We start from the raw sequence: 115,343 nt of genomic DNA, 5'->3' as shown, positions 1-115,343 counted from the left end.
CAGCGATCGGCGCCGGTCATCTCGTAATTGACGCGATCTTGCAGGAGCGCCGGCTTTGGAGCGCCTCTCAGCGTATAGTCGAACCACTGGAAGCGCAGCGCCACCAGATCGACCAGCGCCGAGCGGTCCATCTTATAGCCCGCAAGCGTATCGTTGGCCGGCCCGGCACCGCGCTGGGCCATCGGATGGTCCCATGGCCCGGCGACGAGATAATGCTGCGCATTTGGGCGGTATTGGTAATGCCGCTTGAAATACCAGGTGCCTGCGGCCGGCCCGCCAAAGAAATACCCCACGGTCTGGAGCACCGGTATGTCGAGCGAGGCGAGTTCCGGCCCGGTGGGGGCGAGGTCGCGCCAATAAGTGTCGTAGGTCGGGTGCGACAGCCAGCGGTCCCAGTAAGGATTGGGCACACCGTCGATCTTGTCGAGATCGCGATAGGCGCGGCCTCCAATGTACCAGGCGCGATTGAGCCGATTCCAACGCGCGGCGTCGGCATAGCTCGCGTCGTCGAGCGTCTTGTTGTTCGTAGTGTAGAGCGGCCAGGGGTAGAGGAAATTCCAGACCACCCCGTTCTCGCTCGGCGTGTCGATCGCCGGCCCCTCGGGGGCGCCGACCATGATCGCCTTTAACGCCGCTGGCTTGCGCTTCGTTGCGGCCCAGGTGGTGAAACCACCGTAGCTGCCCCCATACATGCCGATCTTCCCGTTGTTCCATGGCTGGCGTGCGACCCAATCGATCAGCGTGTCGGCGTCGGCGCCATCGTGCTCGAAAGGCACCGGCTCGTCGGGGCTGCACCCTTTGCCGCGCGTCAGGCCGACGACCCCGGCATAGCCATGCGCAGCGGCAAGCCTCGCCTCGGACGCCAGTTTGCGCGCGTCCGCATAGATTGTGAATTCCACGATGGCCGGCACCGGATCCGTCGTTCTCGGTCGGATGACGAGTGCGCAGATGGTCGCGCCATCGGGCGTGCGGACCTGGAGATCCCGCTGGACGAGATAGAGGCGCTCGTCTTCGTCGCGGATTGCCGGCGGAATTCCCGGGGCTGCTTGAGTGAAGGCGGATGCTGAAATTGCGAGCGAGAGTAAGGCAAAGGTGCGCAGCATAATAAACCTGTTCCCAACAGCCAATTGGGACCTCCGGGACGAAGCGGGCGGCCTGTCCTCCCCCCAAGTGATCGGATTTCGACGCTATAGCAGGCTTGGCGAGAGCGCTACGTCTGCTCGGCAGGCGGCGCGTGCGTCAGCCGATCGATCGGATACGCGCGGCACCTTTTCGCGAATCCCGGCAGCCGACGGGCAGTTTCACCCTCGTTAAGCATGGTGCGGGCGAACGTCGAACGCCTTGAGCTGATCAATCTTAAGCGAGGCGTGGCGCTCGTGCCTGAGCAGGCGCTTGCTAGCGGCGGACCGGCTGCTATTGGCATCTCTATATCCGGAAGATAATAGTGACTCGCCTCGACGCAAAGGGCGGCCGTCAGGGGCGTCGACGCTGCGCCTCGCCATTCTCGCGTCAACGATTCCTGCGTTCCCGATACCCGCTCTTGCGCAATCAGCACCGGTTGAAGGAGCTGCGGCGGGAACGAACGATAATATCGTCATCGTCATCGTCATCGTCATCGTCATCGTCATCGTCATCGTCATCGTCATCGTCATCGTCATCGTCATCGTCATCGTCACGGCCCGGCTGCGGGCGGAGGATGCCCCGACGGTCCCGGCATCACTCGCCGTGGTCGGCGGACACCTTGACCCGCGCTTATACTGTCAACGCCAACCAGCTCCCGCAGCTCGTGCCGACGCTCAATTATTCGTCGCCCAACCCGCGCAACACCGCCTTCACGATCCGCGGTTTCGGCAGCAGCGTGGTCTCGATCAGCCACGCGAACGACAGTTCAACAGTGAGCGCGGCGGAATGCCGAATTGAGATTATACCGCGGCTAGCGGCAGTGTATTGTTGTCCATGCTGCGGGATGATGGACGCGGAGACCAAGATCCCGACGAAGTCAGACCAGGGCTATTGCAGCGGAACGCCGACGATCGCCTTGACGGTCCAAAAATCCGTGTTGGCGCCATAGCCCCGGCCGACGCCAAGGTTGAGGTCCCATTTCGCGACGCGAATGTCAGCGGCAAGATAGGTTGACTGGTCACTCGATCCGAATTTGCCGAGGCGCTGAAATTCGCCCACGCCGTTGTAGTTTTCGAGCCCGAGCGAGAAGGTAGGCGTGATCGCGTAACTCGCTTTGGTGGCGATTTCGAGCGCTGCGGGTGACCGTGCCGGCCCCGAGATTTTGAAATCAGCGTTAGCGTTGGCAGCGAGCGTCCATCGCCCCGCATGCGTTCCGCCGATCAATTTGAATTCGGCATTATAGGGGTTTTGATCCAGCGCGTGGGCAACCCGCCCGATTTCGAAGTTCGCGCCCCAGAACCAGCGCGCATCGCGCTTGCTCCCGATATATTTGAGGCGGAGCTTGACCCCGTCGACCGTGAATTTTTCGCGATGGTCGATCGCCACCAGCGGCAAATAGGCGCCAAGCTCGAAATGATCGGTGAGCCCGAGCGAAAACTCCGGGGTGACGCGATATTGATGGAGGGATTGTCGCTGATCCGGATAGTCCAAGGGTATCGCGCCGCTGACGACATAATTGTTGTGGACATCGAGTCCGACCTCGCCCGGTTTGCCCATCTCGTCCATGTACACCTGAATCTCTTCCGGCGCCGCGCTGGCGGGAGCGGACCACAGCACCAGCGTGATCGCGGCCGCGCAGGTATTGGCGAGATTTCTCAACGGATTTCTGGCTCTGCTGCGGCCACCCCACCACTCGCGCGACGCTGCGCGGAGGATGCGCGTCGGCGAGACCAGAGCAGCGCGCCGAGGCTGGACATGGCGGCGAGCCATAGGCCGAGCGCGGTGGCCAGGACGCGTCCCACGAGGCCGGCGGCCTCACCGGTGTGGATAGCGTAAAGGTCATCGACGAGCGCGCGTGGTAGTGGAGCGGCCGCAGCAGAAAAGATGCCGCGCACCGAACCGTCATTGGCGTTTACGAGGACGGTGCTGGTGCCATAAGCGCGCCGCCACTCGCCCGGCGCCAGGACGCGCACGCGATAGGTTGCGTCATTCGGCGAGGGCAGGGCGGCCATGGTAAAGCGGCTGCCGGGAAGCGCGGCGGTGGCGGTGCCGATCGCGCGGGCAAATCTGATCGGCGTTATGGCGATGGGCGCGATCGGCGGGAGCGACACCTCCTTCGCGCCAAGCAGGGTTGAGACACCCGTCTCAAAACGCCGAAGCACGCCGGCGCTCACCAGGACAAGTGCCGGTACCGCCGCCCACAGGCCGATCGCACGGTGCCAGGAGTAGACTCGGGCAACAAGCGCGCCGCGTGTCGCCGGCGTGAGGGTGCGGCGCCAGCTCCCTTTGCGCGGCCAGCCAATCCACAGTCCGGCGACGAGGTTGGTGAGGAGGAGCGTGCCGCTGATTCCTACGATCCATTCGCCGATGTCGCCGGCGAGGAGCGTCTGGTGGATCGAAACCAGCGTCCCCATGACGCCAAGCGCGCCTTTCCTTCTTGTGCCGAGGATTGTGCCGTCGCCGGCGATCCGAACCGCGCGCTGAACGCCGTTGTCGTCGAGGTTGATGTCATAACGGTCAGCGAGACCGGCGGTGGTCCAGACCGATTTGATCACGACGCCGGAGCCAGGCGGGGCAAGCGCACCGAGGCGGCGCTCGATCCGCCCGAAATCGGTCGCGCGATGCACGGCGGAATAACCGAGGTCCTCGGCTTCCCAGTGGAACGTGATGAGACAACCGGTAATTGCCTGGACCAACCAGAACAGGCCCGCTGCAAGCCCGAGCCAGCGATGGACCTTAAGCAGGGCACGGCGCCAGCCGGCAGCATATTTCTTGCTCGTCATCGTGGCGGTTTTCACTCGAACCGGGACGGCCGGACCGATGGTGCCGGCAGAAAGGTTGCAGGTGCAGCCCGGCCCCATGGGACCGGGCCGCGGGAGCGACGCCGGGCAGGGGGCACCCGGCGTCAATATTCGAAGGTCAGCGATGCCTTGACCGTCCGCGGCGTACCCTGGACGAGGTACCCGCCGAACGATGAGGCCCAATAGGCCTTGTTGGCGATATTCTCGGCGCTGACGCGCATCGTAATCGGATGCCCGTCCATCACCATATTGTAGCGCAGGCCGAGATCGAACCTCGCCCATGCGGGTAGTTCCTGCGTATTGGCGACATCAATCATCTGTTTGCCGGTGAGGACGACGCGACCGGTGAAGGTCATCTTGCGCATGAAGGGCAGGACGATCTCGGTACCGAAATTGACCTGATAGTCAGGGACGCCGACGACCTTCTTGCCGTCGTTGGTACCGCCGAGCGTATGGGTGAGCTTGGCATCGTTGATGCTGACGCCGCCGATGAAGCGCACCCCCTTGGTGGGTTCGCCGTTCAAGGTCAGTTCGATGCCCTGATTGCGCTGCTCGCCATCGACGACGAACTGGACCTGGGTCGGGCTGACCGGTACGCTATACGCGCTCGGCTGCTTCGTCTGATAGAGCGCGATCGTGCCCGTAAGACCGCGGAAAGCGATCTTGCCGCCGACCTCATATTGAACCGAGCGGAAGGGAGGAAATACCTCGCCCGGGTTGATCGTTGCCGCGTTGAGCGGTGCGGTCGGGCCCTGCGCCAATCCTTCGATGCGGTTGGCGTAAAGCGATATATTGTCGGTCGGCTTGAAAATCACGCCGACCACCGGGGTGGTCGCGCTCTTGTCGTATTCGCTGGTGCGCAGCCGCGTTCCGCGGCTGTAGGCATCGATGATCATCTTCTGCTGGCGCAAGCCTGCGGTGATCTGGAAGCGATCGTCGAAGAAGCCGATCGTATCCGAGGCGAACAGGCTCAGGAATTCAGTCCTCGCGACGCGCGGCAGATCGGTGAGGCTCCCGCCCGAACTCGGCAGCGTCGAATTGGTCGGCCGGTCGACGATCGGCGCATTGTAGAGGTTGGTGCAGAAGGAGGTCGAGGCGGCACCGCACGCGGTTCGCACGGCCTTGGGGAAGGCGCCGAAGCTGAAGGAATTGCGGTTCTCGGTGAAGTTCATCGACACGCCGAGATTGAATTCGTTGGAGATCCCGCCGGTCGTGACCTTGCCGCGGATGCCGATCTGCCCTGCCTGATTGTGATCGGTTCGCGGCACGTAGAGCCGGCTCGCGGTACCATCGCCCGTTACGCCATTGGTGATCGTCAGCGTCGAGTAGTCGCCATATTCATGGCCGTCGCGAAAGCCAAAGGCGCTGTAGAGAAGCACGTTGGATGCAAGATCGACCTCGGCGCGGGTCAGCACATAGAGGTCGCGCAGCCGGGTATAGGTCCAGGGCTGCCCGTAATTGTAGGTGGGGTCCGGTGCTCTTGGCACCGCGGCACCAGGTGCGAGCCGCACCGATGGCCGGCTCCAGGACGCTTCCTGATCCTCATAGCCGAAGTCGACGAAGAAGCGGCCTGGACCCTTCCTGAAGTCGAAGCTGCCGCCGATCACGCCCACCTTTCGATGCTCATGGTCGACCGAGGTTTCGCCATCACGATAGACACCGACGAGGCGCAGGCCGAACGCATCGTCACCGCCGAACCGCCCGCCGGCGTCGAAATTCCCGCCGAAGATCGAATTCTGATTGTAGCTCGCGGTCGCGCGGAACAGAGTCTTGTCAGCGCGTTTGGGAACGAGGTTGATGCCCCCGCCGATCCCCGAACCGCTCGGCGCGGCGCCGAACAGGAAGGCATTGGCGCCGTTCAGCACCTGGACCCCCTCATAGAGTTCGGGCGACACCAGCTGGCGCGGCGTCACGCCATAAAGGCCGTTGATCGACACGTCGTCGCCGTTGAGCGCGAAGCCGCGAATGACGAACAGCTCCGACTGGTTGCCCGATCCATAGGTCGTGCGCACGGCCGGGTCGTTTTCGAGCACATCTCCGAGGGTCGTCGATTGCTGGTCGAGCACCAGTTGCGCGGTATAATTGCTGACGTTGAACGGGGTCGAGAGCGCGTCCTTGCTGCCAAGGACGCCGATATCGCCGCTGCTGACGACCTGTTTCAGCGCCTGTTGCGCGGTGACGATGACATCGTCCTTGCTGCTCTGATCATCGCTCTGTGCCTGTGCGAGCGCCGGGTTGCCAAGAACGAGCGCGGCGGCGGTGGTCGACAGGGCCAGCGCCAGCTTGATAGTGTTCGATTTCATCACCTTTTCCCCCACCTCCCGAATGTTCTTGCGCAAGGCCATCTATCGGGCCGTTCCGATGCGCTGATCCCTTCAATCACCGTGGATCATTCACCCTGCGGGGCGGACCTGAAAACATCCAGTTTTGAGAAGAATTGAGGGTCCAAGTCGCGAGCGACTATCCGTAACGCTGGACGCCGCCGACAATGGTCCGCAGCACTTTTGCGTCGGTAAGGGTTTCCGGATCGATCGCGAACAGGTCGCGGTCGAACACGACGAGGTCGGCGAGATAGCCCGGCGCGAGAAGGCCGAGTTTCTTTTCGGTGAAGCCTGCATAGGCTGCACCCGTCGTATAGCCAGCGAGGGTCTGGGCAAGCGTCAGGCGCTGCATCGGGAACCAGCCGCCGGGATTCCTGCCGTCGAGCGTCTCGCGCAGCACGGCGGCCTTGAGACCGGTCAACGGGCCCAGTGGTGCGACCGGCCAGTCGGACCCGCAGCAGATGCGCGCGCCGGCCGCGATCAGCGAATGGAACGCATAGGTCGTCTGGAGCCGTTCGGGGCCGACCCGCTTTATCGCCCAGCGGCCGTCATCGATCGCATGATAGGGCTGGATCGAGGCGATGACCGCCTGCTTCGCGAACCGGGGAATGGCGCTTTGTGTCAGGTGCTGAGCGTGCTCGATTCGGAAACGGCGGTCGCGCGGGCCATTGGCACGGGCGACCTCGGCGATGATGTCGAGGACGATATCGTTGGCGCGATCGCCGATCGCATGGGTTGCAACCTGGAGCCCCGCGCGATCCGCTTCGCCCATCCAGCGCCTCAGATCCTTGGGATCGGTGACGATGATGCCGCGCGTCGAGGGGTCGTCGTCATAGGCCTCGTAGAACAATGCGGTGCGCGAGCCGAGCGAACCGTCGAACACGACCTTGGACCCGCCCCAGCGGAACCAGTCGTCGCCCGTGCCGCGCGTCCTGATCCGCGCCGCGAGTTTCTCCCAGTCCTTGAGCGGGGTCATGCAATAGAAGCGCATGCTGGTCTCGCCGCGTGCGTAGCGTCGCTCGATCGCGTCGAATGTGATCCACTCGAGTTCGGGCGTATGGGTCTGGGTGATCCCTTTGCTCAGCCCGAGCGCAATCCCTTCCCGGATCGCCGCGTCGATCTGGGCGTCGGTTGCGGGGCCGATCGCGCGGAGGACGAGATTCTTGGCCGCGTCCTTGATGATTCCGGTCGGCTCGCCCGAAGCGTCGCGTTCGATCACGCCGCCGGCGACATCCGGCGTGTTGCGATCGATCCCGGCGAGCCGCAGCGCCAGCGAATTGAGCAGCAAGGTGTGGAGATCGTAGCGGATGACCGCGACCGGGGTCTCGGGCGTGACCGCATCGATCCATTCGCGCGTCGGCATCTTGCCGCCCCAGCGATCCTGGTCCCAATTGCCGCCCTGGAGCCATTGGCCGGCTGGAAGCCGCCTTGCCGCTTCGCCGATCCGCGCCACGAATTCCTGGGGCGAGGCGGCATCGCGCAACGATGGCTGCGACAGCATGAGCGATGCCTTGGTAAAATGGGTGTGGCAGTCGACGAGCCCGGGCGTGACGAAGGCACCCTCGAGATCGATCACCCGGGTGCGTTTGCCCGTTCGGGCGCGCACCGCGCCGGCGCCGATCGCGACGATCCGCTCGCCGATCGTGCCGATCGCGTCGGTGCGATCGACCGGACCTCGGCCGGTCCAGGCACGCGCGTTGATATAAGCGATGTCGAGACTGGTATTGTCCGCGCCGCTTGTCAGCGGCCACGCCAAAGCTGTGCCTGCCAGCCCGCCGATGAAGCCGCGACGATCGACCATGACCCTTTATTCCGGCTGGCCTGACGCGGGTCGGCTATGGTCGGCGCGCCATCGATCGAGGCGGCTGAGCCACTGTCCGGCGCTGATCGGGCCATAAGTGCGTGTATCGGTGTGCGATGCCACCAGTTCGCGCAGGGCGATGAAATAGGCAGGCCCGCTCTCCATGCCGAGTTCGCGGCGCTTGGCATTCATCGCAGCCTGTTGCGCCGCGCTCGGCTTTGTCGTGCGGATCGGTTTGTAGACGAGGACGTCCCAGTCCGCGCCATCCTCATGGACGTAGATCTGCACAGGCGGAAAGCCGCCGGCGGCCGACACCTGATCGTCGCGCGCGATGCGGCGAATGAAGGCCTCTTGCTTGCCCGGCGCGAGCTTGAAGATTTCGAATTGTGCCTCGGGCCAGCTTTCATCGACGGCCACGGCCGGCGAGGAGGCGGGTGCCGCCTGGCTACCCGAAGCCGCCGATCCCATGGTCCAGGCAAGCGGCACGGCTGCGAGCAACAATGCATGCGTCAGCGTGAATTTCATATCGGCTCCCCTACAGGGCGCTTATTGCAAGGCGCCGCCGGCAATGAGGTTCATCGCACCGCGTGGTTCGTTGAAACATCCAGTTTCCGCAATTCCTACGGGCCAAGCGCTGTCACCGCGAGGCGCGCTCGAGCGCTGCGACCGCATTTGCCGCTTCCTCGCTGGTAAGGCTGGCAAACCCCACTCTCATGCCGCGCTCGGCGGTATCGGTCGTCATGAACGAGCGCGATGAGGCAAAACGCAAGCCGGCTGCCTGGGCATTGGCCTCGATCCGGTCGAGATCGCCCTTGAAGCGGAGCCAGAAGGCAAGGCCGCCCTCGGGCATGCGATATTGGACGCGGTCGCCGAGCCGCGTGTCGAGTTCAGCCGCGAAGCTCTTGCGGCGCTCGGCGTAGATCTGGTGGACCTTGCGCGTGTGGCGTCGCAGTTCGCCATTTTCGATCAGTTCGGCGGCGGCGTCTTCGGTCAGCGTGTTGCCCATACCGTCGCTCAGCGACACGCGATGGGCAATGGCATCGATCACGCCGGGCGGCGCGGCGAGATAGCCAATCCGCAGCGCCGGAAGCAGCAGCTTGGACAATGAGCCGACATAGATGACCTGCTGCGGGCCGTAGCCGGCCATCGGCAGCAAGGGCTGGCTCTCGAAGTGGAATTCGTGATCGTAATCGTCCTCGATAATGGCAAAGCCGAACTGGCGGGCAAGATCGAGCAGCCTGAGACGCCGTTCGGGTCGCAGCGACACCGTCGTCGGAAACTGGTGGTGCGGCGTCAGGAATACCGCACGCACCGCATTGCGCCGCGCCGCGGCCTCGACCGCCTCGACATCGATGCCGTCGGCATCGAGCCCTACAGGCACGACCTTTGCCCCGCAGGCGGTAAAGGCCGCGACCGCGGGCTCATAGGTGAGGGCCTCAACGACGACCGCGTCGCCGGGACGAACCAGCACCTGGGCTGCGAGGAAGATGCCGTTCTGACTTCCGCGGGTAATGCAGATATTCTCGGTTCCGACCGGCAGGCCGCGATGCGTCTTGAGCATCGTCGCGATATTACGACGCAGCATTGGCGAGCCGCGCGGATCACGATATTGCAACCGGTTCTCGCGCGAGGCGCGCTGGATCGCGCCGCGATATGCACGGGTCAGCTGCTCGGCGGGAAACAATCGGCCGTCGGGTGCGCCCTCATCGAGCTTGAGTCCCGGGCCGCCGGGGATGGCGAGCGGACGGGAAGGGGGTGCAATGAAATCATAGTCAGGCTCGGTCGATTGCTCGTCCGCCGCGGGAATGACGTCGTGACCGGGATCCGGGAGTGAGGCCGATACCATCGTGCCGCGGGTCCCTTCCGAGGACAGCCAGCCTTGCGCGATCAGGTCCTCGTAAGCGAGCACAACGGTCTTGCGATTGACACCAAGCGCGGTGGCCAGCTCGCGGCTGCTCGGCAGGAACGAGCCTGAGGTAAGTCGTCCTCGTTCGATGTCGCGGATCAGCGCCTGGATGATCTGCATATAGAGTGGTGTGCTATGCGAGGGGTCTATCCGTTCGCTCAGCCGTACCTGCCAGGGGCGAAGCATTGGACCGTCTCCATCGCGGATTGTAGGCGACTCGATGGGCCAGATCGTCGCCGTATCTCGTTACCCCGAGGGCCGTCGCGCAGCAAGCATCGGCCACTGCTCGCAAATGAGAGTTGGACCCTTTGGATTTTAACTCTTGGGACTTGTGGGGGAGCCATGTCGGGCAAATGATGCCTTCAATGGTGATGACCGCGGGGGCTTTGGTGTGACGGGAGAAATCGGGGGAAGTCGGCGGGGCGGATCGACATTATGAACCCCGCCTTCGACGAATTGTCACCGTTCGATGTCGCCAGCCTTGTTGAGGCCTATCCGCTGGCCTGGGTGACGGCGCATTTTGCCGGGGTTGATGGCGCGAGCCTTTTGCCGCTTGTCGGTGTCTATGACGAGCATCGAGGGCTGACCTCCCTCATTGGTCATATGTCCCGCGCCAATCCGCTCGCGGAAATGTTCGCGACCGATCCGCGCGCCTTGATTCTGTTCACCGGGCCGCAGGGCTATGTTTCGCCCGAACATGCCGGCCTTCGCGACTGGGCGCCGACATGGAATTACGCCCAGCTCAGAGTCGAGGCGGAAGTCCGCTTCACGCCTGAGCGAACCGATGCCGCGCTCGACATGCTGATCGAGCAGATGGAGCAAGGGCGCGTCGCGCCATGGCAATCGACGGAGCTCGGCGCGCGCTATGCCGGGATGCGCAAGGCGATCATCGGCTTCGAGGCGAACGTGAAGCGGCTGGCCGGACGGTTCAAGCTCGGGCAGGATGAGAACGACACGGCGCTGACTCGGATCTTGGCCAGCCATCCCGATCCGGCGCTGGTCGAATGGATGCAGCGATCCAATGCGGGGAGGGGGAAATCGCGCGCTTCAAGCTAAGCCTTGCCTTGCTGCTCGGCATCTTTGCCGTCTCGTCTGGCGGCGGCGAAGGGAATGCGGCGCCGACCGATGTGCCGCCGTGGCGCGTCGATCCGAACCCCAGCACCTATGTGCCGCCCGCACGGACCGATCTTCTGATCCGTCATGCCACGATCCTCGATGGCGCGGGCCGGAAGATCGTCGATGGCGATATCCTGCTCCGGGACCGCAAGGTGGTCGCGGTCGGCGAGGGGCTCTCCAATCCCGGCGGTGTCAGGGAGGTCGACGCCAGGGGGCGTTGGGTGACACCGGGCATTATCGACGTGCACAGCCACGACGGCACTTACGTCCAGCCGCTGACCAAGATCGACCATGACGCGGGAGATTTCGGCGAAGACAGCGAAATGAACGCTGCCGATGAATGGATCGAGAGCGGGGTCAACGTCCAGGACCCCGCCTTCTCGCGCGCGCTCGAACATGGCGTGACGATGATCCAGATCCTCCCGGGGTCGAGCCCGATTTTCGGCGGGCATAGCGTGATCGTCCGGCCGATCCCGGCCAATAGTGTTGCCGGAATGAAGGTGCCGGGCGCGCCGATGGGCTTCAAGATGTCCTGCGGCGAAAACCCGAAGGAGGAGGGCGCCGAAACCAAGCGTGGGCCGACCAGCCGGTCGGGCGTCGTTGCGTTCACCCGGCAGGCGCTCAGCGACGCGCGCGACTATCTCGAACAATGGAACAATTATCGCCTCGGGCGAGGACCAAAGCCGCGTCGGGATCTCAAGAAGGAGGCGCTCGCCGGCATCCTCGCTGGCGACACCAGGGTCCATATCCATTGCTATCGCGCCGACGACCTTGCGATCTATCTCGCGATGGCGCGCGAGTTCAATTTTCACATCACCGCATTCCATCACGCCGTCGAAGCCTACAAAATTCCCCAGTTACTGCATGCTTCAGGCACCTGTGCGCTGGTCTGGGGCGATTGGTGGGGGTTCAAGATGGAAGCGCTTGACGGTGTCCGCGCCAATGCGCCGCTGCTCGACCGCGCAGGTGTCTGCGTCGGCATGCATTCCGACTCTCCCGAGGCCGGACAGCGGCTCAACCTCGAAGCCGCAAAGGCGATAGCTGCCGGGCGGCGCGCCGGGATCGACATTCCAGCAGAACGCGCGATCCGCTGGACGACGAGCGTACCGGCAGCGATCATCGGCCTGGACAAGAAGGTCGGAACCCTTGCGCCTGGGTTCGGCGCCGATGTGGTCCTCTGGTCGGGTGACCCGTTCAGCGTCTACAGCAAAGCCGATCTGGTGCTGATCGACGGCGGGATCGTTTTCGATCGCGCTAAGCCACACCGCGACCCGGTCTCCGACTTCGAGCTTGGGCGCCCCACCATGGATCATCGGCAATGATCGGGCGCACGCTTCTTGCGGCGTCGCTTGTGGCCTGTGCGCTACCCGCCGCCGCACAAACACTGGCAATCGTCCACGCGCGGACCTGGACGATGACGGCTGACGCGCCTGCCGAGGGTGCGACGATCCTGATCGACGGGCGAACGATTGTATCGGTCGTGCCCGGTGGTGCGGTGCCGCCCGGCGTCCGGACAATCGACGCCACGGGCAAGCTCGTGACACCCGGGCTCGTCAACGCGGCCAGCCAGATCGGGCTGGTCGAGGTGTCTTCGGCGCCCGACACTCGCGACACAAGCGACAAAGGGCCGCTTGGCGCCTCATTCGACGTCAGTCGCGCGCTCAATGGCAATTCCGCGCTGGTGTCGCTGGCGCGGGCCGACGGCATGACCCGCGGGGTCAGCTTTCCCGCGGCATCGTCGAGCATTCCATTTGCCGGGCTCGCCGCGATGGTTCGCTTGCGCGACGGCGCGGACATCCTCGATCGCGCCGCGGTTGCCGAATTTGTTGTGATCGGCGGAACGTCGGAGAATCGCTCGCGCGCAGCTCAGTGGCAACGCCTGCGCGAGGCGCTGGGCGACGCTCGGCAAAAGGTCGCGGCCGGCAAGGGCGTCGAGGGCGACCTTGCGCCGCTCGGGCGCGTCCTCGGCGGTGAATTGCCCCTGGCGATCATGACCAACCGTGAGAGCGATGTGCGGCAGGCGATTGGGTTGGTCAGGGATTTCGGTGTGCGGGCCGTAATCGTCGGCGGAGCCGAGGCATGGCGGGTAGCAAGTGAATTGGCCGCGGCTCACATCATGGTGGTGGTCGATTCGCAGGCCAACCTTCCCGAAACCTTCGATCGGCTTGGACTTAGGCAGGATAATGCCGCAATCCTGGCGCGCGCTGGGGTTCCGATCGCGTTCGGGATGGTCGGCGGCAAGCTTGAATATAATTACAACGCTGGCCTCAACCTCAGGGAGGACGCCGGCTTGGCGGTCGCGGCGGGACTCCCCTACCGCGCCGCGCTCGAGGCGCTGACGGTCAACCCGCTGGGCGCATTCGGCATTGCGGGCGGCAAGCTCGAAGCCGGGGCCGAGGCCGATCTGGTCATCTGGGACGGTGATCCGCTTGAGCTTTCGACCAATGCCCTCGCGGTAATCGTCGAGGGCCGCGAGTCTTCGCTTGAAAATCGCCAGTCGCGATTGGTCGACCGGTATGCGCCGCCTGTGCCGCGCTGATCCGCCGATTCCTTATCGGCCTTATCTGCCATGTGAAATCAACAAACCTCCCATTCGACGCTGTTGAAAGCCTGAAAGGCTTGGCCTATGTAGGGCAAGCTCTTGGCATGAGCATGGCACTCGCCGTTCCGAAGCTGCTGGCAGCAATGCTCTGAAATCCGTAACGACCCTTTCGACAGACATTCGGGTCTGGAAAGGCGGTTGGCGAGTGACGCTTGCTTATCCAGGCCAGGAGAATGGCTATGTTGATTGGTGACGTGCGGCCCACGACGCTCGATGGTGTTAAATCTCTCGCGGCGCAGCTCCGCAGAGAGCAGGGCATCAAACATTCCAATGCGCTCGATATCGCGGCACGCGCCGCAAATTGCACGAATTTCCGGAACGCTCGGAAGGTGCTTCCAGCACGCGGATCGGCTCTCGAGCGGCCCTATGTCCTTCTGACGATCTATTGGTGCGACAAGGATAAGCATTACCAGGTCGGCCGCGAAACGCTGCGAATCGAGTTGGCGCAGCCGATCCTCCAGACCTGCAGCAAATTCCTGCTCAAGGAGGTGAGGGGGTTCGAGCGTCTCCGGATGGTCGCCGCGGACCATTTCGTCTCCGATACCATCGTCCACACGCAGGACTATGCTCGCGACCGCATTTCGACCGCCGAACGGTCACTGCGATTCATGGAGCGGACGGGCCTGCGTCCATCGCGAGATCATCGCAAGGGCTATCCGGGAGGATCGCCGGGCAACAAAATGCCCAATGCGGACCACTCGAGCGACTGGGTGGATGCGGACTCGGGGCAGGTGATCGTTGTCGATGAGCCCTATAGCGGGGTGCCCGACGAGGATAAGCGCGCGGCCTGGGCAATGCGCCACAACTGGCGCGTTGCCCGGACCTCGTGGCCTGGCATGTATTTTCCCTACAGTTGCGATCTCTATGTCGCGACCGATGGGGCTACCGGCTATGATTTCGACGCGCTGGTGGCAAAGATCAATGCGATGCCAGCACCGCTCGTCGTGGAAGACTGGGCTGGCGAGTCTGTGCCGTCCTGGGAGACCTTCGTCAGTCCGATGGCGAAGACGCCGCAGGACACCAGACGTGCTCGCTGCCGCGGAATGATTTATCCGATCGATAGTGCGACGACGGTCCCCTACAGCTACAATATGGGCTCGTCGCGACGCCGTCCGAAAGGCGAGCTGGGCGTCGAGGGACACATCGAGGTTGGTCGGATGATCAAGGCGGTGCTCTCGTCGCGAGAACGGCCTTTCTCAGTCTACCGCCGGATGAATAGCGTGCGCTCGACGCTTGAGGACTGGATGAACAAGGAAATCGGCCGAGGGCAGTTGGAAGGGCCGGAATTCTTCGACGTCTATTATCACGAGCTCGAAGACGAAGATCCGCTCTTGAGCCGGGCAGCATCTCGCGTTGGTCTGATCGCGATCCTTGGGATCCTGAAACAGAAGCTGCAGGCGGCGTATCCGGATTGCGCGCCACTCCGAAGCCTGCTGAACAGCATCGATATGTCCGTGAAGATGATCGACCGAATGAAACCAGCAAGGGCCTGAGCTGCGACGGCCGCGCATCTTTTGATGCGCGGCCGTCGTCGAAGATAGCTTCCTGGCAACCTTTTCTTGCGAGGTATCGAACGCATGGCGCACGCTAAGTTAAGCGAAGGCTTCCGCAAATTGAGCCTCGGTGGGATGTCAGAGGCGTCCAGCTCGGCTTGGCTCCGGCATCAGCAGGGCGGTCAGAAATGCGATGCCGGCGGCGAAGGCAACGTACCAGAAGAAGAGCGCTTCATGACCTAACTGTTTGGCGAGGAGGGCGATATATTCGGCGGTCCCGCCGAACACCGCCGCAGCGACGCTATGCGCGAGACCGACCCCGAGTGCGCGGACGTGCGATGGAAACAGTTCAGCTTTGAAAAGACCGCTCACTGAGGTGTAGAAGCTCAGGACCAGCAGGGACGCGACGATGAGAAGAAAGGCGTTCATCGGTGACGTGCCGGCATGGGAGAGGGCCGCCAGGAGCGGCACCGCCACGACTGTCATGCCGCCCGAATAGATGAGAAGGCAGGTCCGCCGTCCGATCGAGTCGGACAATCGCCCGATCAGCGGCTGCAGGCACATGAATACAATAACCGCGCCAGTCATCACCTCGCTCGCGCTGCGAGCGGTCATCCCCGAGGTGTTGACCAGGAATTTCTGCATATAGGTGGTGAAGGTGTAGAGACAGATCGCGCCGCTTGCGCTGAGCGAGACCACGAACAGTAGCGAGCGCGGATAGGCAAGGAGCGCGCGTAGCGAACCGGCGCTCGCGATCTCGCTGTTGTGCGCATTGGTCTCGTACATGTGCTTGCTCAACAAGAGCACGGTGAACGCGAGCCCAGCGCCGATCACGAACGGAACGCGCCAGGCCCAGTCGTGGATCGCTGCCTCGCCTGCCACTCGCTGGAGCACGAACAGGACGAGCAATGCGCAAAGCTGGCCGCCGATCAGCGTGATGAACTGGAACGAGCCTATGAAGCCGCGCTTCCCGTGCGTCGAAATCTCGCTGAGATAGGTGGCGGCGGCGCCATATTGCCCGCCGGTCGAGAAGCCCTGGACGATGCGCGCCACGAGGAGAAGCAGTGGGGCGAGTGCGCCAGCGCTCGAATAGGTCGGCAGCAGCGCGATCATCAATGAGCCGGCACCCATCAGGATGACGGACAGGACCATGCCGGCGCGGCGCCCATAGCGATCGGAATAACGACCAAAAAACCAGCCGCCGATCGGGCGGATGAGAAATCCGGCGGCGTAGATGCCAGCGACGTTGAGTAACTGCGCGGTGCGGTCGCCGCTGGGGAAGAAGGCGGCCGCGAAATAGAGCGAGGTGAAGGCGTAGACGTAGAAGTCGTACCATTCGATGAGGTTACCGGCCGACCCTGAGATTACGGCAGCAATGCGCTGGTGAGAGGTAAGGTCGGTGCCGGCCTGCTCGGCGATCGCGCGTTCCGCGTTGGCAAGATCCATCAGATCGCGTCTCCCTGGAAGGTGGCTGCCACGGTGTCGGTTGCTGCGACAGCGACACCCGAGGCCAGCAGCGCCTCAATTTCATCTCCTGGTATGCCGCAGTCGGCGAGCACCGCGCGCGTGTCGCAACCGATTGGCCGCGGCGCGATATCGGGGAGTGGTTCGATCGCGCCAAACCCGACCGGCTGTGGCAGGACGCGGCGGATTTCATCCGAATAGCCGGGGCCTGGCGCGAAGAAATCCACGTCGGCGAGATGCGGGTCCGCCAGCAGGTCGTCGAGCAGGGCGATCTTCGAACATGGCACGTCGCACGCTTCGAGCGCGGCGATCCAGTCGGCCGTCGATCGCCCGGGAAGGACTTCGGCGACCAGCGCATAGAGGTCGTCGATTCGGGCCTGGCGGGACTTCGAATCGACGAACCAGGCGCTCTGGCAGATGTCAGCGCGGTCGACCTCTTCAAGGAAGCGACGCCATTGGTCGCCAGTGTAGGGCAGAACCGCAATCCAGCCGTCAGCCGTTCGAAACGGCCGGCGATCGGGTGAGAGAACTCTGGGATAACCGGGTTTGCCGGTCTCAGCGAAGGTCGCTTCGGCGAGATGCTCGTTCAGGACGAATGACGCCAGCGCTTCGAACATCGGTACTTCGATCCGGATCGCGCCATCGCGGCCGTTGGCGCGAGCGACGAGCGCGGCGAGGACCCCATAGACCGCGTGGAGCGCACCGACTTTGTCGGCGAGGATGGTCGGGAGGAATTGCGGGTCGCCGCCGCGCGATGCGCTGAGGCCGGCCAGCCCACTCGCCGCCTGGATGATGTCGTCGAAGGCCGGGCGATCACGATATCGGCCGCGCTGTCCAAAGCCGATCGCGGCACAATAGACGATGCGGGGATTGATTGCCGCAACCTGTTCGAACCCAAGGCCGAGCCGTTCGGCGGCGCTGCTGCGCATATTGTGGAGCAGGACATCTGATGACGCGATGAGGGCCGAAATCACTGGGCGCGCGTCCGGGTGCTTGAGATCGAGGGCGATGGCGCGCTTGTTGCGATTGTTGTTGACGAAGAGGGCGCCATCGCGCTTCCCACGCGGCCAGGAATCGCGGGCGACGTCTCCGGTCGGCGGCTCGATCTTGATCACCTCGGCGCCGAGATCGGCAAGCATTTGCCCGGCGAGCGGCCCGAGGACGACAGCGCTGATCTCGATCACGCGAATGCCTGTGAGTAGCGGGATCAACGGGCGAGCCCCCTGGCACGCAATAACCTCTGCACTTCAATCCTCCCCTTGCGGCCCTGCCGGGTTCACGGCCGATGGCGCGTTGAGGAAAATTAGCCGGTGGCGGCGGGGGCTCAATGACAGCGGAGATATCAATTGATGCAAAAAGCTGATCGCTGCCGACCGATTGGCCTTTGTCCCGATCTGCTATCGCGTTAAGTCCGGCAGATATCGCCATGCATCAGCGCCTCTCCCTCTCGCAGCTGGAAGCCTTTCTGAAGCTTGGTGAAGCAGGCAGCTTTCACCAGGCCGCGCTTGAACTCGGCGTGTCGCAACCTGCCTTCAGTCGGACGATCCAGCAGATTGAGACCCGGCTCGGCGTACGATTGTTCGACCGGGATACAAGACATGTCCGGCTAACGCTTGCCGGTGAGCGCTTGCGCCCGGTCGCCACCCGGTTGCTCCGCGACTATGACGATTCCTTTCGCGATTTCGAGGCCTATGTCGGCGGGCGCTCCGGACGAATCCGCGTTGCGACCCTGCCGTCGGTTGCCGCGACCTTATTGCCAGGGGCGATACGACGCTTCAGCGCGGCCTTTCCCGGGGTGACGATCGATCTCTGGGAGGATGTCGGCACGCCGGTCCATCGCGCGGTGGCGGAAGCGGAGGCGGATTTCGGCATCGCGCCGCCGCCCGCCTCGTCGCTGGGCCTCAATTTCAAGACGATCTATCAGGACCCTGTGGTGCTGGCTTGCCGCATCGACGATCCTCTGGTGGCCGAAACCCGGCACGACTGGCAGGTTTTTCGCGATCACCCCTTCATCGCAATGTCGCCGGATACCGGGCTGCGCAACCTTATTGATCAGGCATTTGAAGCCGCTGGCGTCACGGTCGAGCCGCTGTTCAATTGCAAGCAGCCGGCCACGGCTTGCGCGCTGATTGCGGCGTCACTTGGCATCGGCGCGCTGACCCGCATGACGATCGCACAAGTCAACCATCCTGACCTCACCTGGCGCAGCCTCGGAAGGCCAGAAGCTTCGCGCCCGATCGGCCTGGTGACGAGCGCGGCGCGCACGTCCATGATGCCGGCGCGAGCCTTTATGCGCGAAGTCGAAGCGGAAGCCCGGACGCTGGCGCTTCGCTGATCGAAGGCTTGCCGCTCGCGCCCCCGGACGCGGCGCAACCTGGTTGCTGGTGCGGTCTCTGCCGTCACAGCATCATGCGCTTCATTTGGTTACAAACATCAGCGACGCGATCCTGCGGCCGTGTCCGGGAATTCGGCTTTCCTTGTACCATTGGACGCGAGTGACCTGATCCTTGATCGGGGAAGGGCTCGACCTGCGAATAGGTTTTGGGAGGAGAGGCGCTCGCTATCTTTCGAGCTCACAGCTTGAAAGGCCCGCAACAATGGCATTACTCACCGGCAAGACCGCGCTCATTACCGGCGGAAGTAGCGGCATCGGGTTGATGACGGCGAAACGCTTCGCAGCGGAAGGCGCCCGGGTCGCCATTACCGGGCGTCGGGGCGACCTCGTGAAAAAAGCCACTGCCGAGATCGGGCAAGGCGCGATGGGAATCGTCGGCGACGTTTCCGATACCGCGCACCACGATCACGTCGCGACACAAATCGCGGCGACGTTCGGCGGGCTCGATATCTATATGGCGAACGCAGGCATCATCACGATCCGCCCTTCCTTCGATGTAAACGAGGAAGAATATGATGCGCAGTTCGCGGTAAATGCCCGCGGCACGTTCTTCGGTGTCCAGAAGATGTTGCCGGCGATGCGCGATGGGGGGTCAATCATCCTGACCGGTTCGCTTGCGAGCGAAAAGGTCCTGGACGGTCACGCCGTCTATGCCGGCTCGAAAGCGGCGATGGGCGCCTTCGCGCGGGTCTGGGCAATCGAGCTCAAATCGCGACGGATTCGCGTCAATGTGCTGAGCCCGGGGCCGACGGACACGGATATCGTCAATAAACTGGGCGTGCCTGCGGACAAACTTGAGGAATTCGAGGCAGGCATGGCGGCAGCGATCCCGCTTGGTCGCTTTGGCCGGCCGGAGGAACTGGCGGAGGCCGCCCTGTTTCTTGCTTCCGACGCCAGCAGTTTCATCACCGGCATCAATCTTCGAGTCGACGGCGGCATGGCGCTGCTGTGACCCAATCGATCGATATCACCAAAAATCTAGCCTGGAGGTAGTTCATCGTGGCTGACGCAATCATTGATCCTGCGATCGAAGGCTTCATTGCCGATGTCGTCAATATCGGCAGCGCTTATGACCTTGACGGAATGGAACGCCTTTATACCGCTGATCAGTCATTTCTGATCCTCACCGGCGAGGGCGAGGTGATGCGCTTTACCAGGGCAGAGGTGTTTGCCGAATTCAGGTCGCGTCGCGACGCGGGGGAGGCGCCGCTGTCCACCGAATATCGTATCCTCCATGTCGAGCGCCAGGGTGAGGATGCGGTTGCGTTGCTCTACCGGCGGATGAGCCCGGAAGCGCCGCCGGTGATGTACGAACTTCGCCTGCGCCACCAATCCGGAAAATGGGCGGTGCGCGGAGAGACGGTAACGCCGTGGCCCGGCGCGGCGGGCGGGTCATTCCTGCCACCGCGCAAGATGGCAGCCTGATCAATGACAATCCCGGATTACTGGCGGTTCCGATGAGCTTTCCCTGGGCGCGGCACTATCAGCCAAAGCATCCCATCATGCGCTGGATCGATGGCAAGCTGCCGCTGCCGCGATTCGTCTACAATGCAACTGGCGGTGGCTACCCGGTTCCAAGAAATCTCAACTATTTCTGGAATTTCGGTGTACTCAACGGCGCGGCGCTGCTCATCCAGATCGTCACCGGAATTGTGCTTGCCATGCATTACGCGGCAAACACGGAGTTTGCGTTCGATAGCGTCGTTCACATCGTGCGCGACGTCAACAGCGGATGGTTCATCCGCTATGCGCACATGAACGGCGCTTCGTTGTTCTTCATCTCCGCCTATATTCACATGCTCCGCGGTCTTTATTTTGGATCTTATAAGGCGCCGCGCGAAATGGCATGGCTTATCGGCGTGGTGATCCTGCTGCTGCTGATGGCAACGGCGTTCATGGGATATGTCCTGCCATGGGGGCAGATGAGCTTTTGGGGCGCGCAAGTCATTACGGGGCTGTTCGGCGCGATCCCCATTGTTGGACAGCCGCTACAGACGTGGCTGCTCGGCGGCTATACCCCGGATAACGCGACCTTGAACCGCTTTTTCGCGCTTCATTATTTGCTGCCGTTCGTGATTGCGGGTGTCGCGATCCTGCATGTGTGGGCGATCCACATCCCTGGCTCGAATAACCCGACGGGCGTAGACGTCGAGGGTCCGCAGGACACCGTGCCCTTCCATCCCTATTATACCGCCAAGGATGGGTTCAGCCTCGGCGTCGGAATGACGATTTTTGCGGCATTGATCTTCTTTTGGCCCAATGCTCTCGGTCATCCGGATAATTATACTCCAGCAAATCCGATGCAGACGCCGGCGCATATTGTTCCTGAATGGTATTTCTGGCCATTTTACGCGATTTTGCGCTCATTTACGGCCGATTTCATTCTGCCAGCGAAATTATGGGGTGTGCTGGCGATGTTTTCTTCGATCTTCCTTCTCTTTTTCCTTCCATGGCTCGACATCTCCCCGGTGCGATCGGGGCATTATCGCCCGCTCTTCAAAAAATTCTTCTGGTTTGGCCTGGTGCCGAGCATTCTGGCGCTCGGCTATTGTGGCGGCGCGCCGGTCGAACCGTTCAACCTGATCGTCTCGCAGGTCGCGACCGCTTATTATTTCGCCCATTTCCTAATCATTCTGCCGTTGGTCGCGCATTTTGAGAAGCCGCTGCCGCTGCCCGCCTCGATAACGGCGGCGGTGCTGGAAGCTCATAGGGAGCGGCGGGCTGGAGGCGCGTCGGGGTTTCGAATTGCAGACAGAAACGCGGACTGATATTATCCGCGTTATGGCTCATATCACGGTCGGCGTCGAATACGGCATTCACAGCCTGTTATGGCTGGTGGACTCGGGCAAACCGCTCAGCAGCCGCGACCTTGCGGACCTTCAGGGCATTTCGCACAGCTTTCTCGCCAAGATCTTCCCGAAACTCGAAAAGGCCGGGATCGTCCGGGCGTCGGAAGGCGCGCGGGGCGGATATCTTCTGGCGCGCGCACCGGAGGAGATCAGCTTCCTCGAGATCGTCGACGCGATCGAAGGCCGGAAGCCATTGTTCGATTGCCAGGAGATCCGCGGGCGATGCGCGATTTTTGGTCAGTCGCCGCCGAAATGGGCGACGAGAGGGCTGTGCTCGGTACATGCCGTCATGCTCCGTGCAGAAAAGGCAATGCGCGACACGTTGGCAGGTCAATCGCTTGCCGATCTCGGGCAGGCCGTCGCGGACAAGGCGCCGTCTGATTTTTCGTCCGACGTCCAGGCCTGGATCGGCAACCGGCTTGAGGGACGTCTCGCGAAGTCGCCAACTGCGCCAGCAGGCGAGGAGGTTCCGTCGTGAACGGTTTGATCGCCGATGAAGATCGCCCGCTGGTCGTGATCGTTGACGATGACGAGGCTGTCCGCACGTCGCTTGAGGAATTGATGCTCTCGGTCGGCATCGAGGCCGCGGCCTTCGGCTCGACGCGTGAATTGCTGGAAGCAGATCTGCCCGAACGTCCTGGCTGCCTTGTCCTCGATGTTCGCATGCCCGGATCGAGCGGGCTCGATCTCCAGCAGCATCTCGCTGCGACCGGCAATTCGAAACCGATTGTCTTCCTGACTGGCCATGGCGACATCCCCATGACGGTGCAGGCAATGAAGGCCGGCGCGGTCGATTTCCTCACCAAACCGGTCCGCGATCAGTCGCTGCTCGACGCTGTGACTGCCGGTATTGAACGCGATGTCGCCCAGCGCGCCGATGCGCGGTTGATGAAAGAATATGCGGATCGGCACGCCGCGTTGACGCCGCGCGAGCGCCAGGTCTTCCGACTTGTCGCGCAGGGGCGTCTCAACAAGCAGGTGGCCTTCGAACTCGGAATTACCGAGGTTACGGTCAAGCTGCATCGCAGCAGTGTAATGAAGAAGATGGAGGTGTCGACGATCGGCGAGCTCATTCGTGTCTGGAACACCTTGCCGCCATCGCTGCGCGAGAGAGCCACCTAGACCATGGTATGGTTCCAATCCACTCGTGCCTCGGCGACATGCGGTAAATGCCGATCCGGCTGTGTCAGTAAGGGCTGCTCGCTTGTCCAAACCGCCTGTGATTGCAATCGTGGATGACGACCGGGCTGTACGCGAGGCGCTCCTCGATCTGCTGCAGGTTGAGGGACTGTCCGCCCGGATGTTCGAGAATGGTGCTGCCTATCTTGCCGACGCGCATTGCCTGGATTTTCACTGTGTGATCACCGACGTCCGGATGCCCGAAATGGACGGCCTTGAGCTCCAACGCCGGCTCCGGGCATGCGGTTCGACAATACCGGTGATTTTCATCACTTCGTCGGTCAATGAAGGAACGCGCGAGCGAGCGCTGTCGGACGGCGCGATTGCCTGGTTCACCAAGCCTGTTGCCAACGAAGAACTGCTGTTCGAACTACGAACCGCGCTCAGGGACCCCGGAGCAAGAAAATGAACGCCGGACCGATTTCGGCGGCAAAAGCCGATCGCGGCGGAAGGAAGCTGAACAGACGGCTTGTACCGCCCCAGAACGGCTCAATGCTGTTCGCCGAGACGACGGCGTGGTGGGCACTTGATATCTCGGCCGCCCGCCCGACCATCGACGCGATCGTCGGCGGTGATGCGCCGACTCATTGGGTCGAGGCGCTGCTGGCCGGCGTCACCATTGCCGACATCGACGAAAACAACCTTCATTTTCTCGGGCCAGCCGGCGGGCGTGCGCGGATGATCGGGCAGCCGTTCACCACCTTTTGCCCCCCGGAGAGCTGGCAGACCGGCGCGGAGTTCATTCTGGCCGCGGTGGCCAATTATCCTCCGGGCGCGGCAAAATCGCGGCCGATCACCTCAATCGCCTTTCGTGACGGCTGGGCTGAAGTTTCGACTGACGAAGCGCATCCGGACATCGTCTTCATCGCCGTTGGCGGCACCGTCGCCGATGACCGCTCGTTCTGGGCAGTGCGTGCGAGCGAGGAACGTTATCGCAGCCTGATCCACCATCTTCCCGGAGCGCTGCTGCAGGTCGACTCCCGAGCGATGACAGCCATTTTCGACAACCTGCGCGATGAGGGAGTCGCCGATATCGGCCCCTACCTCGATGCTCATCCGGAGCTTGTCGACCTTTCGCGAAAAATCGTTCAGGTCACCGATGCCAATCGTGACGCGCTGAAGCTGTTCGGGGCCAGTCGCCCGGAAGAGTTGATCGGCGCCGTAGATTTCCTGTTCGCCGCGTCGTTCGATACGGCAAAGCGCGTGATCATTACGCATTTCGAAGGGCGGCGGACCTATCGCGAAACGACGAAGGTCAGCACGTTCGACGGCCGCCTGCGAGACGTTGAAATGGTGGTGACATATCCGACCCCGCCTGAGCGGGTCGATGTCACGCTCATCAGCCTTGACGATATCACCGACCGGCTTCGGACCGAGGCGCAGTTGCGGCAGTTGCAGGCCGACTATACGCGGGCGACGCGAATCTCGATGCTCGGCGAGCTCGCCACCTCGATTGCGCATGAGGTCAATCAGCCGCTCTCCGCCATCGCCACCAATGCAGAAACGAGCCTGCGCTGGCTTTCGCGAGAGGAGCCTAACCTCGTCAAGGTCCATCAGCTCACGACAAGAATCGCGGCTAGCGCCCGGCACGCCAGCGACATCGTCCAGCGTATCCGCAACATGGCGGCCCGACGCCCACCCGAGAGGGTCGAACTCGACCTCAACGAAGTCGTCGAGGAGGCGTTGCAATTCGTTCGCTACGAAATCGAGTCGCGCTCGATCGAACTGTCGGTCCGGCGCGGTCGCCGGCTGCCTCCGGTGCTCGCCGATCGCGTTCAACTTCAGCAGGTTATTGTAAATCTGCTGCTCAACGCCGTGCAGGCGCAGACCGGGCAGGAAGGGCTGATTGACGTAAGCACATTCGCAGCGCTGGACGGCTCGGTCCAATGCACGATCCATGACGGCGGGCCAGGTATCGCAAATGAGAATCTGGGGCGCGTGTTCGGCAGCTTTTTCAGCACCAAGGAGGAGGGGATCGGTATCGGCCTGGCGATCTGCCAGTCGATCATCACCGCACACGGCGGGACCATCGTCGCGGCGAACCATCCCCGGGGTGGTGCAGTCTTCCGCTTTGCGCTGCCGGCGGCGGGAAAGAGGTGAGGCCCGGTGCCGGCTCGCGGCACCGGGCGACCCGTTGTCAGGATTTCAGGAATGCGAGCAAATCGGCGTTGAATCGGTCAGCATGGGTCGCGGTCAGGCCATGCGGGAGCCCGGGGTAGTAAAGCGTCCGGGCGTTCCGGATCAGTTTGGCGGCCTTATGTGCCGAATCATGGATCGGCACGATCTGGTCGTCCTCACCGTGGACGATCAGCGTCGGCACGTCGAACCTTCCGAGATCGTCGGTAAAGTCGGTTTCCGAGAAGGCCGCGATGCAATCATGCGCGTTCTTCAGCCCCGCCTGCATGCTGAGCAACCAGAATTCGTCGAGCAGGCTCTGCGGCACCTGCGCGTTCGGCCGGTTTGCGCTGTAGAAGGGGATCGCGAAATCCTTGTAGAATTGCGAACGATTCGCGATGATGTCGCGGCGCAATCCATCGAACACGCCGATCGGCAGGCCCTCGGGATTAGCCTCGCTCTGAACCATCACCGGCGGCACCGCGCCCAGCAGAAGGACCTTCGCGACGCGACCGGTGCCGTGCCGGCCGATGTAGCGGGCAACTTCGCCGCCACCCGTCGAGTGACCCACCATCGTGATGCCATGAAGGTCGAGCGCCTCGATCAGCTCGGCGAGATCGTCCGCATAGCCGTCCATGTCGTTGCGCGTCGCGGTCTGCGCCGATTTGCCATGGCCACGCCGATCATGGGCGATGGTCCGAAAACCGTTCTGAACCAGGAAGTTCATCTGGACGCCCCAGGCGTCGGAGTTGAGCGGCCAGCCGTGCGAAAATGTCACGACAGGGCCGGTGCCCCAGTCCTTGTAGTAGATTTCGTGTCCGTCCTTTGTGGTGATCGTCGGCATCAGAGCCTCCTTGGATTGCCCGGTGGCTCGCTTTGAGGCACCTTCGGGCAAGGCTTTGCCTATGTTCGGCGGATGGGGTCTTCGATCAGACGGTCGGCCTGCGTGCCCTCTTCCTCAGGAGAAGCACCCCTCAACAAAAGGCTAGGTGTCGGCGCCGGGGTGGCATCATCGGCGCGCGCCGGATTTGCCCCATAATCGATGCCGCGCGCCGGACCTGCCCTAAAGGCGAGGTTCGCTCGACCAAAGTCGAGTCTCACGCATCCATCTGAACAATGGTCGGATGAGCGGCTCTCGGTGATGCTCGGCTCCGTTGCCACCATAGCTGGGAGGAGAAAATATGAAGATCGTCGTCATCGGAGGTACGGGCCTGATCGGCTCGAAGGTTGTTGAGCAGCTGAAGCGACAGAAGCACGAGGCGATCGCCGCAGCGCCCGGCACGGGGGTCAACACCATCACGGGCGAAGGACTCGCAGAAGTGATGACGGGGGCCGATGTCGTGGTGGACGTCTCCAACTCGCCCTCGTTCGAAGAACAGGCCGCGACGGATTTCTTTCGGACCGCCGGCGCGAATATTACCGCCGCCGAAGTCGCTGCGGGCGTTCGTCACCATGTCGCCCTGTCGGTCGTGGGCACGGACCGCCTGCAGGCCAGCGGCTATTTTCGCGCCAAGCTTGCCCAGGAGCAGCTGATCAAGGCATCGCCGGTTCCCTATACGCTGATCCACGCCACCCAGTTCTTCGAGTTTCTGCGCGCGATTGCGCAGTTCTCCGAAGTCGACGGGGCCATCCGTCTGCCGCCGGTTCAATTCCAGCCAATGGCCGCGCAGGATGTCGCGAGTGCCGTCGTCGACGCGGCTGTTTCGGCTCCATTGAACGACACGATCGAGGTGGGCGGCCCGGAGATCTTCACACTCGACGAACCGGTCCGCCGGCTACTCGCGCTTGACCGCGATCCGCGCAAGGTGATCGCTGATCCAGCGGCTCCCTATTTCGGTGTCGCCGTGAGCGAACGCACGCTCGTTCCGGAGGCGAATGCCCGCCGTGGGACGACCAGCCTTGACTGGTGGCTCGCGCGAAACCCGGCCCCGCAGGCGCAATAGCCGCGCGCTACGCGCCGCGACCATCAACAAGTGCGAGGAGATCAAACGATGTTGAGGCAATTTTGCCTGGGGACTGCCATCGTGCTTGGAACAGCCGCGCTGGCCAACGGAGCGTTCATGCTCATATCGCCGCTGAGCTGGTATTTTGCGGTGCCTGGCGTGACCACGACGGGACCGTTCAACCAGCATTTCCTGCGCGACATCGGTCTCATCTTTCTGTTCGTCGGCGGCGCGTTCCTGATCGGAGCTGCGCGGCCTGCGTGGCGCGTCGCGCTCTGGTCGGCGGCGTCGCTGTGGTTATGCGGTCACGCGCTATTCCATTTCTGGGAAGTCGCGGTGGGCATCTGCGGGCCGTCGGTCCTGATCCGCGACTTCGCGGCGGTCACCTTCCCGGCCCTGGTCAGCGGGATGCTCGCATCCTGGGCAGTGCGCGAGAATGCTGTTCGTCCGGTCACGGGATCGGTGGTCACGATGTGACTGCCGCGGCTGCGGGGCGTCCGCCCCGATGCGCCCCGCAGCCAACTTTTTGAAAAAAGGGACCCAGGTCGTGAAACCTCTTCAGATATCCACGCCCGACACAATGGGCCACGCTCGATCGGGTGAGGGCGAGCCGTCGACCGGGGCAAGCGGTCCGGGATCGATCGGTACGGCGGCTGTCGTCCACGATCTCGGGAACCTGATCCAGATCGCATCCTCGGCAATCAATATTGTCGAGCGCTCGAAGGACATGGCGCCCGCGCATGCCGGACCGATGCTGCATCGGGCGCGGGTTTGCCTTGAACATGCGGGTGCGATCGTCAGGCAGAATGTGGGCCACATGAGCGAGCGCGCCGTTGTGATCCGTCAAAGCGACGTTGCGGGATGCCTGGCAGATGTCCTTACCCTGGTCGAGGCAATGGACGAGCCAGGCCTGTCACTTGAACTAGACGTCGCGGCAAATCTGCCCGCGATCAGCTGTGATCCGGTGGGATTTCGTCGAGCCGTCCTGAACCTCGTTCTTAACGCCCGAGACGCGATGGGCGGCAAAGGGATCGTCGGCATCGACGCGCGGCTGGCGCAGGACGGAATTGAGGTTCGAGTCCTCGACGACGGCGTCGGCATGTCGCGCGAAACCCTCGCCCAGGCTTTCGATCCCTTCTTCACGACGAAGACGGACGGGCTGGGCGGCATCGGACTGCCGATGGTTCAGCGCTTCGTCCGCGATGCGGGCGGAACGATCACCATCGAAAGCGAGCCCGACATCGGGACAACCGTCGCTTTGCGGTTGCCGGCTGTCGCCCGCGCCGCGGGCGAGGTCACCAGCGAGCATTCTCAAGACGAGTCAGGCCGATGAAACTCTATTACGCACCCGGTGCCTGCAGCCTCGCAGGTCGCATTTCGTTGCACGAAGCCGGCGTCGTCGCCGAATTCGAGCGGGTCGATATGAAGACGAAGATCACCGAACAGGGGTATGACTATCTCTCGATCAACCCGCGGGGTTATGTCCCGATGCTGGCGCTCGACGACGGCAACGCCATCACCGAAAACATCGCGGTCCTTGAGTTCATTGCCGATCATGAACCAACGCTTGGTCCGGATGGGCCTCTGGGACGCACGCGGCTGATCGAACTTCTGTCGTGGCTTTCGACCGAATTGCATGTTGCCTTCAGGCCGTTGTGGGATTCCGCCTCCCGTGCCGAAAAAGCGAACGCGCTGAACATGGTGGCGAAGTTGCTCGACATCATATCGGAGCAAATGCGCGAACATTATCTGTTCGGGCCGCGCTTCAGCGTGGCCGACGCTTATCTTTTCGTCATGCTGCGCTGGGCGGGCGCGTTCTGCGTCCCGGTTTCGCCCGAGATGCACGCCTATTTCGCGCGTGTCGCCGCGCGGCCCACGGTGCAGCGGGCGCTATGGGAGGAGGGACTTCTCGATGCACGCAGCCTGATCGATATTTCATCGATCGAGGCGCTGAAATGAAAACCGTCGTAGTCGGCGCTACCGGGCGCGTGGGCGCGCATCTGGTCGGGATGTTGCGACGGCGCGGTCACAATGTCGTGGAAGCGTCGCCCAGGTTCGGCATCGACGCCGTGACCGGCACCGGGCTGGCCGAGGCCCTGGACGGCGCCTCGGTTGTGATCGATGTCTCCAACCCGCCCTCGCCGGATGAGGCCGATGCACTGCGATTTTTCGCTAGGGCGGGCAGCAACATCCTGATGCGCGCGCGCGTCGCCGGGGTACGGCACCATGTCGCGCTGTCCGTCATCGGTGTCTATCGCCTCGCGAGCGGCTATTTCCGTGCAAAGCAGCTGCAGGAGCAGCTGATCCGGGCGTCCGGGCTGCCCTTCACCATATTGCGCTCGACACAGTTCTTCGAGTTTGTCCGGGACGTCGTGCAGGAGGGGACAGATCGCGAGATCTCTATTTCTCCAGCATTCGTTCAGCCGATAGCGGCCGAGGACGTTGCCATCGCGCTCGCGGACATCGCGGCTGGCGAGGCAAGAAACGCTCTACTGGAGGTTGCCGGTGCGGAGCGCCTGCGTCTCAGTGACGTTGCCGCCGAGGTTGCCACGGCATTCGAAGATGGCCGGCGGATCGTGCCCGATGTCCACGCGCGATATTTCGGCGCGGAATTGGGGGAACGCTCGCTCCTTCCCGGTCCCAACGCTCGAATTACCTCACAGGGGCTCGACGACTGGCTGCGCGACAGCCTGCAGCCGCCATGGGCGAGGGCCTCGAGCTACCCCGGCCGTTCCGAACCAACAATCACACCGCGACATCCGGAGGCATGAATGCGTATTCCTTTTATTGGCAGTCTTCTTCTCACTGTCGCCCTCGCGTTTCCCGGCCTGGCGGCTGGCCAAAGTGTCCGCCGGGAAAAGCCCACGATCATCCTGGTCCATGGCGCGTTTGCCGAATCGTCGAGCTGGGACGACGTGGTGGTTCGTCTCGCCCGCGACGGTTTCCATGTCGTCGCGGCGGCCAATCCACTTCGCGGTGTTGCCAGTGATGGCGCCGCGATCTCGCGCATCGTCAAGGCGACGGAGGGGCCCGTCGTGCTGGTCGGGCATTCCTACGGTGGTCCGGTCATTACCGAGGCCGCGGCGGGCAATGGGAACGTGACCGCGCTGGTCTATGTCGCGGCCTTTGCGCCCGACGTCGGCGAATCCAGCTCGTCGCTCTCGGGCAAGTTCCCCGGGAGCACGCTGGAATCAAGCTTGACGAGCGTGGCACTGCCCGGAGGCGACAAGGACCTGTACATCCAGCCCGAGAAGTTTCGGGCGCAATTTGCCGCGGATGTTCCCCCCAGCAGGGCCGCGCTGATGGCGACCAGCCAGCGACCCATTGCACTCTCGGCATTGGCTGAACCTTCGCGCGTCGCCAGTTGGAAAGCGCTGCCGACATATTCGATCTACGGAACCGCCGACCGCAACATTCCTGCCGCCGTCATGAAGTTCATGGCAGAGCGCGCCGGCGCGCGCGACACGGTGGCCATTGCCGGCGCGTCGCACGCGGTAATGGTTTCACATCCGGCCGAGGTCGCGGCGATGATCGAAGAAGCCGCCAACGCGAAATAGCATTGTTGCGCCGCCGATCGCGCGGCGATCCTTCCGAGGAGGAAGAATAATGTCCCAGGATAACCCGGTCCCGGCGGTGAGCCGGGAAAAGATCATGCACGCGCTCTACGAAGCGGCAGAGATCGAGCATTGCCTGATGTGCACCTATCTTTATGCCGCATTCAGCCTGCGCGATGGCGAAGGCGAGGGGCTTACCGCGGAAGAAGCCGCGGCGGTCGCGCGATGGCGCCGCATGATCCTTGGTGTGGCGGTCGACGAGATGAGCCATCTGGTCGCGGTGTGGAACATCACCGCGGCGCTCGGCGGGGCGCCTCACTTCGGGCGCGCGAATTTTCCGCTCGACCCCGGCTACCTCCCGGCGGGCCTGGTCGTCAGGCTGGCGCCGTTCAACGAGGCAGTGATCCAGCATTTCGTTTATCTGGAACGGCCGGAAGGATCGCATGAACCCGATGGCGAAGGCTTCGAAGGCCCCGCTGGCCTGACGCGGGCAATTCCCGGCCTGCGGCTTACGCCAACCGGATACGATTATCGAACGGTCGGCGAATTCTACGAAGAGATCAGCGCCAATCTGCGGCAATTCGTCGAGCAAATCGGCGAAGAGGCGGTGTTTTGTGGCGATCCCGCGCTCCAACTGAGCCAGGCTGAAAGCCGTCTGGTTGGCGCAAAGCCGGTGACCCATCTTGAAAGCGCCCTGTCCGCGATCGAGACCATCATCATCGAGGGTGAGGGCGCGCCTGCCGATCGTGACAATTCGCACTTCCAGCGCTTCACCGCCATCCGCGAGGAGTTCAAGGCGCTCAAGAGCAAAAACCCGGGCTTCGTCGCGGCGCATCCCGCCGCAGTGAATCCCGTTCTGCGCCGCCCGCCGCAGCCCGAAGGCCGTGTCTGGATCGAAAACGCGGACGCGATGGCGACGATTGACCTTGCGAACGCCGCTTATGCCTTGATGTTGCGGCTGCTCGCCGAGGTTTATGCGCTGCCCTCGAGCGATGATGACAAGCTCCTGTACGTCGGCACGGCCGTCGGCCTGATGCAGGCGCTCACCGTGCTGGCGGAGCGCGCCGCCCGGCTGCCGGCGGGACCGTCCAATCCGCACTGCAATGCCGGGGTCTCGTTTACAGCCCTGCGAGATACCGCCTCGTTTCCACCGGGGGCGAGCGCGCGGCGCTACTATCTGGAGCGAATGGAGGAATTAGGTGCAGCTGCGGAAAGCATCGATCAGTCCGACCCTCGCTGTCTCCAGGCGGCGAAGGTACTGCACAATCTGACCGCGCGTCTTCGCGATGCGCCCGCGCCAAAAACGTTGACCGCCCCGGTGACGCCACCGTCGGCTCCAGTTGCTCCGCCTGCCATCAAGACCGATCAGGGCATTGAGGTGGTCGAGGGTGAAAATCTCACGATCATGTTCGACGAGCAGCGCTGCATTCACGCCCGCTTTTGCGTGACGCAGGCGCCCGCTACCTTTCTCGCCAATATGAAGGGTTCCTGGATCAACGCCGATACGACCGAGCCGGAACTGCTCAGCGGGACAATTCGGCAGTGCGCGTCAGGCGCGCTCAGCTACCGACGCAAGGATGGCCACAACGAGACGGCGCCGCCCGTCAACCTCTTGTCGCTGCGCGAGAATGGACCCTATGCGGTTCGTGCATTCCTCAAGATCGACGGGAAGGAAGCCGGGTTCCGCGCCACATTGTGCCGGTGCGGCGCGTCGGCCAACAAGCCGTTCTGCGATGGTTCGCATGTCCGGATCGGATTCACGGCCACCGGCGAACCGCCGAGCGAGGATTCCCCGATCCTCGCCGTGCGTGACGGCCCGCTGTCGGTGACGCCACAGACAGACGGTCCATTGCAGGTGGAAGGGAATCTGGAAATCACCAGTGGCACCGGTCGGCGGATCACGAGCGTACGGAGCACCAGGCTCTGTCGCTGCGGGGGAAGCGCGAGCAAGCCCTTCTGCGATGGCACCCATGCCCGGATCGGCTTCCGGTCGGCCAACTGATCGCACGACCATGGTCGCTTGTCGTTGCAATGGGGTCGCGCACCTCGACCCGCCTTGCAATGCGCCGGCGCCTCCGTTAAAAACTCCACGGACGTGTAGTTTTATTGGGCATGTCACATTTGGCGGATCTGGTTCGTCATGGAGGCGTCGGGTCGCGCTCGCGCGTCTCGGCAGGCGAACGCCGGAATTTGGTTTGGCGCGCCTGTTTTCGCGGATCGTAAGTCGAATGCCACTAACGGGGAGGTTTCAATGAGCAATTTCAATAAAGGCATGATGGCACTGCTTGGTGTCGCCATGGGCGTCAATGGCATCGTCATGCTCTACGATCCGCAATTCTGGTATTATGCAGTGCCGACGGTGCCGGCGACCGGCCCCTTCAACCAGCATTTTATCCGCGATATCGGCATCATCTACGTCATGATTGGGGCGGGTTATGTCACCGGCATTTTCTTCCCCGCTCAACGGATCTGGCTGTGGGCAGCTGCTACCGCCTGGCTCAGCCTTCATGGCTTTTTCCATCTTTGGGAAATTGGCGTCGGAATCTGCGGCGCCGATACGATCCTGAAGAACGGCCACGCCGTCTATCTTCCAGCGATTATCGGCTTCCTTGGCATCGTCATTGACGTCCTGGGACGGCGCTCGGTCATCCGCTCCTGACGAAGCGGCTGATGCGGCTCGCGCAACGGACGGCATGTTACGGCTCTATCAAACAAGGATTATCGAGATGCTGCCCAACGTTTGCTCAGGTGGAATAAAGATCTTTGGTGCATTGGCGCTGATCATGTCGTGCTGCGCCAGCACCTATGCGCGAGCGCAACAGTCGCCGGCGGCCAGCGACGCGGCAAGTGCGAAGCCGGGCGTTCCCGATATCGCGCCGATCGGTGTTCCTGTCGCCAAGTTTCTCGACATTCCCGAAGCCGCTCGGGGGCCGAGGATCGACCCTTCCAAGGGCTTTCGGATCGAGAAGCTGGGTGAGGGGCTCTACCTCGTCACCGACAGTTTCTATCAGTCGATGTTCATGGTCTATGAAACCGGGGTTGTGGTCGTCGACGCGCCGCCATCATATGCCGGCAAGATCGGACAGGCGATCGCGAGCGTCACGAACAAGCCGGTCACGCACCTCATCTATAGTCACGCCCATATCGATCACATCGGAGGCGCGGGGACCCTCGGCGGTCATCCAATTGTCATCGCGCAGGACGAGACCGCCCGTCTCTTGCGGCGCGCGGCGGATCCGGACCGCCCGTTACCCACCGTCACCTTCGCGAAGAGCTACACTTTGAAAGTGGGGTCGCAACTCCTCGAATTATCCTATCCGGGCAATGGTCATGAACCCGGCAATATCCAGATCTACGCGCCGGCGCAGAAGACGTTGATGTATGTTGACGTCGTCTTTCCCGGCTGGATTCCCTTTCGACGCTTCGGGGTCGCCCAGGACGTGCCGGGATATTTTCAGCAGGTCCGTGACCTTGATCGCCATCCGTTCGAAAAACTCGTCGGCGGCCATGTCAATCGCATTGGCACTCACGCTGATGTGAAGCTGCAGATCGCATTTGACGACGATATCAAGGCGGCGGTCGGCGCAGCGCTCAAGAGCCAGCCGTTCGGGGCCGTCCCGAACAGCGCCGACGCGGGCAACCAATGGGCCGTCATCGCCGACTATACCGGCCGTGTCGCGCGAACCTGTGTGGCGACCATGACGCCGCGCTGGAAGGACCGGATCGCCGGCTTCGATACGTTCATCTGGGACCAGTGTTACGCCATGGAACAGAGCCTTCGCGTCGATTGATCAATAAAATACCACGATCGTAGAAATTAATTGGACAGCGTCGGGATGAGTTGATAGCCCCGGCGACGCACCGGAGCGGGTCGGATCAACGCCCGCCGGGAAGAGGAGAAAGAGCGATGACGGAGAGGGTTTCCCATTATGTAAGGCCGGACGTGGCCAAGTTCCTCGAATTCCTCAATTCGCAGGAAGGGCCGCCCATGGAAGAGCTCGGCGTCGAGACCGCGCGTGCGATGATCGCGGGGCTGGGCCAGGCCGCCGACGCGCCGCGCGGTGAAATCGCGAAGGTCGAGGAAATAATGATTCCCGGACCGGGCGGCGATCTGAAGCTGCGCATTTACGACAATCGTCCGGATCGGGCGGCAGGACCCGTGATGGTCTTCTATCACGGCGGCGGTTGGGTGATCTGCGACCTCGACACGCATGACGCCTATTGCGCAGAGGCTGCCCGCCAGCTCGACATCCCCGTCATCTCGGTCGACTATCGTCGCGCGCCCGAACATGTCTTCCCGGCGGCTCACGATGATGCAGAAGCCGCGGCGCGTTGGGTTGCCGGCAATTTCCCATGCACCGGGCTCGTGCTGTCGGGCGACAGCGCGGGCGGGAATATGGCGATCGCGACCGCATTGGCCTTGCGCGAGAAGCCCGCGGCGACGCCGGTCATTGCCATCAATCCGATCTACCCGGTCGTGACGAGGGGTGGCGACTGGCAGAGCTTCAGGGATTTTGCCGAAGGCTATCTGCTGTCCGTCGACGGAATGAAGTGGTTCAACAGCCTCTACGCGGCGGATCCGGCTGACCGGCGCGCGGCGCCACTGGACTTCCCGGCAGAAGGTCTGCCTCCGACCCTGCTGATCACCGCTGGTCTTGATGCCCTGCGCGACCAGGGGCGGGCCTATGCCGGCAAACTGATCGAGGCGGGCGTGCCAACGATTTATCGCGAAGCGAGCGGCAATGTGCATGGTTTCATTTGCCTCGCGCAAGGGGTGCCCAGCGCAAAGGCCGATATCGACGGCGGGCTCGCGGCGCTGAAGATGATGATCGCCGAGGCCACGAAATAAACCCGGCGATACCCTTCGGGCCGATGCCGCAATGACAATGGTCTCCTCAGCCGCGGGCGACGCCGTCGCCTCGCGGTTGAGTGACGTTCGCCGCCGCGTCAGCCCCTCAGGGATCGCGGAGGGTTGAAACGATCCGGAGCAGGATACTACAAATTCGTCATGGCATGTCCGCGGACCCCGGTTCGTTTGGAATTGCGTCATTCGCAAAACGGCCGACAGCCGCTTTGGGATCGGCGCTGGCCGGGAACAGGAGCATCATGACGTCGAGCATCGCGGAAACGAACCTCAATTCTCCGCCCCAGCCGAGCCGGAGACGCAAGACGAGCCGGCGCGAGCAGCAGCGTTCGGTCGACACGCGCAAGGCGATCCTGGATGCGGCATTGGCGGAATTCGCCGAACGCGGCTTCGATGGAGCCAGCGTCCGCCGCATCGGCGAGCGCGCCGCGCTCGATTACACCCTCATCACCTATCATTTCCGCAGCAAGGATACGTTGTGGAAGGCCTGCGCCGAATATGCCTTCGAACAGATTGAGGCGCAGTGGGACAAGGCCATTCCACCGGATTCGACGATGAGCCCCTCCGATCGGGTTCGAACCGAGTTTCGCGCCTTCCTGCGGTTCACGGTCGAACATACCGCCTTTCATCATTTCATGCTGCGCGAGAACCAAGGCAGCAGCCCACGGCTCGCGTGGCTCGTCGAGAACATTCTGCGCAAAACGCGGGAGCGCATTCTCCCCCAGATCGAGGCCGCGCAAGCAGATGGCGAGCTGATCAATGCAGATCCGGACATGGTCTATTACATGCTGATCGGAATGACCTCCGTTCTGTCGTCGCTAAGCGGTGAACTGTCTCAAACCATTGGATTTTCCTTGTCGGACGAGGCGGCGGTCGAACGCTACTGGAACCTGATTGAGCGCGCCGTGTTTCAATAAATACTACGATCGTGTAATTTTACTAGACATCCGCCGCCGGGCTGTGTTAGCCCGCGCTCCACAACGGCGACCCGCCGAAAATGGAGAGGACATTGGTGGATTTTCCGGTCATCGTTGCCGGCGGGGGACCTGTGGGCCTCGCGACCGCCTACGAGTTGCAGTCTCGCGGGATTCAGGTGCTCCTCGTGGAGCGGAATGCATCGACGACGCGCCATCCCAAGATGGACGTGACCAACGGCCGGAGCATGGAGCTCTTCCGTCGCTTCGGCTTGGCCGAGGCGATCCGCGACGTGGCCGTCCCGCGCAGCAGCCCGATGGACGTGGTCTGGGTCACGCGGCTCAGCGAATGGGTCTTGGCGCGCTTCGCCTATCCCAATGTCGATGAGTGGCGCGACGAGATCCGGCGGGTCAACGACGGAGCGCAGCCGCTCGAGCCCTATATGCGCCTCAGCCAGGTGGTTCTCGAACCGACGCTGCGGGCGCTGCTCGAACAATCACCCCATGTCGAGGTCCGCTTCGGCTGGTCGTTCGAGCATTTCGACGACGATGGGGAAAGCGTCCATGTAACATTGCGGGAAGTTGCGACGGGCCGGCTCGAAAAGAAACGCTGCGCATTGCTGGCGGGGTGCGACGGAGGCGGGAGCCTCGTCCGCGAGAGGCTCGGCTTCTCCTGGGAGGGCGAACACAATGTCGCCCGCTTCTACATGGTTCATTTCCGGTCTGAGGCGCGCGATCTCCTGCAACGGTTCGGGATCGCGTGGCATTATCAGTCGCCAACCGGGAGCACGTTGATCGCGCAGGATGATCGCGAGATCTGGACGTTGCATTGCCTGTTGCCCGAAGACGCCGCGAGCGAGGATATCGATCCCGCGCAGCTGGTGTTCGATGCGTTGGGTCGCGAAATCCCGATCGAGGTCATCCAGGCCAACCCCTGGTCGCCTCATCTCGTCCTATCGACCGGCTATGGTCGAGGTCGGGTCTGGCTGGCGGGCGATGCGGTTCACCAGGTCATTCCAACAGGCGGTTACGGCATGAATACCGGGATCGGCGACGCGGCCGATCTCGCATGGAAATTTGCCGCGGTGCTTGAGGGTTGGGGAGGGCCGTTATTGCTCTCAAGCATCGAAGCCGAACGCCGGCCGGTGGGCGCGGGCGTCGTCAAGGCCTCTGGCGGCCACATGCAGGTGCGCTTCGAGATCGCCAAGGCCTATGATCCCATCATCCATGAGGCGACGCCCGAAGGGGCTGCCGCGAGGATGAAATATGGAAAGCTGATCTCCTCGCTCGGAAATCTGGAGAACGAAGCGCGCGGCGTCGAACTCGGTTATCGCTATCGCCATTCGCCGATTGTCTGCGCGGAGGGTGACGAGCCGGGATGGACGGCGCGCGACTATGTGCCGAGCACCTGGCCGGGCGCGCGGGCGCCGCATGTCTTCCTCGAGGATGGGACGGCAATCTTCGACCTGTTCGGGCCATGGTTCACGCTGCTTCGCTTCACGGATGCCTCCGCCGAGCCACTGCTCGACGCGGCGCGCCTGCGCAATGTCCCGGTCGAACTGCTCGACGTCCGCGATGAGAAGGCACACGCGATCTACGAGCGCGATTTCATCCTCATTCGTCCCGATCAGCACGTCGCCTGGCGCGGCAATGTCATGCCGGACGACCCGCTTGCCGTCGTTGATCGCGTCAGGGGAGCAGCACAATGATCCCGCCGGTTGAACCCATTGTCCGCGCCGATGCGATCGCGCGGGTGAGCTTCGAGCGTAGCGATCCGGTACGCATGGCGCGCTTTCTTGCCGATTTCGGTTTCGTGCCGCTCGCGCCGCCGGCCGAGGGTCGACAATATTTTCGCGGCTGTGGGCCCGCGAGCTATTGCGTCGAAGTGATTGCGGGCACGCATGACGTTTTTCTCGGTTTTGCACTGAGCGCGCGTTCCCGCGACGATCTCCATGCGCTCGCGCGTTTCGAGCGTCGCGGACTGGGTCCAGCAGAGGGGCCAGGAGGTGGCGAACGCCTGCGGCTCCATGACCCCGATGGCCATCGCGTCGACCTTCTGTGGGGCGCGGAAACCTTGAGTCCGCTCTCGGTCAGGGAACCGCTTGCGGCGGTAAACCTGCCCAATGCCGCCACGAGGATCAATCGGCCGGTTCGATCGGAACCCGCGCCCGCGCCGGTCTTTAGAATCGGGCACGTCGTGCTCCAGACCCCGAGGTTTGGCGAGATGATGGATTGGTATCGGACGCGGTTCGGCTTCCTTGCATCCGACATCGCGACGATTCCCGACGGTACTCCCGTCCTCGGCTTCTTCCGCTTCGACCGTGGAGAGGAGCCGGCCGATCATCACAGTCTTGCCTTGCTGGCCGGTCCCGACGCGCGCCTGCTTCACGTTTCGGCCGAGACGATCGACCTCGACGCAATTGGTCAGGGCCAACAGCATCTCCGCGCGCAAGGGTGGAACCATCATTGGGGCATCGGCCGCCATGTGCTGGGGAGCCAGATTTTCGATTACTGGAAGGATAACGCCGGCGACGAGTGGGAGCATTATGCCGATGGCGACATCATGACGGCCGACTATCCCACAGGTTTCCACCCGCTGTCGCGCGCCGGGCTCTGGGCCTGGGGCGATGATTTGCCCGACTCCATGCGCCCGCCCGGGCCCTTGCCTGCGGACGCGCCCGCTCAGGCACGCGCGATATTCGAAGCATTGTCGGTGGCGCCACGGCCCTGGCTTCGCTGACGTACCTATTCGGAGAGAAATATGGCCTCGATGATCATTCGGTACGACGTCGGAGAAGGGGCGCAATGGGCGGTGCTCACCGGCGATGCGCCAGTTCAACCCGATGAGACCGTGGCGGTGCGCGATCTTGATACGGTCGCCGTCACGCTTGGGGATCTTATCGGCGAGCTCGACGCGGACCGCGCTTTGCCAGGCTGGGCGGCGACAATTCCCGCTCGTGCGATCCTCAGCCCGGTTACCACGGACGCGACACTCGTCTGCCAGGGCTTGAACTACCATGGGCATGCGGCCGAGTCCGGACATCAGGTCCGAAAGGCCAACCTCCTGTTCGGAAAGGCGAGCAGCACGCTTTGCGGTCCCTATGACGATATCGTGCGGCCGGCCGGCGTCGATCTACTCGATTACGAAGCCGAGATCGGAATTGTCCTGCGCCGCGCGCTCCACGCCGGCGCGATGGTCGACCGCGGGACGATCGGAAGCTATGTCGCGGGCGTCGTCCTGTGCAACGACGTCTCGGCGCGCGACGCAATGTTCGCCGCGTCCTTCCTTCAATGGTATCGCGGCAAGAGCTACCGAACTTTCTGCCCGGCGGGCCCGGTTTTCTATTATCTCCGGGAAAGCGAGGTTGCCGATACGATCGCCAATCTCGCACTGTCATTGCGCCGCGGGACCGAACTGCGCCAGGCGGCGAACAGCGGGCAGCTCATCTATCCGCCGGCCGAGACACTGGCTGAGCTGGCGAGTTTCCAGGACCTGAAGCGTGGCGACATGCTTCTCACCGGAACGCCGGGCGGGGTCATCGCGCAAAACTCGCCGGCGGTTGCGGATGTCATGAGGACGCACCTGTTCGACGACGCGCGGCGTCGGGACGAGCTGCGCGCGGCGCTCGACGCGCCGCGCTTCCTCCAGCCCGGGGAAACGCTCTCGCTCACGCTCCACGATATCCGGGCGGGAAAGCATCTCGGCGGACAGCGGAGCGTGATCGTGGAGGAAGCTGCCGATGTATATTGAAGACGCCTGGTACGTTGCTGCCTGGGGACGCGAGATCGACCGGCAGCCGTTCGCGCGCCGCATCTGCGACGTCCCGATCGTCCTGTATCGCACGTCGGATGGCGCAATCTCCGCCTTGCACGACCAATGCCCGCATCGCTTTGCGCCGTTGCATCTCGGTGTCGTCGAGGGCGATCGGATTCAATGCCCTTATCACGGGCTGGTCTTCGCAGCCGATGGGCAGTGCGTCCACAGCCCGCACGGACATGCGCCGAGCGCGGCAAGGATCCGCGCGTTTCGCGTGGTCGAGCGCTACTCTCTGGTGTGGATCTGGTTCGGAGATCCTGACAAGGCGGAAGTCGAGCTGATTCCCGATTTTTCCTGCCTGGTGGACCCCGACCTGCGGACCGTCAGCGGCGTGTTCACGGTCGGTGCGCATTACGAGCTTGTCACCGATAATCTGATGGACCTGTCGCATGTGGCCTTCCTTCACAAGAACGGCATCGGCAGCGACGCCATCGCGACAGGCAAGCATCGCGTTCAGCAGCATGGCACGACGATCTTCTCCGATCGCTGGTGCGCCGATGCGCCCGCGCCGCCGGTCTGGGATGCATTGTTCGGCGATTACGGCAGGAACGTCGATCATTGGCTCGACATGCGCTGGGATCCGCCGGCGAACATGCTGCTCGACGTCGGCGTCACGCCCACCGGACAACCGCGCGATGAAGGGATATCGACGCTCGGCCTCGACATTCTGACCCCCGAGACCGCGACGACAACCCATTACTTCTGGGCAATGACCCGCGATTTCGGGCAGCAGGATGCGCAGCTCGACGAAATGATTGCTGGCGCGACCGAGCAAGCCTTCCAGCAGGAGGATCTGCCGATGCTCGAGGCCGTCCAGAAACAGATGGGCAGCCGCGCATTCGACGCAATGAAGCCGCTGCTCCTGCCGTTCGATGAGGGCGCTGTGCGGGCACGACGTGTTGTTGCCGCTGTCGTGGAGGGCAGGCGGTCGATCGAACGGCCGCTCACGAAGAAAGACCTAAGATAACAGTCCCAGGAACTTGGGGTGGGGAGGGTATAATGAAAAAGCATCTTCTGGTTCTATTCGGATCGACAGCGATCGGTGTTTGCGGCCCGGCTTATGCAGCCCGACCTGCAGCGACGACTGAACCCGCGCGCGGCAAGATTGCTCCTGCCGCACCGTGCGTCGCACCGGCGGGGGCGCCTGGCGGATCGGCCGGTGTCGCTCCTTGCATCGCGCCATCGACCGCGGGCGAAGCCGGCAGAACTGATCTCGGCACGAACGACATCATCGTGACCGCTCAGAAGCGCTCCGAACGGCTGAGCGACGTCCCAGTGTCGATTACGGCGGTATCCGGAGCCCATCTGGCGGATATCGGCATTACCCGGCCGTCGGACCTCGAAAAAATCGCGCCAGGCCTGACCTATCGGCCTAGCACTTACGGCTCGCCGGTGTTCACGATCAGGGGCATCGGCTTTTACGACGTCGCGGTGGCGGTTGCGCCGACGGTCAGCGTCTATAGCGACCAGGTGCCCGTTCCCTATCTCGCGATGACCGAGGGCGTATCGTTCGACGTCGAGCGCGTTGAGGTATTGAAGGGGCCGCAAGGTACGCTTTTCGGGCAGAATTCAACCGGCGGCGCGATCAACTATATTCCCGCAAAGCCGACCGATACCCTGACCTCGGGCTTCGATCTTACCTATGGCCGCTTCAATGAAGTCGATGCGCAGGCATTCGTCAGCGGGCCGATCGCGGGGAACCTCAACGGGCGCCTCGCGGTGCGCCATGAATATGCGGACGGATGGCAGATCAGCCAAAGCCGGCCCCTGGACCGGCTGGGACGACGCGATTTCACCACCGGTCGTATGATCCTTGACTGGGAGCAAGGTCCGGTCCGTCTGGAGTTCAACGCCAACGGGTGGATCAACAAGAGCGAAACTCAAGCCGGCCAGTTTATGCGCTACGATCCCCAGGTTCCGGCGTCGGCGGGCGGATATACCGATCTCCAGGCCGCGCTTCTGGCGATCGCGCCGGCGCCCAAAAACAGTCGCATCGCCGACTGGGATCCGGGCGTCAGCCTTCGTCGCGATGACTATTTCTATCAATTCTCGCTGCGCGGCGATGTCGATCTGTCGGATTCGATCAAACTGACCTCGATCAGTGCCTATTCGCGATTCAAGCAATGGTCGCCGGTCGATACGGACGGTGTACCCGTGCCCAACATGCGGCTGACGATCGATGCCCGGATCGAGAGCTTTTCCCAGGAGCTACGGGTCGCCGGGCAGTCCGGGCCCTTGCGCTGGATGATTGGCGGCAACTACAGCCACGATAAGACCGACGATCGCGAAATCGGTAACATCGACGCCAGCAATAGCGGGGTTGGACCGTATCGGTATCGCGAGTTCACCATCGGCAACGCTCAGAAGATCGATGCGAAGGCCGTGTTCGGCAGCGTCGACTATGAGATCGTTCGCGGCCTGACGTTACAGGCTTCTGCACGGTACAACGATCAGACAAATCGCTTCCGCGGCTGCCTGTATGACAGCGGAAACGGTGACATCGCGACCGTGTTCAGCTTCCTTTCCAATTTGCTGCGCGGTTTCACCGATCCTGTGGTCGCGCTCAAGCCGGGCGCATGTGCGACGCTCGGGGAAGTTGGCTACGGCACGCCGCTCGTGCCCGTTCCGATTGTTGAAAAGCGCTTGTCGCAAGATAATGTCTCGTGGCGCGCCGGACTCAATTGGAAGCCGACCCAGGACACGCTGCTCTACGCCAATGTGACGAAAGGGTATAAGGCCGGGAGCTTCCCTACCGTTCCTGGATTATTTCCAACCCAGTTCGACCCGGTAACCCAGGAATCGGTACTGGCAGTCGAAGCGGGTTTCAAGGTTGCCGCGCTCAATCGGCGTCTTCAGCTCAATGGCGCGGGTTTCTACTACAAATATAATGACAAGCAGATTGCCGGCTATGTCGCCACCGCGTTCGGCAATCTGCCGAGCCTCGTGCAGATACCCCGGTCCTCGGTGCGGGGAGGCGAGCTTACCATCAACTGGCGGCCGGTGGAGGGCCTCACCCTCAACGGCGGCGTGACCTATGTCGACACCCGGATCGACCGCAGCTTCGTTACCAACGACCCCGATGGTACGGCGATCAACGTCAAGGGCGCCTCGTTCCCCGGGACGCCGAAATGGCAGATGAACGCGGACATTGATTATCATGTGCCGCTGGATTCCACACTGGAACTCACGATGGGGGGCAACCTGAGCTATCGCTCGAAAGTGCAGGCGGCATTCGGCAATCTTACGGAGTTCGAGATTCCAGGCTATGCGCTGCTCGATCTTCGCCTTGGCCTCGGCGCTCGGGACTCACGCTGGAAGGTTCAACTCTGGGGGCGCAACGTCACCAACAAATTCTACCTGACCAACGTGACTGACGTCGTTGACACCGTGGTTCGGCTGACCGGCAAGCCCGCGACCTATGGCATCACGCTGAGCTATCGCTACTGACATGCGTGATGGAAAATACGCTTGGAGCGGGGCCGCCGGATGCGATTGGCGCATCCGGCGGGAACCGCGATTGCCGAGATCGCAATTCATTCGCCCGGTTCCAGGGCAGGACCGATGACAAGTCAATCGCTCATTTCCGAATTCACCGCCGAAGTTTCCCGTGATCTCGGATTGAACTTCGCGCAATTTGAGGACCTGTACCGCTGGTCCGTCGATCGGCCGGCCGATTTCTGGGAAGCCTTATGGCGCTTCGACGGGATCATGTCGCGCACGCCTTATTCGCAAATTCTGACCGAAGATCCCATGCCCGGCACCAGATGGTTCGTCGGAGCCGAGGTGAATTACGCGCTTCAGGTCTTTCGGCATGCCGCGGCTGGCACGGCTGCCGGACAGCCCGCCATTATCGCCGAAGACGAACAAGGTTCGGTGCTGTCGCTGGACTGGTCCGAGCTGCGCCGCCGATCCTTCTCGCTGGCCTGCGCGCTTGAAAGGCTCGGGGTGGCGCCCGGCGATCGCGTCGCGGCGTTCCTGCCGAACCGGATAGAAGCGGTGGTGGCGTTTCTTGCCTGCGCCTCGATCGGTGCGATCTGGACGATCTGCGCGCCCGACATGGGAACGGCTGCCATTCTCGATCGCTTCCGCCAGGTCGAGCCCAAGCTGCTGATCGCGACCGATGGTGCGCTTTATGCCGGAAAAGCGCGCGACCTCACCGATATTGTTTTGGAGATCGTGGCGGCGTTGCCAACGCTCGATCATGTCGTTCAGGTGCGATCGGGGCATGCCCGCGGCAGCATCGGGGCCACGCTCGATTTTGAGGAGCTGATCGCGCGCGACGACGACGAAGTTCGATCGTTCGAGCCGCGCTGGCTGCCGTTCGATCACCCGCTCTGGATATTATATTCGAGCGGTACGACCGGGAAGCCAAAGGCGATCGTCCACGGCCACGGCGGGATCCTGCTCGGTGCTGCTGCGATGCGTCTCCATATGGATTTGCGTCCGAGCTACGCGGCGGACAGCGAGGGCGAGAGATTCCATTGGTTCAGTTCGACCGGATGGATGGTGTGGAATGCTCAGGTCGGCGGGCTTTTGAGCGGCACCACCATCTGCCTCTACGATGGCAGCCCCTCGGGGCCGAGGGACCGGACCGATTGGAGCATTCTGTGGCGCTTCGTTGCGCGGCACGGAATCAGTTTCTTCGGCTCGGGCGCGCAGTTCTTCACGATGTGCCTGCGAGCCGGAGTCGATTTCTCCACGGTCGGCGGTCTCTCGGCACTCAGAACCATCGGGAGCACCGCGTCGCCATTGCCGGCCGACGTGCAGCTTGGCCTTTCGGCACATCTGCGAGCCGCCGGATATGATGCCCCCTGGTGGCTCAACAGCTCCGGGGGGACGGATATTTGCGGTGTTTTCTGCACCGGCAGCCGCGATCTGCCGCCGGCGCCAGGACGGATGCAATGCCGCCAGCTCGGCGCCGCGGTCGAGGCATGGAGCCCGGAAGGGAAGTCCATGGTTGGCGAAGTCGGCGAGCTCGTATGCACCCGCCCGCTGCCCTCAATGCCGCTCTACTTCTGGGGCGACCGCGAAGGGCGGCGCTACCACGAATCCTATTTTGATATGTATCCCGGTATCTGGCGCCATGGCGACTGGGTCCGCATCGATCCTGATGGCAGCTGCACGATATACGGGCGAAGCGACGCCACGATCAATCGCGGTGGGCATCGAATGGGGACAAGCGAAATCTATCAGGCGATCGAGGGTGCTGAAGGGGTCGTTGACAGCCTGGTGGTCGATGTTCGGACCGGGGACGGTGAAAGCGAGTTGCTCGCCTTCATTGTCGCTGCGGAAGGCAAATTGCCGCAGGACCTTGTCGTTCGGATTAGAGAGTCGATCAGGACATCGCTGTCACCGCGCTTTGTGCCCGACCAGGTCTATTTCGTTGCTGCGATTCCGCGAACGCTTTCAATGAAGAAGCAGGAACTGCCCATTAAGCGGTTGTTCGAAGGACGATCGCTGACAGAGATTATCGACCCGTCCGCCATGGCGAATCCCGATTGCCTGTCCGACTTTGTCAATCTGGCGACGGCGTTTCGTGCGTCTCGATGAGAGCAGGGCCCGGTACAAAGGGTGACAGGACCTATACTCTTGTATGGTTTGGCCACTGCCTCGACCCAATCGACCGCCAAAATTGCCGCCACTAACCTTCTCATTGCCATGCGCGTGACGCGCTTGTGGGCCGAGATCAGGAGGTTAGGACCATGAAACCCGACAATATCATGAACCCGGTCGGACCGGGTGAGGACGAGCTGGTTCCGTCGCGCTACGCGGTGCGGATCGGTGATATCGAGGTGCTGGTGATCAGCGACGGGGTATTGCCGCTACCGACCCAAACCATGTCGACCAATGTCGATCCCGCCGAGCGCGAGGCATGGTTCAAGGACATGTTCCTGGGGCCGGATGCCTTCGATTGGGCGCTGAACGTGCTGCTGGTTCAGAGCGGCGATCAGACCATCCTCGTCGACGCCGGCCTGGGTGGACAATTTTCGGGATTTCCGCGCGCCGGCCAGTCGCTTCGGCGACTTGAGGCGGCTGGCGTCGACCTCGGGTCGGTGACCGACATCGTGCTGACGCACATGCATATGGACCATGTCGGCGGGCTGCTCGGCGATGATGTGAAGAGCCGGCTGCGCCCGGACCTGCGGATTCACGTCGCCGCGGCCGAGGTCGATTTCTGGGGCTCGCCGGATTTCTCGCACACCGATATGCCCGCCCCGGTGCCGGACGTGCTTCGCTCGACCGCCAAGCAGTTTCTGGACCAGTATCACAACAAACTGCAGACATTCGAAAACGAGCATGAGGTGGCACCCGGTGTGGTCGCGCGGCGTACCGGCGGCCATACCCCCGGCCATAGTCTGGTTACCGTGACCTCGGGTGGCGAGCGCCTGACCTTTGCCGGCGACATCCTCTTCCCCGTCGCGTTCGACCATCCCGAATGGCATAACGGCTTCGAACACGACCCCGAGGAATCGGTTCGCGTTCGCGTCCGTTTTCTCCAGGAGGCGGCGGCGAGCGGCGAGCTGGTTGTGGCGACGCACATGCCATTTCCGTCGGTCGGTCGCGTGGCGCTCAACGGCGACCGTTTCCGCTGGGTGGCTTCGTTCTGGGATTATTGACGCACTTCAGCGCCGATAGGGCAATCGGACACGTTCTCGAAATGAGATGCGAGGACGTGTCCGTTGTCGCCTGACCGAGGGCTGGCGTCTCCGGCGCCTGTAAGCGACGCTCGTCATGGGCATTATCGTCCTCATGGACACGCTCGGAATCGAGAATGCGGTTATGGCCGGTTTCGACTCGATCGCGCGAACCACCAATTTTGTCGCCGCATTTTGGCCCCGACACTGCAAGGCGTTGGTATCGGAATGCGGCTTTCTCATCGGAAGCCAGGAACTGGAAACGACGCGGCTTCCCCTCAACGCCCGTTACCAATGGCAGTATCAATATTATTTCGGCATCGAGCGGGGCGCCGCTGGATGCGCCAGATATGCCCATGATTTCGCTCGACTGACTTGGGAGCTTGTTTCCCTCCCGTGCGAATTCCACGATACGACCTTCGCACAATCGGCATCCGCGCTCGACAATCCGGACCATGTCGCGATGACCATTCACAATTATCGACGCTCGCCCGGTCTTGCGCACGGAAAGAGGAAATCTGACGGCATTGAACGGAAGCTTGCCGTTTTTTCGGCATCGCCGTCCCGACCATCACGATCGAGGGTGTCGCCAATGGCGCGCCGCATCCCGATCCGTCCGCTTACGCCAGGCGTTTCGCCGAGCGCGACGAGCACCGATTGTTCACCGTTGCTATCGGGCACAATCCACCTCGGGCATCGCCGGGCGAATCTGCCAGAGCCGTCATCAACACGGACCGGTTCCTGGCCCGGCGCATGCTCCAGTTCCAATTCCGGCGCGCGCGCTCGACCTCAAGCCACCAGGAAGGAAGGGCCCGGTCGGTAGAATGTGTTGAATACCGGCAGGAGCCAGTGCGGCGATACCTGTTCACGGGAACCCGTCGGCGCCACGAACCATCGAGCCAGTATCGCGGCCCGCCACCAGACTAATTCAGTCTCTCGATTACAATGACGCTATTAATCAAGAGGACGATCGTGCGGGCCCGGCTTACTCATGGGCCCCGGTTCCAAGAACAACGAGGATTTATCGATGAGCAAGGTGCATCCCGACGCCGGTCAATGCCCGGTTTCCCATTTGACCACCGCGTTCGGCGCCCCGGTGCCCAACAATCAGGACAGCCTCACCGCAGGCCCGCGTGGGCCCCTGCTGGCCCAGGATGTCTGGCTGAACGAGAAGCTCGCCAATTTCGTGCGTGAGGTGATTCCTGAGCGGCGCATGCATGCCAAGGGCTCGGGTGCGTTCGGCACCTTCACCGTCACCAATGACATCAGCCGCTATACCCGCGCCAAAATCTTCTCCGAAGTCGGCAAGAAGACCGAGATGTTCGCCCGCTTCACCACCGTCGCCGGCGAGCGTGGCGCGGCGGACGCGGAGCGCGACATCCGCGGCTTCGCCCTCAAATTCTATACCGAGGAAGGCAATTGGGATCTTGTCGGCAATAACACGCCGGTCTTCTTCCTGCGTGATCCGCGCAAGTTCCCCGACCTCAACAAGGCGGTGAAGCGCGATCCTCGCACCAACATGCGCAGCGCAACCAACAATTGGGACTTCTGGACCTTGCTACCCGAAGCCTTTCACCAGGTGACGATCGTCATGTCCGATCGCGGCATCCCCAAAGGCTACCGCTTCATGCACGGCTTTGGCAGCCACACCTACAGCTTCTGGAATGATGCCGGTGAGCGCTTCTGGGTGAAATTCCATTTCCGGACCCAGCAGGGCATCGAAAATCTGACTGACGCGGAAGCCGCGGCGCTAGTCGCCGGCGATCGCGAGTCGCACCAGCGCGACCTTTACGACGCGATCGAGCGCGGCGATTTCCCGAAATGGAAGCTGTTCGTCCAGATCATGCCCGAGAAGGACGCTGAAACCTATCGCTTCCACCCGTTCGACCTGACCAAGGTCTGGTACAAGGCTGATTACCCCTTGATCGAGGTCGGCGAGTTCGAGCTCAATCGGAACCCCGAGAATTTCTTCGCCGACGTCGAACAATCCGCCTTCGCGCCATCGAACCTGGTCCCCGGCATTGGGGTCTCACCCGACAAGATGCTCCAGGCCCGGCTGTTCAATTATGCCGATGCCCAGCGCTACCGCCTCGGCGTCAATTATCACCAGATTTCGGTCAACGCCGCGCGATGCCCGGTCATGAGCAACCATCGCGATGGCTACGGCCGGGTCGATGGCAATTATGGCAGCCGTCCGCATTATGAGCCGAACAGCTTCAGCCAGTGGCAGGAGCAACCCGACTTTGCCGAACCGCCGCTCCGGATCTCGGGCGATGCCGCACACTGGAACTATCGCGAGGATGATGCCGATTATTTCACGCAGCCCCGCAAGCTGTTCCAGCAGATGAGCCCCGAACAGCAGCAGGCGCTATTCGACAACACCGCCCGTGCAATGGGCGACGCGCCGGACTTCATCAAGCAGCGCCATATCGACAATTGCACGCGCTGCGACCCAGCCTATGGCGAGGGGGTGGCCGCAGCCTTGGGCATGGCCGTGGCGGTATTTGCTGACGGCTGAACCCGGCTACCGATCCGGCGGTCGCGCGCTCAGGCGCCCGCCGGTTCAGGGGATCGGCGGGCATCAGCGACGCGGCGCGTCTTTGGTTGCCGCGCTCCTCGGTACCGGGTCTTCGCGCCGACGCTCACCTCAACTGAAGAGGAAGCGGAAAGCCGGCTTCGCCGTGACGGGTTGAGGGTTGCGAGAGAGGCTCGCTGCCGGCCCGTTCACGGAGACGGGAAATGGCACAGCACCAAACCGGCCGCGGCGAGGAGGGTCGGCCGAACCTCTACGAGCAAATTACCACGCGGATCATCGCCGAGCTCGAGGCGGGGCGCTTGCCCTGGATTCAGCCCTGGGGAACAGCCAGAGCCGCGCTCGGCATGCCTTATAATGTTGTGTCGGGCCGGCGTTACAGCGGGATCAATATCCTCACCCTGTGGCACGCGGTTGTCGAACGAGGGTTTCAAAGCCAAGCCTTTCTCACGTTCCGCCAGGCGGTGGCGCTTGGCGGATCGGTGCGGCGCGGCGAGCATGGCGTACCTATCGTCTACGCGCGTCGTTTCGTGCCCCAGGACGAGCGGCGGCGCGCCGCTGTCGAGGGCCGTGAGATGTCGGGCGGCATTCCGTTTCTGAGGCATTTCACCGTCTTCTCGGCCGACCAATGCGACGGCCTCCCCGATGATATCGCGATGCCGCTACCCCCGGTGCCGGAGGGGCTCATCGCCCCCGAGGCCGAGGCCCTGATCAAGGCGACCGGGGCGGATTTCCGCATCGGCGGCGCGATTGCATTCTACAGTCCGGCTCACGACTATATCGCGGTCCCGCGCCCCGATGATTTTCATGAGCCGGTGAACTGGCACAGGACGGCGTTTCACGAGCTTGGGCACTGGAGCGGGCACAAGAGCCGGCTCGATCGTGACCTCACCGGCAGCTTCGGTTCGAAGCAATATGGGCGTGAGGAACTCGTCGCCGAAATGACCGGGGCATTCGTCTGCGCATCGCTCGGCATCACGCCCACCGTCCGGCATGCCGATTATATCGGATCATGGCTCGATATCATCCGCGAGGATGCGCGTGCGATCGTCCGCGCCGCCAGCGCCGCCTCGCGCGCCGCCGATTTCCTTCTTGCGTTTCGGCCGGAAGTAGCGGCCCACAACGCGGCCAACGATGACGGCGACGATCCCGACGATCCCGACGATCCGGCGGGCATGGCGCTCGGCCGCGGGCGGTCACGCAATGCGGAACCGACCATGCGAATGAACGCTGCGATGGCGGGGGAAGTGGCATGAAACTCCTCACCCCCGAACTGCACGACCGGCTTCGCGCCAATGATCGCGCTCATCGAGAGGCGCAGGCCTGCGGTACGCGCGAGCCCGACCCGGTTCCCGTCGTGCGCTTCTTCAATCCCGTGGGCGCCGCGACCTGGCTCGCCACCGAAATCGACGAGGATGGCATCCTGTTCGGCCTTGCCGATCTTGGCTTTGGCAGTCCGGAACTGGGCAGGTTTGCCTTGCGTGAGCTTGAAGAGATCCGCCTGCCATTTGGTCTCGGTATCGAGCGCGAGCTCTTGTGGGAAGGGAAGTTCCCGCTCTCGGTCTATGCCGAGGCGGCGCGACGCGCAGGGTCGATCGTGCTCGCCGAGCAACTGCTGCATCGCGCAGCCTCGTCCCTGAAGGGAGTTCGCTGATGGGCCGGCGCCGACGCACGGGAGCGTGCGCCGGCGCGGTTCCACGCCGCTCCTCAGGCGTTCTCGACGCCGCGCGGGACCGCCTGACGCCGGCCACCGTCGTCGATCATCAGCACCGGGCTCCCGGCTATAACAACGGGCCGCCTCTGGACGACGATGGTCCACCAGTTCCGCGATATTGCAAATATTGTCGCTACTGGTCGCCACCATCCATTGGGGCGTCAGCGCCTATGAGGCATTCCGCCTCGGTCTGTCGCGACGGCGGGTGCGACGGCCGTCCGGCACGTGCGACCGCGTGTTGATGCGGCCGGGAAAACCGCTCGCCTTCGGCGCCACGGCTGACACTTTCGGCTGCCTGAACTTTTCCGCCAGATCGCCCGAGCCGATGTCGCGAGGGCAGGGGTTTGTCACCGTTTACTCAGGCGATGCGATTCTCTGGTCCGGCCATGAGGAAGATCTGCCCGACGAATTTCGCTGACCGCCGAGCGACCTGGGCGCCAATGTCTGCTATGGTCCGCCCCAAGGATTCCAGGGAGCCGATGATGCCCCAGAATCGCCAGACCTTCCACGACCCGCTCGACAAGCTTCCGCCGGTGACGGTCGAGATTCTGAAAGACGATCTCCTGCGCTTCACGCAGGTCGATGCCGCAGGACGCACCAATGTCGTCACCTTTGCCGGCCGCTTCGCGATCGAACGCCGTGCAGATCCACTTATCGTGGTGTCGTCCGACGAACGCTGACGCGCGTCGCTCGTTCAGAGCGGCAGGTTGAGCTGGTTGCGATCGGGGGCAGGCGTGCTCGCCAGCCGTTCGCTGATCGTCGCGGCGAGTGCGTCGGCCGCGCGCTCGCGCAGCCGTTCGTCGGGCATGGCAAGTCCGACCCGCGCCCAGCCGGGAGCCGCCAGCAGGATCGCGGACACCGCTCGTTCGTCGATTCGTTCCATCCGACGATAAGAACAAATATGGAACATCTGTGCAAGCCGGAATGCGACGAGCGGCGCTGCCCGAAGCCGGTGCAAGTCCCTCATTGGGGTAGCGCTCCAGGCAACCTGGGCAAGAGCAAGAGGGAAGCCTTGCGGCTTCATGACGGGCTTTCAGCCGGGAGAGAGTCTCACCGGCGGTCCGTCATGGAGAATGGCCATGGCCAAAGCATCCCAGAAGATCGTCCTCAACGGCTCGCGCGACATTCCGTTCGACCAGCTGGTCCTGTCGCAGTCCAACGTCCGTCGGATAAAGGCCGGCGTCTCGATCGGCGAGCTCGCGGCAGATATCGCGCGCCGCACCCTGCTGCAAAGCCTCAGCGTCCGTCCCATCCTTGGGGAGGACGGCGAGGAGACCGGTCGGTTCGAGGTGCCGGCCGGCGGCCGCCGGTTCCGCGCGCTCGAACTCCTCGTGAAACAGAAACGCCTTGCGAAAGATGCGCCGGTCCCGTGCATCGTCAAACCCGCCAACGACATGATCTCGGCCGAGGAGGACAGCTTCGCCGAAAACGCGCACCGCGAGCCGCTTCATCCGCTCGACCAGTTCCGCGCGATGCAGCTGCTGGTCGACCAGGGGTCGGACATCGAGGCGATTGCCGCGCAATTCATGACCACGCCCGCCGTGGTGCGCCAGCGCCTCAAGCTCGCATCCGTCTCGCCGGTGCTCCACGACGTTTATGCCGAGGACGGCATGACGCTCGAGCAATTGATGGCCTTTGCGGTCTCCGACGATCATGCGCGGCAGGAGCAGGTGTTCGAACTCCTCGCTCACAGCTACAACAAGTCAGCGGCGTGGATCCGCCAGCGGTTGACCGAAGACAGCGTGCGCGCGGCCGATAAGCGGGCGCTGTTCGTCGGTATCGACGCTTATGTCTCGGCTGGCGGCTGCGTGATGCGCGACTTGTTCGACGAGGACGATGGCGGCTGGCTGACCGATCCGGCGCTGCTCGACCGCCTCGTTGGCGAGAAACTGGCGGGCCAAGCCGAGCGCATCGCCGCCGAGGGCTGGAAATGGGTGTCGACCGCGATCGACCTCCCGTGGAAGGTCACCTATGGCATGCGCGAAATCGAGGGCGTCGAGCAGCCGATGACTGCGGATGAGGAGGCTGCACTCGCCGCGCTCGAGGCCGAGGCCGAGCGTCTTGAGGCCGAGTGGGCCGATGCACCCGAATTGCCCGAAGACGTCGCGGCGCGCATCGATGCGATCGACGAGCAGGTCGGCGCACTGGTCGATCGACCGCTCATTTATGACGCCGAGGAAATGGCGAGGGCAGGGGTGGTGCTCTCGATCGACCGCGACGGTTCGCTCTCGATCGAGCGCGGTTTCGTGCGGCCCGAGGACGAACTGGCTGTCGAGCCCGAAGCCGGTGAGGGCGATGATGGCGCCTTTGCACCGGCCGGCGAGGAACGGGACGGTTCGCCCGCAAGCGTTGGCTCCGGGCCCGCGCCGAACAATGGCGCGTTCGATGATGACGATGGTGACGGCGGCCTGAAGCCATTGCCCGAGCCGATCTCACCGCCTGGCGCACGCTCGCGCTGCAGGATGCGATCGCGCAGCGTCCGGAGACGGCCTATCTGGCGATGCTCCACGCGCTGGTGCTCGATGCATTCTACTACGCCAGCCACGAAACCTGCCTCCAGCTATCGGTGCGTGATGTTTCATGGGTCGGAGGGCCAGCGGGATTGCGTGACAGCGCGCCGGCGCAGGCGATCGCGGCCCGCCATGCTCAATGGGAAAAGCGCCTCCCGCAATCCGACCATGACCTCTGGGAAGCATTGCTCTCGCTCGACGCGTCCGAGGCGTCGGCGCTCTTTGCGCATTGCGTTTCGCAGGCGATCAACGCTCAAGCCGAGATCGTTTCCAAATATGACAATGGCCGGGTGTCGAAGCACATCGTCGAGCGCCGCATCGCGCACAGCCATGTGCTCGCGCGCGCTGTCGGTCTCGACCTCGTCGCGGCGGGATGGCGTCCGACCGCTTCGGACTATTTTGGCGCGATCACCAAGCAGCGCATCATCGCTGACGTTACCGAGGCGAAGGGTGAGAATTTCGCAGGCATGATCGACCATCTCAAGAAGGGCGATATGGCGCGCGAGGCCGAGCGGATGCTCGACGATGCCGGATGGTTGCCCGAGCCGATGCGGACGCCGGCTGCTTCGGACGGTTCGCCGTATGACCATGACGACAATAATGGTGACGTGCCCTCAGATGCGAACGGCGGCGAGGAGCCTGATGATCTTGATGCGGATTACGCGATCGCCGCGGAATAGTGCGCGATTGCAGGAGACGCGCGACGGGAGATGTGGATCTTCCCGTCGCGCACCTCTTCGTCACCGATTATTTCAGCGCAAGGCCCAGCTTCCGGCGCTTGCCCGGTGCGGCCTCGTCAGGCGTGGGCCTCGCGACCTTTGTGCCGGGCTTGCGACCGAGGCCGGTGCGTTTTGCCATTGCGCTCCGCGCCTCGCTATAGGCGGGCGCGGTCATCGGATAATCGTGCTTGAGGCCGTAGCGCGCGCGATAGGTCTCAGGGGTCAGTCCATGCCTCGACAGATGACGTGTCAACGTCCGGTAGGGTTTCCCATCGATCAACGAGATGATGTGCTCGCGAGATGCCAGCGACCGCCGTACGCTGACCGCCGGCGGATTATTCTGCTCGTCCCCGGCCTGAGGGTTTTCGCTGGTGGGTGCAGCGCCGTCGAGGCGGGTGACGGCGTTGAATACCGACGCCAGAAACGCCGGAACGTCGTCGATCTCGGCCTTGGTATTCGGATTCGCGAGCCAGGCAATCGTGATGTCGGTCGCAAGGTCGACCGGCGCAGGCTTGTCGTTCATCAGGTCTCCATTCCCCCCGGAAAAGAATGACGATCCGCGCCAGCATTGGTGCCCACTTGCCGGCTTTACTGACAAGATTCGCTGGCGCGGAAAGTCGGCGACAATCTATCCGATGCTTTGTTGTCAAAGCAAATGACAAGATCGCATGCACCCTGTCCCGGTTGGGGGAAAGAGGTGATGGCAATGGCATTGTCGCATTTTTCGTGAACTGTCTTTGCGCAAAACGTTCGTCAACCTGACAATGTGTCGTGGTGCAATGATGGAGCTTGACGCCCACGCTCAACGATAGCGTGATCGGCTCCGGTGTGCCTCAATTCACCCTGATCTTTTCGAACCGACCGGGTCCAAGATCACGCGCCTGGTTCGCGACCATCGGCGCACTCGATGAATCGAAGGGCCACACCTACAGCGACAATGTAACCCCAATGCGGAAGGGCGATCGGCTCGATGGCGTACAGCCCGCGCGGGAAGGTCGCGATCACCAGCAGCCCGACCTCTCCGCCAGGAGCAGGACCGCGCGCGCACCTTCGTTCGAGGGCGACTGCGGCAAGCGGGTCTGGGCAGCAATGGCAAGGGGCGGGCTATTTTCCGCCGGGGCGTGAAGCCCCTTTGCAGCGCGAAGCAAAATAGCCTGCCCCTTGCCATCCTCCGCGCTACTCCGGCCGCTGACCCTGGACGGGCGCGGTGCGGCCCCGAACCGCTCGCCGCCGGGGCGTCGCCACGAAGGCCGCGAGAGGCGCGGGTCCATCCAGGCGACGGAGATGTCCCATGGCGATCGACTTTGACACACCCGAACAGGAGGAGCCGCAGCCCGGTTCTTCCGCCCATCTGCTCCAGGAGATGCAGCTCCTTGGTTACCGCCCCTTCGAGGACGAACCCGACCATCGCCCGCTCCCGGACGATCGCATGGCAGGCGGCGCGATCGCCGATATCTTCGACGCCATGGTGTCGTGCCTTACCGACACGCGCATCGAACCCGATCTCGAAGACCTGCTGTGGCAAATCGTCAACGTCTTCCATCGCGCCGGCGAGCGGATCGAGCGGGAGCTCGATACCAATGAACGCGCGCAGCGCCGGCTGCAGCGCGAGCAGGACGGGAGCGAGGTCGCGTCGGTCGAGCTCGAGCGCAAGACCGCCGAAGGCATCACCATGATCGAACGGCGCGACACGATGGAATTCTTCCGCGATACCGCGGCCGACCAATTCCGCCTGCACATGCACAAGGCCTGGCTGCCCTATTCGGCGCCGATGGTGAACCGCAAGGCGCTGACCTCGGCGGTGCTCGACAGCCGCCGGCAGATTGCGCGGCGCGCTTATCAGGATGCACGCGTCCTCAATCCCGACGGCACGCGGATCGTCTTCACCGCGGGGCCGAACTTCAACGACCATGCGCGCATCTATGCCGCGCTCGACAAGGCCTTCGCTCAATATCCCGACATGATCCTCGTCCATGGCGGTACACCCACCGGTGGCGAGCGCATCGCCGCCTGCTGGGCGCGCGACCGCAAAGTTCCCCAGCAGCCCTGCCAGCCCGACTGGGGCAGCCACGGCAAAGCCGCGCCGTTCAAGCGCAACGATGCGATGCTCGAGGATATGCCGAAAGGCGTCATCGTCTTCCCGGGCTCCGGCATCCAGGACAATCTCGCCGACAAAGCGCGTAAGCTCGGCCTTCCTGTCTGGGATTTTCGGAGGCGGTAGAGGCGCCGGATCCAGAGCGGTCAGCAGTAGGATAGGCACAATGGCGCCTCCTGTGTCACCCATATGCTGCGGCGCAAGATGTGGGCGCCGCGGCAGTGAGTTTCGACGTGCTGCTGTCACGATATCGTAAGTAATCTTGTCCGCGCAATTTCGCGGAGGTCCTGTTCGGGCGGTAAACGCTCGTCCAGTTAAATTGATCGTACCGGTGCCCGAGCCGGATTTGATGCGGCGAGAGTTGAAGTGCCAGACGCTAATGGGCGCTGTTCAAATCGAGAATTTAATTCATCATGTAAAATAGATCGTATATTTCACATGAATAGGGAAGTGCCATTTGCCGGCTGCCTAACGACGGATCGAGCTTCACCGCGGTGATTGTGCTCAAGGAATCGAAAACCGGGAGGCGGTCGCGTCACCGCTTCCGAGACGGTGGTACCAGGATGTAATTGTGGGCGGGTTCCGACGTGATGGTGGGGCGGTCGCGCGGCGAAATCAGGAATTCTGCGCAAGCCAACCGAATCTGTGCCGGGTTATCGAGATCATATGTGTCCTTCAATCCGACCGCCCCGGCGATATCGGCGCGCGGCCTGACGATATTGTCGGCCGCGACGCGGGTGGTCGCATATGGGCTCGTTCGCTTGAGAAATGACTTCCGCATCGCTGCGGTCGCTGAGGCGAGAATCTCGGGCGCGGTCCGCTTAATCTCCTCGTCGATACGTTCGGCATAAATCCATAACGGGCCAACGGACAGCGATCGAGGCCGCGCCTCAGCGAGGCGCTGTTCGGGGACGATCTTTTTGATTGCTGCAACGGTCGCAGGAACCAGTGCCGGCACGAATTCGACGGCCACTTCGCGGCGACTGTCGGCGACGGCGCGGCAAGCATTCGCAAACCCTACGCGCTTGAACTCAGCGCGCATTTCCGGGTCTTCGTAAAATGCCTTCGACAGATATTGCTGTAGCCTGCTCTCGCGCGTGGCAAGCTGTTCAAGCGCCTGATCCGGCAGCGCAGACTGTGCCGCAACCGGATTTGCGGTCAGCGTCGCGAGAGCGATCATGGTCGTGAGCTCGGTATGCCGCATAAATTTCATCGTCTCATGTCCCCACGAAATCCCCGCCGGATTAGCGCCCGCTCGTCGAACCGTCAGGCCTGGATTCCAACTCTTGGCTTTACCGCGACAAACTCATGTACCTGGGCGTAGATTTCGGCGACACCCGGCATCTCGACTGTCACCGCCAGGCCAAATGAAACAGGCTCGTCGATCGGCGTTCCCTGGTCCTTTTCCCGCTGAATTTGCAATGGGATGGTATCGCCTTCGGCCAAATTGCCGATCCGCGAATCCTGCCAGCGCCGATGAACGACCGTACCGCTTTCCGACTGGCTGTTCGAAGGCTGGCCGGTCGTTGTCGAAACGCCCGCGATTTCGAGCGCGTTGGCATCGAGCGCCGCGATCTTCAGCTTGACCGCGCGATACGCGAGGTGGCCCGGCCGCACCGGCGACAGCCATGCAAGAGTCGCGCGGATCTCACGCCGATGCGCATTGGCCGCGAGGCTTGCGGGCATTGGGACATCGAAGGAAATGGCACCCTCGCGCGGCAGAACGCCTGTTGCCCAAAGTGTCGCGCGGTCATTGGTGCATGCGATGCAATTCTCCGGGTCGACGAAGCCATATCCGATATGACGCCCGACCTCTCGCCGCCAATGCTCATGGTGGAGATCACCATTGGGGTCGACGATCGGCCGAATGAATTGCTCGACGTCGCGCCACGACGCGCAATGGACGAGCAGCGCCTTGATCAGGACCGCGCGCTGCCCTGGAGGCATCGGCTCGATTAGCTGAGGATAAGCGCGCTCAAGCGCATCGAAGATGCGATGGGCGGTATGCGTCGCCAGTGCATTGGCCGCGCTGGTCCCCATGGTAAAATGCGTACCAGCGCCCGCTTCCACGGCGGGCGCTGCAACCTTCAGACCCCAGAATCGCGATGGATTTGCGTGCGGCTGGAGGACGGTGGGCGGGTCGATCGGGCTGAATCGAACTGGCTGCCTGCCCCCGGCCATCAGGATGTCAGGCTTGGTGCTGCGGCGATGACCAAGTCCGAGGCGCGACGTGACACTCGGCATGTCTTGCGCCACATAAGGCGCAAATGGACTCGGCCCGCCGAAGGGGACGGCGATTGCGTCGCGATTCCATGCCCCGATTGTCAGCGCATTAAGGCTTTCGGCCGGTGCCAGCATACGGCGATCGGCCTTTACCGCGTCGAGCGCGCGAAGGACCGCTTCGTCCCTTTGTTGAGCCGGCGCGGCATGAAATGCGGCGCCATTGGCAAAGCCGGCGATGACCAGCGGCTCCATGATATTGCCGGCGCTGGCGAGGAACAGGATCCCGTAGGTGTAGGAGAGGTAGTCGAGCGCGCGCGCCCAGGTCGAGATCTTGCCCGCGAAAGGTCGGGTCCGGTCGCCCAGTGACAGATTGACGATAAAGACCTGTTCGCCGCCATTTTCGCGCATGCGCATCACCGCGGTCACGATCATGTCGATCACGAGCCGATTGTCGGCAAACAGCTCATCGCCAAATTCAGGGGCGTACATCACCGGTCGGAAGTAGATGCGACGCGAGACGGGTGAGGGCGGGTCATTGAGGTCGCCATGCAGTACGAGCGACGCCATCGCCGTACCGTGGATGCGCTCGCCAACCGCACGAGCCTCGAGATCGTCCGGGTCATCCAGCTCCAGGCGGCCCGCGAGCAATGGGTGAGCTTGAAGCGGTACTGCATCGAACACCGCCGCTATCGGATCGCCGAGGGGCGGTAATGGCATGACTTCGCCGAGCGGCGCGCTATCGCCCGCCTCGAGCGGGACACCGACACTTTGCGGGAGGATGGACGCGATCGGGTCGGCGCCCGCGAGCGAACCGGGATCGAGCGAGCAGATTCGACGAATTTCCGCTGCCGGAATGTCGGCAAGCACCGAATGATAGGCAAAGGTCGCACGCTGCGCGCGATCGATCACTCCGCCGCCAGCGGCGGCGATGGCCGCGACAAGGTCATGCTCGGCAGCGGCGCGCGCTTCGGGTCTGTGCCGGAACACCAGCTCGATCTCGATCCGCACCTGAAAGTCGTCCGGCGCACCGTCGATCCTGGCCAGGAAATACTCGCGGTTGCGCTCTGAAACACGATCAGCCGGACCCCAGACGCGAATGGCACGCAGGTGCTCGAACAAGTCGCGCCATGGTGTGAAGCCGTGAGGAACCGTTCCCGTCTTCTCCCAACCGTCCCAGAGCGACAGGATCTGACGTAACGCGCCAAGCTGCGGGACAAGCATGTAGAATTCGGGGTTCGTGTCGAATTCGTCCGCTTCGAGCTCCTCCTCGCCAGCAAATTCGAGACCTGGGATGCGTGCAACCGCATTGGCAAAATTCGCGATCGATCCCGTTACCTCGAACACCAGCAGCCGCTCCGGCGCGAGCGCATTGGGATCGGCGCGCAGCTCCATTGCCGCGTTGGGGCTGTTGAGGACATCACGCAGTTGCTGGAAGATGGGGCCGTGAGCATTCTTCTGCTCCGCGCGGTCGAACTTTCGCGACCTTCCGCCGCCGCCGCCGCCAGGGCGGCGTGGAGTTGCTTTAGGATCGTTTAGACGAAGAAGTGGCTTGTCCGGATCGTGCGGCATTAACTTCTTCAGTCCCCACCCTTGTTGCCCACAAGTCTATCTGCTCACGCAGAATATTCTTCAAGCTACGACTTGCAAGCGACAGAATGTGCTGTCGCCGGACCGTTTGGCAGAATTCGAGCGCTTCGGCGAAACTAATTGCCCCCAGTTTGGCTGCGAGCGTATCTGGCTGCATGCCGGGGTCTTCGGGCCAGAGCGCAAATTGCCGCTCAAGGAACGCGGCCAGCGCCTCGCGGGACGGCTGAGGCAGGGCCAGCCTCAGCTGGAACCGCCGCCATACCGCGCGATCGAGCAATTCGGCATGGTTGGTTGCCGCGATGGTTACGACATAGCTCGGCAGCTGGTCGATCTGCATCAGCAGGAACGAGACCACCCGCTTGATCTCGCCGGTCTCGTGCACGTCCCCGCGCTCTTTCCCGATCGAATCGAATTCATCGAAGAACAGGACACACGGGACCGTTCGGGCATAATCGAAGAGCCGCGCGAGCCGGGTATTGGTCTCCCCAAGGTAGGAGCCGACCAGCGCATCGTAGCGCACGGTGAAGAACTGAACCGCGAGCGCCTCGGCGACCGCCTCGGCGACAGAGGTCTTCCCGTTCCCGGGCGGTCCGGAGAGCAGCACGCGGTGGCGCGGCTGCATGCCATGCGCCCGTAGCAGCTCGGCGCGATGCTGCTCCTCGACGAGCTGCGAGATCTGACGCGTAACGGGAAGCGGGAGAACGAGATTCTCGAGCTGCTGGCGCGCCTCCGTTTCGAGCACGGTGTCGCGCCCCGCCTGGCTGTTGGCAAAGGACCGGGTCGGCGGCGTGACCGAGACCGCATTGAGCGCACGCTGAAGCCGATCAGCGAGAATGTTGTGATTTTTGCCGCGCTCGTCGGCGACGATCGCTTCGACCGACGAGCGCAGGGCAGCCTGATCCCCCGACGCGCCAGCGCGTACAATCGATAGAAGAAGATCGCTGCGCGCCACCCGATGTTTGCCTTTGATCCGAAATCCGCTTTTTCCAACGTTACCATCGCCGATTTTGTTGCGACAGGAAATTCTAATCCGCGAGCCTGATCCGTGGCGGGCTCTTGGCGACATGCCCCGATGCTGGGACAATTCGCGGCGTGGCGCGACCGGTCGCCCGGTTACAAATTTGGCTGAGCCGCGCCAATGCGATCGGTCTCACGGACCACAGCCTCGCGCTGGTGTGTCGCAGCGGTTCCTGCCGGATGATCGGGCTTCGATCGGGCGGGGCCGCCTTTCGGAACGAACGGCTCCAGCGAGTTCCGAAACTGAAAGCATGGTTCGATCGACGGCGGCCTTGCCGTGTTGGACGAGTGAAGCAGGCGGCAATTTCGACCGGCCCATCGGGTTGCTCGAGGTCATCCATCCTTGTCGCCGTTCTGCGGGCTCGGCACGCCTAATGCCGTCAACCCCGTGCGGGGTTCGCCCTTCGCTGGCGCTTCGGTGACGGCGGCCTGCCGGCCCTTTGGTTGGCGCCATCGGGGATAGTCCCCGAGCAACCGAAGGAAATCGATCATGGCTACCACCGTCGCTAATCTCACCGTCAAAGGCGATACGCTCGAAGGCACGCTCGCGACGCTCACCGTCAGCGCGCCGATCGCGATCATCCCCAACGGCCGCAAGGCGAAGGAATCCGAACCCGATTATCGGATCGTCAGCCGCAAGAACGGCTATGAGCTGGGTGCGGGATGGAAGAAATTCTCGCAGGCGACCGGCGCCGAATATGTCTCGGTCGTCCTCTCCGCCCCCGAATTCGGCACCATCTACGGCAATGTCGCCAATGCCCCCGGCGATGATCCCTCGAAGAAGGTCATCATCTGGAACCCGCCGGCCTGATCGGCCGGCTCCGGCCCCGCCTTCGGGCGGGGCCATTCTCTTTTGTGAAAGGAATGATCCATGAGCCGTCATCCCGTCACGGTTCGGTCGGAAGACGCCGCGGATGACAATGCGGTCATCGGTTACGACCCGCCGCTCCGGACCTATTTTCTGCACGCCTTCGAAGACCCGGACACGGGAGAACTGGGCCTCTGGCTCGGCACGAAACTCGAAGAATTTTCGAGCCTCGCCGAACTGGTTGCGGCCGCAGCGGCGGCCGGCTTCACCCTGGCGGACCTTTCCAGTGCGGACGTGGCAGACATGGCCGACGAAGCGCGCCGCCCGGCGCAACGCTCGCCAGCCGAGCGCCTCGGCTGGCGGTTGCGCTGACATTCGCAAATGCGCCGGGGCGGACGATGGCCCGCGCTCCGGTGCTCGTGTGGATTAGCCGTTCAGCCGGTCCTTGACTGCCTTGGCGGGCGCAAAGGTCAGTTTCTTCGACGCCGCGATCTTGATCGCCGCGCCGGTCGCCGGATTGCGCCCTTCGCGCGCCGGCGTGTCCTTCACCTTGAACTTGCCGAACCCCGACAGCGAAACCTCAGCGCCTTTCGCGGCGGCATCGCTGATCGCGGCGAAGACCTCGTCGACATATTTGCGCGCGTCGGCCTTGGTGATGCCGTGGGCGGTGGCGAGCGCGTCGGCAATTTCACTGTTGTTCACGAACTCATCCTTTTTCGTTCATGCGGAAAACTGATTGCCCGGGCGACTCAAGGTCCCCGGGCGACGGGCATATCAGCGAAATCGCCCCAGTCACGTCATCTTCGTGAAATCGAACCTCCGGTGAGACTGCGGGACGCCCTTCACGGTTGGTCGAGGCCCAGCGGGAGGGAAGGGGCGGAGGGAGCACTCATCCCCTGATGTGCGTAGCGCAAGCCCATCCCCGCTCTTTGGTGCTGGTCCCTGGCCCGAGGCTGCGACCTCCTTCAATCAACCCGTAAAGGGTCCGCTACGCGAGCGTGCGGCCGCGCGTGCCGCGCGGTGATTGCGGTCGATCCTCGGGCGGGCGGGGCACCTGTCGAGCGGGGACGGTCTTCCGCTCCAAGGCAGGAGCCGCAACGATGTCGCTTTCCACCGCCCAATCGCTCGCCTGGAACCTCGCGAAGACGCTGATGACCGTCACCGTCCTCATCGAAACCGACGGCGGTTATGCCGTCATGCCAAGCGACGAATTCGATGGCGACCCCGACCTGGTGGTGCGCGAATATGATCCCTTCTCATCATGAAGCGCCCGGTGGCGTGACGCCGGCTGGCGCAATCGGTGTTTGCCGTGCTGCGCCAGCGCGCTATGTTCGCCCCGCACAATCGCGCTGTGGAGGTGGTGGCAGGCGCGTCTCGAAAGGACGCCCATGCTGATCATCCTTGCGCCCCTCGTCGGCCTGTTCCTTTTGTGGCTGATGTTCCGGCTTGCCACCTATGCGCTGCCATTTGCCGTCGGCACCTGGAGCGCATTTTGGCTGCTCCACCATGGCAATGGCTATATGCTCTCGATCCTTGGCGGCTTCACACTCGCCGTCATCGTTCTCGCCATTGGCCAGCTCTTGTTCGATACCGTCCGATCGCCCGCCCTGCGGGTGGCGCTCGGTCTTGTCTTCGCGCTTCCGGCCGGCATCGCGGGGTACAATCTGGTCAACGGCCTTGGCCGACTGATCGCTGACCAATGCCCGGGTTTGACGATCCTCAGTTGGGGTGGCGGCGGGGTCATCGCGATTATCGCCGTGCAGCGCCTCAGCTACGCGCGCCGGACAGAAAATCCCTGAACGCGGCCGCCTGTCCCCACAGTCTCGAATTCGGCTGCGGCCGTGAGGCCGGTTAGGCCTTCTTGCAGGTCGACATGAAGCTCTTGCGCGGCTTTCCGTGCAGGTGCTTGGCATCGGCTTGCTTCGAGCAGTCGAGTGACTTGGCGGTTCGAGCGACCGGCGCCTTGCCGGGCTTGGCCACGGCAGCCTTCGGGGCGGGGGCGGTCGCGGCGGCTTTGGGCGCCGACGAGGCCGCAGGTGTCTGAGCGAACGCGGTGCCCGCCATCAAAGCAATCGCGGCGGCGGCAACAATCTTGAGTTGCATACCAAACTCTCCTCCAGTCCCAAGGACGAGCCGAGGCTACGACGGGGTCTGGGCAACTGTCACGTTACAACGGCGCAAGGTTTCCCGGCGCCCGCTTCTGGCATGGCCTCAAAACAGCCAGCCGGTTAATTACCAGCTCAGGCCGTATTCGATCGATCTTCGTCGGGTTGATCGCGCGGGTGGTGCCCATTGTCTTGAAGCAGCCGCTTGGCCGAAATGGCTCCCTTGCGCGTTGCCCGCACCGGGCACGGCCTCTCTTGGATGCGCTCGATGCCGGCAGGACGCTGAAGCTCGCCCGGTTTGCCGCAACGGCGATCACGCGAACTTTCTTCCCCCGGCGTTCCCGCCGTTCCTCGCGAGACAAGAAATTCCTTCGCCCGCCGTCCTTCGCTGACGCTGCGGGCTGGCGCTGCAGCACCGGGCGCCTGCCGGCCTTCCCGGCGCATCGAGGCCGCGATCGGCGCGGGTCTCGAAGCAAAAGGAATGACATCATGGCCAAGATCGGCACCTTCAAGAAAGTCTCGGGCGAACTGCGCGGCGAGATCGTCACCCTCTCCGTTCAGGCGACATCGGTCCGTATCGCTGCCGATGAACAGGCGAGCGGCAATGCGCCCAGCCACCGCGTCTATGTCGGTGACGCCGAAATCGGCGCCGCGTGGAGCAAACGCACCACCGACGACCGTCCATATCTCTCGGTCAAGCTCGACGACCCGAGCTTCGTTGCCCCGATCTTCGCGCAATTGTTCGAAGGCGAGGGCGACGAATTCGACCTGGTCTGGTCGCGACCAACGCGCCGCGACTGAGCCGGTTCGCTCCGCCGGCTCACTCACGCGCCGGCGGAGCCATCCCCTTTTAGGGGGAGGGCCGCCCTCATTTGTTGGAATGTTAATAAAGATTAACCGTTGCCAGTGTGCCTTCCCTTTCGAGGGAAACGAGGATGCGCTCCAATCCCGGCACTGGCGATGATCGGCGGCGACTGGACCTTGCCGGATTCGCACAGGAGTTTCTTCGCCGCAATCCTCGCTATCGGTCGGATTATCGGAAAATCGCGCCTGTTCCACCCGATCGACATCCTGCGATGGCGCAGGAGGTGATGGCCCGACGCTGGGGCCTCGCCTTTCCCATGCTCGCCGGATGCCTTTGCCGCCGACGCACCGGCGCTCTGGCTCCCGGCACGCACGCCCACCATCGTTGTTTTCGATCATGCGCCGCCAGGTTATGCGGACGCGCCGGCGTTCGATCTCGCGGCATGGCCGAATGTGGTTGCCGATCGATCGCTCTCGACCGGCCGGCATATCGTGCTTGCCGATCCGGACGGGCTGCACCGCATCTGGCTCCGTACCGCCATGCCCGATCGGGTGCTGGCCTATGTCATCACGCGCGATGCGGCGATCGACCTTCGGATCGCCGCCATGCGCCGGCTCGATCGGCGCCTGGCCGGCGAGCGCCCGATGCCCGTTCCGGCGGGCTTTCAGCCATCGGCCTTCCAGCGTCACCGGCTCGGCCTGCTCCTCGATATCCTCGATGCTTTCGACACCCGCGAGCGTGGAACGATCACGACCTATGAGGTCGCCAGCCGCCTGATCTATCGCGGGATGACCATCGGTCATGGCGATGACTGGAAGACCTCGTCGCAGCGTCGGCGCACCCAGCGCCTGATCGAAGAGGCCTTTGCGCTGATGGAGGGCGACTACCTCAAGCTGCTCAACCCTGATCCTGCCGGTGCGACAAAAGTCACGCGGTCAAAATAGCCGCTCCACCCCGACAATCGCGCTCCGCCACAACGCGCCATCCCGATCAAACGCCGCCGCGCGGCACCGACGGCCTGATGGAGAATGTGAGATGGTTCAACCCGGATATCTGCCGGAGGCGCGCTTTCTGAGGACCCCCGATGCCGCGCTGCGGCTCGGCCTCAGCCCGCGCACGCTCGAAAAGCACCGCTGCTATGGGACGGGTCCCGCTTACCACAAACTCGGCGGCCGCGTCGTCTATGCGATCGATGTGCTCGATGCGTGGGTTGCCCTCGGCAAGCGTCAGTCGACCTCGGATCCCGGTGCCGGCGTCTGCTTGCCCGCGAAGCGCCAGAACGGCCCGGTCCGGCGCTGAACGATGCATCGGCAACCCGTCTTTCCGGACACGGCGAGCGCCGATCGCGGCCAGCTCGATCTGTTCCGCTCGATCCCGGGGCCAATCGCTGCGCGCGATGCGCAGGATCTCATGGCCTGGCCGTTCTTCAGCCTCGCCAAATCGCGGCGCACCGCACCGATCGATTTTCGCATGGGGGCGACCTGGATCTCGGTCGAGGCAGTTCCCGAGCACGGCATGGCGACGATCTGGGACGCCGATATCCTGATCTGGGCGGCAAGCCAGCTGGTCGAGGCGCGTGATGCCGCGCGCCCGACCTCGCGGCTGATGGCGACCACACCGCATGAAATCCTGACGTACATCGGGCGCGGTACGGGCCGCGACAATTACGACCGGCTGAAAGCCGCGCTCGATCGCCTCCAGTCGACCACCGTCGCGACTTCGATCCGCCAGCAGCATCAGCGCCGCCGCCATCGTTTCTCCTGGATCAACGAATGGAAGGAGCGCCTCGATCCCGCCGGCCGCCCGCGTGGCATCGAGCTTATTCTGCCCGACTGGTTCTATGCCGGCGTGCTCGATCGCTCGCTCGTCCTGACGATCGATCGCGCCTATTTCGGGCTCACCGGCGGGCTCGAGCGCTGGCTCTATCGCATCGTCCGTAAGCATGGCGGGCGGCAGTCGGGCGGGTGGAGCTTCGACTTCGCGCATCTCCATCTGAAGTCCGGCGTCCTGTCGCCCCTGAAGCGCTTCGCCTTCGAATTGCGCGGCATCGTGCGGCGCCAGCCCTTGCCCGGCTACACGCTGTCGATCGAGCGCGCATTCGGCCGCGAGCGGCTGAACTTCGTACCTTTGCCGATCGACAGCTTCGACGCGGCGATGCGCCGGGTGCGGCTTCGCGACGAGGGCGCGCGGCCATGACGTTCGTCCAATCAGGAACCGCCGGAGTCGTCCAATCCGGAACCCGAGGCGCGTCCTATCGGGAACCGAGGTCTGGTGTAACCGACTGGAATCACGCGTCGAATCGAGCGCCTTATAACCATGCTAATAGAGAAGAATCCTTCGGATTGTTGCTAACGCCGTGCGTGGCGCTTGAGCGGGGGCTGTCATGACCGGGGCGCCGCCAGCGCCCGGTCGCCGCATCGATGCCCGGCCGCGCGCCGCGTTGACCGAGGTCGAACTGATCTGGATCGAGAAGCGGCTCGAACATTGGCTGCGTTTCGGGCGCATCGCTGGCGAGCGCATTCTGACGCGCAAGACCCGCTTGGTTTCGTTCCGGCCGGGCGCGGTGTTCGCGTTCATCCGCTGGTCGTCGAATGATTATGGCACCGTCCATTCGCGGATCGACATCCTGCGCGCAGTCGGGCCGGGAGAGCCCTGTTCGACCGCGCCATTCGTGCGGCCTGGTGGAGAAATCTACCTCTCGCTCAAGGGCTGGCCGATGGTCAGTGCGGTCCTCGCCGCGATCAATGCGATCGAGGCGGTTGGCGTCGATCCCTGCGATGTGGCGCCCGATCATTGGCGCCATCTCCACAATCGACTGACCGCGGGCGTGCCGGCGCGGCCCTATACCGCCGAGCGCCATGCCGCCTGGCTCAAGCGCAAGGCGCTCGGGCAATGACGCGCCGGACATGTCGCATCGCGGCCGTTCTCGGAGGCCCGGTGTTCGCGATGCTTTTCATCGCGGATGCCGCATTGCCATCGCGGCCGCGCTTCATCTGGAATGCCAGCGCCAGCGCGCCGATCGGCCTTTACGCGATCCATGCCGGCGGGCCGATCAGACGCTTGGACTTTGTCGCGGTCACGCCGCCCGAACCGCTCGCGACCTTCCTCGTGCGCCGCGATTATCTCGCGGTCGGCGTCCCGCTGCTGAAGCACGTCGCCGGCGTTGCCGGGCAGCGGATCTGCCGTTCCGGCTCCATCGTCACCATCGACAGCATGGCTGTTGCCGCCACCTTGCCGCGTGATCGCGCCGGGCGCGCGCTGCCGGTCTGGCAGGGCTGTCGGCGCCTCGCCGCGGGCGAGGTCTTTCTGCTCAATCGGGGCGCCCGCGACAGTTTCGACGGCCGTTATTTCGGGCCGATCCCCAGCCGCCAGATCATCGGGCGCGCGGCGCCGCTGTGGACTGATGAACATGCCGACGGTCGCTTCGAATGGCGCGCATCGCCGCGCTGATCGCGCTCGCATCGGCGGGCGCGGTGACCGCCGATGACATTCCCAACGCCACCGCAAAGGACGCTGACATGCCGCAAATTGGTCAATTCGTGCGCGACGAGGCCGGCTTCATTGGCAATCTCGCAACGTTGCTCCTGCACCAGGACATCATCATCGTCGCGGCCGAGCCGTCCGACGTGGAGAATGCGCCGGATTTTCGCGTCCATGTCTTCGACGCGATGAGCAATGAAACGGGCCCCGAGATCGGCGCGGCCTGGAAACATACCGGCGAACGGGCCGGCGAATATCTCGCGCTCGACCTCGACGATCCGACTTTCCCCTATCCGATCCGCGCAAACCTGTTCCGCAACGCTGATGCTGGCGCGTCATGGTCACTCCATTGGCGCCGCCCGCATAAGCGCGATGCGAAGGATTGAGCTGATGCCTGCTCGCCGCCCATCGACGAGCCATTCGACTGCGTCGGGGCGGCGCTCCGCTGCCCGGCGCATGGCTCTCCATCTGCTTTCAGGCCTTACGCTCGCGAACCTCTTGCCGGCGGTCGCGCTGGCGCAGGGCCTGGCCATCGGCCGGCCAATGCCGCGCGATCCTTATGCCGGTCACATCGCTGAAGCATCGCACCGCTTCGGCGTTCCGGCCGCGTGGATCAAAGCGGTGATGCGCGCCGAAAGCGCCGGCGATCCGCGCGCCGTCTCGCGTAAAGGCGCGATCGGCCTGATGCAGATCATGCCGGCGACCTGGACGGCGCTGAGTGCGCGATATGCGCTCGGTGCCGACCCGTTCGACGTCCGTGCGAACATTCTCGCTGGAACCGCATATCTGCGGGAGATGGTCGATCGCTATGGCGACTTCGCCGCCGCACTGGCCGCCTATAATGCCGGGCCGGGTCGGGTCGACGCCCACCTTATCGACGGTCGCGCGCTGCCCGCAGAGACGCGCACTTATGTCGCCAGAATCCTGCCGGATGCGGGAGGTGAACTTGCGCTCTTGCCGTTGTCGGCGGCCGCCGCGGATCGTCCAACCTGGCGAAATGCTGCGCTGTTCATCGAGCGCGGTGATGGGCGATCGGACACCAGCGACGGGACCAATGTCCTTCCGACGACGGGTACGCCGATAGCCGGTGAACGCACTCGGGAACCGACGGTCTCCGCCCATTCTCAGCGTGCCGATCGCAGCGGCTTCGGTCTCTTTGTCGAGCGTTCCGAAGGGGCCGGACGATGATTGAGCTTTGCCACCCGACCGTGACGACCGTGGCGCTGTCTCTTGGGATGAGGGAGCGCGACGGCTGTGAAATCAGGGGGGTTCAGCGATTGCGAGATAAAAAGGGCGCCAGTCGGCGGCCCTTATGTGGTTGTATTTTTGGAATTATTCTGTCGGGCACGCGAATGCCGCGTCTGGCACATTTTGCCGGGAATGCCGCATTTCCGGCGCTTCTGAGTCTGGCACCCTACTCCTGGGTGCGGGTATGACCTTCGACGACCTCGACTTTCGCATCCGCCCGGGACGGAGCAGGGATGCCGGCGGGAACGGCCCCGGCAAGAGCCAGAGCCTTGCCGGTCAGGTCAGGCGGGCCGCGGCGAAAGCGGGTTATACTCGTCGCGGTCCGGTCACCGGCCGCGGCACCGGGCGACTGGGGCGGGGCCGCATCGCGCGGCTTCGGGTGACAGGGCGGGCGGGCAACCGGCGGGTCGTGATCAAGGCGCGCGTGGTTCGCCATAAGGGCGCCCGGTTCCGCGCCGCGCCGCTCGCGCGGCACATGAGCTATCTCAAGCGCGATGGCGTGACCCGTGACGGACGCGATGCCGATCTGTTCGATGCGCGCAGCGAGCATGCCGATGGCGAAACATTCGCCGGACGCTGCGCCGACGACCGCCACCATTTCCGGTTCATCGTGAGCCCCGAGGACGCCGGCGCGATGGACGACCTCCGCGCCTTCACCCGCGAACTGATGGACGATGTGGCGCATGATCTCGGCACCGGGCTCGACTGGGTCGCGGTCGACCATTGGAATACCGACAATCCGCATATCCATGTGCTGGTGCGCGGCGTCGCTGACGACGGTGCCGATCTCGTCATCGATCGCGATTATATCCGCGAGGGGATGCGCGCCCGGGCTGAGGAACGGGTCACCATCGAGCTCGGTCCGCGCAGCGAGCATGACATCCGCTCGAGCCTCGAACGCGAGGTCGATGCCGAGCGCTGGACCAGCCTCGACCGCAATCTCGGGCGTCTCGCCGACGAGGTGACCGGGGTCATCGACCTGAGGCCGGGCGGGGCCGACGACCCTGACATGCGGCGCTTGCTGGTCGGGCGCGCCGCGAAGCTCGAGGCGCTGGGTCTTGCCGATAGCCGAGGACCAGCGATGTGGACGATGCGCGCCGATGCCGAACAGGCGCTGCGGGACCTTTCGGTCCGCGGCGACATCATCAAGACCATGCATCGCGCGATGTCCGCCGAGGGACGCGGTGTCGACCCGGCAACCTTCGCGCTCCATCCCGCAGCGCCGGCCGATCCGGTGATCGGGCGACTGGTCGAACGTGGTCTTGCAGACGAACTCGCCGGCACCGCCTATGCCGTGATCGACGGCGCGGACGGCCGGCTGCATCATGTGACGTTCGACGACCTCGAAATCACCGGCGATGCGGCGCCGGGCGCGATCGTCGAACTGAGAACCTGGCAGGACAGCCGCGGCCGCGAGCGCCTGTCGCTGGCGACCCGGTCCGACCTGCCGCTCGATGCACAGGTCTCCGCCCCCGGCGCGACCTGGCTCGATCGGCAGCTCATCGCGCATGAGCCGGTCCCGACCGGGAACGGCTTCGGCATTGCGATCCGCGAGGCGATGGACGCGCGGGCACGGCATCTCGAGACCGAAGGGCTGGCGAAGGCGCGGGGGCAGGGGTTCCTCTTCTCGCCCAACCTGATCGAGACGCTTCGCGCGCGCGACCTTGCCGCCGAGACCGATGCCATCGCCGCGCGCGTTGGCCTTCCCCATCGTCCGTCGGCCCCCGGCGACTATGTGAGCGGCATCTATCGCGAGCGGGTGACGCTGGCGTCGGGGCGCTTCGCCTTGATCGATGATGGTCTCGGTTTCCAGCTCGTGCCGTGGCGTCCTGCGCTCGACCAGCATCTCGGTCAGCAGATCAGCGGCACGATGGGACCCGGCGGCGGCGTCGACTGGGCGTTGGGGCGCGGTCGGGGGCTCGGCCTGTGACCAGCATATTCCTCGCATCGGAGCCACCACGATGAACGCTACGAAGATCTTGTGGGGCCAGGTCCTGACCGTGTTCTCCATCGTGCTCGGCGCGATCTGGGGCGCGACGCAATGGACCGCCCACGCGCTCGCCTATCAGCCCGAACTGGGTGCGCCCTGGTTCTGGCTCGCCGGCTGGCCGGTCTATCCACCGCCGGCCTTCTTCTGGTGGTGGTTTGCCTATGATGCCTACGCGCCGGACATCTTTGTCACCGGCGCCTTCATTGCGGCCTCCGGCGGGATTCTCGCGATTGTCGTCGCGATCGCCATGTCGGTCTGGCGGGCGCGTGAGGCGAAAAAGGCCGAGACCTATGGATCGGCGCATTGGGCGACCGACCGGGAGGTGCGAGACGCCGGCCTCTTCGCCGATGCCGGCGTCATCCTTGGCCGCCTTGGGCGCGATTACCTGCGGCACGATGGCCCCGAACATGTCCTGTGTTTCGCACCGACCCGGTCGGGGAAGGGCGTCGGGCTGGTCGTACCGACGCTCCTCGCCTGGCCGGAAAGCTGCATCATTCACGACATCAAGGGTGAGAATTGGAAGCTGACCGCTGGTTTCCGGGCGCGGCACGGCAGAGTGCTGCTGTTCGATCCCACCAATCCGGCCTCGGCCGCCTACAATCCGCTGCTCGAGGTCAGGAAGGGCGAATGGGAGGTGCGCGACGCGCAGAATGTCGCCGACGTGTTGGTCGATCCCGAAGGGAGCCTTGAGAAGCGCAACCATTGGGAAAAGACCAGCCACGCGCTCCTCGTCGGCGCGATCCTCCATGTCCTCTACGCAGAGCCCGACAAGACGCTCGCCGGGGTTGCGGCCTTCCTCTCTGATCCGAGGCGCCCGATCGCGACGACGCTGCGTGCGATGATGACGACGCCTCACCTTGGTGACGCCGGCGTCCATCCGGTGGTCGCGTCCGCGGCGCGCGAATTGCTCAACAAGTCCGAGAATGAGCGATCGGGCGTGCTCTCGACCGCCATGTCGTTCCTTGGCCTTTATCGCGATCCGGTGGTCGCTCAGGTGACGCGCCGCTGCGACTGGCGGATTGCAGATCTCGTGAACGGGCGCCAGGCGACCTCGCTCTATCTCGTCGTGCCGCCATCGGACATCAGTCGGACCAAGCCGCTCATTCGCTTGATCCTCAACCAGATCGGCCGGAGGCTGACTGAAGAGCTCGGTCCCGCCGGAAACCGGCACCGCGTTCTCCTCATGCTCGACGAATTTCCCGCGCTCGGCCGCCTCGATTTCTTCGAAAGCGCGCTCGCCTTCATGGCCGGCTATGGCCTCAAGGCCTTCCTCATCGCCCAGAGCCTCAACCAGATCGAGAAGGCCTATGGGCAGAACAATGCGATCCTCGACAATTGTCATGTCCGGGTGAGCTTCGCGACCAACGACGAGCGTACCGCCAAGCGGATCTCGGACGCGCTCGGCACCGCGACCGAGCTTCGCGCGATGAAGAATTACGCCGGGCATCGGCTCAGCCCCTGGCTGGGGCATCTGATGGTGTCGCGCACCGAAACCGCGCGGCCGCTGCTCACCCCCGGTGAGGTCATGACGCTGCCGGCCAATGACGAGATCGTCATGGTCTCGGGACTACCACCGATTCGGGCGGCCAAGGCGCGATACTATGCCGATCCGCTGCTTCAGCAGCGGGTTCTGGCGCCGCCCGACCTCCGAGCGGTTGACGGAGCGGTGGTGCCGAGCGACGCGTGGTCAGAGCTGGTGCCAGTATCGCCGGTAGCGGAAACGCCCGACATCGAGCCAGCGCCTCCGGCAGCTCCGGTCGGGGCATCGGAGGCCGCAGAACAGCCAGCGGCGGAAGGAGAGGGCGATGAAGCCAATGCCGGCATCCGCCGCGAACCCGAGCTCGGCGAACACGAGGAAGTCGTTCAACCGCCGAAGGCCCCGGCGGGCGAGTTTGATTTCGACCGAGCGGATCAGGATGACGAGGCCAATCAGCTTAGGCGTGCGGCGCTCGATCCGAATGATGGGATCGAGCTGTGACCGCCGCCCGCATCAAATATTCCGTGCGTTTGCCCGCCGACCTTACCCGTCGGCTGGCGGATCATGCCCGGTCGAAGCGCGCGTCACAAACCGCGATCATCGAGGCGGCGCTGGAGTCTTTCCTATCGCCTGACGGGGTTGAGCGGCTCGAGGCCGCGCTCGCCCGGCGCCTCGATCATATTGGGCGGCAACTCGATCGGCTCGGATGGAATATCGAATTGTCGAACGAGACGCTCGCGCTGTTTGTTCGGCACTGGCTGACGAGCACGATGCCATTACCCGATACCGCGCTCAAATCGGCACAGGCGATGGGGAAGGAGCGGTGGGAGCGGTTCGTTGACTCGCTCAGCCGCCGGATGGAGTTGGGCCAGCGCCTTCGGCGCGAGATTTCACGCGACCTGTCAGGAGGGGATTAGCGCGATCACAGCGCGACGTTTCTATCCGATCTGGTACTCACGCGTAACGGAATTTCAGATTCCGTCGGACCAAGATTTGAACCGAACATCGTCATCGCCACGGATTTTTGCGGGAATTGGGAGCCGACGTTCGCTAGTCCGTGGCAATAATCGGCTTCCGGCAGGAGCGGACATTCTAAGCCTTCAGGTATCCGGCCTGTCAGGCTGCCGAATGCAACGCGGGCTTCACTTCGGTTGCGATCGGACCTTTGTGATTGCGACCGATGACAAAAGAGACTGGATCACCTGGCGCGAGCGATTCCAAAGTGAAGCCGTCACACAAATTGGATCGGTGAAAGAAGAGGTCACCGCCGTTCGCGTCCGTTAGAAAGCCGAAAGACTTGTCAGTCAAAACGGCCTTCACAGTACCCAATCGCGTTTGAGCGGCTGCATCGCTATCGGAACTCGGTCGAACCCGAACAGCGCAAATTCGCTCGTCTCTGCGTTCGATAAGAAACTCGACACTGATTCCAGGCTTCGCGTGCAGGATTGCATTCTCAAATTCGGAGAAGTGAAAAAATATGCGTTTGTTATCGCCAAAGTTGATAAACCCGAACCTCTTGGCCACGTTGACTGTATGGATCACGCCGATGGCACTTTTGCCGACATCGGTTTCGTCGCAGATTTGCACCGGAGTCCGCGGTTGGGAACACTGCCGGATTGCCAGGAGGGGGTCAAAGCGCAAGCCCTCGATATCTTGGTAGCACCGTTCAACTTCGGGGCGTAGCCCGCTCACGGAAAGCTTCTCGGACAAAAGTGCTAGGATACCCAGCCCGCGCCGGATCGTCCCGAAAATACGTTCGTCATAAAGATCCTCTGGAATGGTGACAAAGCGATCATAGCCAGCCCGGACCTCGTCCAAGCTGTCGGAATAGCGCCCCGCCTCCAGCGCGTTCGTTGCGCTCCGGATTTTGACTTGCAGCCAGGTATCATAGGCCATTCTACGATGACGGGTCGATGCAGTGACATTTAGCAACAAACGTTCGAGCCTGTCGTCCGCCTCCTCATATTGCCCGAGATACATTTCGACACGTGCCAGTTCGAGCAGGATGGCGGGGGAATCGGGGTCCAACGCCTCCGCGATCAGTAGCTGCTCTGCGGCCGCATGCGCATCTTCGGAGACCCGCAGAAGAAAGCCCCCATACCAGTAACGCAACGGCGCTGAGTTGGGCTCAATCGCGAGGGCGTTGTCGTAGGCCTCCGCAGCGGCCGCCGGCCGGTCGCCATAAGCTTCAATCCAGGCTTCAACACGGTAAACCTCTGAAAATGTCCGGTCCAGTTCTTGCGCCTGTCCGACCAGGCGGACAGCCTCCTCATAATCATTGGCCGCGCTTCTTGCGAGAGCCTCTCCGAGCAGCTTAGCCGTGATGGCATCCGCCTGGTTGCGACAAGCGATACTGCGAGGATTATATCTGTTATTGCCGCGGTCGGCTTGCAGTCTTTGAAATTCCTTAGCGACATCTTTTTTACGCTGCCTGAACAAAGTTGTCTCACTCGCAGACGGCGCATGGTTCTTGAGAATATACAGGCGCGGTAACTCGTTGAGCTCGTAAACCGTCTCCGTGCCCGACCCGGTCAGGGCGTTGTGCATCCCCACGAGATTGGCTGATTGCAGCGCCGCCAACGCCTGCTGCAAATCATCGCCATGTAAGCCAGAAAGATACGAAATCATCGCGAGCGGGTGACGGCCTGGCACAGCAATCATGGCCTTACAGATCTCTTTTCCGGCCGACGAAACATGCTCGTAGACGTTGGACAGGCAGAAATCCAAGAAAGTTTTGGGATTGGTAATTGCGACATCGGGCTGGCGGCCGCATTGTACACAGGACACAAACCATTTTATAAAGCCAGGATTGAGCTTCATGCCCTGAACATAGCTGCGCAAAACTTCAGTCTTGGCCTTGTAAATATCTGCAATTCGTCTAACCTTGGCCGTCGTCCGCAGAAGCTGCACGGCCTCGTTAACCGACAGGCCGCCCAGTTTAAAAGGGTAGCTCATCTCTCCAATGCCGACCCGCGACGTGGCGAGGATTTTGCTCTTGCCGGTAGATCGCCTGATAAACCGAGTGAGAAGCGGGTCGAGAACGGTTTCGAGATTGTCCAGGATCAGCAGGATTTTGAAGCTGTTGAGATATTCCGCCACCTCGTCCATTACAACGTTCTCGTCGGTCGAGGCTCCGAGCGCGGACGCCGCGCATTTGATCAATCCCAACGAATCCTGGATAGCGTCATCGATCGTGCGGATGTCATCAAGGGTTAGAACAGTCCTCTTGGCTGTTGCCCAAACAATAGCCTCGAAGCCGGAGTTTTCGTCGTCGAGCAGCTCATAGGCAACCCTCAATGCTAGTGCAGTTTTACCGAACCCTCCCTCTCCGACCACCGTCACTACTGGCCAGTTCGACTTGCACGCGGCCAGGAGGTCGGTAGTTTCCTGCTCACGCCCAAGAAAACCTGTCTCGTCATAGTCCGGCAGCGGCAGATTATGTGGTATACGGTCGGCAACAGAGCTCAGCCTGGACAGATCAAGCGAATAGACAAAATTCGGGTTCTCCCGAATGCGGTCCTCAAACTCGATGACTTGAGGAAACCACCGCGCGCGGGACCCTCGTATTTTCTGAACAAAATCATCGACCACAGAGAAATCGGTGAATTGTAGAGGCCGACCATGCATCACCCTGTTTCGGATCGGAGTCAAACGATCCAGGTCGGCCCCGTTCTTCTGAATGAATCGTGCCAAATCCTGATCAAGCTCAACTTTGTGCCGCCGAAGCGTCTGCACGGAGTCTGGGAAATCAAGATAATCATAGACGTCTACATCTTCGATCAAGCCGTCGCGCGCAGCCCGGTCACGTACCTTCGTGAGCAGATCAGGAGCGAGTACCTGATCGACAGGCCGCGTCTCGCCCAGTTGGTTCCGGACGAGTCTTCGCAGGTCAATGTCGGTTGCTACGATCATCCCGTAGAGCGTGAGACGTACGAGATTCGAACTCAAAGCTGCTTCCCCCCTCGTAACCGACCGAACGCGGCGCGGCATCCATTGGTACTATAGCGTGCCCTGATGCCAGGTGGTGGTCAATGCAGATCGTCTACACTTGACCAGGGGGCGGAACGCCAACCGCCAGGCAAAGTTCTTTCGTAGCTGCCAACAATGCGTCCACCGACGTGACGCAGATCGAGGGTAACTCGATCGACGTTAGGAGTTCGGATCGGTCAGAATGAGGCGCCTTGCTGACCGGCCACTAGAAAGCCAGCGAATGACAGCTTCGCTCACAACGGACATTCGCGATGGAATTGGGGGGTGCCGGAGATGGTCTCAAGCCGCCGGTTAGGCATTCGCGCGCGGTTTCGCCTCTCGTCGTTAGCCATTTGCCACCGCTTCTCAATCGTGGCTCATTCGTAAGGCCCATACGCAGACTTTTTACGCCAGAGCTTCTATTTCTTCGCCTTCTTTTGCAATGCGTAAATAGTTGTTGCGGCTGGCGAATTGCTCCGTCTCTTAATTCTCCCCGTTGCGCCGGGCGCTTTGGCCAGGCGGTTCGAACGGGGATGTGATGACAACCGAGCCCTTCCGATCTGAAGCGATTGTCCGCGGCGTAAAAATGCTGCGCACCGCGATGGGCGCGTCGATCGCTGCGTGGCTCGCAGACCCCCAGATTATCGAGGTGATGCTCAACCCCGACGGGCGGCTTTGGGTCGATCGCCTGGGCGGGGGCATTTCCGACAGCGGAACCACCCTGACGCCCGCCGATGGCGAGCGGATCATCCGCCTTGTTGCGCATCATGTCGGGACCGAGGTGCATGCTCGACAGCCGCGCGTTTCGGCCGAGCTGCCGGATACCGGCGAGCGGTTCGAAGGATTGCTGCCGCCGGTCGTCGCGGCACCGGCCTTTGCGATCCGCAAGCCCGCGGTCGCTGTCTTCACGCTCGACGACTATGCCGATGCCGGCATCATGTCTCTGCCGCAGGCCACAGTCTTGCGAGAAGGAGTTGCAGCGCGCTCCAATATTCTCGTCGCCGGTGGGACGGGGACAGGCAAGACCACCCTGACCAACGCGCTGCTGGCCGAGATCGCCCGTAGCGACGATCGGGTGGTGCTGATCGAGGACACGCGCGAGTTGCAATGCGCGGCACGAAATCTTGTCGCGATGCGCACCAAGGACGGGGTCGCATCGCTTTCGGATCTTGTCAGGTCCTCGCTGCGTCTGCGTCCCGACCGCATTCCGATCGGCGAGGTGCGCGGGGCTGAAGCGCTCGATCTCCTCAAGGCCTGGGGAACGGGCCATCCCGGCGGTGTAGGCACGATTCACGCCGGGAGCGCGATCGGCGCGCTGCGCCGGATGGAGCAGCTCATCCAGGAAGCGGTGGTCTCTGTGCCGCGCGCGCTCATCGCCGAGACCATCAACCTCATCGCTGTGCTGGTGCGAGACGGTTCGGGTCGGCGGCTCAGCGAGCTGGCGCGCGTCGAGGGGCTCGACCCTCTCACCGGCGACTATTGCCTGTCCTCCATTGCCACCCCCAACATCGGAGAAACCTCATGACCGCATCGATGCGGTGCCATGCACGCCACCTGTTCCAGGACAGCGCAGTCGCCTTGGTATCGTTGCCGTTTCTTGCCGGGTCGGCCTGGGCGTCGGGATCGTCGATGCCCTGGGAGAGCCCGCTCAATTCGATCCTGCAGTCGATCGAGGGACCAGTCGCCAAGATCGTGGCGGTGATCATCATCATCACGACAGGCCTGAGCCTCGCCTTCGGTGAGACCGCGGGCGGCTTCCGCCGCCTGGTCCAGATCGTGTTCGGTCTGTCGATCGCCTTCGCGGCGTCGAGCTTCTTCCTGTCTTTCTTCAGCTTCGCGGGCGGGGCGCTGGTATGATGTCGGAGGCCGACAACCCGCCTTTGGGTTATTTCGCGCCGGTTCATCGCGCGCTGAGCGAACCGATCCTCTTGGGCGGGGCGCCGCGTTCGCTCGCCATCCTGACGGGGACGCTCGCCGGCGCGGTTGGACTTGGCTTGCGGCTCTGGCTTGTCGGCCTCGCGATCTGGGCGATCGGCCACGCGCTTGGCGTCTGGTCGGCGCGTCGCGACCCGCAGTTCGTCGAGGTTGCGCGCCGGCATCTCAAATATCCAACCTGGCTGCGGCCATGATGAGCCTCGCGGAATATCGCGGCCATGCGGCGCGTCTTGCCGATTTCCTGCCGTGGGCGGCTTTGGTCGCGCCCGGCGTGATGCTCAACAAAGACGGGGCGCTCCAGCGCACCGCGCGGTTCCGCGGGCCCGATCTCGACAGCTCGACCCCGTCGGAACTCGTCGCGGTGACCGCGCGGCTCAACAATGCGCTACGCCGGCTGGGATCGGGCTGGGCGGTGTTCGTCGAGGCACAAAGGCTGCCCGCGCTTGATTACCCCGAGTCCGTTTTCGCCGACGACGTTTCGCGGCTCGTCGATCTCGAGCGGCGTGAGCAGTTTCGGGAGGAGGGGGCTCATTTCGAGAGCCATTATTATCTGACCCTGCTGTGGATGCCGCCGGCCGAGGATGCGGCGCGCGCCGAAAGCTGGCTCTATGAGGGCCGCGCGCGTGATGGCGTCGATGCGCAGGAATTGCTCCGCAATTTCATCGATCGCACCGACCGGCTGCTCTACCTCGTCGAGGGCTTCATGCCCGAGAGCGGCTGGCTCGATGACGGCGATACACTGACCTACCTTCACAGCACCGTCTCGACCCGGCGTCAGCGCGTCCGCGTGCCCGAGGTCCCGGCCTATCTCGACGCGTTCATTGCCGACGAGCCGCTCACCGGCGGGCTCGAGCCGCGGCTCGGCGAGCATCATTTGCGAACGCTCACCATCACTGGCTTCCCCAGCGTCACCTTTCCCGGGCTGCTCGACGAACTCAACGCGCTCGCCTTTCCCTACCGCTGGTCGACCCGCGCGATCATGCTCGACAAGACCGATGCCACGAAACTGCTGTCGAAGATCCGCCGGCAATGGTTCGCCAAGCGCAAGTCGGTCGCGGCGATCCTCAAGGAGGTGATGACCAACGAGGCGTCGGTGCTGACCGACAGCGATGCCGCCAACAAGGCGGTCGACGCCGACCTCGCGCTGCAGGAGCTGGGCGCCGATACCGCCGGCATCGCTTATGTGACCGCAACCGTCACGGTGTGGGACCAGGACCCCGCGCTCGCTTCGGAGAAATTGCGCCGGGTCGAGAAGGTCATCCAGGGCCGTGATTTCACCTGCATGGTCGAGGGCTTGAACGCGGTCGAAGCCTGGCTCGGCAGCCTTCCGGGGCAGGTCTATGCCAATGTCCGGCAACCGCCGGTCTCCACCCTCAATCTCGCCCACATGATCCCCCTCTCCGCCGTGTGGGCGGGGGCGGAACGGGACGAGCATTTCGGCAAGCCCGCCTTGTTTCATGCAAGGACCGAAGGCTCGACCCCGTTCCGCTTTTCGCTTCATGTCGGCGATGTCGGGCATACGCTCGTCGTCGGTCCGACCGGCGCGGGAAAATCGGTCCTGCTTGCCATGATGGCCCTGCAGTTCCGGCGCTATCCCGACAATCAGATCTTCGCATTCGATTTCGGCGGCTCGATCCGCGCCGCGGTGCTCGGCATGGGCGGCGACTGGGAGGACCTTGGCGACAACCTCCTCCATGCGGAGTTCGGCTCCGATGTCGCGCTGCAGCCGCTGGCGGGTATCGACCAGGTGGCCGAACGCGCCTGGGCCGCCGAGTGGGTCGTGGCCATCATCGCCGGCGAGGGCGTCGCAATCGATCCCGGCGCCAAGGAACAGCTGTGGGCCGCGCTGACCTCGCTATCCTCGGCGCCGTCGTCCGAGCGCACGATCACGGGCCTTGCTGTCCTGCTCCAGAACCAGCTGCTCAAGCAGGCGCTTGCACCATATTGCGTCGGCGGCGCCTGGGGGCGGCTGCTCGATGCCGAACATGAGCATCTCGGCCAGGCGAGCGTACAGGCGTTCGAGACCGAAGGCCTGATCGACTCGGCTGCCGCTCGAGCTGTCCTTGCCTATCTCTTCCACCGCATCGAAGCCCGGCTCGACGGCCGACCGACCCTCATCATCATCGACGAAGGCTGGCTTGTGCTCGACAGCCCGGCCTTCGCCGCGCAACTGCGCGAATGGCTGAAGACGCTGCGCAAGAAGAATGCGAGCGTCGTCTTCGCGACCCAGAGCCTCGCCGACATCGAGACTTCGAGCATCGCCCCGGCGATCATCGAAAGCTGCCCGACGCGGATCTTCCTGCCCAACGAACGTGCCGCGGAACCGCAGATCGCACGCATCTACGAGCGTTTCGGGCTCAATGCGCGGCAGATCGATATCCTCGCGCGCGCCACGCCCAAGCGCGACTATTATTGCCAATCCCGCCGCGGCAATCGCCTGTTCGACCTGGGACTCGGCGACGTTGCGCTCGCCTTCGCCGCCGCCTCATCGAGGACCGATCAGCGCGATATTACCGAACTGGTGGCGCGCCATGGCCGGCAAGGTTTCGCGTCCGCATGGCTCCGGCATCGCGGCCTCGGCTGGGCCGCCGATCTCATCGCCGCTGCGGCCCCGATCGAATCTACCGGCGATCCGCTTCCCCTCGACCTCAAGGAGCCCGACCAATGATTGCGCCCTCTCGCCATCGACTGCTCCCCGCCGCGCTCGCCGTTGCGGGCCTCGCGCTGGCGGCAATCCCCGTGCCGGCATCCGCCCAATTCGGCCTTGGCGGGATCGTCTACGACCCCACCAATTATGCCCAGAATGTTCTCACCGCGGCGCGGTCGCTGCAGCAGATCAACAACCAGATCCGCCAGATCCAGAACCAGGCGCAGTCGCTGATCAACGAGGCGCGGAACCTTGCAAGCCTGCCGGTCTCGACGCTCTCGACGCTCACGAACCAGATCAACCAGACCCGCCAGCTGCTCACCGAGGCGCAGCGCATCGCCTATCGCGTCCGCGATATCCAGCAGGCGTTCACCCAGCGCTACAATGGCGCGAACCTCACCGCGTCGAGCAGCCAGATGGTCGCCAATGCCAATGCCCGTTGGCAGGACAGCATTGGCGCCTATCAGGATGCGCTTGAAGTCCAGGCCGGGGTTGTCGGCAACCTCGACGGCGCACGGGCCTCGATCGAGACATTGGTCACCGCGAGCCAATCGGCGACCGGTGCGCTCCAGGCCTCCCAGGCAGGCAATCAGCTTCTCGCGCTCCAGTCGCAGCAACTCGCCGACCTCAGCGCGGCAGTCGCCGCGCAGGGAAGGGCGCAGGCGCTCGAAGCGGCGCGAAACGCTGCGGAGGAAGCGGAGGCGCGCGAGCGGCTGCGTCGTTTCTTCAAGAGATGATCGCGTCAGCGAAAATCGTCGGCTTTGCCGTCGTGGCCGGGCTGATCGGCACTTGCCTCGTCGGCATGGCGCTCCGGCGACCGCCAGCACCCGGCGCGACCGACGAGCTGCCGGTGATGACGCCAAAGGTCGACCGGCTGCGGTTGGCGCATTGCCGAACGCTTGCCGCGCCCGATGCCGATTGCGCGGCCGCCTGGGAGGCCGAGCGTCGGCGCTTCTTTCGGGATGACAGGCGATGAACGACACCAGCGTGATTGACCGCTTCCTCGAGGTTTATGGTCGCTACATCGACAGCGGGTTCGGGCTTCTCGGCGGTGAAATCGGGTTCCTGTCGTCGACCCTGATCATCATCGACGTCACCATCGCGGGGTTGTTCTGGGCCTGGGGCGCGGACGAGGATGTCCTCCAGCGCCTGATCAGGAAGACGCTCTATATCGGTGTCTTCGCCTATATCATCGGTCATTTCTCGAACCTTGCGACGATCCTGTTCCAGAGCTTTGCCGGCCTGGGCCTGAAGGCAAGCGGGAGCGGCCTCGCGATCGGTGACTTCATGAAGCCCGGTACCATCGCTGCGACCGGCCTCACCGCTGCGAAGCCGCTGACCGATGCGATCTATCTCCTCGCCGGCCCGATCGGATTCTTCGTCAACATCGTCCAGATCCTGATCCTGTTCCTCGCCTGGCTGATCGTCGTCCTCGCCTTCTTCGTCCTCGCGGTGCAGATTTTCGTCACCATCATCGAGTTCAAGCTCGTGACGCTGGCGGGATTCATCCTCCTGCCTTTCGCTTTCTTTGGCCGCACCGCCTTCATGGCCGAGCGCGTCCTCGGCCATGTCATTTCCTCGGGGATCAAGGTGCTGGTGCTGGCGGTGATCACCGGCATCGGCACGACATTGTTCAGCCAGTTCACTAACAGTCCGATCGCCACCGTTCCAGATATCGATCAGGCGATGACGCTCGCGCTCGCCGCGCTGACGTTGCTCGGGCTGGGCATCTTCGGGCCGAGCATCGCCAATGGGATCGTCACCGGCGGACCGCAGCTTGGCGCGGGAGCCGCTGTAGGCACCGCTCTTGGCGCTGGCGCAGTCATTGGTGGCGGCGCGGCAATGGCCGGGATGACGGTTGCCGGCGCAGGCGGTGCTGCTGGCGCCGCGGCCTTGGGTGTCGCGCGCGCGGCCGGGACCGCCTCGGGTGCTTATGGCGCCGGCGCAGCCGGAAAGAGCGGTGGCGCCGCCGTTGTGGGCGGTGTCGCAAATATCGGCAGAGCGGCGGGTAACACCGCTGCCTCTCCATTGCGCAGGGCCGCGGCAGCGCTGCGCTCGAACTTCGAAGCGGGAAAGGCGGCGGCAGCAGGAGATGCGGTCGCGGTGCCCGCGACGACCGGCGGCGACGGTCCGCCCGCCTGGGCCAAGGCGATGAAGCGCCGGCAGACCGTGTCGCATTGCGCCTCCGTCGCCAGTCACACGCTCAAGTCCGGCGACAGCCACGGCGGCGGCGCCGGCCCCGATCTCTCTCAGAAGGATTGATGCATGTTTCGACGTCCATCGACGCGTTACGGACTGACGCCCGAGCCGGTCACTCCCTATCAGCGCGCCGCGCAGGTCTGGGACGATCGCATCGGGTCCGCACGGGTCCAGGCGAAGAACTGGCGCCTCGCCTTCTTCGGGTGCCTCGCGCTTTCGGGCGGCCTCGCCGGCGGGCTCGTCTGGCAATCGGCGCGTGGGACCATCGTTCCCTGGGTGATCGAGGTCGACAAGCTCGGCGAGGCGCAGGCGGTGGCGCCGGCCGAGGCTTCATATCGACCGAGCGACCCCCAGATCGCCTTCCACCTTGCGCGGTTCATCGAGCATGTCCGCGCCATCCCCGCGGACCCGATCGTGCTCAAGCAGGACTGGCTCCGAGCTTATGACTTCACCACCGACAAGGGCGCGGTCGCGCTCAACGATTACGCCCGCTCCAACGACCCGTTCGCCAGTGTCGGCAAGGTCCAGGTGGCGGTCGACGTCTCGAGCGTCATTCGCGCGTCGCGCGACAGCTTCCGCGTCGCCTGGGTCGAGCGGCGTTATCAGGATGGCGCGCTCGCCGCGACGTCACGCTGGTCGGCGATCCTGACGGTGGTGATCGAACCGCCACGGACGCCCGATGGCCTGCGGCGCAATCCGCTCGGCGTTTTCGTCGATGCCCTCAACTGGTCGAAGGAACTCAGCCAATGACGACGCTTTCACCGGATCGCGGACGCCGCCCGCTCATTCTCGCAATTGCTTCGTTGCCGGTCCTGATTGCTGCGTCCGCGCAGGCGGCGCCGGCCGATTCACCGGCATCCCAGCCGCGGGGACCGGTCGAGATCGTCACCGTGCCGGTTCCGCTTCCGCTGCCCGGTCAATTGAAACCGATCGGTCCGCCGCGATCTGCAGCGGCGCCAACTGACCCAAGGGACGGCGTGGTCCGCGCCAACGCCATCGCCCGGGTGCAGCCGCAGCGCGCGGGCTGGCTCAACGCCATCCAGCAATATCCCTATGCCGATGGTGCGCTCTATCAGCTCTATGCGGCACCCGGGCAGGTGACCGACATCGCGCTTCAGGAAGGCGAAGAACTGGTCGGCCCGGGGCCGGTCGCCGCCGGCGACACCGTCCGCTGGATCATCGGCGATACGGTAAGCGGGACGGGCGCGACCAAGCGGGTGCATATCCTGGTGAAGCCCACCCGCGCCGATCTCGTGACCAACCTCGTCATCAACACCGCGCGCCGCACCTATCACCTCGAGATGCGGGCGACCCCGGCCACCTATATGGCGGCGGTCTCCTGGACCTATCCGCACGACGAGCTCATCGCCGTTCGTGCCGCCACCGCTGAAGCCGCGCGCGCGGCGCCGATCGCCGGGGGCCTCGATCCGGCGACGCTCAATTTCCGCTATCGCATCGGTGGCGACAAGGTGCCCTGGCGCCCGGTCCGCGCCTTCGATGACGGTCGCCAGGCCTTTATCGAATTCCCGGACCTCACCAGCGTGACCGACATGCCGCCGCTGTTCGTGCTTGGCGCCGACGGCAAGGCCGAGCTCGTCAATTACAGGGTGCAGGGCCGCTATATGGTGGTCGACCGCTTGTTCGGTACAGCCGAGCTGCGGCTGGGAACCGGGAAGGGCGAGTTGCGGGTCCGGATCGTCCGCGACGAAGGCGGCCGGCGTCCACGGGGGCGGCCGTGAGCGAGCTGGAAGAAGCGGGCAGGGAAGGGCCTGAGCCTTCGGCCGCTCCGCCAGTCGAAACGGTGCCGGAATCGCCCGCGCGCAGCGACGCGGAGGCATTCCGATTGCGCCCGCCGGCGCCACGCGTCGTCCGCCTGTCGCGCAAGGTCCTCGCGGTGATTGGCATCGGTGCCGGTCTTGGGATCGGCGGATCACTGACCTATGCGTTGCAGCATCGGCCTCCAGCCGCATCACCCGAGCGGACTACGAGCGGCGAGGGGAGAACAAAATCCGAGGTCGTGACCGGCGCGCCGGATGATTATTCGAAGGTGCCGAAACTTGGAGCGCCGCTTCCAGGTGACCTTGGCCGCCCGATCCTCTCCGCGCAACAAGGGGGGCAGCTTGGTGCCGGCCAGCCCGATCCACACCTCGCCGCGGCCGAGCAGGCAAGGCAGCGAATGGCGCAGGAGCAGGACGCGGCGCGCAACAGCCGGGTATTTCTGGGCGGTGGAAATCCGTCGATAGCGGAGAGCGGCATTGCCGCATCCGGCCCCGGTCTTGACGCCGACGCTTCGAACCGCCCGAGCGGTGCCGGTAGTTCCCTGCCGGCGGTGTCTGCAGCTGGACAATCCGCAAGGCGTGCCTTTCTTGAAGGAAAGACGAATGGTGCGAACGAAAGCGCCGAACGGCTTGTCGCGCCGACATCCCCGAACATCCTGCAGGCGGGGACTTTCATTCCGGCCGCGCTGATCACGGGAATACGCTCCGATCTGCCCGGGCAGGTCAGTGCCCAGGTGACGCAGAACGTCTACGACAGCCCGACCGGTCGCATCCTCCTGATCTCGCAGGGCGCGCGGCTGCTCGGCGAGTATGACAGCGAGATCTCAGCCGGTCAGAACCGCGTGCTGCTCGCCTGGACGCGGCTCATCCTGCCCGATGGACGCTCGATCCAGCTTGACCGCCAGCCCGGCGTCGACCCGGCGGGTATGGCGGGGCTTCAGGACCGCACCAATCATCATTGGGGCAATATGCTGCGTGCGGCGGCGATCTCCACCTTGCTCGGGGTCGGGAGCGAGCTTTTCACTGGGAACGACGATAGGCTGACGCGCGCGTTGCGCTACGGGACGCAGGACACCGTCAATCAGACCGGGCGCCAACTCGTCCAGCGCGAGATGAATGTGCCGCCAACGCTGACCATCCGGCCCGGCTATCCGGTTCGGGTGCTGCTGACCCGCGATCTGATCCTCGAATCCGTTGAAGGAGGTCGCTGATGGCGAAACTGAAGCTCGGTCCGATCGAGGACGACAAGCCGGTCAAGGTTGCGGTCGAGTTGCCGGCGGCCATCCACCGCGATCTCGTTGCCTATGCGCGCGCTCACGCCGAGGACAATGGACTCAACCATCCCTTGCCTCCTGAGCGGCTCATCCCGGTGATGATTGCCCACTTCATGGCCAGCGATCGTTCCTTCACGCGCAAACGGCGTTGAGAGGAGGTCTGCGAAATATCCAAAGTGGTGGTATTTTCAGATCAATAATCAAAGAAGGATATTTTTGGCCTTCCGTGCAATGATGGTTTCCGGAAAGTAAAACAACGTATCGAGTAGCGGTGAATATATTCAATTATAATCGGATTATAAACTGGAAGGCGGTTGTCAATCGCGCCAGCCTTCATTTGCGACATCGAGAGTCGCATATGAAAGGAGTAATGACAATGAATCGCATTGACATTGAAGACGTCGTCGACCTCGGCGAAGCCACCGTCCTGACGCGTGGTGGGGATCCTTCCGGCGTGCTCGATACGGACGGCATCCTCTTCCACAAGCGCGAAGGCCTCAGCAACGACGACTGAAGCCGCTTGCGGGGCGCGCCGCCGGGCGGCGCGCCCCGCTCACGTAAGGGCGTTCTATGCTCAAGATCAGGCACGACCTCCACCACGCTTCAGTCGGCGGGACGCCAGTCTTTCTTGACGTCGCGGCAGATCGTTATTTTCTCCTGTCCGGCGGCGCGACCCGAAGCTTCGAAGCTTTCATTGCAGGCGATGCCACGGCTGACGATCTTCAAAGGCTCACCCAGCTTGGAATAGTTGCCGACGTGCCCGAGAATTCCGGCACGCCGCACGCGCCTCGGGAAATGCCGCAGGCCCGGTCGAGCCTCATCCATACCGGAGCTTCCCGGTCCTCGCTGACCATTCTGGCACGCGCGGTCGCGCTGCAGATCGGCTATTCGCTCCTCGTGCCGCGACGGCAATTGCTCGCGACGGTGAATGCAGCGCGGGCGGCAAAGGCTAGAGCGGCGCGCCAGCGCCGCCACGCGTCAATTGACGAAGCCGCGGTCGCCGCGGCGTTTTATCACGCTCAATATATCCTTCCGTCCGCGGACAAATGTCTGCCGCGCAGCTTTGCAATAGCCAATCTGCTTCGGCGCACCGGTCACCACCCGACGATCGTGTTCGGGGTGCAATTGCCATTCGCCGCGCATTGCTGGGTCCAGTGCGAGGATCGCGTGGTGAGCGATCCGCTCGCGCATGTCGCGTCATTTACCCCGATCCTCGCGATATGAGCGCACCGCGCTTCATCGCCAGGACCCATCACGGTGAGCCTGTGGCGCTCGATGAGCGAGTGGACGGTCTCCCGCGAGTGTTTTCGAGCGAGCGGGTCCACGTCTGGGGAAGCGAACATTGCGTCGCGATCGGCGACCGCAGCTGTCTCATCGGCCATCTGTTCACACGAACGCGACCCAGTCGCCGCGTCAGCTCCTTTTCACAGCCCGAAGTCGAGGCGATTCTCGCGTCGCGGGGCGCCTCACTGATGCGAGATTATTGGGGCGGCTATGTCGCCTTTCTTCATATCCCGGCGGGCATAACCAGGATCATTCGTGATCCCAGCGGGACACTGCCGGTTTACTGGCGCCGGATCGACGGTGAATTTGTCCTGGCGGCCGAATTGGGCCGCCCGCCGTTCAGTCGATCGGACGGGCTCCGCGTCGATCCCGACGCACTGGCGGTCTATCTGTCGTCACCTCACTTCGCGGGGCAGCAAACCTGTCTCGCCGGGGTGTCGGAGCTCTTGCCCGGCTATGCGCTCGACCTGGTGGCGCAGCAGGCAATCGAAACCTGCTTATGGTCCCCATGGGATCATATAGGCGCTGGCACGGCCGGTCCGGGGGATGCGGCGCTCGACCTGCGCGAGACCGTCAATGATGCCGTTCGGAGCTGGGGGGAGTGCTTCCAGTCCATCCTCCTTGGAATGTCGGGCGGGCTCGATTCGACCATTGTCGCAGCGGGACTTGCCGCCGGGGCCGCGAATGCGCGCGGCGTCTCCATGTACGGGCCCGATCCCGGCGGCGACGAGCGTCCCTTTGCCACGATGGCGGCGGAGGCCTTCGGAATAGCGCTCACCGTGGAGGCCTATGGCGATTGGCCGGTCGACCTCGCGAAACCGATTGTCGAAGGCAGCCCGCGTCCATTCCTGGCGCATTACGTTCAGCCGATCGCGCAGGTTCGGGATCGGATGCGCCGCGAGGAGGGGATCGATGCCTTCTTTTCCGGCAACGGCGGAGACAACGTCTTCTGCTCACTCAATTCGGTCACGCCGATTGTCGATCGGATCCTCGCGCGATCAAGGCCTCGGTCGATTGCCGCGACTATTCGCGATATCGCCCGGCTTACCAATGCAGACATATTCACGATCGGTCGGTCTGTGGTCGCCCGCCTTGCGCGGCGCTCGCGCCGTGTAAGCAGCATCGATCAGACATTCCTCGACCCTGCTCGGCTCGCGGCTGCTTTCGAGCGCGTGACACCTCATCCCTGGCTCGAGCCCAGGCGCGAGGTGCTGCCCGGCGCGAACGCCCATGTGAGGATGTTGCGCCGCGCCCTGGGCAATGATGGTTTCCATAGTCGCGCGGCCTATCCGCCGTCGATCGCGCCATTGCTTTCGCAGCCGATCGTCGAATTGTGTCTCAAGGTCCCATCCTGGGCCTGGGTCAGTGGAGGGGTCGACCGTGCACTCGCGCGCAAAGCGTTTCGCGGCGTCATACCCGATGTGCTGCTCGACCGTCGAGGCGGCGGCGGGCCGAGCGGGTTCGTCGATCGGCTCTACCGCCAGAATGAAGCCATGGTGCTGGACGAATTGCGATCCGGCTTCCTCCAGGACCATGGGATCATCGCCGCCGCGGAGATTCCGGATCATGCAAGGTCAGGCGGCGGACAGCATCCGCTTCATCCGCAGCGGCTGCTCGCGTTGCTCGCCGCCGACACGTGGGCGCGACACTGGGAGGACGGCTAATCCGTCGCCTTTCGGGCGGTCACGCTTTGTGCGCGCATCTTCTCCCATCGCGCCGCGCGTTCCGGATGGGAAGTCGGCGCAATGCCGCGGAGCCAGAAGTCGAACCAGTCGAGATTTTCGATCAGCGCCGCGCGCCGGTTGGATGGAATGTGGAAGAGATGGGTTTCGTCGGCGCCCGGCGTCTCGCCCGGATAGAGCGTGATGTCCGCCGGTACGTTTGCGCTCTGAAGCGCCTGATAGAAATCGACCGCGCCGACGCGTGGTTCGGCAAGCTGCTGCAGGACCGGTGTCGTCACATATCGCGCACGATAGGAAGGCGCGAGCGCGAGGTAATTGGGCATCGCCTTGGGATCGCCCGGCGCGCCGCCATAAACCGCCTGATAGCTGCATTGCAGGTAGCGGTTCGCGGCCGGTTCGAGATAGGCGCCGTCACCGCTCGACGCGGCCTTGAACAGATTGCTTTGCGTGACAGCGACATTCACCATCTGCGATCCCGCGCTATAGCCCGCGATCCCCAGCCGCTCGCGGTCAATCAAGCCTTCGGTGCTCAGCAAGTTGATGAGGCTCCGGTAGCTCTCGACGGTGTTGAGCCAGGTCAAACGCTGAACCTCCCACGGCGGCGTCCGGCCATCGCAGCTGTTCCAGGTCTCCTGCGCTTTCTGCAGGATCGGACTCTGGGAGACCGGCGGATCGTTGACCAGCAAGACGACATAGCCGCGCTCGGCGAGAAGATAGACCGGATAGCTCCAGACCAGATCGGGCGACGCGAAACGCTGATCGGCATCCGGCGAGTGGGTCACGATGATCGCAGGATAGCGCACGCCACGCCGGTAGCCGCGCGGATAGATGATGAAGCCATTGTTCTTGAACCCGAAGCTGTTGCTCCAGCTTCTTTCGGCCAATTGAAGGGGCTCGATCGCGACATAGTGCGGCGCGATCTGAGATACCGGATCGATCCTGCCCGACGCGGTGGTGACCGCGACCAGCTCGGGCGATTTGACCAGCCCCTCGCGGATACAAACGCCGCGCAGCGCGTCGCGGGTGAATGCGCAATGCCGCAAGCTGTCCTTCGCCGGCAGGATCGTCGCTTTCCCGCGGCGGTCGAGGCGCACCAGACCAAATCGGGCTTCATCGATGAGGCGAACTGACAGCATGACAATGCCATCGGCTGTGCGCCATGACCCGTTGGCACCATCGCCCAGCAGCTGGACATTCATCGCGCCATAATCAAACGAGGCGCCATTGTGCACGCGTTCGATAAGCCGGGCCTCATCTCCTGTACGCGTGACGAGGATCTTTCCCTCGTTGGGGCCGGTCGGCGCATCGCCCCCAATCAGCTCGGGCGCGCCGGGGAGCAGCGTCGATTTGGCCCCGCCGAACTCCCACCGATAATGCCAGACCGACGGCGTTGGATTGTTCACCGCCTGAAGCGCATAGTCGAGGTGATCGCTCGCCCAATGCGGAAACGCGCCCATGTAACGTGCAACGCGATCCTCGGCCGGCGCCGAGGCAATTTCGACGGGCTTGTCGTTCCCGCCGCGCAAATGGAGCCGGACACGCACCCTGGGCCTCCAGCGTCGCTGGGCGCTGGCATCGGTAACGTCCGCTCCACCGATGACGCGGCTTGCGGCCTCTTCGGCTTCCAGGGTCGTGTAGAACAGCCGCGTCCCATCGGGCGACCAGTCGTAAAATGCGACGCCGACCGGCATTGGCCCGACTTCATCATATCCGAAATTCGCGCCATCGGCGTTGCCGACCAGCACATCGGTCCGGCTCTCGACGATCGGTGCGATGCCTGCATCGTCGCCGACCTCGTAGAGATTGAGGCCCTTTCCGAAATTCGCCAGCACGCTCCATGTCGCGCGGCCGGGGCGCGCGCTGAGCCGTGTCATTAGCACCGATGTCGCGACAACCCTGTCTCGGCGCGCGCCGATATCCACGACATGCAGCTCATATTGCGGCCGGTCCTTTGCGACATCGACCGTGCGCAGCACATAGGCGGCGCGGGTGCCGTCGTGCGAGATCGCGAGATCCTTGACCTCGGGCACCTCGACCATGTCGTCGAGCGTCCACACGCGCCCTTCAACAGCCCGCTCGGCGGTAGCTGGAGCGGGACCGGCAGGCAGGGCGAGAGTGAGAAGCGAAATCGCCGCAAGATGGCTCGTCCTCACCACGACTTGCGCACCGAGACGGAGATGAAGCGGCCGATCGGCGAGTAATTGGTCGTGTCGAAGGGCGTCTGATAGGCCGAGCCGGTGACGATGGCCTTCGGCCTCTGGTTGAACAGATTGTTGATCGTCGCGCCGAGCTCGAACCCGTGCCCGGCTTTGAATTGTGCGGCGAGGTCGAAGGTCGACGGGCCTGCGAACCGATAGACCGCTGTGGTGCGATTGTCGGTGAGATGCGACGAGAGATTGGCGTAGCCCGCGATCGACAGCGTATCGGTCCCATAGCTGACACCGAACCGCCCTCGCCAGTGCGGCGGATTGAAGATTGTTCCGGCGAGGTCGACGGTCGGCAGGCCGGGGAGCAACTGCTGGGTGCTGGCGATCCACGTGCCGTCGGCGGAGAAGCCAAGCGTTTGTCCCTGCGGGAGATGGGCCAGATAGCGGATCGCGAGATTGACCCCGTGATAATTCTGGTGCGCGACGTTGCGGTCACGGTCGTCGATCAGCGCAACGACATTTGCCGGATCATAAGGCTGGTCGGTCGCATTCTGCAGCCCGACCGTCGCGCCGGAGATCGCCGCCTGAAGGAGCGCGGCACTCGGCGAGAGCGTGACGAGCGAGGCGTAGATCGGATTGTCGATGATGCCGCGTGACGAGATCGCCGGCGTGGCGACGCGATCATTATAGTCGAAGTTGAAATAGCTGACCGTCGCCGACAGGCCGGGAAGCGCGGCGGGCTTGATCTCCGCGCTGATCGTCCAGTTTTTTGACCGCTCGGGCTTCATGTTCGGCCCGGCGCCGCTCAATACGAGCGCGGTGGTTCCTGCCGGATAGCGCGCGCCATAATAAGTCGCGTCGTCGAGTACCGCGGCATAGCCGAGATATTGCTGGTAGAAGGTCGGCAAACGGAACGAGCGCCCCCAGGTTCCCTTGAAGGTAAGCCCGTCAAACGGCGTGTAGATCAGGCCGAGCTTGGGAAGTGCGACCGAGCCGACGCCGGTATTGCGTTCGTAACGGAAGGCGGCGCTGAGCGAGAGCGCGCGGCCAAACGATGAGTGCATGTCGGCCGAGAGCATGGGAAGATAGAGCTCGCCGTAGACGAAGTCGTTGTTGCGATGCCGATCAAGCTGCTGAAGGACGACCCCTGCATTGGTGCCGACGAGATCGAGCCCGATATAGCGGTGACCGATCCCGACCGCCGCGCGAAGCGGGCCAGCGGGCAGATCGATGATCGAGCCCTCGCCGCCGAGTTCGATCGAGGCCGATTTGTTGTTGTAGCGCCGCGTGCCGCTCGAAATGATTGATCCTGCCGAATAGACGCTGGAGGCGATATCCGTCTTGTCCTGTGCATAGGACGAGGTCAGCCTGACGACCCAGTCCCCGCCAACCTTGACCGAAACATTCGGGGCGATCGAGAAATTGGTCGATATGGCATGCGCATCGGCGCCGAACGCAAAATGCGGCTGTCCCGCGACAAAGCCCTGAATGATGTCCTGCCGGCTGTCCTTGTAAAGCGCGTCGAGCGAGAAGGAGACACGATCGCCAACGTCCTGGAACAGCCGGATCAACCCGCTGTGGCGTATGATCCCCGGGTAGAGCGTCGCATCCGACGCCATCTTCGCTGCATAGCGCCGCTGCGCGGCATAGATCGGATCATTGGACAGATAATCATAGGTCGCGAGGATGCCGCCGCTCGCCCATTTGTGTCCGGCGACCACATTATATTGCTGCTGGAAATCCCCGCCGTCGGTTGCCGCGCCAATGCGGCTCATCACCGAGACGCCGTCATAGTCACGTCTCAGCCGGACGTTGACCACGCCCGCGACCGCGTCGGCACCGTAGATTGCCGACGCGCCGTCGGCGACCACCTCGACGCGTTCGACGGCGGCAACGGGAATGGCGCTGATATCGACCGCGGCGTTGATGCCGGTATAGCTGAGCCGGTTACCATCGAGCAGCGTCAGGGTCGCGTTCGGGCCCAATCCGAAGAGGTTGACCGACGACGCCCCGTTCACATTGCTATTGGCGGCGCCCTGACTGGTGCCGATCCCCGGGCTCTGCCCCCCGGCGAAATTGAACGGCAGGCTGCGGGTGACCTCGCCAAGATCCGCTTGCCCCGCCTTGCGGATATCGGCTGCGGTCACCGTCATCACCGGCGCCGCGATCTCCGCCCCCTGAATACGCGTTCCGGTGACCACCACATCACCCTGAAGAGCCGATGGCGCCTCCGATCGCGCCATGACCTGCCGCCGGATGATCACCGCGCCCTTGTCGAACCGGACCGAAAGACTCGTGCCGCGAAGTAGGCGCTCGATCGCCTCCTCGGCGGTAAAGCTCCCGTGCAGGTCGGGGGCAGTGATCCCGGCGACATCCTCGGCCGACGCATAGAGCTCCAATCCGGCCTTCGCGGTGATTGACCGAAGTGTGGCGCTCAGATCCTGCGCGGCAAAATCGAACTGAAAAACTTCGCGATCCTGCGCGGATGACGGTGTCGGCGCCAGCGCAAGCGCCGCACCCGTCATCAACGCCGCCATCAACTGACCCCGACTTTTCGCCATCATTCCCCTCCGTCGTCGGCGAGCACGGTCGGCTCGCTTGCGAAGAGGAAGTTGACGCCAGCAATCGGTCGGGGGTGGCCGCCGCTAAAGAATTTTCATCGGCTCAAATGTATTCCGTCACTGCGCCGCGAGACGCGCAGTCCGAACGGCTCCGCGATATGCTTCGCAAATGCCTCGGTATCGAGGAGCCTGAAACGACCGGTTGCCTGGAGGTTCGAGAGCTCCGGATCATCGAGGATGATCGGCGATTTTGCATAGCGGTTGGCCTGCTCGATCAGCGTTCCGAGCGCTACCGTCCGGTATTCGACCCAGCCAGCCGGCCAGTCGCGCGTATCCGCGGGAGGCGCCGCCAGAACAGTCGGCGTGACATTCTCGGGCGAGTAGACGATGGGCTGATTGATCACCAATGCCTTGGTCGTGCCTGCATCGGTGCTCAGATCAGCAGATCCGGCGCGTAGCCGAACATCAGCGCGCCTGGCAGCGTCGAGTTCGACGTCGACCGTACCGGCTTTCGAGACGACCTCCCTTCCACCCGCCTCGATCGCGAACGGGCGGGGATCGTCCTTCACGATGAACCGCGCGCGCCCCTTGTGGAGACGCGCGTGACGACGGGTACGGTCGATCGTCACTTCGACCCGGCTGTCGGAATCGAGCGTGATGTCGGTCCCATCCGACAGCGAATAGGAGCGGATCTCGGCATGGCCGGTTCTGAAGCTTTCTGCAGTCGCCGGTGACGCGATCAGGTCGGAAATCGGATTGGAGGTAAGACCGATTGCAGCTGCCGCAATTGCCGCGGCCGCGGCCGTCGCGAACCAGATCTTCCGCCGGCCGTTCCCGGCGCCTCGCGACGGTTCTGCGGTCTCAGGGCGACCCGGTCCCCAGGGCGTACCTTGCGCGTGACCTGCGCGTTCCTGCGACATCTCCGGGCTGACCCCTGGCAGGTCGGGAAGGATGTTGAACTTTCGGCCGAGCGCGGCCTCGATCAGCGCGCGAATCGCGTTCGGCATGTCGGCCGAGAACATCACCGATGCGAATGCCTTGCGGTTCTCCGGCGACGCTGCATACCACGCCTTGAGGCCCGCGATATTCTGCTCGGAAGGATCGGAGGAGAGGTCGGAGATCCAGCCGGCCGCCTGTCTCAGAAGCGGCGATGATGGAAGGTCGTCGTGCGACGCCTCGTCGGTCATCGATGTTCCTCCACGGCCGCCGCAATGAAGGCGTTCGCTCGCGTCATATGATATTTGACCGTATCCATCGCGATGCCAAGCTCTTCACTTATCTGCTGATATGACAATTGCTTGTCCCTGCGCATCAGGAATACGCGAAGCGTCTTTTCTGGCAAGCTGGCGACGGCGTCATTGTAGATCCGCAGCAGATCCTCCGCCTCGATTGCCAGTCCCTGTTCCGGCGCAACGCTCAGCTCGCGCTCATCGTCCAATGGAAACATCACAATGTTGTTTCTTTCGCGGCGGCGTGCCCGGTCGATGAGGAGATTGCGGGTGATCCGTCTGATGAACCCGATCGGGTTCGCGAGCTGCGAGGCCTGCTGGCTGCCGGCGGCGCGCGCGAATACCTCCTGCACCAGATCAGGCGCGCTTTCGCTTCCCACACGCCGGGTGAGGTAGCGTAGCAGCCGGTCGCGCTCGGCGCGAAACGTCTCCTCGAGTGTCGGCACCGGCAGCGGGTCGGCCTCGAGCGCGATCGCATCCGACAGGCTGTTGTGGCAGCCGGACGATACTGAGCGCGGCGGCCGGTTCGGCGGTGCGGGCGGGCAGGGCGAGAAGGGCACGAAAACGAACCTCACGCGGCATTGTCCAGCCCGAACGATGTCGGACTGCCGCAATACCAGCGCGATGCCGCCATCAGGCGACAAACGGCGCCATGATATCCTGCGGCCGACGGACCGTCCTGGTCTGTCGTTCTTGATGCCTGGCTATGATCGAGACGCCCTGACAGCCAGGGTCATGGCGTTGAAACAACATGATTCATGCCGATCGGAAAGGCAAGCCGGTGCAATCGCAATGGTGATTGTTCAAGCCGCGGCGCGCTCGAGTTCCGCGATCCGCTCGGAGCAGATTTCATGGACGACCCGGCCGAGTTCCTCGATCCGCTGGCTCAGCCATTTCAGTTCGGCCTCGGAAATCTTGTAATGCTTCGAGTACCTCGCCTTCACATAGGCGTCCTTCAGCTTCTCGAAGGTCGCTTGCTCGAAACGATTCTCGCGCGGCCAGGCATCAACCAGCCGTCGATCCAGCCGCTCGGCCTGCGTTCGCAGAAAACCGATGTTGTGAACATGGGGTGTGTAGAAGGTCACCACGAGAAGGACGCAATTGTACAAGCTTTCCGCCGTCTGATGGAGATCAAACGCGGCCTGCTTCGAGTAGCCTTTATCGACGAGGAATTTGGCGGCTTCAAAGCGCTTCATCGCGTTGGGAAACCACTCATCGAAATATTCCCGCGCCATCTCCAGCGCCTTCGGCGGCGTCTTGGGCTTGGGTTCGTGCAATTCGGTAGGGAGCGTCTGGTAGATCGCGATGCCGTCGCGCTTCACGTCCATGAAGAAGTAGCGGCCGTGCGCGAGGCCGTCGTTCACCTCCTGCAGCGTGTGGACGATGAAATTGACCGGGGTGTGCAGCGCCTTGGTGATCGCAAGCTCGCGGTTGAGCCGCTCCTCAAGCTTGAGCCAGTAATCGACGCGATCGGTCAGCCGCTTGTCGTTGACGATGATCAGCAAATCATAGTCCGACTGATAGCCCTTGGCGGTGTGCGGCTCGTCGACCCAGCCGCCGCGCGCATACGAGCCATAGAGGATGATCTTCTCGATCCGGCCCTGTTTCTTCCACTTCTGCTTCGCGAGGGCGAGCGCGTCGTCGAATTCCTCGAAAACGATCTGGACGACGCGTTCCAGTTCGCGGCGCTTCTGTGGGGGGAGGTGGTCGAGGTCGGTCCGCATCGTGGAACAGGCTAGCAACATCGAGACTCCGATGCACCCCTGAAAGTGCGTCGGAGCGGCCTATCGCGGCGCCTCGGCAGGTGCAACTTCAAGAGCTTGGGGTGCTCGGAACAAGCATGCCGGGGCGTGCCCGCACGGCGACTCCAGCTCCTCTCGGCCATATCTCAGGCGTTTTAAGATTTTCGGGCGGCATTTTCGGCCGCGCCGTTCAGGGCCTCGCAGGGATGCTGAGGTGCGCTCCCGCGCTTTGAGGTCATTTTTTGGTAAACACGGCGACCATGATGAGCGATCCGAACAGGACGACGCTGAGGAAGAGGAAAACGAGATTGATCTGGCGCGTGCTCTTCAGCACCTTTGCGTGCAGATCGGCCGCGGAAATCAACGTTCCTCTCCGCGCCGCTTCGATCGCCTCCATCAATTCGCGGCACTCAATGCCAAAGTCGTCCGGAATGATCTTTAGGAGATTGCCCTCGCCGTCGACCTTCATCCTGACGGAACCGGGACCCCGGCCGTTGGAAGAATAGACCGCGTCACCGAGTTGAGGCCAGGAATAGGCTCGCGTTGTCCCGAAACGCGTATAGGTCAGTCCGCCCGTCGTGATGACGATGCTATCCGGCTGGCCCACTCGCCTGAAACCGAGATAATAAGCGAGGGCCGCAAGCCCGCCGCCGATCAACGCGAGCACGCCAATTATGATGAGCGCGCCTGCGGGCGCTTCGAAAGCCCGCCTTCCGTCGAAGCAGATCCACAGGATCAGCGGCAGCAGGAACACCGCCGCCAGAACGAGCGTCATGCTGCCATCCGCAGCCCCGCGCCACCGATCGGTGGTATAGGCGATCTCGCTGTCGGTTTGCACGATCATCGATGCTGCAAGCTCCCCGGTTGCAATGACCGCGGTTATGCAGCGGCAGAAATTGTCTTTAAATTAAAGCGCGATCGGTGGCCCTCTGGCTCGATCGAGCGCTGGCATCGGCCGGGACGAACGGACGGTTTGATGGTTCAGCCTTCCAGCCGCGGGTCGGGACCGAAGGAATTTGGTCCATTCGTTCCGGCGATCAGGCACAGAACGATGATGATGATGCCGCACAGGCCCGAAAGAAGGTTGGCAGGGGATCGCTCCGCGGTAAGGATTTCATCCACATTGCCCCGAAGCTCGGCAATCATGACCGGAATTCTCAGAAGCACCGCCAGGAAATACAATGAACTCCATTGTGCCGATTTGTTCTGGTCATGCAGCCGTCGAACAAGAAGGGCGAACATCGGGATCATCGTTGCGACCTGAAAGGCCGAGGTAAGCGCCACCGCCGCACTTGCGGGAAGAAGCGTCGTGACGAGAAACTCGAAGATCACACCTGCAAGGGCGGTTGCGATCCAGTAATAGATGACCTCGGTCCGCCGCGAGCGGCCGGAGAGATCCGCGAACCCGGTGATGGTTCGCCGCAAAAGCTCGGCATTGTCGCCGAATGAATCCTGATAGGCCATCGCGCCCCTCCATTGCGGGTCTGACGGACCAGCGGAGGCGTCGCAACGGGTAAATTGCACCAGAATGGAACCAATCGACCCGGTGAGTCCGGGTGAATTCGATCTGTCTCGTTTCGAAAAAATACCCCAAATTAAATGTATTGCCTGAATAGGTCCTCACGCCGCATTCTCCGCTTCGAGTGAGCCTCCTATCCTTCTTGTGGTACGCATCCTCGGCCGCGGTAGGGCAGGAGGCGACCAGGTATCGCCGTTCCTGTGTGGTGGCGCGAACGTCCGGTTCTGACAGGAGCCGCCGGCCGGCAAGCGCCCTCTTTTAAAACGCTCATGCGGAAACTTGCGGTTCCAGGAATCGTCCGTTCGTCCATCTCGACGCGGACGATGATGATGAGGAGGAACGTATGACCTTGGCCGGACTTTGCGGCCCGGCGGCTTCTCCAAGATACGACTCCGATATCTGAAAATCGGCGATGGCGGGGTGACGTGACGCTCGGCATTACTTTGCGTCGACGACCGCACTAGAGTAGCGGCTCGATGGATGGACAACCGGGAGTGATGGGTGAGCAGCGAATCATCGTCAAGGAGTGCCGAAGCCGCCATCGGCAACTCGCCATCGCCCGGACCGTGTCTCAATATCGCGCCGCTGAGCTTCTCGGACGATTGCTTCCGCGCAGGTCGTCAGCCTTACGCCGACGAGGAGACCTATCGTGCGCTGCGCGAACGGCATCGCGCAAGCCATGTCTTTCGCTTCGATGTTCGCGACGGGATGATTTGGAACGTCGCTGTAGTGCCCGACGTCGCACCACTCGGCGAAACACAGGTCGCGCGGGTCGACGAGCATCTTCTCCTTCTGGGCAAGGTCGTCCAGCATCTGCTCCTCGAATGGCTGCGCGCCACCCGTACCATCCTCCGCCCCGTGCGCCCGCTGCAATGCTGGGGCAATCGCAAGGCGGCCTTGCTGTCGGCCGCGATCCGAGAGTGTAATCTCCAGCCGGTTGAGGGTCTCGATGTGCTCGTGCGCCACAGCTTCGATACCCGCGTCCTTCAGACGCGGGGCGCCGCCGCCCCAGCCTTCCTCGCGCTCCTCCTTGACGTCGACACATCCAACGAGCTCGCGATCTCCGGTGACGCACTGATCGATGCGCGCTTCGACCTCATAGGGCGGTGGGTCTGCCGCCATGCGCCGGTCGAGGATGGTATGCGACCACGCCTAGAAACGCTAGGTCGCGTCATCGGGGTTGAGAACGGGATCCTCCGGCTGGCTGATCCCAGCGGCGACGATAGCGTCGCGGCTAAGCATGTGCTTCTTGAGCCGCGCCAGGAATATCTCGAAGCCCTCGTGCACCACCAATATGACCGCGCGGCCCACCGCATCTTGACCGGCTTGGCCAAGCGGCGCCGGGACTATTGGTCTGGCGCCCAGAAGCTCGATCACATCCGGCGGACCCTTGAAGGCGTCCGCGACAAATTCGCCAAGGACCTGCATCTGCCCGATGGGCTCATAATCCGTGTCGGAACGCTCCTCGGTGCCGGCGACCCGCTCTTTCCCGATACGATCGAGACATCGCGTCCGACATTCCTGTTCGGGGCACAGGGTAGCCAGACAAACCGGTCGCCCGATGCTGGCGTCAAAACCTTCGGTCCGTACAAATATATGCAGCATGCTCGTAACGCGCCGTTGGTCGCCGTGATCTGCGAAAAGGGTAAGGAAGGCAGTGCCGACGAACTGGCGTGCGCGCTACGCGACGGCTTTCCGGATGACGTCTGGCGCGAGATCGTTAGCGGGCGCCCCAACCCCAAGGTCAATCCCTTCCAGGGTGGACTCGTGGGAAAGTTCCGACTCGCCCGCGTGCAGTTTGAGTTCGAAGCGGCGGCAAATTCTTCTGTCGACGCGTACGAGAAAGCTATCCAGCAACTGCTGGGCCGTCTGCCCGCGGCCCCCGATCTCGCGCTTGTCCAGACCCGACAGGCCCATCGCGACCTGCCGGCGCCAAGCAATCCCTACCTGATCTCGAAAGCACGGTTCATGACTGCCGGCGTGCCGGTCCAGGGTGTCCGTCTCGAGACCATCGAAAGCGACGAAGCCGGTCTCGCTTACACGCTGAACGGCCTTGCGCTGCAGGCCTATGCTAAGCTCGACGGCCTTCCCTTCGTCATGTCCATGCGTGGGCCGGCTACGCACGAGCTTGTCATCGGGCTTGGCTATGCCGAGACACGTGAAGGGCGGTTCGGCATTCGCGATCGCTATGTTGGCCTGACCACCGTCTTTCAAGGCGATGGCCGTTATCTGGTTTGGGGCCAAACGAAGGAGGTCGAGTTCGACGAATATGCCGACGCGCTGATCCAGCAGCTGCGCACCAGCATCGCTTATGTCCGCGAGCAGAACAACTGGCAGGCCGGCGAGACGGTCCGTCTGGTCTTCCATGTCTTCAAGCCGTTGAAGAACACCGAAATCGATGCGGTAAAGGCGGTGGTCCGCGAATTGATCGCCGATCGCCATGCGGTGAAGTTCGCCTTCGTTAATATCTCGCAGCACCACGAATATCTGCAATTCGACCCGTCCCAGCGCGGCAAGGATTATTGGGCGGGGCGGGGTGATCGTCGCCTGAAAGGCGCGGGCGCGCCCACGCGCGGGCGATGTCTCCAGCTCGGGCCCCGAACCGCTCTGCTGCAGCTAATCGGGGTCGACGAGGTAAAGACGGATCAGCAGGGCCTTCCCGTGCCACTCCTGATCGACCTCCACGCGGATTCTGACTTTACGGACATCACCTATATCGCCCGGCAGATCTTCCATTTTTCCTGTCTGTCTTGGCGGAGCTTTTTCCCGTCGCACGAGCCGATCACGATCCTCTATTCGCGATTGATCGCGGCCTCCCTCGCTAACCTTAAGCCGGTACCGGGGTGGAACAGCGCCGTGTTGGCCTCCGAACGGCTGCGCGGCTCGATGTGGTTCCTGTGACCCCGCAGGCGTTGCTGGCGGATCGCCTAGCGGAGCTTTGCAGGACGATTGCGTCTTCGGCGCAGGACGCCGCTCCTTCGGCACTCGGCTTTGCTGAGCGGCTATGTCGGGGCGGAGATGTCGCAACCGACTGGATGCTTCCCGCCGCGTCGATCGCGGACGCCATCGAGGCGGCGCGCTACGGCGGCGTCCCGGCGATCGCAAATGCCGGCTACGTCCTTGCCCTCAGCGACGATGCGACGGCCGCCCTGAACGCCCGGGCCTTCCTCGACGAGATTGCCCGCCTACGCGGACGGCCCGGTACCGCGACCGGTCAGATGCTCGCCGACGACATCGCGCTTCTCGGCGTTGCCGACGGCCTCAACCGGATTCGCGATTTAGCCGACGCGCGGGACGAGCGGACCTGGCTTGCAGCCTATGCGGACTCCTGGTCCGGGCCGCCCCACTGGACTGGTCGCGCCCGGCTGCTCGCTGCCGACCTGATGGACGGGCGCGGGCGCCTCAAAGCGGCTGCGCCGGGCGGTGATGTCGACGCGCAGGCACTCGAGCTCGCTCTCCGCCGTGTCTGGCCGCTTGCCGCGACCCTCTCACCGGCACCGTCCGACGACCAGCGCATTGCGACGATGACCGCGCTCCTGCGCCGGACCGCACCGGTTGCAGGCGAGCTCGAGCGCGCCGCCGCCTGGTCGGTGGGACTTGCTGTGCTCTCGGGGGAGGCGGCGGTATCGCTCGTCCCCACGGTCGACGAGGTCGTAACGATCCTGCGCGCGACGCAAGGGGCGCTCAAGCGCTGGCCCTGGGAGGAGGACGGCGCACGACGGCGGGGCGCGCGCTGGCTCATCGACCGCGAGGCGCATGTTCAGGCCTTCCTGTACGCGATCCTCTATCCCCGCTTCGGGGCGTCGCTCTGCGACGAGCGCTACACTGCGTCGACCGGCCTAGTGCAGCCTCGCATCGACTTCGGCATTCGCGACCTGAAGCTCGTCATCGAGGCGAAGGTCGTGCGCAACTGGGCCGAGGCGGCCAAGATCGAAACCGAGATCCGCGAAGACTGCGTTCGCTATTTCGAGCGGCCGGAGGAGTGGAGCCGCATGGTCGCCTATATTTATGACGATGCTGACAGCTCCCATCCCGAGCGATGGGACAGCCTGCGCGACGCGCTTAGACGGCACGACACCCGCATCATCGACGTCGTCTTCGTGCGGCGCCCGAGCAGTCTGCCACCGCGCTCCGACGAAGCTCGTATGACGGCGCGATGAGCCTGAATGCCGCCTCCTAGGGCGCCTCTCTGCGGGCTGTCGGTCGGCTCAGTTGATCATATCGAGCACGCTTGTTTCCGAGCCGCTTTATCGGACTGGCGGCGTTCAGCCATTCGCATGCGAGGTGCGTGGCGGCTCCGCTTATCGTGAAGATGATGCTAGCGTCGGCGAAACCGCGATTGACCTCGCGATCAGACAAAAACGGGAACGCTGAACGTGAGAATATCAAGGGTTCGCATCGTCAACTTCGCCAACTTCTCGAACCTCGACGTCCAGACCGGCGATAGCATCGTCGTGGTTGGCGAAAATAAGGTGGGAAAGAGCAACTTCCTGCGAGCTATCCAACTCATCCTCGATCCTGCCTTGTCGGAGCGGGATCGCCAACTCGGCTTGGATCAGTTCTGGGACGGCCTCGGGGAAGAGAAACTCGGCGCCACCGTTGAAGTATCGGTCGAGCTTACCGACTTCACCGACGATCCGCGCCTGATGGCGCATCTTAATGATTGCATTGTCGATCCCGGTCCGCCGATGGTTGCCCGGCTGACCTACCGGTTTCAGCCGAAGGCTGGGCTCGAAGGTGATCCCGAAAGTCTCGCCGATTACGAGTACGTGATTTTCGGCGGCGACGACCCTGACATGGTGATCGGCGCGTCGCTGCGCCGTATGCTGCCGCTCGATGTTCAAGTCGCACTTCGCGACGCCGAGAAGGATCTGTCGAACTGGCGCAACTCGCCGCTGCGGCCGTTGATCGAGGAACTGGCCACCTCGTTGGACGAGGAGGCGCGGTCCGAAATACAGGAACAGGTGAACGCTGCCCAGACGGAGCTTGTCGGGCGGGCCGAGGTGGTCGCAACGGCTACCCGCATTAGCGACCGCCTGTCCGCGATCGCCGGCACGCAGCACGCAACACCTGTCGCGCTCGGACTTGCACCGACGCGGCTAGATGCGCTCCTGCGGAGCCTGCGCCTTCTCATCGACAATACTACTCGTGGCATCGCGGACGCGAGCCTCGGCACCGCCAATCTGGTCTTTCTCGCGCTGAAGAGCCTCGAACTCGACCGCTTGGTCGCTGACGGTGAGCGAGACCACACCTTCTTCGCCATCGAGGAGCCCGAGGCGCATCTCCACCCGCACGTTCAGCGCCTGGTCTACCGCTACTTTCTTGATGGGACGGACGGCGACGAGGATGAGCCGCCGCTGACGACGATCCTCACGACCCATTCCCCGCACATCGCCAGCGTGACGCCGATCCGCTCCGTAGTCCTGCTGCGTCATGACCCCACAGCGGGAGCTACGGTCGGAGTGTCCACCGCCGCCGCGCCGCTCACCACGCGCGATGAAGGCGATCTACAACGCTACATTGACGTGAGCCGCGGCGAAATGTTCTTTGCTCGCGGCGTCATCCTGGTGGAAGGCGACGCAGAGCGCTTCCTCGTCCCGGCTTTCGCAGAGGCGCTTGACATGCCGCTCGACATGCTGGGCATCACGGTCTGCTCGGTGGCCGGCACCAACTTCACCCCCTACGTCAAGCTGCTAGGATCGCGGGGTCTCTCTATTCCGCACGTCATCATAACCGACCGCGATCCGAACGGAACGCACCCACCGTTTGTCCGGCGGCGCTTGATCAGCGCCCTCGAAATTGTCGACGAGGACGTCGACTTCGATGCGATGGACGCCGACGAAGTGATCGAGCACGCTGAGCCGTTCGGGTACTTCGTCAACGGTGACACGCTCGAGCTCGAACTGTGGCGAGGCGGGCTCGCCCAGCGGATGCAGCGGGTGATGCTACGCGAGCTTTCGCTTGTTCAGGCGGCAAGAAATCGGATCCAAGGTTGGGTCGATGATCCGGCCACGCTGGAGCCCGATCGGCTGCTCGGCTACATCGAGCGGATCGGCAAGGGCCGCTTCGCTCAGGCCTTAGCTCCTCGAGTCACCGCCGCCGCCTGTCCTGACTATATCCGCCGTGCGCTGGAGCACATCCGCGATGCCGTCGCGTAGCATCAGCGCAGCCTATCTCGGCCAAGCGGCCGATCTCGCCGGCAACCCCGGCCAACTCGCGGCTTACGACTCGACCGGCCACTGCGTCGTGCTCGCCGGCCCGGGCAGCGGCAAGACGAAGACGCTCGTCCTAAAGCTCGCGCGCATCCTTGCGGAAGACGTTCGGTCCCCGCGCGGAGCCGCTTGCATCACTTACAGTCAGGAGTGCGCGCGCGAGCTGACCCGCCGGTTGGAGGGGCTCGGGCTGCGCGAAGCGTCCAATCTCTTCATCGGGACAGTCCACGGCTTCTGCCTGCGTCATCTGCTCATGCCCTATGGCCGGCTCGCGGACCTGCCGCTGCCGTTCCCGCTCACCATGGCGACGCAGCGCCAGAGCGAGGCGCTTCTCAAGCGCTCGGGAGACCGGCTATTCGGCGTCAATCACCCTTGGAAGTCAATCGATCTCGGACGACACCGTCGCTCGGTACTCGACCGCACCGCCGACGATTGGGAGGCCGAGGCAGAACTCGCGGCGTGGACGGAGGCCTACGAGGCGGAGCTGCGCCGCACCGGTCTGATCGACTTCGACGATTTGATCGTCTTCGGTCAGCGGTTAATCGCCGAGCATGACTGGGTCTTGCCGTTGGTGCAGGCCAAGTTTCCCGTACTCGCTGTAGACGAATATCAGGATCTCGGTGTCGCTCTCGACCGGATCGTTCGTCGGCTTGCGTTCGAAGGTGATGTGCGGCTCTTCGCAGTCGGCGACCCGGACCAATCGATATACGGCTTCACCGGCGCCGATGGCGGATTGCTCACGGACCTCGCCGAACGAGGCGACGTTGAGCGCGTGCAGCTTCAGCTCAACTATCGTTCGGCCGCGCGGATTGTCAGCGCCTCTGAGATGGCGCTCGGCGAAACGCGCGGCTACCAAGCAAGTGATCAGGCGCGACAGGCGGTGATCGCCTTCGTGCCTTGCGATGGCGGTCTCGCAGGACAAGCCGCGCACGCTGTCGCGGAGATCATTCCCGTCGCGCTCGCCTCGAAGCCGGGGCGGAGCCTCGGCGACATCGCCGTCCTCTACAAGGACTTTCGCGCGGGTAACATCGTGGCCGATGCCGCGACCGCCGCCGGCTACGATTATGTGCGCGTTGACACCGCCGCGCCCTATCGCAAGGTCGCGCTCACCAGTTGGATCGAGGATTGCGCGGCCTGGTGCGCGGGTGGCTGGCGCGAGGCCCGACCGCAGCTGCGCGGGCTTCTTGACCGTTGGCATGGCTTCCGGCGCACGCGCGTCCGCGACCAGCAGGCGCGGGACGAGGCTCGGCGCCTGACCGCCTTGCTCTGGTCGTTGCGAGATGACGAGGCGCCCGCCCGCGGGTTCGTGGCAGCGATGCGGGCCGGCTTGTTAGACGCGCTGATGGCTACGGAGCCGGGCCTCGCCGATCAACGCGAGCAGGTCGACCGCATGACGGAGGCGCTGGCAGTAGGGGGCGCACTAGCCGAGGTGGACATGGCTAGCTTGGGAGGCCGCGACGGCTCGCCGCTACACCTGAATCTGCTCACCCTGCACTCGGCGAAGGGATGCGAGTACGACGTGGTGATCATGGTTGGCCTCGATCTCGGCAGTTTGCCGTGGCATAACGAGTCGCCTACCAAGCTGCGGGAAAGCCGGCGACTTTTCTACGTTGGCCTGACGCGCGCGCGCGACGAGGTTCACATGCTTTATTCGGGGTTCGTCGATACCCCGCGCGGGCGGATGTACCGCGGCCGCTCGCCATTCCTCGACGAACTCGAGCAGCGCATGGCTGAAGCGGGGACCGCCTGATCGATGCCGATGTTTCAGTTCCGCGAGGTCAGTCGTCTGAGCTTATACGCGGGTGTAACACCGACTGACGAGTGTCCCGAGGTTGGGGCGGGCGGTGCGCCCTCGACCACCGCTTCTGGGTCATGCCGTTAACAGCGAGCAGGCGGATGATTCTTCAATGGGACGTCGGCTCTTGTCGGGAACCGCCGTTTGGCGGAAAAATTCGGACCGTCGGCTTCGTCCCACAACACGCCGTTCTAGCGCCTTTTCGCGAATCCCGAGAGCCGGCCGGCCGCATCGCTCCCGCATATATGTTCAATCTGGATCGCGGAAAGTGTCGAGGAATGAAGTGGTCCCATGTCGACGTCAGGAGGCCCATTTCGGAGGTGCGCATGGACAAGAAATCTCCGCGCCATTTGAGCGCGACCGCCTTTCAACCATGCCCTAATGACGGCGGTGCGGGAACAACAACGCTCGCAATCAAGCCCGGCGCCGCATTTCCCAGGACCAGTTCGCCGCTATGCAGGCGTGCAATCGCGTCGACCAGGGCAAGCCCGAGGCCTGATCTTGAGGTGCTTCGGGCGGTATCAAGGCGCACAAATCTGCGCTTGATCCGCTCATATTGATGCGAGGCGACACCCGGCCCGTCATCGCGGACACCGATCTTGACGTTCTTGTCGTCGCGAATGCCGTAGAGTTCGATGCGGCTGCCGCCCGTGGCATAATGGATCGCATTGTCGAGCAAATTCGAGAGGGCCTGCCTCAGAAGGTTCTTGTGCGCCGGAACGGAAAGACCCGGCGCAGCGGCGATCACGATGGAAAATCCATTCTCCGCTGCAACCGGTTCATACATTTCGGCAATATCACGCAACAGCGCCTCGATATCGGTCGCTTCCTTTGAATCGACACCAATGCCTGCCTCGGTCCGGGTGATCTGCAGCATCATCGCAAGGGTCTTGAGCACCAGCGCCAGATCATGCTCGACGGCGTCAAGCAATGGGGAGCCGGTTGCAAGCGGCGTACCCTGAAGCTCCTCGATGCGATGTCGAATCCGCGTCAATGGCGAGCGAAGATCATGAGCCAGGCTTTCAGTCACCAGCCGGAGTTCCGAGACAAGCTCATTGATCCGATCGAGCATCGAGTTCATGCCCGCGGCAAGCTCGTCGAACGCGTCATCGCTCGCATCTCGCGGCACGCGCCGGGATAGATCGCCTTGCTCGACCCCCGAGGCGGTCGCAGTGACCGATCGTAGCCGGGTGCTGATCTGGCGCGCGATCAGAAGGGCTGCAACAAAAGCGAGCGGGATCGCGAGCAGGAGCGCGACGATGCTCGCCTGTGTAAAGCCAGAAATCAGACGAAAGTCGTCCTCAACCACCGATCCTACGAGCAGCTCTTCCCCGGAAGGAAATTTCGCGATCGTGATAAGGGCCCGCTCGGGCGTCGCGCTACCAATGCGGCGGGTGACGATCCGATATAATCCGGTCCTCGCCGTGGGGATTGTCGGACGATCGACGATGTTGCCCGCGATCACCTGGCCACCGGGCACGCGCAGCTGGATGACCTCGTCAGCCGTGAACTCACCGATGGCGGCGTTGATTGTGCGGGCGAGCTGTTGGATGCCCTGCAGGCGCTGCAACGCGGACAGGTCTCGCAGTCGATGCGATACAGCGTCGCGTTGCATTGCCTGTAGCTGTTCGCGATTTTGCCATTGTACGAAGCTGAGCAGCAACCCGGCGGCCACCAGCTGGAGCAAGGCGACGGTGACGATGATTTGCCATGTAAACGACTGCAGCCGGCCGAATGGCACACGCATCAGCGTTCCGTTCCAAGCTTGTAACCAGCTCCTCTTATCGTGTGAAGCAAGGGCATGTCCCCATCGTTCTCGAGCTTCTTGCGCAGGCGGCTGATCTGGGCTTCGACGACATTCGTGCCCGGGTCGAATTCACAGTCCCAAACCTGCTTCAGCAGCATGGCGCGGGTTATCACCTGGTCGCGGTGACGTAGAAAATATTCAAGCACCCGAAACTCGCGTGGCTGGAGCTCGATATCGCGGCTTCCACGGCGTACCTTATGATAGGTCAAATCCATCTCGAGGTCGCCGCAGGTCAGTCGCGCTTGTTCGAGCCGCGAAAGCGAACGGCGATCGACCATGAGGTGAAGCCGCGCGATGAGTTCGGCCATCGCGAATGGCTTGATGAGATAATCTTCCGCGCCGGAGGTGAGGCCGGTGACACGATCCTCGATCTTGTCGAGGGCTGAGAGGATCAGCACCGGCGTGTCGATATTCACCGCCCTGAGGGCAGCCATCACCGCCATGCCATCAAGGCTCGGCAGCATGCGGTCGAGAATGATGGCGTCGAACCTGCCTGCGCTCGCCTGATAAAGGGCGTCACGGCCATCGGCGGTGCTGTCCACCCTGAAGCCTTCGGCGGTCAGCGCCTGAACAATATGCTTTCGCGTCGTCTGATCGTCTTCAACGACGAGAATATATTTCGGCAACGCGATTAACTCCCACTAATTCAAAGGATTGAGGTGAGACGTTCTGGAACGTTACACCTGAATGACGCGAAAATAACCCGCCGAATGAACAAGCGGCAATGGTGCGATTTTTCGGTGCGGGGCCGGGGGCTGGCTGCCGACCCGCGGGCCGAAATCCCGTTTTAAGAGCAGGTTCCGTGATCTCATCGCCCATCCGACCGCGATTCATCGGCGCGATTCGGTCTGGATGGCCGATCGCTCCAAAATGGCTTAAATTTGTGAATTTTCTGCATTGCCGGATGGTAACGTTCGTGCAATTTTCAGTTCATCATACAGGGGTTGCGGCCTTTTATTCCTGAGAGGCCAAAGTATCGGATCTACAATGGCGTCGACGGGGGAAGGGCGCGAGACCAGCGCGTCTGGAGATAGCGGCCTTGCCGCGCTGGTGATCATGCTCGGCTTTCTCCAGCGCTCCGCGGATGCGGACCAGCTGCGTCATCAGCTTGGACACGGCGATCCATCGAGCATCGACGACCTCGCAAGGCTAGCGAAGCGCGACGGCGTGCGTGCAAGGATTACGCTGCTAGAATGGGCCGCATTGTCCCGGGCGCCGCTTCCGGCGATCGCCGAGACACCGGATGGATTTCTCCTCGTCGGCAAGATCGAAGGCGATCGGGTGCTGGTGCAGGATCCGGTATCGGGCAAGGTCGGTGAACAGGACAGTGCGGCCTTTCTTGGCGAGGTTACCGGCCGCTATCTGCTGCTGACCACGCGCGAGAGCATCGCCGGGGTCCGCCGAAAGTTCGATGTCAGCTGGTTCATTCCAGCGCTCGTCCGCTACCGCCGATTGCTCGGCGAGGTGCTGCTCGCGTCGCTTTTCATCCAGATCCTCGGCCTGATCTCCCCGATCTTCTTCCAGGTCGTGATCGACAAGGTGCTGGTTCACAAATCGCTGACCACGCTCGAGGTGCTGGCGATCGGCATGGTCGGCATGTTCACGTTCGAGACCCTGCTGTCGGGCCTCCGTCAATATCTGTTCGCGCATACCACCAGCCGGGTCGACGTCGAGCTCGGCGCAAGCCTCTTCAGGCATCTGCAGAGCCTGCCGATGAGCTATTTCGGCAGCCGTCGGGTTGGCGATACCGTGGCGCGCGTGCGCGAGCTGGAGACGATCCGGACCTTCCTGACCTCGAACGCGGTGACGCTGGTCCTCGACCTCCTGTTCACCGTGATCTTCCTTGCGGTGATGTATCTCTATTCGCCGAAGCTGCTGTTGATCGTGCTGATCAGCATCCCGCTGTACATCGGCATTTCGCTCGCGGTGCTGCCTGGCCTCAGGCGGCGGATCGACGAGAAATTCAAGCGTCATGCTGAGAACCAGTCGTTCCTCGTCGAGAGCGTGACCGCGATCGAGACGCTCAAATCCATGGCGATCGAGCCGCAGATGCAGAACCGGTGGGAGCGACAGCTCGCCGGCTATGTGGGATCGGGCTTTGACGCGGCGATGCTCGGCAATTGGGGCAGCCAGGCGATCCAGCTGGTCTCGAAGCTGACGACGGTCGCGATCCTGTTCTTCGGCGCGCGTGCGGTCATCGCCGGCGATCTGACGGTCGGGATGCTGGTCGCGTTCAATATGCTGGCGGGGCGCGTGTCCCAGCCGGTGTTGCGCATCGCCCAACTCGCACAGGATTTTCAGCAGGCGCGTCTCGCGGTCGATCGGCTCGGCGACATCCTCAACGCGCCGCCTGAGCCCGCGGCGCCGTCGCGTTCGGCGCTTCCCGCGATCAAGGGGCGGATCCGGCTCGACAAGGTGCGGTTCCGCTATCGCGCCAACGGGCCGGAGGTTTTGCGCGGGATCGACCTCGACATCGCACCGGGCGAGATGATCGGCATTGTCGGTCCGTCGGGATCGGGCAAATCCACGCTGACCAAGCTCATTCAGCGGCTGCACGTCCCAGAGCAAGGCCGAGTGCTGGTCGATGGAGTCGATCTCGCGCTGGTCGATCCGGCGTGGCTGCGGCGACAGGTCGGGGTGGTGTTGCAGGAGAACATTCTGTTCAACCGCACGGTGCGCGAGAATATCGCGCTCGCCGACCCGAGCCGGCCGATGGAGCGCGTCATGGCGGCGGCAACGCTCGCCGGCGCGCACGATTTTATCCTCGAACTGCCCGAAGGCTATGACACGCGGATCGACGAGCGCGGCGCGAACCTGTCGGGCGGGCAACGACAGCGTATCGCGATCGCGCGCGCGCTGATCGGCGACCCGCGCGTCCTGATCCTCGACGAGGCGACGTCGGCGCTCGACGCGGAGAGCGAGGAAATTGTCCAGCGTAACCTCAGGCGGATCGCCGAAGGCCGGACCGTGATCATCATTGCCCACCGCCTGTCGGCGGTGCGGCAATGCCACCGCATCGTTTCGGTCGAGGCGGGCGAGATCACCGAGGCGGGAACCCACGCGGAACTGCTGCGCCAGGGGGGCCGCTACGCGCAAATGTACAACAGGCAGATGGGCCTCGCCGAACTGGAGGTCGCCTGAGCCATGGCCAGCCACGCGGATGGAATCGAAGGCGGGTGGGCAAGGCACTGGCGCGTACTGCGCGACAGCTGGGCGCTCGAAACCGAGCGGCTGAAATCGCGCAAGGCATGGTCGGAGACCGATTTCCTGCCCGCGGCGCTGGAGGTCGTTGAGACCCCGCCCAATCCGCTCGGGCGCATTATCCTGTGGTCGCTGATTGTTTTTCTCGCGCTTGCACTTGTCTGGTCGATCGTCGCGAAGATCGATGTCGTGGCGGTCGCGCCGGGCAAGGTGATCGCGGCGGGACGCAACAAGCTCGTCCAGTCTGCCGATGGTGGGGTGGTGCGCTCGATCCTCGTCCACGACGGCCAGACGGTGCGGCGCGGTCAGCCGCTGGTCACGCTGGATCCGACCGCGACCGGCGCGGAGCGCGAGCAGGCGCTCGCCAAATTGCAGACCGCGGGGCTGGATGCCGCACGGTCGCGCGCAATCCTCAATGCATTGCACGGCGGCGCGGCGAACTTCGTGCCACCAGAAGGCGTGTCTGGCGACATCGTCGCCGTACAGCGCCAGCTGATCGATAGCCGGCTGGCTGAACTCCGCGCCAAGGCGCAGACGCTCCAGGAACAGGCGGGGGAGGCGGAGGCTTCGCGTGCCGCGTCGGGCGCCGAAATCGCGCGGCTGCGCGACACCCTACCATTTCTCACCGAGCGGGCGAACAAACGCCGTGTGCTGACCGACAAGGGCTATGCGTCGCGCCTCGGCCAGCTCGAGCTCGATCAACAGCGCGTCGACCATGAACGCCGGATCGGGGTCGAGGTGCAGAACCAGCGCAAGGCCGCGGCAAGCCTCGCCGGGGTGCGCCAGCAGCTGGCCGAGGTGCGCTCGCAGGCGATCCGCGAAACGCTGGCCGACCTCGCCAAGGCGGACGCGGAGGTGCGGGTCGCACGTGAGGAACTGGTCAAGGCGACTCAGCGGACAGGCTTGCAGATCGTCCGGGCGCCGGTTGACGGGACGGTGCAGCAAATCGCGGTGACAAGCGAGGGCTCGGTGCTGAAGCCCGCCGATCCGATCCTGGTGGTGGTGCCGAGCAACGCTCAGCTTATCGTGGAGGCGCAGGTGCTCAATCGCGACATCGGGTTCGTGCGTGCGGGGCAGCCCGTGACGGTGAAGCTCGAGGCGTTTCCGTTCACGCGCTACGGGACGCTGGAAGGCAAACTCATGTGGGTCAGCCGCGATGCTATCCAGGATGAGAAGCTGGGGCCTGTCTATCAGGCGCGGGTAGCGATCCTCGACAATCATCCGACCGGTGGCGGCGCGCCGCTGGATGTTTCGCCTGGGCTTCAGGCCAGCGCCGAAATCAGGACATCGGAGCGGCGAGTGATCGACTTTTTGTTGAGCCCGATCGAGCGGCGGGTGAATGAGGCGGGGAGAGAAAGGTGACGCGAATAAAATCGACACAGATCAGTCGCCGGAGCTTAGCTCGTGTTGGACTGGCGATCTCGGCGCTCTCCGTCCTCGTTGGCTGCAAGGCATCCGCCACCGATGCTTTGGGTTATCACATTGAAATGATGTATTTGGCGGGTGGCAAGGTTGGGTCGGCCTGGGTTGAATATCGCTGCATGGATCTTGGGCCTCAACCGTTTGGCGTTGCCAATAGGGCCCTTGACGAGAAAACCGTTCGGACTGGCGGTAGTGGCCCGCTCGGTCTAACCCTTTCTTGGGACTGGCTCTATCGCGGCGCCCCATGCCCACCCACCTATGCCAAGCGGTCAGCAAATCAGCTGGAGGCTGATCCGCCCGTAATAGTGTTAGAAGATCACGGTCGTCGGGCTACTTGGTTTGTTCGCAGCGTTTCAGTAAAAGTCCCAAAGTCGCTCAGCAACAACTATACCATCACTAAATTCAGCGTTCAACGCCTGGCAGATCAAAAGGAAGGGCGACCAGACGGACCGGCCGACTATCGCGCGTTGCCTGTCTTTGCACCATTTGTCGAACTAGTTTTCCTACCCGAATCCAACACAGGCATGCCGGCTACACGCTCACACCCACTCTGGAAATGGCTTTCAGGCCAATCAAGTAGAGTAATAGCAATATGCGATATCGCGCATTTCCGCGACATCATGATCGGTTTGCAGAGAAAAGGAATCGGCATCGACTGCGGTCAGCATTTCCAGAGCAGCGAAAAGGCGGCGGCAGTGCAGCTCGTGCCACGCTTTCTTGACTATAGCGGAAACCGCGTGTGGCAAATATCCGGCGACGGAGGAGGTGCGGCGGAGGCAACGGCGGCGATATCGATCAATCATCCAGATTGCTCCACACGCGGCGCAGATACCATGATTTGGACGAAGTGCATTGGGAAGTTAAAGATCGACGATAAGAACGTCATCGATATTTCAGAGAACGGGCCGCCGATTCTCGTTTGGCGTCAATCAGACGGACTACTTTTCCTGGTCAGCGGGAAATCAAAAAGAATATTTGAGGAAGCGATGGGGGAGCGTAAATGACCCAGCCGATTAAAGCTGAAACCGTTCGGGATCTCGCGTCGCGAACTGCTGACCTCTCGGCAATGAATTTGCCTGCTGATAAAATATCGCTCAATATTGAGGGCGTTCAAAATATTTCATCAATATCTACATTCTCAAATATTTATTCGACGGCGATGAACTCGGTCCGGTCGGAATTCAATCTAACGGCAAGTCAAGAGCTTGGCGGTGCATTCAGGTCGAGCGTTATTGCAGTTCGCAGCGCAAATGACAGTCATCAATATTTAATTTCGATCGGGTCTGGAGATTTTTTAACGCCGATTTCGCGCGGGAGTAATGGAGCGCTGTCAAGAGATTATGCGGCGACCCTTACGTACGTCGATTCCATTCGGAAGCAGATCCTCGCCGTGGACCCCACGGCTCGAGTCGATCTTGTTGGCGCTTACAATGGCGGACTACTTGCAAAGGCTTACTCGACGCTCACTGGCGCAAACTCGATTTCATTCAATGCACCGTTGTTAGAATCGACACTTCTTGGACCGGTTGACCAGTTTGCTAAAGAGTCATTGGGATATTCCTATGGGGCGCTGTATCAAAGTGACAAAAATCTAAGAATAAATTTCACATCGTTCGAGCTAAAATCAGATCCTCCATATGAGAATTCGATCAGGGCACATATAGACGGATTATCGCAGGGCTTCGACGAGACTCTGGCCCCGGTATTGAATGTTTTAAACACGCTGTCTGATTTTGTC

General features: G+C 63.1%; 103 protein-coding genes and 3 pseudogenes (2 of these 106 only partly in view). 78 read left to right on the top strand and 28 right to left on the bottom strand.

The genetic code is table 11. The annotated features are described in order from the left end of the window. On the bottom strand, positions 1-1,103 hold the 5' portion of the coding sequence (locus NED98_RS11135; RefSeq protein WP_265313035.1) for a CocE/NonD family hydrolase. 667 nt of this gene lie to the left of the window's left edge; 1,103 of the gene's 1,770 nt are visible here — the first part of the coding sequence; it begins with the start codon at positions 1,101-1,103; its stop codon lies beyond the left edge, outside the window. A gap of 562 nt (positions 1,104-1,665) precedes the next feature. On the opposite strand from NED98_RS11135, the pseudogene NED98_RS23400 reads away from it, so the two are divergent. Beyond that, positions 1,666-1,885: pseudogene (locus NED98_RS23400) on the top strand (TonB-dependent receptor plug domain-containing protein); the annotation flags it as partial. Positions 1,886-2,010: 125 nt separating this feature from the next. Here NED98_RS23400 and NED98_RS11125 read toward each other — a convergent pair. From NED98_RS11125 to pdxR, 6 genes are all read right to left on the bottom strand, one after another. Then, a complete protein-coding gene (locus NED98_RS11125) occupies positions 2,011-2,892 on the bottom strand; it encodes a hypothetical protein (protein ID WP_265313033.1) in 882 nt (293 codons plus the stop codon). Next, entirely contained in the window at positions 2,778-3,905 is a 1,128-nt protein-coding gene (locus tag NED98_RS11120) for a PepSY-associated TM helix domain-containing protein (protein ID WP_265313032.1), read from the bottom strand. Before NED98_RS11120 ends, NED98_RS11125 begins: the two co-directional genes overlap by 115 nt. A 122-nt stretch (positions 3,906-4,027) precedes the next feature. Beyond that, the gene (locus tag NED98_RS11115) at positions 4,028-6,226 is read right to left on the bottom strand and encodes a TonB-dependent receptor (RefSeq protein ID WP_265313031.1); all 2,199 of its coding nucleotides are present in this window, start codon (positions 6,224-6,226) and stop codon (positions 4,028-4,030) included. A 157-nt stretch (positions 6,227-6,383) separates the two neighbouring features. Continuing rightward, positions 6,384-8,045: an amidohydrolase gene (locus NED98_RS11110; protein WP_265313030.1), complete on the bottom strand. Its 1,662-nt coding sequence runs from the start codon at positions 8,043-8,045 to the stop codon at positions 6,384-6,386. 6 nt (positions 8,046-8,051) lie between these two features. After that, positions 8,052-8,570: a hypothetical protein gene (locus tag NED98_RS11105; RefSeq protein ID WP_265270412.1), complete on the bottom strand. Its 519-nt coding sequence runs from the start codon at positions 8,568-8,570 to the stop codon at positions 8,052-8,054. Between the two features lie 112 nt (positions 8,571-8,682). Further along, on the bottom strand, positions 8,683-10,137 hold the full coding sequence (pdxR, locus tag NED98_RS11100; protein ID WP_265313029.1) for a MocR-like pyridoxine biosynthesis transcription factor PdxR: 1,455 nt from the start codon (positions 10,135-10,137) through the stop codon (positions 8,683-8,685). Between the two features lie 249 nt (positions 10,138-10,386). On the opposite strand from pdxR, the gene NED98_RS11095 reads away from it, so the two are divergent. The 4 genes from NED98_RS11095 to NED98_RS11080 all read left to right on the top strand — a co-directional run bounded on the left by NED98_RS11095 (position 10,387) and on the right by NED98_RS11080 (position 15,162). Next, positions 10,387-11,007 (top strand): FMN-binding negative transcriptional regulator, encoded by a 621-nt coding sequence (locus NED98_RS11095; protein WP_265270415.1) that lies wholly within the window; start codon positions 10,387-10,389, stop codon positions 11,005-11,007. After that, complete coding sequence (locus tag NED98_RS11090) at positions 10,956-12,389, top strand: amidohydrolase family protein (RefSeq protein WP_265313028.1); 1,434 nt, start codon at positions 10,956-10,958, stop codon at positions 12,387-12,389. The genes NED98_RS11095 and NED98_RS11090 overlap by 52 nt, the downstream gene beginning before the upstream one ends. Next, complete coding sequence (locus NED98_RS11085) at positions 12,386-13,606, top strand: amidohydrolase family protein (RefSeq protein ID WP_265313027.1); 1,221 nt, start codon at positions 12,386-12,388, stop codon at positions 13,604-13,606. Before NED98_RS11090 ends, NED98_RS11085 begins: the two co-directional genes overlap by 4 nt. 242 nt (positions 13,607-13,848) lie before the next feature. Beyond that, on the top strand, positions 13,849-15,162 hold the full coding sequence (locus NED98_RS11080) for a DUF5623 domain-containing protein (protein WP_265313026.1): 1,314 nt from the start codon (positions 13,849-13,851) through the stop codon (positions 15,160-15,162). 138 nt (positions 15,163-15,300) lie between these two features. On the opposite strand, the gene NED98_RS11075 is transcribed toward NED98_RS11080, so the two are convergent. Then, positions 15,301-16,608, bottom strand: a complete 1,308-nt coding sequence (locus NED98_RS11075; protein ID WP_265313025.1) for an MFS transporter — start codon at positions 16,606-16,608, stop codon at positions 15,301-15,303. Continuing rightward, on the bottom strand, positions 16,608-17,837 hold the full coding sequence (locus tag NED98_RS11070) for a CaiB/BaiF CoA transferase family protein (protein WP_265313024.1): 1,230 nt from the start codon (positions 17,835-17,837) through the stop codon (positions 16,608-16,610). The genes NED98_RS11075 and NED98_RS11070 overlap by 1 nt, the downstream gene beginning before the upstream one ends. A gap of 215 nt (positions 17,838-18,052) precedes the next feature. Between NED98_RS11070 and NED98_RS11065 the strand changes: the two genes are divergently transcribed. The 8 genes from NED98_RS11065 (at position 18,053) to NED98_RS11030 (ending at position 25,149) form a co-directional block, all read left to right on the top strand. Further along, positions 18,053-18,961: a LysR family transcriptional regulator gene (locus NED98_RS11065; RefSeq protein ID WP_265270429.1), complete on the top strand. Its 909-nt coding sequence runs from the start codon at positions 18,053-18,055 to the stop codon at positions 18,959-18,961. Positions 18,962-19,223: 262 nt separating this feature from the next. Further along, positions 19,224-19,973, top strand: a complete 750-nt coding sequence (locus tag NED98_RS11060) for a glucose 1-dehydrogenase (protein ID WP_265270431.1) — start codon at positions 19,224-19,226, stop codon at positions 19,971-19,973. Between the two features lie 47 nt (positions 19,974-20,020). Next, a complete protein-coding gene (locus NED98_RS11055) occupies positions 20,021-20,446 on the top strand; it encodes a hypothetical protein (RefSeq protein WP_265270433.1) in 426 nt (141 codons plus the stop codon). Between the two features lie 32 nt (positions 20,447-20,478). Next, positions 20,479-21,789, top strand: a complete 1,311-nt coding sequence (locus NED98_RS11050) for a cytochrome b (protein WP_265313113.1) — start codon at positions 20,479-20,481, stop codon at positions 21,787-21,789. A gap of 13 nt (positions 21,790-21,802) precedes the next feature. Further along, positions 21,803-22,348 carry an RrF2 family transcriptional regulator gene (locus tag NED98_RS11045; protein WP_265270435.1) on the top strand — a complete coding sequence of 182 codons (546 nt, stop codon included), beginning with the start codon at positions 21,803-21,805 and terminating at the stop codon, positions 22,346-22,348. After that, positions 22,345-22,992, top strand: coding sequence for a response regulator transcription factor (locus NED98_RS11040; RefSeq protein WP_265270437.1), 648 nt, complete (start codon positions 22,345-22,347; stop codon positions 22,990-22,992). The genes NED98_RS11045 and NED98_RS11040 overlap by 4 nt, the downstream gene beginning before the upstream one ends. A gap of 82 nt (positions 22,993-23,074) precedes the next feature. Then, complete coding sequence (locus NED98_RS11035; RefSeq protein ID WP_265270439.1) at positions 23,075-23,458, top strand: response regulator; 384 nt, start codon at positions 23,075-23,077, stop codon at positions 23,456-23,458. Further along, a complete protein-coding gene (locus tag NED98_RS11030; protein WP_265313023.1) occupies positions 23,455-25,149 on the top strand; it encodes a sensor histidine kinase in 1,695 nt (564 codons plus the stop codon). Before NED98_RS11035 ends, NED98_RS11030 begins: the two co-directional genes overlap by 4 nt. Positions 25,150-25,186: 37 nt before the next feature. Here the strand turns inward: NED98_RS11030 and NED98_RS11025 are convergent, their stop codons facing one another. Then, positions 25,187-26,008, bottom strand: a complete 822-nt coding sequence (locus NED98_RS11025; RefSeq protein ID WP_265313022.1) for an alpha/beta fold hydrolase — start codon at positions 26,006-26,008, stop codon at positions 25,187-25,189. Between the two features lie 337 nt (positions 26,009-26,345). Here NED98_RS11025 and NED98_RS11020 point away from each other — a divergent pair, with 337 nt between their 5' ends. The 24 genes from NED98_RS11020 to NED98_RS10905 all read left to right on the top strand — a co-directional run bounded on the left by NED98_RS11020 (position 26,346) and on the right by NED98_RS10905 (position 51,818). Then, positions 26,346-27,107: an SDR family oxidoreductase gene (locus tag NED98_RS11020; protein ID WP_265313021.1), complete on the top strand. Its 762-nt coding sequence runs from the start codon at positions 26,346-26,348 to the stop codon at positions 27,105-27,107. A gap of 48 nt (positions 27,108-27,155) precedes the next feature. Next, positions 27,156-27,584, top strand: a complete 429-nt coding sequence (locus tag NED98_RS11015; protein WP_265313020.1) for a hypothetical protein — start codon at positions 27,156-27,158, stop codon at positions 27,582-27,584. Positions 27,585-27,612: 28 nt separating this feature from the next. After that, on the top strand, positions 27,613-28,440 hold the full coding sequence (locus NED98_RS11010; protein WP_265313019.1) for a sensor histidine kinase: 828 nt from the start codon (positions 27,613-27,615) through the stop codon (positions 28,438-28,440). After that, positions 28,437-29,066 carry a glutathione binding-like protein gene (locus tag NED98_RS11005; protein ID WP_265313018.1) on the top strand — a complete coding sequence of 210 codons (630 nt, stop codon included), beginning with the start codon at positions 28,437-28,439 and terminating at the stop codon, positions 29,064-29,066. The genes NED98_RS11010 and NED98_RS11005 overlap by 4 nt, the downstream gene beginning before the upstream one ends. Then, positions 29,063-29,878, top strand: a complete 816-nt coding sequence (locus tag NED98_RS11000) for an SDR family oxidoreductase (RefSeq protein ID WP_265313017.1) — start codon at positions 29,063-29,065, stop codon at positions 29,876-29,878. Before NED98_RS11005 ends, NED98_RS11000 begins: the two co-directional genes overlap by 4 nt. Next, a complete protein-coding gene (locus NED98_RS10995; protein WP_265270454.1) occupies positions 29,879-30,664 on the top strand; it encodes an alpha/beta fold hydrolase in 786 nt (261 codons plus the stop codon). It abuts the gene before it with no gap. A gap of 49 nt (positions 30,665-30,713) precedes the next feature. Further along, positions 30,714-32,663 carry a ferritin-like domain-containing protein gene (locus NED98_RS10990; RefSeq protein WP_265313016.1) on the top strand — a complete coding sequence of 650 codons (1,950 nt, stop codon included), beginning with the start codon at positions 30,714-30,716 and terminating at the stop codon, positions 32,661-32,663. A 249-nt stretch (positions 32,664-32,912) separates the two neighbouring features. Further along, positions 32,913-33,320: a hypothetical protein gene (locus NED98_RS10985; protein WP_265270458.1), complete on the top strand. Its 408-nt coding sequence runs from the start codon at positions 32,913-32,915 to the stop codon at positions 33,318-33,320. 67 nt (positions 33,321-33,387) lie between these two features. Beyond that, a complete protein-coding gene (locus tag NED98_RS10980) occupies positions 33,388-34,452 on the top strand; it encodes an MBL fold metallo-hydrolase (RefSeq protein WP_265313015.1) in 1,065 nt (354 codons plus the stop codon). Between the two features lie 152 nt (positions 34,453-34,604). Beyond that, positions 34,605-35,510 carry an alpha/beta hydrolase gene (locus NED98_RS10975; protein ID WP_349293256.1) on the top strand — a complete coding sequence of 302 codons (906 nt, stop codon included), beginning with the start codon at positions 34,605-34,607 and terminating at the stop codon, positions 35,508-35,510. 257 nt (positions 35,511-35,767) lie between these two features. Then, on the top strand, positions 35,768-36,442 hold the full coding sequence (locus NED98_RS10970; RefSeq protein ID WP_265270465.1) for a TetR/AcrR family transcriptional regulator: 675 nt from the start codon (positions 35,768-35,770) through the stop codon (positions 36,440-36,442). 95 nt (positions 36,443-36,537) lie between these two features. Beyond that, positions 36,538-38,148, top strand: a complete 1,611-nt coding sequence (locus NED98_RS10965) for an FAD-dependent oxidoreductase (protein ID WP_265313013.1) — start codon at positions 36,538-36,540, stop codon at positions 38,146-38,148. Further along, entirely contained in the window at positions 38,145-39,179 is a 1,035-nt protein-coding gene (locus tag NED98_RS10960) for a VOC family protein (protein WP_265313012.1), read from the top strand. Before NED98_RS10965 ends, NED98_RS10960 begins: the two co-directional genes overlap by 4 nt. 21 nt (positions 39,180-39,200) lie before the next feature. After that, positions 39,201-40,190: a fumarylacetoacetate hydrolase family protein gene (locus tag NED98_RS10955; protein WP_265313011.1), complete on the top strand. Its 990-nt coding sequence runs from the start codon at positions 39,201-39,203 to the stop codon at positions 40,188-40,190. Next, the gene (locus NED98_RS10950) at positions 40,180-41,223 is read left to right on the top strand and encodes an aromatic ring-hydroxylating oxygenase subunit alpha (RefSeq protein WP_265313010.1); all 1,044 of its coding nucleotides are present in this window, start codon (positions 40,180-40,182) and stop codon (positions 41,221-41,223) included. Before NED98_RS10955 ends, NED98_RS10950 begins: the two co-directional genes overlap by 11 nt. A 32-nt stretch (positions 41,224-41,255) precedes the next feature. Next, a complete protein-coding gene (locus tag NED98_RS10945) occupies positions 41,256-43,703 on the top strand; it encodes a TonB-dependent receptor (RefSeq protein WP_265313009.1) in 2,448 nt (815 codons plus the stop codon). Positions 43,704-43,724: 21 nt separating this feature from the next. Next, positions 43,725-45,806 (top strand): acetoacetate--CoA ligase, encoded by a 2,082-nt coding sequence (locus NED98_RS10940; protein WP_265313008.1) that lies wholly within the window; start codon positions 43,725-43,727, stop codon positions 45,804-45,806. A gap of 152 nt (positions 45,807-45,958) precedes the next feature. Beyond that, positions 45,959-46,873 carry an MBL fold metallo-hydrolase gene (locus tag NED98_RS10935; RefSeq protein ID WP_265313007.1) on the top strand — a complete coding sequence of 305 codons (915 nt, stop codon included), beginning with the start codon at positions 45,959-45,961 and terminating at the stop codon, positions 46,871-46,873. 115 nt (positions 46,874-46,988) lie between these two features. Beyond that, positions 46,989-47,714 carry a hypothetical protein gene (locus NED98_RS10930; protein WP_265313006.1) on the top strand — a complete coding sequence of 242 codons (726 nt, stop codon included), beginning with the start codon at positions 46,989-46,991 and terminating at the stop codon, positions 47,712-47,714. 204 nt (positions 47,715-47,918) lie between these two features. Further along, positions 47,919-49,409, top strand: coding sequence for a catalase (locus NED98_RS10925; RefSeq protein ID WP_265313005.1), 1,491 nt, complete (start codon positions 47,919-47,921; stop codon positions 49,407-49,409). Positions 49,410-49,630: 221 nt separating this feature from the next. Then, a complete protein-coding gene (locus tag NED98_RS10920) occupies positions 49,631-50,680 on the top strand; it encodes an ArdC family protein (RefSeq protein ID WP_265313004.1) in 1,050 nt (349 codons plus the stop codon). Continuing rightward, the gene (locus NED98_RS10915) at positions 50,677-51,078 is read left to right on the top strand and encodes a DUF2958 domain-containing protein (RefSeq protein WP_265313003.1); all 402 of its coding nucleotides are present in this window, start codon (positions 50,677-50,679) and stop codon (positions 51,076-51,078) included. Before NED98_RS10920 ends, NED98_RS10915 begins: the two co-directional genes overlap by 4 nt. Before the next feature lie 187 nt (positions 51,079-51,265). Further along, positions 51,266-51,556 carry a hypothetical protein gene (locus tag NED98_RS10910; RefSeq protein ID WP_265313002.1) on the top strand — a complete coding sequence of 97 codons (291 nt, stop codon included), beginning with the start codon at positions 51,266-51,268 and terminating at the stop codon, positions 51,554-51,556. Between the two features lie 64 nt (positions 51,557-51,620). Continuing rightward, positions 51,621-51,818, top strand: a complete 198-nt coding sequence (locus NED98_RS10905) for a hypothetical protein (protein WP_265313001.1) — start codon at positions 51,621-51,623, stop codon at positions 51,816-51,818. Between the two features lie 14 nt (positions 51,819-51,832). On the opposite strand, the gene NED98_RS10900 is transcribed toward NED98_RS10905, so the two are convergent. Next, on the bottom strand, positions 51,833-52,021 hold the full coding sequence (locus NED98_RS10900) for a DUF6771 family protein (RefSeq protein WP_284698956.1): 189 nt from the start codon (positions 52,019-52,021) through the stop codon (positions 51,833-51,835). A 196-nt stretch (positions 52,022-52,217) separates the two neighbouring features. On the opposite strand from NED98_RS10900, the pseudogene NED98_RS10895 reads away from it, so the two are divergent. Next, positions 52,218-54,328: pseudogene (locus tag NED98_RS10895) on the top strand (ParB/RepB/Spo0J family partition protein). Between the two features lie 67 nt (positions 54,329-54,395). Here the strand turns inward: NED98_RS10895 and NED98_RS10890 are convergent. Further along, positions 54,396-54,890 carry a Ros/MucR family transcriptional regulator gene (locus NED98_RS10890; RefSeq protein WP_265269596.1) on the bottom strand — a complete coding sequence of 165 codons (495 nt, stop codon included), beginning with the start codon at positions 54,888-54,890 and terminating at the stop codon, positions 54,396-54,398. 266 nt (positions 54,891-55,156) lie between these two features. On the opposite strand from NED98_RS10890, the gene NED98_RS10885 reads away from it, so the two are divergent. Together NED98_RS10885 and NED98_RS10880 are read left to right on the top strand one after the other, a co-directional pair. Beyond that, the gene (locus NED98_RS10885; RefSeq protein ID WP_265313000.1) at positions 55,157-55,492 is read left to right on the top strand and encodes a hypothetical protein; all 336 of its coding nucleotides are present in this window, start codon (positions 55,157-55,159) and stop codon (positions 55,490-55,492) included. A gap of 166 nt (positions 55,493-55,658) precedes the next feature. Further along, complete coding sequence (locus NED98_RS10880) at positions 55,659-56,588, top strand: DUF2493 domain-containing protein (protein WP_265313112.1); 930 nt, start codon at positions 55,659-55,661, stop codon at positions 56,586-56,588. 409 nt (positions 56,589-56,997) lie between these two features. Here NED98_RS10880 and NED98_RS10875 read toward each other — a convergent pair whose 3' ends face one another. From NED98_RS10875 to NED98_RS10865, 3 genes are read right to left on the bottom strand one after another with little or no spacing between them, the layout of a single operon-like run. After that, positions 56,998-57,675, bottom strand: a complete 678-nt coding sequence (locus NED98_RS10875) for a hypothetical protein (RefSeq protein WP_265312999.1) — start codon at positions 57,673-57,675, stop codon at positions 56,998-57,000. Positions 57,676-57,728: 53 nt separating this feature from the next. Further along, a complete protein-coding gene (locus NED98_RS10870) occupies positions 57,729-60,254 on the bottom strand; it encodes a S8 family peptidase (RefSeq protein ID WP_265312998.1) in 2,526 nt (841 codons plus the stop codon). Next, complete coding sequence (locus NED98_RS10865; protein WP_265312997.1) at positions 60,208-61,224, bottom strand: AAA family ATPase; 1,017 nt, start codon at positions 61,222-61,224, stop codon at positions 60,208-60,210. Before NED98_RS10865 ends, NED98_RS10870 begins: the two co-directional genes overlap by 47 nt. A 555-nt stretch (positions 61,225-61,779) precedes the next feature. On the opposite strand from NED98_RS10865, the gene NED98_RS10860 reads away from it, so the two are divergent. Together NED98_RS10860 and NED98_RS10855 are read left to right on the top strand one after the other, a co-directional pair. Beyond that, entirely contained in the window at positions 61,780-62,100 is a 321-nt protein-coding gene (locus NED98_RS10860; RefSeq protein ID WP_265312996.1) for a DUF736 domain-containing protein, read from the top strand. A gap of 60 nt (positions 62,101-62,160) precedes the next feature. Further along, entirely contained in the window at positions 62,161-62,469 is a 309-nt protein-coding gene (locus NED98_RS10855) for a hypothetical protein (RefSeq protein ID WP_265312995.1), read from the top strand. Positions 62,470-62,523: 54 nt separating this feature from the next. Here the strand turns inward: NED98_RS10855 and NED98_RS10850 are convergent, their stop codons facing one another. Next, positions 62,524-62,799, bottom strand: a complete 276-nt coding sequence (locus NED98_RS10850; protein ID WP_265312994.1) for an HU family DNA-binding protein — start codon at positions 62,797-62,799, stop codon at positions 62,524-62,526. Between the two features lie 398 nt (positions 62,800-63,197). Here NED98_RS10850 and NED98_RS10845 point away from each other — a divergent pair, with 398 nt between their 5' ends. Together NED98_RS10845 and NED98_RS10840 are read left to right on the top strand one after the other, a co-directional pair. After that, on the top strand, positions 63,198-63,362 hold the full coding sequence (locus NED98_RS10845; protein ID WP_265312993.1) for a hypothetical protein: 165 nt from the start codon (positions 63,198-63,200) through the stop codon (positions 63,360-63,362). Positions 63,363-63,485: 123 nt separating this feature from the next. Continuing rightward, positions 63,486-63,896 (top strand): hypothetical protein, encoded by a 411-nt coding sequence (locus NED98_RS10840; RefSeq protein WP_265312992.1) that lies wholly within the window; start codon positions 63,486-63,488, stop codon positions 63,894-63,896. A gap of 52 nt (positions 63,897-63,948) precedes the next feature. Here NED98_RS10840 and NED98_RS10835 read toward each other — a convergent pair whose 3' ends face one another. Further along, positions 63,949-64,200, bottom strand: a complete 252-nt coding sequence (locus tag NED98_RS10835) for a PsiF family protein (protein ID WP_265312991.1) — start codon at positions 64,198-64,200, stop codon at positions 63,949-63,951. Positions 64,201-64,691: 491 nt separating this feature from the next. On the opposite strand from NED98_RS10835, the gene NED98_RS10830 reads away from it, so the two are divergent. From NED98_RS10830 to NED98_RS10775, 12 genes and pseudogenes are all read left to right on the top strand, one after another. After that, positions 64,692-65,003, top strand: a complete 312-nt coding sequence (locus NED98_RS10830) for a DUF736 domain-containing protein (RefSeq protein WP_265312990.1) — start codon at positions 64,692-64,694, stop codon at positions 65,001-65,003. A 134-nt stretch (positions 65,004-65,137) separates the two neighbouring features. Then, positions 65,138-65,311 (top strand): annotated as a pseudogene (locus NED98_RS10825) (transcriptional regulator domain-containing protein); the annotation flags it as partial. Positions 65,312-65,387: 76 nt separating this feature from the next. Beyond that, positions 65,388-65,951 (top strand): DUF2285 domain-containing protein, encoded by a 564-nt coding sequence (locus NED98_RS10820; RefSeq protein WP_432423320.1) that lies wholly within the window; start codon positions 65,388-65,390, stop codon positions 65,949-65,951. Between the two features lie 91 nt (positions 65,952-66,042). After that, complete coding sequence (locus NED98_RS10815; protein WP_265269617.1) at positions 66,043-66,306, top strand: helix-turn-helix transcriptional regulator; 264 nt, start codon at positions 66,043-66,045, stop codon at positions 66,304-66,306. Positions 66,307-66,309: 3 nt separating this feature from the next. After that, positions 66,310-67,203 carry a replication initiator protein A gene (locus NED98_RS10810; protein WP_265312988.1) on the top strand — a complete coding sequence of 298 codons (894 nt, stop codon included), beginning with the start codon at positions 66,310-66,312 and terminating at the stop codon, positions 67,201-67,203. Between the two features lie 187 nt (positions 67,204-67,390). Further along, positions 67,391-67,903 (top strand): DUF2840 domain-containing protein, encoded by a 513-nt coding sequence (locus tag NED98_RS10805; protein ID WP_265312987.1) that lies wholly within the window; start codon positions 67,391-67,393, stop codon positions 67,901-67,903. After that, positions 67,900-68,457 (top strand): S26 family signal peptidase, encoded by a 558-nt coding sequence (locus tag NED98_RS10800; protein WP_265312986.1) that lies wholly within the window; start codon positions 67,900-67,902, stop codon positions 68,455-68,457. The genes NED98_RS10805 and NED98_RS10800 overlap by 4 nt, the downstream gene beginning before the upstream one ends. Beyond that, complete coding sequence (locus NED98_RS10795; protein WP_432423316.1) at positions 68,436-68,873, top strand: DUF736 domain-containing protein; 438 nt, start codon at positions 68,436-68,438, stop codon at positions 68,871-68,873. The genes NED98_RS10800 and NED98_RS10795 overlap by 22 nt, the downstream gene beginning before the upstream one ends. A 70-nt stretch (positions 68,874-68,943) precedes the next feature. Continuing rightward, the gene (locus NED98_RS10790; protein ID WP_265312985.1) at positions 68,944-69,675 is read left to right on the top strand and encodes a lytic transglycosylase domain-containing protein; all 732 of its coding nucleotides are present in this window, start codon (positions 68,944-68,946) and stop codon (positions 69,673-69,675) included. Positions 69,676-69,919: 244 nt separating this feature from the next. After that, positions 69,920-71,665 (top strand): relaxase/mobilization nuclease domain-containing protein, encoded by a 1,746-nt coding sequence (locus NED98_RS10785; protein ID WP_265312984.1) that lies wholly within the window; start codon positions 69,920-69,922, stop codon positions 71,663-71,665. Positions 71,666-71,696: 31 nt separating this feature from the next. Then, entirely contained in the window at positions 71,697-73,703 is a 2,007-nt protein-coding gene (locus NED98_RS10780) for a conjugal transfer protein TraG (RefSeq protein WP_265312983.1), read from the top strand. Beyond that, on the top strand, positions 73,700-74,119 hold the full coding sequence (locus NED98_RS10775) for a CopG family transcriptional regulator (RefSeq protein ID WP_265312982.1): 420 nt from the start codon (positions 73,700-73,702) through the stop codon (positions 74,117-74,119). The genes NED98_RS10780 and NED98_RS10775 overlap by 4 nt, the downstream gene beginning before the upstream one ends. 199 nt (positions 74,120-74,318) lie before the next feature. Here the strand turns inward: NED98_RS10775 and NED98_RS10770 are convergent, their stop codons facing one another. Further along, positions 74,319-77,150: a cold shock domain-containing protein gene (locus NED98_RS10770; protein ID WP_265312981.1), complete on the bottom strand. Its 2,832-nt coding sequence runs from the start codon at positions 77,148-77,150 to the stop codon at positions 74,319-74,321. Positions 77,151-77,709: 559 nt separating this feature from the next. Between NED98_RS10770 and trbB the strand changes: the two genes are divergently transcribed. The 12 genes from trbB (at position 77,710) to NED98_RS10710 (ending at position 87,518) form a co-directional block, all read left to right on the top strand. Then, entirely contained in the window at positions 77,710-78,696 is a 987-nt protein-coding gene (gene trbB / locus NED98_RS10765; protein ID WP_265312980.1) for a P-type conjugative transfer ATPase TrbB, read from the top strand. Beyond that, entirely contained in the window at positions 78,693-79,028 is a 336-nt protein-coding gene (locus NED98_RS10760; RefSeq protein WP_265312979.1) for a TrbC/VirB2 family type IV secretion system protein, read from the top strand. Before trbB ends, NED98_RS10760 begins: the two co-directional genes overlap by 4 nt. Next, complete coding sequence (locus NED98_RS10755) at positions 79,028-79,300, top strand: VirB3 family type IV secretion system protein (RefSeq protein ID WP_265312978.1); 273 nt, start codon at positions 79,028-79,030, stop codon at positions 79,298-79,300. Before NED98_RS10760 ends, NED98_RS10755 begins: the two co-directional genes overlap by 1 nt. Further along, the gene (gene trbE / locus NED98_RS10750; protein ID WP_265312977.1) at positions 79,297-81,774 is read left to right on the top strand and encodes a conjugal transfer protein TrbE; all 2,478 of its coding nucleotides are present in this window, start codon (positions 79,297-79,299) and stop codon (positions 81,772-81,774) included. Before NED98_RS10755 ends, trbE begins: the two co-directional genes overlap by 4 nt. Next, positions 81,771-82,490: a P-type conjugative transfer protein TrbJ gene (gene trbJ, locus NED98_RS10745; protein WP_265312976.1), complete on the top strand. Its 720-nt coding sequence runs from the start codon at positions 81,771-81,773 to the stop codon at positions 82,488-82,490. Before trbE ends, trbJ begins: the two co-directional genes overlap by 4 nt. Then, a complete protein-coding gene (gene trbK-alt / locus NED98_RS10740) occupies positions 82,487-82,729 on the top strand; it encodes a putative entry exclusion protein TrbK-alt (protein ID WP_265312975.1) in 243 nt (80 codons plus the stop codon). Before trbJ ends, trbK-alt begins: the two co-directional genes overlap by 4 nt. Beyond that, entirely contained in the window at positions 82,726-84,015 is a 1,290-nt protein-coding gene (gene trbL, locus NED98_RS10735; protein WP_265312974.1) for a P-type conjugative transfer protein TrbL, read from the top strand. Before trbK-alt ends, trbL begins: the two co-directional genes overlap by 4 nt. Positions 84,016-84,018: 3 nt before the next feature. Further along, entirely contained in the window at positions 84,019-84,702 is a 684-nt protein-coding gene (trbF, locus tag NED98_RS10730) for a conjugal transfer protein TrbF (RefSeq protein WP_265312973.1), read from the top strand. Next, a complete protein-coding gene (gene trbG, locus NED98_RS10725; protein ID WP_265312972.1) occupies positions 84,699-85,691 on the top strand; it encodes a P-type conjugative transfer protein TrbG in 993 nt (330 codons plus the stop codon). The genes trbF and trbG overlap by 4 nt, the downstream gene beginning before the upstream one ends. Continuing rightward, positions 85,688-86,941, top strand: coding sequence for a TraB/TrbI/VirB10 family type IV secretion system protein (locus NED98_RS10720; RefSeq protein ID WP_432423315.1), 1,254 nt, complete (start codon positions 85,688-85,690; stop codon positions 86,939-86,941). The genes trbG and NED98_RS10720 overlap by 4 nt, the downstream gene beginning before the upstream one ends. After that, complete coding sequence (locus NED98_RS10715; protein ID WP_265312971.1) at positions 86,941-87,156, top strand: DUF2274 domain-containing protein; 216 nt, start codon at positions 86,941-86,943, stop codon at positions 87,154-87,156. The genes NED98_RS10720 and NED98_RS10715 overlap by 1 nt, the downstream gene beginning before the upstream one ends. Before the next feature lie 224 nt (positions 87,157-87,380). Then, positions 87,381-87,518, top strand: coding sequence for a hypothetical protein (locus tag NED98_RS10710; protein WP_265312970.1), 138 nt, complete (start codon positions 87,381-87,383; stop codon positions 87,516-87,518). 89 nt (positions 87,519-87,607) lie between these two features. Here the strand turns inward: NED98_RS10710 and NED98_RS10705 are convergent, their stop codons facing one another. Further along, positions 87,608-87,787, bottom strand: coding sequence for a hypothetical protein (locus tag NED98_RS10705; RefSeq protein WP_265312969.1), 180 nt, complete (start codon positions 87,785-87,787; stop codon positions 87,608-87,610). A gap of 12 nt (positions 87,788-87,799) precedes the next feature. Here NED98_RS10705 and NED98_RS10700 point away from each other — a divergent pair, with 12 nt between their 5' ends. Next, positions 87,800-88,228 carry a lasso peptide biosynthesis B2 protein gene (locus NED98_RS10700; RefSeq protein WP_265312968.1) on the top strand — a complete coding sequence of 143 codons (429 nt, stop codon included), beginning with the start codon at positions 87,800-87,802 and terminating at the stop codon, positions 88,226-88,228. After that, positions 88,225-89,952, top strand: coding sequence for an asparagine synthase-related protein (locus NED98_RS10695; RefSeq protein ID WP_265312967.1), 1,728 nt, complete (start codon positions 88,225-88,227; stop codon positions 89,950-89,952). The genes NED98_RS10700 and NED98_RS10695 overlap by 4 nt, the downstream gene beginning before the upstream one ends. Here NED98_RS10695 and NED98_RS23300 read toward each other — a convergent pair. The 7 genes from NED98_RS23300 to NED98_RS10660 all read right to left on the bottom strand — a co-directional run bounded on the left by NED98_RS23300 (position 89,949) and on the right by NED98_RS10660 (position 99,113). Continuing rightward, positions 89,949-92,123 carry a prolyl oligopeptidase family serine peptidase gene (locus tag NED98_RS23300; protein ID WP_265312966.1) on the bottom strand — a complete coding sequence of 725 codons (2,175 nt, stop codon included), beginning with the start codon at positions 92,121-92,123 and terminating at the stop codon, positions 89,949-89,951. The two genes, NED98_RS10695 and NED98_RS23300, sit on opposite strands and share 4 nt — an antisense overlap. Further along, the gene (locus NED98_RS10685; RefSeq protein WP_265312965.1) at positions 92,120-94,678 is read right to left on the bottom strand and encodes a TonB-dependent receptor; all 2,559 of its coding nucleotides are present in this window, start codon (positions 94,676-94,678) and stop codon (positions 92,120-92,122) included. Before NED98_RS10685 ends, NED98_RS23300 begins: the two co-directional genes overlap by 4 nt. A gap of 95 nt (positions 94,679-94,773) precedes the next feature. Continuing rightward, positions 94,774-95,865, bottom strand: coding sequence for a FecR family protein (locus tag NED98_RS10680; RefSeq protein WP_265312964.1), 1,092 nt, complete (start codon positions 95,863-95,865; stop codon positions 94,774-94,776). Continuing rightward, positions 95,862-96,482 carry an RNA polymerase sigma factor gene (locus NED98_RS10675; RefSeq protein WP_265312963.1) on the bottom strand — a complete coding sequence of 207 codons (621 nt, stop codon included), beginning with the start codon at positions 96,480-96,482 and terminating at the stop codon, positions 95,862-95,864. The genes NED98_RS10680 and NED98_RS10675 overlap by 4 nt, the downstream gene beginning before the upstream one ends. Positions 96,483-96,710: 228 nt before the next feature. Continuing rightward, positions 96,711-97,631 (bottom strand): nucleotidyltransferase and HEPN domain-containing protein, encoded by a 921-nt coding sequence (locus tag NED98_RS10670; protein ID WP_265313109.1) that lies wholly within the window; start codon positions 97,629-97,631, stop codon positions 96,711-96,713. Positions 97,632-97,884: 253 nt separating this feature from the next. Next, positions 97,885-98,493: a hypothetical protein gene (locus NED98_RS10665; protein WP_265312962.1), complete on the bottom strand. Its 609-nt coding sequence runs from the start codon at positions 98,491-98,493 to the stop codon at positions 97,885-97,887. Positions 98,494-98,630: 137 nt separating this feature from the next. Continuing rightward, positions 98,631-99,113, bottom strand: coding sequence for a DUF805 domain-containing protein (locus NED98_RS10660; protein ID WP_265312961.1), 483 nt, complete (start codon positions 99,111-99,113; stop codon positions 98,631-98,633). Between the two features lie 556 nt (positions 99,114-99,669). Between NED98_RS10660 and NED98_RS10655 the strand changes: the two genes are divergently transcribed. From NED98_RS10655 to NED98_RS10640, 4 genes are all read left to right on the top strand, one after another. Further along, positions 99,670-102,069, top strand: a complete 2,400-nt coding sequence (locus NED98_RS10655; protein ID WP_265312960.1) for an argonaute/piwi family protein — start codon at positions 99,670-99,672, stop codon at positions 102,067-102,069. A gap of 134 nt (positions 102,070-102,203) precedes the next feature. Continuing rightward, positions 102,204-103,328, top strand: coding sequence for a PD-(D/E)XK nuclease domain-containing protein (locus tag NED98_RS10650; RefSeq protein WP_265312959.1), 1,125 nt, complete (start codon positions 102,204-102,206; stop codon positions 103,326-103,328). Positions 103,329-103,544: 216 nt separating this feature from the next. Further along, positions 103,545-105,326, top strand: a complete 1,782-nt coding sequence (locus NED98_RS10645) for an ATP-dependent nuclease (protein WP_265312958.1) — start codon at positions 103,545-103,547, stop codon at positions 105,324-105,326. Continuing rightward, positions 105,313-107,130, top strand: coding sequence for an ATP-dependent helicase (locus tag NED98_RS10640; RefSeq protein ID WP_265312957.1), 1,818 nt, complete (start codon positions 105,313-105,315; stop codon positions 107,128-107,130). The genes NED98_RS10645 and NED98_RS10640 overlap by 14 nt, the downstream gene beginning before the upstream one ends. A gap of 412 nt (positions 107,131-107,542) precedes the next feature. Here NED98_RS10640 and NED98_RS10635 read toward each other — a convergent pair whose 3' ends face one another. Continuing rightward, positions 107,543-108,922, bottom strand: coding sequence for a sensor histidine kinase (locus tag NED98_RS10635; protein WP_265312956.1), 1,380 nt, complete (start codon positions 108,920-108,922; stop codon positions 107,543-107,545). After that, positions 108,922-109,608 (bottom strand): response regulator transcription factor, encoded by a 687-nt coding sequence (locus NED98_RS10630; RefSeq protein WP_265270393.1) that lies wholly within the window; start codon positions 109,606-109,608, stop codon positions 108,922-108,924. The genes NED98_RS10635 and NED98_RS10630 overlap by 1 nt, the downstream gene beginning before the upstream one ends. Before the next feature lie 361 nt (positions 109,609-109,969). On the opposite strand from NED98_RS10630, the gene NED98_RS10625 reads away from it, so the two are divergent. The 4 genes in view from NED98_RS10625 to NED98_RS10610 are tightly spaced (at most 3 nt apart) and all read left to right on the top strand, a layout consistent with a single transcriptional unit that may run on beyond the window. Then, a complete protein-coding gene (locus tag NED98_RS10625) occupies positions 109,970-112,123 on the top strand; it encodes a type I secretion system permease/ATPase (RefSeq protein WP_265312955.1) in 2,154 nt (717 codons plus the stop codon). A gap of 3 nt (positions 112,124-112,126) precedes the next feature. Next, complete coding sequence (locus NED98_RS10620) at positions 112,127-113,545, top strand: HlyD family type I secretion periplasmic adaptor subunit (RefSeq protein WP_265312954.1); 1,419 nt, start codon at positions 112,127-112,129, stop codon at positions 113,543-113,545. After that, the gene (locus tag NED98_RS10615; RefSeq protein WP_265312953.1) at positions 113,542-114,609 is read left to right on the top strand and encodes a hypothetical protein; all 1,068 of its coding nucleotides are present in this window, start codon (positions 113,542-113,544) and stop codon (positions 114,607-114,609) included. Before NED98_RS10620 ends, NED98_RS10615 begins: the two co-directional genes overlap by 4 nt. Beyond that, positions 114,606-115,343, top strand: partial view of an SPM autocatalytic domain-containing protein gene (locus NED98_RS10610; RefSeq protein ID WP_265312952.1) — the 5' portion only. It continues 13,551 nt past the right edge of the window; only the first 738 of its 14,289 coding nucleotides appear in the window; its start codon is at positions 114,606-114,608; its stop codon lies off the right edge, out of view. Before NED98_RS10615 ends, NED98_RS10610 begins: the two co-directional genes overlap by 4 nt.

The sequence above is a fragment of the Sphingomonas lycopersici genome (genome assembly GCF_026130605.1).
In the GTDB taxonomy this organism is placed as follows: domain Bacteria; phylum Pseudomonadota; class Alphaproteobacteria; order Sphingomonadales; family Sphingomonadaceae; genus Sphingomonas; species Sphingomonas lycopersici.
The sequence above is the reverse complement of the archived record's forward strand: the minus strand, read 5'-3'. Positions and strand labels throughout refer to the sequence as shown.

Coding starts and splice junctions, on each gene's coding strand:
- NED98_RS11125 (WP_265313033.1), bottom strand. CDS start 2,892: ATGGCTCGCCGCCATGTCCAGCCTCGGCGCGCTGCTCTGGTCTCGCCG.
- NED98_RS11120 (WP_265313032.1), bottom strand. CDS start 3,905: ATGACGAGCAAGAAATATGCTGCCGGCTGGCGCCGTGCCCTGCTTAAG.
- NED98_RS11115 (WP_265313031.1), bottom strand. CDS start 6,226: ATGAAATCGAACACTATCAAGCTGGCGCTGGCCCTGTCGACCACCGCC.
- NED98_RS11110 (WP_265313030.1), bottom strand. CDS start 8,045: ATGGTCGATCGTCGCGGCTTCATCGGCGGGCTGGCAGGCACAGCTTTG.
- NED98_RS11105 (WP_265270412.1), bottom strand. CDS start 8,570: ATGAAATTCACGCTGACGCATGCATTGTTGCTCGCAGCCGTGCCGCTT.
- pdxR (WP_265313029.1), bottom strand. CDS start 10,137: ATGCTTCGCCCCTGGCAGGTACGGCTGAGCGAACGGATAGACCCCTCG.
- NED98_RS11095 (WP_265270415.1), top strand. CDS start 10,387: ATGAACCCCGCCTTCGACGAATTGTCACCGTTCGATGTCGCCAGCCTT.
- NED98_RS11090 (WP_265313028.1), top strand. CDS start 10,956: ATGGATGCAGCGATCCAATGCGGGGAGGGGGAAATCGCGCGCTTCAAG.
- NED98_RS11085 (WP_265313027.1), top strand. CDS start 12,386: ATGATCGGGCGCACGCTTCTTGCGGCGTCGCTTGTGGCCTGTGCGCTA.
- NED98_RS11080 (WP_265313026.1), top strand. CDS start 13,849: ATGTTGATTGGTGACGTGCGGCCCACGACGCTCGATGGTGTTAAATCT.
- NED98_RS11075 (WP_265313025.1), bottom strand. CDS start 16,608: ATGGATCTTGCCAACGCGGAACGCGCGATCGCCGAGCAGGCCGGCACC.
- NED98_RS11065 (WP_265270429.1), top strand. CDS start 18,053: ATGCATCAGCGCCTCTCCCTCTCGCAGCTGGAAGCCTTTCTGAAGCTT.
- NED98_RS11060 (WP_265270431.1), top strand. CDS start 19,224: ATGGCATTACTCACCGGCAAGACCGCGCTCATTACCGGCGGAAGTAGC.
- NED98_RS11050 (WP_265313113.1), top strand. CDS start 20,479: ATGAGCTTTCCCTGGGCGCGGCACTATCAGCCAAAGCATCCCATCATG.
- NED98_RS11045 (WP_265270435.1), top strand. CDS start 21,803: ATGGCTCATATCACGGTCGGCGTCGAATACGGCATTCACAGCCTGTTA.
- NED98_RS11030 (WP_265313023.1), top strand. CDS start 23,455: ATGAACGCCGGACCGATTTCGGCGGCAAAAGCCGATCGCGGCGGAAGG.
- NED98_RS11025 (WP_265313022.1), bottom strand. CDS start 26,008: ATGCCGACGATCACCACAAAGGACGGACACGAAATCTACTACAAGGAC.
- NED98_RS11020 (WP_265313021.1), top strand. CDS start 26,346: ATGAAGATCGTCGTCATCGGAGGTACGGGCCTGATCGGCTCGAAGGTT.
- NED98_RS11015 (WP_265313020.1), top strand. CDS start 27,156: ATGTTGAGGCAATTTTGCCTGGGGACTGCCATCGTGCTTGGAACAGCC.
- NED98_RS11010 (WP_265313019.1), top strand. CDS start 27,613: ATGCGCCCCGCAGCCAACTTTTTGAAAAAAGGGACCCAGGTCGTGAAA.
- NED98_RS11005 (WP_265313018.1), top strand. CDS start 28,437: ATGAAACTCTATTACGCACCCGGTGCCTGCAGCCTCGCAGGTCGCATT.
- NED98_RS11000 (WP_265313017.1), top strand. CDS start 29,063: ATGAAAACCGTCGTAGTCGGCGCTACCGGGCGCGTGGGCGCGCATCTG.
- NED98_RS10995 (WP_265270454.1), top strand. CDS start 29,879: ATGCGTATTCCTTTTATTGGCAGTCTTCTTCTCACTGTCGCCCTCGCG.
- NED98_RS10990 (WP_265313016.1), top strand. CDS start 30,714: ATGTCCCAGGATAACCCGGTCCCGGCGGTGAGCCGGGAAAAGATCATG.
- NED98_RS10985 (WP_265270458.1), top strand. CDS start 32,913: ATGAGCAATTTCAATAAAGGCATGATGGCACTGCTTGGTGTCGCCATG.
- NED98_RS10980 (WP_265313015.1), top strand. CDS start 33,388: ATGCTGCCCAACGTTTGCTCAGGTGGAATAAAGATCTTTGGTGCATTG.
- NED98_RS10970 (WP_265270465.1), top strand. CDS start 35,768: ATGACGTCGAGCATCGCGGAAACGAACCTCAATTCTCCGCCCCAGCCG.
- NED98_RS10960 (WP_265313012.1), top strand. CDS start 38,145: ATGATCCCGCCGGTTGAACCCATTGTCCGCGCCGATGCGATCGCGCGG.
- NED98_RS10955 (WP_265313011.1), top strand. CDS start 39,201: ATGGCCTCGATGATCATTCGGTACGACGTCGGAGAAGGGGCGCAATGG.
- NED98_RS10950 (WP_265313010.1), top strand. CDS start 40,180: ATGTATATTGAAGACGCCTGGTACGTTGCTGCCTGGGGACGCGAGATC.
- NED98_RS10945 (WP_265313009.1), top strand. CDS start 41,256: ATGAAAAAGCATCTTCTGGTTCTATTCGGATCGACAGCGATCGGTGTT.
- NED98_RS10935 (WP_265313007.1), top strand. CDS start 45,959: ATGAAACCCGACAATATCATGAACCCGGTCGGACCGGGTGAGGACGAG.
- NED98_RS10930 (WP_265313006.1), top strand. CDS start 46,989: ATGGGCATTATCGTCCTCATGGACACGCTCGGAATCGAGAATGCGGTT.
- NED98_RS10925 (WP_265313005.1), top strand. CDS start 47,919: ATGAGCAAGGTGCATCCCGACGCCGGTCAATGCCCGGTTTCCCATTTG.
- NED98_RS10920 (WP_265313004.1), top strand. CDS start 49,631: ATGGCACAGCACCAAACCGGCCGCGGCGAGGAGGGTCGGCCGAACCTC.
- NED98_RS10915 (WP_265313003.1), top strand. CDS start 50,677: ATGAAACTCCTCACCCCCGAACTGCACGACCGGCTTCGCGCCAATGAT.
- NED98_RS10905 (WP_265313001.1), top strand. CDS start 51,621: ATGCCCCAGAATCGCCAGACCTTCCACGACCCGCTCGACAAGCTTCCG.
- NED98_RS10900 (WP_284698956.1), bottom strand. CDS start 52,021: ATGGAACGAATCGACGAACGAGCGGTGTCCGCGATCCTGCTGGCGGCT.
- NED98_RS10890 (WP_265269596.1), bottom strand. CDS start 54,890: ATGAACGACAAGCCTGCGCCGGTCGACCTTGCGACCGACATCACGATT.
- NED98_RS10880 (WP_265313112.1), top strand. CDS start 55,659: ATGGCGATCGACTTTGACACACCCGAACAGGAGGAGCCGCAGCCCGGT.
- NED98_RS10875 (WP_265312999.1), bottom strand. CDS start 57,675: ATGAAATTTATGCGGCATACCGAGCTCACGACCATGATCGCTCTCGCG.
- NED98_RS10870 (WP_265312998.1), bottom strand. CDS start 60,254: ATGCCGCACGATCCGGACAAGCCACTTCTTCGTCTAAACGATCCTAAA.
- NED98_RS10860 (WP_265312996.1), top strand. CDS start 61,780: ATGGCTACCACCGTCGCTAATCTCACCGTCAAAGGCGATACGCTCGAA.
- NED98_RS10855 (WP_265312995.1), top strand. CDS start 62,161: ATGAGCCGTCATCCCGTCACGGTTCGGTCGGAAGACGCCGCGGATGAC.
- NED98_RS10845 (WP_265312993.1), top strand. CDS start 63,198: ATGTCGCTTTCCACCGCCCAATCGCTCGCCTGGAACCTCGCGAAGACG.
- NED98_RS10840 (WP_265312992.1), top strand. CDS start 63,486: ATGCTGATCATCCTTGCGCCCCTCGTCGGCCTGTTCCTTTTGTGGCTG.
- NED98_RS10835 (WP_265312991.1), bottom strand. CDS start 64,200: ATGCAACTCAAGATTGTTGCCGCCGCCGCGATTGCTTTGATGGCGGGC.
- NED98_RS10830 (WP_265312990.1), top strand. CDS start 64,692: ATGGCCAAGATCGGCACCTTCAAGAAAGTCTCGGGCGAACTGCGCGGC.
- NED98_RS10815 (WP_265269617.1), top strand. CDS start 66,043: ATGGTTCAACCCGGATATCTGCCGGAGGCGCGCTTTCTGAGGACCCCC.
- NED98_RS10810 (WP_265312988.1), top strand. CDS start 66,310: ATGCATCGGCAACCCGTCTTTCCGGACACGGCGAGCGCCGATCGCGGC.
- NED98_RS10805 (WP_265312987.1), top strand. CDS start 67,391: ATGACCGGGGCGCCGCCAGCGCCCGGTCGCCGCATCGATGCCCGGCCG.
- NED98_RS10800 (WP_265312986.1), top strand. CDS start 67,900: ATGACGCGCCGGACATGTCGCATCGCGGCCGTTCTCGGAGGCCCGGTG.
- NED98_RS10795 (WP_432423316.1), top strand. CDS start 68,436: ATGGCGCGCATCGCCGCGCTGATCGCGCTCGCATCGGCGGGCGCGGTG.
- NED98_RS10790 (WP_265312985.1), top strand. CDS start 68,944: ATGGCTCTCCATCTGCTTTCAGGCCTTACGCTCGCGAACCTCTTGCCG.
- NED98_RS10785 (WP_265312984.1), top strand. CDS start 69,920: ATGACCTTCGACGACCTCGACTTTCGCATCCGCCCGGGACGGAGCAGG.
- NED98_RS10780 (WP_265312983.1), top strand. CDS start 71,697: ATGAACGCTACGAAGATCTTGTGGGGCCAGGTCCTGACCGTGTTCTCC.
- trbB (WP_265312980.1), top strand. CDS start 77,710: ATGACAACCGAGCCCTTCCGATCTGAAGCGATTGTCCGCGGCGTAAAA.
- NED98_RS10760 (WP_265312979.1), top strand. CDS start 78,693: ATGACCGCATCGATGCGGTGCCATGCACGCCACCTGTTCCAGGACAGC.
- NED98_RS10755 (WP_265312978.1), top strand. CDS start 79,028: ATGTCGGAGGCCGACAACCCGCCTTTGGGTTATTTCGCGCCGGTTCAT.
- trbE (WP_265312977.1), top strand. CDS start 79,297: ATGATGAGCCTCGCGGAATATCGCGGCCATGCGGCGCGTCTTGCCGAT.
- trbJ (WP_265312976.1), top strand. CDS start 81,771: ATGATTGCGCCCTCTCGCCATCGACTGCTCCCCGCCGCGCTCGCCGTT.
- trbK-alt (WP_265312975.1), top strand. CDS start 82,487: ATGATCGCGTCAGCGAAAATCGTCGGCTTTGCCGTCGTGGCCGGGCTG.
- trbL (WP_265312974.1), top strand. CDS start 82,726: ATGAACGACACCAGCGTGATTGACCGCTTCCTCGAGGTTTATGGTCGC.
- trbF (WP_265312973.1), top strand. CDS start 84,019: ATGTTTCGACGTCCATCGACGCGTTACGGACTGACGCCCGAGCCGGTC.
- trbG (WP_265312972.1), top strand. CDS start 84,699: ATGACGACGCTTTCACCGGATCGCGGACGCCGCCCGCTCATTCTCGCA.
- NED98_RS10715 (WP_265312971.1), top strand. CDS start 86,941: ATGGCGAAACTGAAGCTCGGTCCGATCGAGGACGACAAGCCGGTCAAG.
- NED98_RS10710 (WP_265312970.1), top strand. CDS start 87,381: ATGAATCGCATTGACATTGAAGACGTCGTCGACCTCGGCGAAGCCACC.
- NED98_RS10700 (WP_265312968.1), top strand. CDS start 87,800: ATGCCGCAGGCCCGGTCGAGCCTCATCCATACCGGAGCTTCCCGGTCC.
- NED98_RS10695 (WP_265312967.1), top strand. CDS start 88,225: ATGAGCGCACCGCGCTTCATCGCCAGGACCCATCACGGTGAGCCTGTG.
- NED98_RS10685 (WP_265312965.1), bottom strand. CDS start 94,678: ATGGCGAAAAGTCGGGGTCAGTTGATGGCGGCGTTGATGACGGGTGCG.
- NED98_RS10680 (WP_265312964.1), bottom strand. CDS start 95,865: ATGACCGACGAGGCGTCGCACGACGACCTTCCATCATCGCCGCTTCTG.
- NED98_RS10670 (WP_265313109.1), bottom strand. CDS start 97,631: ATGCGGACCGACCTCGACCACCTCCCCCCACAGAAGCGCCGCGAACTG.
- NED98_RS10665 (WP_265312962.1), bottom strand. CDS start 98,493: ATGATCGTGCAAACCGACAGCGAGATCGCCTATACCACCGATCGGTGG.
- NED98_RS10660 (WP_265312961.1), bottom strand. CDS start 99,113: ATGGCCTATCAGGATTCATTCGGCGACAATGCCGAGCTTTTGCGGCGA.
- NED98_RS10650 (WP_265312959.1), top strand. CDS start 102,204: ATGCTTCCCGCCGCGTCGATCGCGGACGCCATCGAGGCGGCGCGCTAC.
- NED98_RS10640 (WP_265312957.1), top strand. CDS start 105,313: ATGCCGTCGCGTAGCATCAGCGCAGCCTATCTCGGCCAAGCGGCCGAT.
- NED98_RS10635 (WP_265312956.1), bottom strand. CDS start 108,922: ATGCGTGTGCCATTCGGCCGGCTGCAGTCGTTTACATGGCAAATCATC.
- NED98_RS10625 (WP_265312955.1), top strand. CDS start 109,970: ATGGCGTCGACGGGGGAAGGGCGCGAGACCAGCGCGTCTGGAGATAGC.
- NED98_RS10620 (WP_265312954.1), top strand. CDS start 112,127: ATGGCCAGCCACGCGGATGGAATCGAAGGCGGGTGGGCAAGGCACTGG.